We start from the raw sequence: 107,458 nt of genomic DNA on the forward strand, positions 1-107,458 counted from the left end.
GGCGGGCCCGGCGCAGGCCTCGAAGGTCTCGCGAAGCGGCTCCTCCGGGACCTTGCGCACGACCGCCCTGCCCAGGCCGTCGAGCAGCACGAAGTTGGGCGTGCCCTGTTCGGCCTTCTTGTCCACGCTCATCAGCTCGAGCCAGCGCTCGGCCGGCCAGCGCGGCGCCGCCACCGGCAGCCTGGCGGCCCGCACCGCCTCGCGCAGGCGGTCCAGCGCGGCCGAGTCCAGCATGCCGAGCCGGCGCGACAGCTCGCCGGCCATCACCATGCCGGCGCCGACCGCCTCGCCGTGCAGCCAGGTGCCGAAGCCCATGCCGGCCTCGATCGCGTGGCCGAAGGTGTGGCCGAAGTTGAGGACCGCGCGACGATCGGCCTCGCGCTCGTCGGCGGCGACCACCTCGGCCTTGATCTCGCAGGACCGGGCGATCGCGGCCGCCATCGGCGCCGGCTCGCAGCGCAGCAGGCCGGCCATGTCGCGCTCGAGCTCGGCCAGGTAGGCGGGGTCGGCGATCGCGCCGTGCTTGAGCATCTCGGCGAGGCCGGCCGACAGCTCGCGCGGCGGCAGCGTGCGCAGCACGCCCACGTCGGCAAGCACCAGCCGCGGCTGGTGGAAGGCGCCGATCATGTTCTTGCCGAGCGGGTGGTTGATCGCGGTCTTGCCGCCCACCGACGAATCGACCTGGGCGAGCAGCGTGGTGGGCACCTGCACGAAGTCCACGCCGCGCTGGTAGGTCGCGGCTGCAAAGCCGGCCATGTCGCCGATCACCCCCCCGCCGAGCGCCACGATCAGGCAGCGCCGGTCGAACCGGTTGGCCAGCAGCGCGTCGAAGATGCGATTGAGCGTCGGCCAGTCCTTGTGCGACTCGCCGTCGGGCAGCACGACCGTGACCAGCGCCGACGCGACGCCTGCCAGCGCGGCGCGCAGCCGCGGCTCGTAGAGCGGGGCGACGGTGTCGCAGGTCACGATCGCGACCTGGCGGCCGCGCGCCAGCGCGGCGAGTTCGGGGGCCTGCTCGAGCAGCCCTTCGCCGATCAGGATCGGGTAGCTGCGCTCGCCGAGCGAAACCTGGATCTCACGAAATGTCGTCGGCACGGGCGCTGCGCATGGATTCGGGTAGGCGTTCGATTATATCGAGCACCAGCGAATCGATCGGCGCGCGCCCGCTGGTCACGGTCAGGTGCGCGACCTCGGCGTAGAGCGGCTCCCTCAGCGCCACCAGGTCGGCGATCCGCTGCCTCGGGTTCTCGGTGCGCAACAGCGGCCTGACCCGGTCGCGCTTCAGTCGTTGCCAGAGCTCGGCGACCCCGGCGCGCAGGAACACGACGAAGCCCCGCTCGCGCAGGCGCTCGCGGTTCTCGGCGAGCAGCACCGCGCCGCCGCCGGTGGCCAGCACGATCCCGGGATCGCGGGTGAGCGCGTCCAGCACGGCCGCCTCGCGCCGCCGGAAACCGTCCTCGCCCTCGAGTTCGAAGATCGTGGAGATCGGCACGCCGCAGCGCAACTCGATCTCCTTGTCCGCATCGACGAAACGCCGGCCCAGCCTCGCGGCGAGCCGGCGTCCGACGGTCGTCTTGCCGGAGCCCATCATCCCGACCAGCACGATCGGGCGCGGGTCCGGCGCTGCCGCCCCGTCGCCCTCGAAGGCGGCCGGGGCCGGCGCCCTGCCGCCGCTCACCGCGCCATCGCGGTGTCGGTCACGACACGCGGGGTCAGGAAGACCAGCAACTCGTTGCGGTCGTTCTGGCGCTCGGTGTTCTTGAAGGCGTTGCCCAGGATCGGGATGTCGCCGAGCAGCGGCACCTTGTTGACGCGGTCGCGCTCGACCTGCTCGTAGATGCCGCCGATCACGACCGTGCCGCCGTTCTCGACCAGCACCGTGGTCTGGACCTTGCGCGTGTCGATCGCGACGCCGCTGGGCAGCAGCTCGGCCGCATTGTCGCGGCTGACCTGAACCTCCATGATCACGTTGCCCTCGGGGGTGATCTGGGGCGTGACCTCGAGCTTGAGCACCGCCTTCTTGAACTGCACCGCGGTGGCGCCGCTCGAGGTGGCCTGCTGGTACGGGATCTCCTTGCCCTGCTCGATCAGCGCCTTGCCCCGGTCGGCGGTCAGCACCCGCGGGCTCGACAGCACCTTGCCCTTCTGGTCGGCCTCGAGCGCGGAGATCTCCAGGTTAAGGAAGCGGGTGAGGCTGGAGTTGAACAGGCTGACCGCGAAGGACGAAGGCCGGACGGTCCCGATCGCGGAGGCCGGCAGGTTCACGAAGTTCGCGTTCGGCAGCAGCGTGGTGCCGGGGGTGACCGCGGTGGGCAGCGGGGTCAGGTCGGCGACGCCCTGCAGGTTGCCCGACACGGTGGCCCGGCCCGCGAAGCTGCCGGCGCTGGCGTTGATCCGGTTGTAGCCGAAGCGCGCGCCCAGGTTGCGCGAGAAGCGGTCGTCTGCCTCGACGATGCGGGCCTCGATCAGCACCTGGCGCACCGGCACGTCGATCTGCTCGATCACCTTGCGCACCGCCTCGAGCTGCGACACCGTGTCGCGCACGAAGACCTTGTTGGTGCGCTCGTCGATCACGACGCTGCCGCGCTTGGACAGCACCCGCTGCTTCTCGTCGCCGAGCAGCTTCTGGACCTTGTCGGCGGTCTGGTAGTTGAGCTGGAAGGTCTCGGTGCGCACCGGCTCGATCTCGGCGATCTGCTGCCGGGCCTCGAGCTCGAGCTTTTCCTTGGCAGCCAGCTCGTCGCGCGGCGCGACCATGATCACGTTGCCGTTGCGCCGCATGTCCAGGCCCTTGGACTGCAGCACGATGTCCAGCGCCTGGTCCCAGGGAACGTCCTTCAGCCGCAGGGTCAGGCTGCCCGAGACCGAGTCGCTGGTCACGATGTTCAGGTTCGTGAAGTCGGCGATCACCTGCAGCAGCGCCCGGACCTCCACGTTCTGGAAGTTCAGCGACAGCCGCTCGCCGCGGTAGCGCGGCTGCGTGCCCTGGGCCAGTCGCGACGGATCCTCGCGGATCGCCTTGACCTCGACCACGAACTGGGTGTCGCTCTGGTAGGCGTTGTGCTCCCACTGCCCGGTGGGCTCGATCACCAGCCGGGCGTTGTCGCCCTGCTGGAAGGCCCGCACCGAGCTGACCGGCGTGCCGAAGTCGCCGACGTCGAGACGGCGGCGAAGGTTCTCGGGCAGCGAGGTGTTCAGGAAGTCGACGACGATCGTCGAGCCCTGCTGGCGAACGTCGACGCCGATGCCGCTGTCGGACAGGTCGACCACCACCCGGCCCTCGCCGTCGCGGCCCCGCCGGAAGTCGACGTCGCGCAGCGCCTTGTTGGCGGCGGTGTCCGCCTGCGCGAAGCTGTAAGCGCTGGCCTGCGTGCCGCCGGACGGCGCCGAGGCGACCGGCTCGAGCGCCACCACCAGCGTGTTGCCGTCGATCGTCGTGGTGTGGCTGAGCGCGCGCTTGAGGTTCAGCACCAGGCGCGAGCGCTGGCCGGACTGCACGATCGCGACGCTGCGAACGTCGCCCTGCGGAAGTTCGAAGGAGTTCTGGCCGGAGGCGTTCGCGGTGTCGACCAGGTCGAGCGCGATCCGCGGCGGGCTGGAAATCGAGAAGCCGGCGGGAACGGTCGCCGGCGGTGACTTCAGGTTGATCCGCAAGTAGGTCGTGCTGCCCTGCTGGGCGCTGGTGACCGATTCGATCGCGTTGGACTGCGCCAGCGCGCCGGAGGCGCCGGCAAGCCAGACGATCAGCGCCGCGCAGGCGCCGCCTGCGGTTCTTGCGAAGCGACCCACGATGCGCGCCGGCCCGCCGGATATCGAATTCATTTGCCCCCCTCCTGCAGCTGCAGGGTCGTCTCGCGGTGGACCCAGTCACCGGCCGCGTCCTGCACGAGCTCTCGCAGCCTTACCTCGTTCTCGGCGACCCGCGTGATGACGCCGTGATTCTGCCCCGCGTGGTTGCCCACGCGAGCCTGGTGCACGATGCTGTCGACCTGCAGCAGCGCGAAGCTCTGCTTGCCGTTGGACATGTGGCCGACCATCCGGATCGCGTCGAGCGGATAGCCCTCGAGGAGCTCGCGCGGCCGGCTCGTGTCGGGCCGCAAGCCGCCCGGCACGGGCTGGCCCGCTTCGTCGACGGCCAGGCCGGCCAGCCGGGTCCGTGCGAACGGGTCGACCTCGCCGGCGCGATCGTAGCGGAAAGGCTCGAACTTCTTCGGCTCGGCGATCGTTTCCCGGATCGGCTTCGTCGTCGCGCGCACGTTCTCCATCCAGCCGCGCAGTTCGGTCCGATCGTCGCCGCAGCCGGCGAGCAGGGTCGTGGCGATCGCCACGGCGATCAGCGGCGCGCGCGCCGCGACGTTTCGGCGGATCATGATTTCTTGCCTCCAGCGGCCGGCCGCGCCTTCTTGCCTGCAGGCGCCTTCGCCGCGGCCTCCTTGCGTTTCTGCTCGGCGATCTCCTCGGCATCGAGGTAGCGGAAGGTCTTCGCGGTCGCTTCCATCAGCAGCGGGCCGCCCGGCGTGACGGAGCTCCCGCGGGCCTGGTTCTCGGGGACCGAGATGCGGATGTCGTGCAGCGTGACGATCCGCGGCAGGTTCGCGACGTCGCTGGTGAAGGCCGCGAAGTCGTGGTAGTTGCCGCTCAGGCGAATGCTGATCGGCAACTCCGCGTAGTACTCGCGAACCATCACCTGGCCCGGCTTGAACAGGTCGAACTGCAGCCCCCGTCCGACGCCGGCCTGGTTGATGTCCGACAGCAGGGCGTCCATCTCGGCCTTGCTGGGCAACTGCTTCTCGAGCTGGCTCACGTACTGCATGACCTGCTCCTTCTGCTTGCGCAGCACGGGCAGGTTCACCGCCTGCTTCATCTTGTCGACGAACTGGCCGCGCAGCTGCACCTCCTCGCCGCGACGGCGCTCGAGCTCGTCGAGCAGGCCCTGCCAGTAGAACGCCCAGGCCAGCGCCATCACGCCGGCCACGAGCAGCGTCAGCAGGCCCGCCTTGGGCAGGACCGGCCACAGGCCGGGGTGACGCTCGCGAAGCCCCTGGAACTGGGCGCCGATCGCCGAGAAATCGATCTTCGGATTCAGCTTTGCCATGGCATCACTTCCTGGCGATGGCCGTGCCGCCCGCGGCCTGCCGCGCGGGCGCGGGCCGGGCCTTGCCGGGCGCCACCGCCGGCGACGCCTCGGCTGGTGCCTCGGGGCTGCGCAGCAGCGCGTTGACCGAGAACTCGAAGACGCGCCGGTCCTCGGCCGCGCCGGGCTTGCCGCGCGCGGCCCCGCGCGCAGCCTGCGGGCCGCCCAGCGGCACCGCCTTGATCTCGACGAGCTCCGGGCGCTCGAGCCACGGCGAATCGTTCGCCAGGCTGCGCAGCAGGTCGGAGATCCGCTCGTTCGACTGGGCGAGCCCGACCAGCGTGACCTTGCGCGCGTCCTGCTTGACGCTCTTCAGGAAGGCTCCCTCCGGCATCTGCCTGACCAGCTCGTCCACCAGGTGGACCGGCACCGTGCGATTGGACTGGAGCGTCTCGACCGCATGCTGCCGGGCGCGCAGAGAGTCGATCTCGGCGCGCAGCGTCGCGATCTCCTTGATCTGGTCGTCGAGCTTGGCGTTCTCGGCCCGGATGAAGTCGTTGCGCGCCCTTTGCGCGTCGATCTGGCCGTCGATGACCATGCCGACCGCGAAGGCCGCAAGCGCGGCGCAGACCAGGGTGCCGCCGAGCAGGACGACGAAGTCCTTCTTGCGGCGCTCGCGCCGCATCTCGCGATGCGGCAACAGATTGATTCTCACGTTCATGCGTCGAACCTGCGCATTGCGAGGCCAGTGGCGACCAGCAACGCCGGCGCGTCGGCGCGCAGCTGGCGTTCGCGGATCGAACCGGCGAGTTCCATGCCCTGGAAGGGGCTCAGCAGCTCGGTCGGCACCTGCGTGCGCTCGGCGACCGCCTCGACCAGCCCGGGGACGACCGACGAGCCGCCGGCCAGCAGGATCTGGTCGACCCGCGTGTAGGGCGTCGAGGTGAAGAAGAACTGGAGCGCGCGCCCGATGTCGGTCGCGCCCTGCTCGACGAAGGGCTGGAGCAGGTCGCGCTGGTAGTTGTCGGGCAGGTCGCCCGAGCGCTTGCGCGCCTCGGCCTCCTCGGGCGTCAGGCCGTACAGTCTCACCAGCTCCTGCGTCAGCAGCTGGCCGCCGAAGGCCTGCTCGCGCTCGAAGATGGTCTGCTGATTCAGGACGACGGTGACGCTGGTGGTGGTCTGTCCGATCGAGCAGACCGCCACGATCCGGCCCTGCCCGGCATCGGGCAGGAATGCGGTCACGTGATCGACGGCCGCGCGCAGCGCGTAGGGCTCGACGTCCATGACCACCGGCTTGAGCCCGGCCAACTCGGCGACGGCGACCCGGTCGTCGACCTTTTCCTTGCGCGAGGCAGCCAGCAGCACGTCGACGTCGCCGTCGTCGCCGGCCTCGCCGAGGATCTGGAAGTCCAGGTTGACCTCGTCGATCGGGAACGGGATGTACTGGCTCGCCTCGGTCTCGACCTGGACCTCGTAGTCCTCCTCGCGCAGGCCGCCCGGCAGGCTGATCTTCTTCGTGATCACGGCGCCGGTGGGCAGCGCGAGCGCCGCCTCCTTCGCCTTGGTGCCGCAACGCCGAAGTGCCCGGGTCAGCGATTCCGCCACCGACTCCGGCTTCTCGATGTTGCCCTCGACGATCGCGCCTTGCTCGAGCGGCTCGATCGCGTAGCGGTCGAGCCTGAACGCCCCTTTCTGGCCCCGCGACAGCTCGACGACCTTGACGCTCGAAGCGCTAAGGTCGATTCCCACCAGGGGTGGGGTGGCCCGCCGGAAGCCGCCTGTCAGAGTGATTGCCACGGAATGCCTCAAAAATTCTTTTACAACAAGTATTTACGCGGCCATCTGAAAGAGGTTTCTGAATGCTATCAATGGCCTCGATTTAATGTAAAGCTTTTTGTGGAAAAGTTCGCCGCCCCGAGGCTCCATCCGTCGTACTCCAACGACCATCCGGCTGGAATGGGCGTTGCGGCGAGCCGAAAGCTGCCCTGCGGGCGTCTCCGGACTGCCCGGTTTCGGCCCGCGCGCAATCACTCTCCCGCTGGAGCGCGCCCGTATAATCCGGAGTCCCTCCCAGCAGCGGCCGCTTCGCGTCGCCCCGAATGAGCCGAAAGCCCGCCCGCCCCGCCCGATCGAAATCCCGCTTCAGCTGGCGCGCCCTCGCGCTCGCTGCGATCGCGCTCCCGGTCGCCGGCCTGGTCGCTCTCGCGCTGGTGGTCGCGCTCGCGCTGCTGCTGGCCAACGACCGGCTGCCGCAACTCGACGCGCTGATCGACTACCGGCCGCGAATCCCGCTGCGGGTCTACACGGCCGACGGCGTGCTGATCGGGGAGTTCGGCGAGGAGCGGCGCACCTTCGTCCGCATCCAGGACGTGCCCGACGTGATGAAGAACGCGGTCGTCGCCGCCGAAGACGCGCGATTCTTCGAGCACTCCGGCGTCGACCTCGTCGGCGTGGCCCGCGCGGCGCTCGCCAACCTGAGCGCGGGCGGCACCGAGCAGGGGGCGAGCACGCTGACGATGCAGCTCGCGCGCGAATTCTTCCTGTCTCCCGAGCGCACCTACACGCGCAAGATCGTCGAGATCCTGCTGGCCTTCAGGATCGAGGACAGCCTCACGAAGGAGCAGATCCTCGAGCTCTACCTGAACCAGATCTTCCTCGGCAAGCGCGCCTACGGCTTCGCGGCCGCGGCCCAGACCTACTTCGGCAAGCCGCTCGCGCAGGTCACGGCCGCCGAGGCGGCGATGCTCGCGGGCCTGCCGAAGGCGCCGTCGCGGTTCAACCCGCTGGTCAACCCGCGCCGGGCCACCGAGCGGCAGCGCTACATCCTGCGCCGCATGCTGGAATCGGGCTTCCTCACCCAGGCCCAGTACGAGTCTGCGCTCGAGGAGAAACTGCACTTCGCGACGCCGGACTCGGGGTACGCCGTAGAGGCCCCCTACGTGGCCGAGCTCGCGCGCCAACTCGCCTGGGACCTCTATCGCGAGGACTCCTACACCTCGGGGCTCAAGGTCTACACGACCATCCTCGCGGAGGACCAGAAGACGGCCAACGCCGCGCTGCGGGCCGGCCTGTTCGAGTACGACCGGCGCCACGGCTATCGCGGCCCCGAGCGGTTCGTCGAGCTGTCGAGCGACCCGGCCGCCGCCGAGGAGCAGGTCGACGCCGCGATCTCCGAGGCCAACGACTTCGACGAGGAACTCGACCCGGCGGTCGTGCTCGAGGCATCTCCCAAGGCCGTGGTGGTGAGCCGCGGCAAGGGCAGCAAGCCGATCACGATCGACCAGAAGAACCTGCGCTTCGTGGCGCGCGCGCTGTCCAGCCGCGCCCCGGCCGCGCTGCAGCTGCGGCGCGGCGCGGTCGTCAGGATCATGCAGAACGCCAAGGGCGAATGGGAGATCGGCCAGATCCCCGAGGTGCAGGCGGCCTTCGTGGCGGCCAGCACGAGCGACGGCGCAGTCCGCGCGCTGGTCGGCGGCTTCGACTTCTCTCGCAACAAGTTCAACCGGGTCACCCAGGCCTGGCGCCAGCCCGGCTCGTCCTTCAAGCCCTTCATCTACTCGGCGGCGCTCGAGAAGGGCATCATGACCAGCACGATCGTCAACGATGCGCCGGTCCAGATCGATCCCGCCCTCACCGGCGGCCAGCTCTGGGACCCGAAGAACTACGACGGCAAGTACGACGGCCCGATGCCGCTGCGCACCGCGCTGGCGCGCTCGAAGAACATGGTCTCGATCCGCGTGCTCGACGAGATCGGCCCGCGCTACGCGCAGGACTACATCACCCGCTTCGGCTTCGACGCCGCCCGCCATCCGCCCTTCCTGACGATGGCGCTGGGCGCGGGCTCGGTCACGCCCTGGCAAATGGTCGGCGCGATCTCCGTGTTCGCAAACGGCGGTTACCGGATCGAACCCTACATAGTGCAGCGGATCACCGACGGCGCGGGGCGGGTGCTCGCGCAGGCCCGGCCGGCGCGGGCGGGCGACGAATCCCGTCGCGCAATCGATCCTCGCAACGCCTTCCTGACCGACAGCATGCTGCGCAGCGTGGTCGCCTACGGCACCGCGACCCGGGCGAAGTCGCTGAAGCGCTCCGACCTCGCCGGCAAGACCGGGACGACGAACGACTCGCACGACGCCTGGTTCGTAGGCTACCAGCCCAGCCTGGCGGCGGTCGCCTGGGTCGGCTACGACCAGCCCCGCAAGCTCGGCGACCGCGAGACCGGCGGCGGACTGGCGCTGCCGATCTGGATCGACTACATGGCGAAGGCCCTGCGCGGCGTGCCCGAGCAGGGCAGCGACCCGCCGCGCGGCATCGTGCAGATCGACGGCGAGTACTACCTGAGCGAGACGCGCCCCGGCCAGGGCGTGGCCACGATCGGCATCGAGGAAGGCGGCCTGGCCACCGGCGAAGGCGCCGAACAGGTGCGCGACCAGGTGTTCTGATCGGCCGGCTCGCTGGGCGGCGCCCCGACCCGGTCGGAGCGCTCGCTGCGGCCCTACCCGGTCAGATCGCTCGCGCAGGCGCCGATCAGGCGCGCCGGTCGGCGGGTGCCTGCAGTTCGACCGCCTCGCCCGCCTGGCGACCCGCCAGCTCCGACAGCATCGCCCACAGCTCGCCGGCGCCCCGGCTGTCCAGCCAGCGCTCGCCGTCCCGCCTGAAGTGGAAGCCTCCGGCCCGCGCGGCCACCCAGAGCTCGCGCATCGGCGCCTGCGCGTTGACGACGATCTTCGATCCGTCGTCGAACTCGAGCTCGAGCACGTGCCCGCTGCGCGAGGTCTCGATCGACGCCCCGCAGGCGTCGACGGCGTCCTCGATCGCGGCGAGCGTGCGGTCCGCGAGCTCGAGAAATTGGTGTTCGGTCATGCTAGACTGGCCTCGTGGTATTCGCGAATGTTCGGCGTTCGAGTCGGATGCTCCCGTCGCGCTGCGCGATTCTAGCCGCGCTCGCGGGCGCCTTGGTGCTGGCCGGTTGCGGGCAGCGCGGTCCGCTTTACCTGCCCGAGCAGGCCCCGAAGAAGAGCCAGGCCCAGCGAACCGACGGGCCGGGCCCGGCAGTCGCGCAGCCCACCCTCCCCGCTCCCCGATCCTGATTCCATCACCATGGATGCATTCCGCTATCGCCAGCAGCACCTGCTGGCCGAGGACGTCGCGCTCGCCGAGATCGCCGAGCGTTTCGGCACGCCCACCTGGGTCTACTCGAAGGCGGCGATCGCGTCGGCCTTCGACGAGTTCGCCGCCGCGGCCGCCGGCCGCAAGGTCCTCGTCTGCTATGCGCTGAAGGCCAACTCGAACCTGGCGATCGTCGACCTGCTGGCGCGCCGGGGCGCGGGCTTCGACATCGTCTCGGGCGGAGAGCTCGAGCGGGTCCTGGCCGCCGGCGGCGATCCGTCGCGGGTCGTGTTCTCGGGCGTGGGCAAGCAGCGCGCCGAGATGCGGCGCGCGCTGGAGGCCGGCGTGCGCTGCTTCAACGTCGAGTCCGAGAGCGAGTTGCGGCGTCTCGACGAGGTCGCCGGCTCGATCGGTCGCCGGGCGCCGGTGTCGCTGCGCGTCAATCCGGACGTCGACGCCGGCACCCATCCGTACATCTCCACCGGCCTGCGCGAGAACAAGTTCGGCATCGCCCACGACGAGGCGCTGCGCGTCTACCGCCTCGCGGCCTCGCTGCCCAACCTGCGGGTCGTCGGCATCGACTGTCACATCGGCTCGCAGATCACCACGATCGAGCCCTTCCTCGCGGCGCTCGACAAGGTGCTCGAACTGGTCGACGCGCTCGCCGGCGAGGGCATCGTGCTGGAGCACCTGGATCTCGGCGGCGGCCTCGGGATCCGCTACGACGACGAGACGCCGCCGTCGCGCGCCGCGCTGCTGCAGGCCGTGTTCGGCAGGCTCGATCGCCATCCGCGCGGCGCCGGGTTCGAGGTGCTGTTCGAGTTCGGCCGCTCGATCGTCGGCAACGCCGGCGTGCTGCTGACTCGCGTCGAGTACCTGAAGGCGAACGGCGACCGCCGGTTCGCGATCGTCGACGCGGCGATGAACGACCTGATGCGCCCCTCGCTCTACGAGGCCTGGCACGACGTGCTGCCGGTCGAGCAGGGGCTGCCGCGCGAAGCCGACACCTGGGACGTCGTCGGCCCCGTCTGCGAGTCCGGCGACTGGCTGGCGCGCGGCCGGCGGCTCGCCATCGCCGAGGGCGACCTGCTCGCGATCATGTCGGCTGGCGCCTACGGCATGGCAATGAGCTCGAACTACAACACCCGGCCGCGTGGCGCCGAAGTGCTGGTCGACGGCGATCGCGCCCTGCTGGTGCGCGAGCGCGAGCGCGTCGAGGACCTGTTCGCGCTCGAGCGTCGCCTGCCGGACGACGCCGCGGGCTGAGCCGCCGCTGCCCGGCACGCCGGCGGCTGCGGCACCGCGCCAACGCCGACCCCGGGCGCGCGCCGGCGATTGGTCAGCGCCGCCGCTTCACCAGCCTGGCCAGCAGCAGCAGGCCGACGACCGTGCCGTAGATCGCCGGCTCGAGGAAATCGTTCTTTCCGGCCTTGTGCCACCAGAAGTGCAGGATCGCGAGCGGCGCGACCAGGTAGACCAGCCGGTGCAGCGCCTGCCAGCGCGATCCCAGCCGCCTCATCATCGCCTGGGTGGACGTCGCCGCGAGCGGCACCAGCAGCACGAACGCCAGGAAGCCGGCCGTGACGAAGGGCCGCTCGATCACGTCGAGCAGCATCGCGCCCAGGTCGAACCAGTGCTCGAGCCACAGGAACACGGTGAAGTGCAGCAGCGCGTAGAAGAACGCGAACAGCCCCAGCATCCGGCGCAGCCGCACCAGCGCGGTCCAGCCGCTCAGCCTGCGCAGCGGCGTGACCGCGAGCGTCGCGCAGAGCATCACGAGCGCCCAGGTGCCGGTGGACCGGGTCACGAACTCGACCGGGTTGGTGCCGAGCTCGTCGGCGAACCCGAGCGCGAACAGCCTGGCCAGCGGCACCAGGCAGGCCAGGAACACGACCGGCTTCAGCCACGCCGGCAAGCCGCCGCGCGGCACCCCGACCGTGGCCGCCCGCGCCATCAGAAGTGCTTGCGCAGGTCCATCCCGGCGTAGAGCGAGGCGACCTGGTCGCCGTAGCCGTTGAACATCAGCGTGGGGCGCTTGCGCTGCAGGAAGCCGTCCTCGCCGATGCGCCGCTCGGTCGCCTGCGACCAGCGCGGATGGGGAACGTTCGGGTTGACGTTCGAATAGAAACCGTACTCGTGCGGAATGGCCCGGTTCCAGCTGGTCAGCGGCTGCTTCTCGACGAAACGGATCTTCACGATGGACTTGCCGCTCTTGAAGCCGTACTTCCACGGCACGACGATCCGGACCGGCGCGCCGTTCTGGTTCGGCAGGACCTCGCCGTAGAGCCCGACAGTGAGCAGCGTGAGCGGGTGCATCGCCTCGTCGAGCCTGAGCCCTTCCACGTAGGGCCAGCCGAGCACCTGCGAAGACAGGCCGGGCATCTGCTTCGGGTCGGCAAGCGTGAAGAACTCTATGTACTTCGCGTTGCCGGTGGGCTCGACCTGCCGGATCAGCGCCGACAGCGAGTAGCCGATCCACGGGATCACCATCGACCAGCCCTCGACGCAGCGCAGCCGGTAGATGCGCTCCTCGAGCGGCGCGAGCTTGAGCAGCTCGTCGATGCCGAACATCCGGGGCTTCGCGACCTCGCCCTCCACGACGACCGTCCACGGCCGGGTGCGCAGGGACTTCGCGTATCGCGCGGGATCGTCCTTGTCGGTGCCGAACTCGTAGAAGTTGTTGTAGGTGGTGACGTCCTTGTAGGGCGTCGGCGGCTCGCTGGTGGACAGCGGGCTGGGAACGGCCGCGAGCCGCTGCGCGGCACTGGAGGACGGCGGCGCGAGCTGCGCCGCGACCGGACCGGACAGCGCGCCGGCGCCGAGCGCCGCGGCTGCCTTCAGGACATTCCTGCGGCCGTCGTAGGCGGACCTGGGGGTGATCTCCGAGGCGGCAGGCTCGCCCGGAGCGGCGGATCGGATCAGCATGTTGCCTCCTTCACCACGAAGTCGTGGCGAGGAAGGCGAGCTTACCGCAGGCCGGCGATGTAGTCGGAGACCGCCTTGATCTCGGCATCGGACATCCGGGCGGCGATCGCGGTCATCTGCGCGCTGTTCTTGCGCTCGCCCTGGCGGAAGGCGACCAGCTGCGCCTCGGTGTACTCGGCGTACTGTCCCTGCAGCCTCGGGTACTGGGCCGGCAGGCCCGCGCCGTTCGGGCTGTGGCAACCGGCACAGGCCGGCACGTTCTTGTCGGCGATGCCCGCGCGGTAGATCTTCTGGCCGAGTTCCACCAGCTCCTTGTTCTTCGCCGCCGACGGCTTGAGCGTCTGGGCCGCGTAGTAGGCGGACACGTTGCGCATGTCGGCCTCGGAGAGCATGGCGGCGAATCCGGCCATGACCGCGTTCGCGCGCTCGGCCTGCTTGGCGCCTTCCTTGACCTTGAAGTTCGCCAGCTGCTTGTAGAGATAATCCGCGTGCTGGGCGGCGAGCTTGGGGTTCGCCGGACTGCCGCTGTTCCCGTCGGCGCCGTGGCAGGCCGCGCAGACCTGCTGCGCGATCTGTCGCCCCTTCTCGAGGTCGGGCTTGGAGCTCTGGGCCTGTACGGCCGCCGAAGCGGAGAACGCGATTGCGACGACGATGCTGGTACGAAGCATGAGATGACCCGGAAAGGCAGTGACGGCCGGCCTGACGCTGCGGCTAAATGCCGTGGCAGCGCGGTCCCTAAACACGCGATTGTACAATAGGCCCCGCCGCGCCCCCAATCTCCCGGGCGCCCTCGCCGGACTCGCTCACAAGTGGCTTCCCTGCTGCCCACGGCGCGCTTCGCGACGACCGTCGCCAAGCTCGCCCAACTCCCGCGCGACGGTTTGCCGGAGATCGCCTTCGTCGGCCGCTCGAACGCGGGCAAGTCCTCGGCGATCAACGCGCTTTGCCGGCGCAAGCGCCTCGCCTTCGCGAGCAAGACGCCGGGCCGCACCCAGGCGCTGAACTGCTTCGCCCTGGGGCCCGAGAGCGCGCCGGCGCCGGTCGCGCTGATCGTCGACACCCCCGGCTACGGCTTCGCCGCGGCGCCGCTGGAGGTCAAGCGGGGCTGGGACCAGCTGGCCGGCCGCTACCTGCAGATCCGCGAGGCGCTGGCGGCGGTGGTGCTGGTGCTCGACGTGCGCCGCGGCGTGACCGAGCTCGATCGCGCGCTGCTGCGCTGGCTGCGGCCCGGCGTGCCGGTGCTCGTCATCCTGACCAAGTCGGACAAGCTCGGCCGGGCCGAGCAACGCAAGGCGCTCGACGGCGTCGAGGCCGCGTTGCGCGAGGCGCGGCTGCCCAACCCGATTTCCCTGCTCGCGTTTTCGTCGACGACCGGGCTCGGTGTGGAGCAGGCGCGCGCCTGGCTCGACGACGCGATCTCGAATGCGCTCGACCCCAAGGATTCGACCGAGGACCCGACATGACCGACCCGACTCCCTTCCTCCAGCAGTTTCCCGCCACGCGGATGCGCCGCAACCGGCGCGACGACTTCACCCGCCGGATGGTGCGCGAGCACTCGCTTTCGCCCGACGACCTGATCTATCCGGTGTTCGTTCACGAAGGCAGCGGCAAGCGTCAGGCGGTGCCGTCGATGCCCGGCGTCGAGCGGCTCAGCCTCGACCTGCTGCTGCCGGTCGCCGAGCGCTGCCTGGCGCTCGGCGTGCCCTGCATGGCGCTGTTCCCGGTCATCGATCCGGCGCTGAAGACTCCCGACGGAGCCGAGGCGGCCAACCCGGACGGGCTGGTGCCCCGGGTTGTCTCGGAGCTGAAGAAGCGCTTTCCGGAGCTGGGGGTGCTGACCGACGTGGCGCTCGATCCGTACACCAGCCACGGCCAGGACGGCGTGCTCGACGACGAGGGCTACGTGATCAACGACCGCACGGTCGAGATCCTGGTCCGCCAGGCGCAGGTGCAGGCGCAGGCGGGCGTCGACATCGTGGCGCCGTCCGACATGATGGACGGCCGCATCGGCGCGATCCGGCAGGCGCTCGAGTCGGGCGGCGCGATACACACCCGGATCATGGCCTACTCGGCGAAGTATGCGTCGGGCTTCTACGGGCCCTTCCGCGACGCGGTCGGCTCGGCCGCCAACCTTGGCAAGGGCAACAAGAAGAACTACCAGATGGATCCGGCCAACTCCGACGAGGCCCTGCGCGAGGTCGCGCTCGATCTGCAGGAGGGCGCGGACATGGTCATGGTCAAGCCCGGCATGCCCTACCTGGACATCGTGCGCCGGGTGAAGGACACGTTCCGCGTGCCGACCTTCGTGTACCAGGTCAGCGGCGAGTACGCGATGCTGAAGGCGGCCGCCGCCAATGGGTGGCTGGACGAGCGGCAAGTCGTCACCGAGTCGCTGCTGGCGATGCGCCGCGCCGGCGCCGACGGCATCCTGACCTACTTCTCGCTCGACGTCGCGCAGTGGCTGCGCGACGCGCGCTGAACCGGGCGCACGGCCCGGCGCTGCACGGCGGCAGGCGCTTCGGGCCTGCGCCGCCGCCGCGCGGCCGGCAGGGTTCGCGAAGATCGACCGGATGACGCAAGGCGAACGATGATCGACTGGATCGCGATCGGCCCCGAGGGCGCCACCCTGCTCGACCAGCCGCCGGCGCGGCTGCCGGAGCAGGGCTTCGTCTGGTGCGACTGCTCGCACGACGCGGCTCGCGCGTGGACCGAAACCGCGACGGCGCTGACCGGCGCCAGCGTGTTCGAGGCGCACCTTCTCGACGCGGAGAACCTCAACCACCCCTCGTATTTCGAGTCGACGGCCGACTACGAAATGATCGTGTTCCGCAGCCTGGCCGCGCTGCCCGATGAAGGGGATCCGGCCGAGATCCCGCGTCTCAGGACCCGACCGGCGACCTTCTTCCTGTTTCCCGGCCTGCTGGTCACGGTCAGGGCGCCAGATAGCCGCTCGTTCGCCGCCACCCGGGACAGGCTCCTCGGCGTCAGGTCGGGCGCCAGCCGAGCGCCGGCCGCGCCGGAGGAGCTGATGTTGCGGATCCTGAACGCAATGGTCGACCGCTACCTCGAGCTTCGCCAGCCGCTGGCCGAGGCGCTCGAGCGCCTGCAGCGCGAGCTGCTGGCGCCCCGCCGCCAGATCCGCGACTGGTATCCGCTGCTCGAGGCCAGGCGCGAGGCCCGCCGCCTGCAGGACCTCTGCGAGGAGCAGCTCGACGCGGTCCAGGAGTGGCGCGACGAGCGGCTGGAGGGGAGCGGGTACTCGCCCGGCGACCACGGCGCGGGCGCCTCCGGGGGCGGCCGCGGCTCGCCGGGGCTCAGCGAAGCGCTGCAGGTCCGCGCCAGCGACCTGGTCTCTCACATCGACCGCGTGCTGAACCACGCGCGCCGCATGGAGGCCTCGCTCGAGACGGCGGTGCAGCTGCACTTCTCGGCCACCGCCCACCAGACGAACGAGGTGATGCGCACGCTGACCGCGATCACCGCGATCTTCCTGCCGCTGACCCTGATCACAGGCATCTTCGGGATGAACTTCGAGTTCATCCCGGGCCTTCACTCGCCCACCGGCTTCTGGTGGACGATCGCCGCGATGGTCGTGATCGCCGTCGCGCTGCTGGCGCTCTTTCGCGCGCGGGCCTTCCTGCACGAGTCGGCCTTCCTCGGTCGGCGCCGGGCTGCCCGGCGCCCGCCGGCCAGGCCGCCGGGCTGAGCGATCGGCGGCGAGACCGCCGGACCGAGCCTCGCCATCAGCCCTCGACGAAGCGCCGCCGCGTTTCCGCGATCACCCAGCTCGCGTAGGCGGGCAGCACCGCGTCCGGCGCGACCGCGAGGATCTCGGGCAGCTCGTACGGATGCAGCTCGCGCAGGCGCGCCTCGAAATCGCGCCAGCGCTTGCGCGTGGTCTTGACCACCAGCAGCGTCTCGTCGGCCTGTTCGATCGCGCCCTGCCAGCGATAGACCGAGCTGCATCCGGCGAGCAGGTTCACGCAGGCGGCGAGCCGCTCCTCCACCAGCGTTCGTGCGATCGCATCGGCCTGCTCGCGCGAGCCGACCGTCGTCAGCGCGAGAAGAACGCCGTCGGGCTGCGTGACGCCCACCGGCTCGGGCCTGGGCAGCCCGCGATCGCCGCTCGAGGCCGACCTTTCCGAATCCATGAGAACCTCCGCTCGAATCGATGCCCTCGCCCGCGAGCCCCCACGCGGCTCGCCTGCCGGCCTGCCCGGTCGCGCCCGCCACTGTCGGTCCGTCCGCCTGCCGCGTCAGGCGGCGAAGCGCCGGCGCGTCAGCACCAGCGCGAGGTACAGCGCGCTCGCGGCAAAGCCGACCAGCGTCGCCAGCGGCCGCAGCCAATCCTGGGACCATTCGCCGATCACCAGCGGCCGCGCCAGCTCCACCGCGGCCGCAAGCGGCAGCGCCGCGGCCACCGGCGCGAGCCAGTCGGGCAGCGCGCTGACCGGATAGTAGACGCCGGACAGGAAGATCATCGGCGTCATGATCAGCGTGAAATAGTAGGTGAAGAAGTCGTAGCCGCGGGCGAGCGCGTTGAAGCACAGGCCGATCGCGCCGAAGCACAGGCCGGTCAGCACGACGACGCCGAGCGCGAGCGGCAGCGTCGGCGCCCGCGAGATGCCGAGCGTCCAGATCACGGCCATGATCGCGACGCCGGAGAACAGGCTCTTGGTCGCGGCCCAGAGCCACTCGGCGATCACGATGTCGTCGAGCTCGAGCGGCGCGTTCAGCAGCGACTCCCAGGTCTTCTGCACGTGCATCCGGGAGAAGGCCGAGTACAGCGACTCGAAGCTCGCGGCGGTCATCGTGCTCATGCACATCGAGCCGGCGGCCAGGAACAGGATGTAGGGCACGCCGCCGACCTCGGGCAGCAGCCTGCCCAGTCCGTAGCCGAATGCCACCAGCACGATCAGCGGGTCGGCGATGTTGCCGACGATGCTGGCCAGCGCGAGCTTGCGCCAGACCCGCAGGTTTCGCAGGTAGACCGGCAGCCAGCGCAGCGAGGGCCGGGGCAGGGCCATGATCCCGGCGGGGCGCGCCGGGGCGGCGGTGTGCGTCGGTCCGGTGGCGCCCATCAGTCGCGAAGCTCCCTTCCGGTCAGCTTCAGGAAGACGTCCTCGAGATTGGCCGGGCGGCGCAGCACCCGCAGGCCGGCGTCGGCGGCGAGCCGCGCCGCCTCGGCGTCGCCCTGGTCGCAGTACAGGAAGGCGGTCTCGCCGACCAGCTCGGTGCGCGCGGCAAGCGCGCCGGCCTGCGCGGCGGCCCAGGCGGTCGCACCGTCGCCGCTGACCTCGACGACGTGCGCCTCGATCTCGGTGGCGATCAGCCCCTGCGGCGTGCCCGAGGCGATGATCCGGCCCCGGTCGACGACGGCCAGGCGGCTGCAGAGGCGCTCGGCTTCCTCCATGAAGTGGGTGGTCAGCACGATCGTCGTGCCGCGCGCGAGCAGCCTGCGCAGGCGCTCCCAGATCAGGTGCCGCGCCTGCGGGTCGAGCCCGGTGGTCGGTTCGTCGAGGAACAGGATCTCGGGCTCGTTGACCAGCGCCCGTGCGAGCGTGAGCCTGCGCCGCATGCCGCCCGAAAGCTCGCCGGGCTTCGCATCGCGCTTGCCCTGCAGGCCCGCGAAATCGAGCAGCGAGTCGAGTCTCTCCCGCACTCGTGAGGCGGACAGGCCGAAGTAGCTGCCGAAAACGATCAGGTTCTCGGCGACGGTGAAGTCGGGATCGAGGGCATCGGCCTGCGGGACCACGCCGACGCGCATCCGCGCTTCGCGGGCCCGCTGCGGCACCGGCAGCCCCAGCAGACGGATCTCCCCCTCGTCGGCCGTCGCAAGGCCGAGCGCCAGCTTCAGCGTCGTGCTCTTGCCGGCACCGTTCGGGCCGAGCAGGCCGAAGCACTCGCCGGCGCGGACCTCGAAGCCGAGGCCGTCGAGCGCGCGCAGCGTGCCGAAACGCTTGACGAGCCCGCGCACCGCGAGGACCGGCTCGCGCTGCGCTGCGGCGGCCCCGTCATGCTGGTCCATTGCCTGGCTCCCGGAAATGCGAAGGGCGCGCGCAGCTCTCGCTGTCGCGCGCCCGGATCGGCGCGGAGCCGGCCTGGGCCAGAGCCCGGCCGGCCCCTCGCGGCCTCGCCGCGGCTCAGCCCTCCTGGGCGGCCTCGGCCGGCGCCTCTTCGGGCCGGTCCATCAGCTCGACCAGGGCCATCGGGGCGTTGTCGCCCACCCGGAAGCCGAACTTCAGGATGCGCAGGTAGCCGCCGTTGCGGGCGGCGTAGCGCGGGCCGAGCTCGTCGAACAGCTTGACGACCATCTCGCGGTCGCGCAGCCGGTCGAAGGCCAGGCGGCGGTTGGCCAGCGACGGCTTCTTGCCCAGCGTGATGATCGGCTCGACGACCCGCCGCAGCTCCTTGGCCTTGGGCAGGGTGGTCTTGATCAGCTCGTGGCGCAGCAGCGAGTTGCACATGTTGCGCAGCATCGCCTCGCGGTGCGAGCTGGTGCGGTTCAGTTTGCGGAGTCCGTGACGGTGACGCATTTTTCGTTCCTCGGATGCTTCTGGACTGGCCCGATCACGGGCGCTCGAGGCCGGCCGGCGGCCAGTTCTCGAGCTTCATCCCGAGCGTCAGGCCGCGGGATGCCAGCACTTCCTTGATCTCGTTCAGCGACTTGCGGCCCAGGTTCGGAGTCTTGAGAAGCTCGTTCTCGGTCCGCTGGATCAGGTCGCCGATGTAGTAGATGTTCTCGGCCTTCAGGCAGTTGGCCGATCGCACGGTCAGCTCGAGGTCGTCGACCGGGCGCATCAGCAACGGGTCGATCTGCGGCCGCGCGCCGCCGACGCCGGCAGCCGAGGTCTCCGCCGCCGCCTCGGCAGCGCCGCCCTCGAGCGCCGCGAACACCGACAGCTGCTCGACGAGGATGCGGGCCGACTGGCGGACCGCTTCCTCGGGCGTGATGACGCCGTTGGTCTCGACGTCGACGATCAGCCGGTCGAGGTCGGTGCGCTGCTCCACGCGAGCGCTCTCGACCTGGTAGCTCACGCGGCGAACCGGCGAGAACGAGGCGTCGAGCACGATGCGCCCGATGGTCTTGGACTCGTTCAGGTCGCGCATCGTGCCGGGGACGTAGCCGCGGCCGCGCTCGACCTTGATCGACATGTCGAGCTTGCCGCCCTGGGTCAGGGTGGCGATCACCTGCTCGGGATCGATGACCTCGACGTCGTGCGGCAGGTCGATGTCGCCGGCGGTGACCGGGCCCGGGGTGTCCTTGCGCAGGGTCAGGATGACCTCGTCGCGATTGTGCAGCCGGAAGGTGACGCCCTTCAGGTTCAGCAGCAGGTCGACGACGTCCTCGCGGACACCGTCGATCGTCGAGTACTCGTGCACCACCCCCGAGATCTGCACCTCGGTCGGCGCATAGCCGATCATCGAGGAGAGCAGCACGCGGCGAAGCGCATTGCCGAGCGTGTGGCCATAGCCGCGTTCGAACGGCTCCATGACCACGCGGGCATGCGATGCACCGAGTTGCTCGACCTCGACGATGCGCGGCTTCAGCATGGCAGTCTGCATTGATATCCTCTCGTTTAGCGCGAGTACAGCTCGACGATCAGGCTTTCGTTGATGTCGCCGGCGATGTCGCTGCGGTCGGGCACGTTCTTGAAAACGCCTTCCATCTTGGTCTTGTCGACCGAGACCCACGCCGGAAAGCCGCTCTGCTCGGCCAGGCCCAGGGCCTCCTGGATGCGAGCCTGCTTCTTCGCCTTCTCGCGGATGGCGACCACGTCGCTGGGGCGCACCATCATCGACGGGATGTTCACCGCCTGGCCGTTCACCGTGATCGACTTGTGGCTGACCAGCTGGCGGGCCTCGGCCCGGGTCGAGCCGAAGCCCATCCGGTAGACGACGTTGTCGAGCCGCGACTCGAGCAGCTGCAGCAGGTTCTCGCCGGTGTTGCCGCGGCGACGCTCGGCCTCGGCCACGTAGCGGCGGAACTGCTTCTCGAGCACGCCGTAGATGCGCTTGACCTTCTGCTTCTCGCGCAGCTGCAGGCCGTAGTCGGAAGGACGCGAGCCCGAGGTCCGGCCGTGCTGGCCGGGCTTGCTGTCGAGCTTGCACTTGCTGTCGAGGCTGCGGCGAGCGCTCTTCAGGAAAAGGTCGGTGCCCTCGCGGCGGGCGAGTTTGGCTTTGGGTCCGGTGTAACGTGCCACGTGTGGATTCCTCGGAGATACGCGAATCGCTTCGCGGTTAGTCCGTCTTCGGTGACCCGGCCGATATTCCGGCCAACGGGTGACGAACGGTGGTCTTGCTGTTCGGCTCCGTCCCCGGCCCCCGCTAGGCGAGGGCGGACGGTTCGGCGGTCCGGAGACCGCCCGGGCGACCGGGCCGGTGCGGCCATGCCGCCGCCGGCCACGCCCGGAATTCGACGAAGGACGTCAGATGCGACGCTTCTTCGGCGGGCGGCAGCCGTTGTGCGGGATCGGCGTGACGTCCTGGATCTGCATGATCTTGATGCCGAGCGCGTTCAGCGCGCGCACCGACGACTCGCGGCCGGGGCCGGGGCCCTTGATCTCGACCTCGAGGTTCTTGATCCCGCACTCCTGCGCCGCGCGGCCCGCCGCCTCGGCCGCGACCTGCGCCGCGAACGGGGTGGACTTGCGCGAGCCCTTGAAGCCGGCGCCGCCCGACGAGGCCCACGACAGCGTGTTGCCCTGGCGGTCGGTGATCGTGATGATCGTGTTGTTGAACGACGCGTGGACGTGCGCGATGCCGTCCGACACGTTCTTCTTCGCCTTCTTGCGGGCGCGCGACGCGGCTGCCGCCTGCGCCGCCGATTGAGACTTGGTAGCCATTAGCTGCTCTCTGCCAGATACGTTGGTTTGCGACCCGCGATCACTTCTTCAGCGCGACGCCGGCCTTGCGCGGACCCTTGCGGGTGCGGGCGTTGGTGCGGGTGCGCTGGCCGCGGACCGGCAGCCCGCGGCGATGACGCACGCCGCGATAGCAACCGAGGTCCATCAGGCGCTTGATCGCCATCGAGTTCTCGCGACGCAGGTCGCCCTCGATCGTGAGGCGGCCGATCGCGTCGCGGATGCGCTCGAGCTCGGCGTCGTTCAGGTCCTTGACCTTCTTGTCGAACGGAATGTTCGCCGCTTCGCAGATCTGCCGAGCGCGCGTCCGGCCGATGCCGAAGATCGCCGTCAGGCCGATCTCGGTGTGCTGACGGTCGGGGATGTTGATGCCCGCAATACGTGCCATGGATGTAATTCCTCGTTCAGCCCTGACGCTGCTTGTGCCGCGGATCGGTGCAGATCACGCGAACCACGCCGTTGCGCTTGATGATCTTGCAGTTGCGGCAGATCTTCTTGACGGAAGCCAATACCTTCATCATTCACCTCGATAGTCGCCGGCCCCTGCCGCGCCGCGGCGCCAGGCCTCGCCTTGCTTCATTTCGACCGGAAGACGATCCGGGCCCGGGACAGGTCATAGGGCGTGAGCTCCACCGTGACCTTGTCGCCGGGAAGGATGCGGATGTAGTGCATCCGCATCTTTCCGGATATGTGCCCCAGCACCATGTGTCCGTTCTCGAGTTTCACGCGGAACGTCGCGTTGGGCAGGTTCTCGACCACCTCGCCCTGCATCTGGATGACGTCTTCCTTGCTCATCGGACGCCCGCTTCTAGAGTCCCATGCCCTTCGCGCCGGTCTTGCGCAACAGGCTCTCGTACTGGTGCGACATCACGTAGGCCTGGACCTGCGACATGAAGTCCATCGTGACCACCACGATGATCAGCAGCGAGGTTCCGCCGAAGTAGAACGGAACGTTCCACTTCAGGACCAGGAACTCCGGCAGCAGGCAGACCGCCGTGATGTAGATCGCGCCGGCCAGCGTGAGGCGCATCAGGATCTTGTCGATGTACTTCGCCGTCTGCTCGCCCGGCCGGATGCCCGGCACCAGCGCACCGCTCTTCTTCAGGTTGTCCGCCGTCTCGCGGCTGTTGAAGACCAGCGCGGTGTAGAAGAAGCAGAAGAACACGATCGCCAGCGCGTACATCAGGATGTACACCGGCTGTCCCGGCGACAGCGTCGACGCGATGTCGCGGATCCAGCGGATCGCCACATTCGACGGGTCGCCGGAGGTGAACCACTGCGCGATCGTCGCCGGGAACAGGATGATCGACGACGCGAAGATCGGCGGGATCACGCCCGACATGTTCAGCTTCAGCGGCAGGTGCGAGGTCTGGCCGCCGTACACGCGGTTGCCCACCTGGCGCTTCGCGTAGTTGACCGTGATCTTGCGCTGACCCCGCTCGACGAACACCACGAAGGCGGTCACGACGACGACCAGCACGATGATCAACAGCGACACGAAGGCGCTCATCGCGCCGGTGCGCACCAGCTCGCCCATGCCCGCTATCGCGCCGGGCAGCCCCGCCACGATGCCCGCGAAGATGATGATCGAGATGCCGTTGCCCAGCCCGCGCTCGGTGATCTGCTCGCCGAGCCACATCAGGAACATCGTGCCGGTGACCAGCGAGACCACGGTGGTGAACCGGAAGGCCAGGCCCGGGTCGATGACCAGCCCGGGCTGCGACTCGATCGCCACCGCGATGCCGACGGCCTGGAAGGTTGCCAGGCCCACGGTGAACCAGCGCGTGTACTTCGTGATTTCCCGCCGGCCCGCCTCGCCTTCCTTCTTCTTGGCCTCCAGGTACGGAACGACCACCGTGAGCAGCTGCATGATGATCGATGCCGAGATGTACGGCATGATCCCGAGCGCGAACACGGTGAAGCGCGACAGCGCGCCGCCCGAGAACAGGTTGAACATCCCCAGGATGCCCCCCTGCTGGCCCCGGAACAGCTCGGCGAGCTGGTCCGGATCGATGCCCGGCACCGGCACGTGCGCGCCGATCCGGTAGACGATCAGGGCGAGCAGGAGGAAAAGCAGGCGACGCTTCAGGTCGCCGAACTTTCCGCCCTTGACCAGCGCTGCGGGAGAAGTGGCCACTTCGGTTACGTCCTCAGGCGACCGAGCCGCCCGCAGCCTCGATGGCCGCCTTCGCGCCCTTCGTGGCGCCCACGCCCTTCAGCGCGACCTTGCGCGAGAGCTCGCCCGACAGGAAGACCTTGGCGGCGCGCGCAAGCTGCGGCACCACGCCGGCGGCCTTCAGCGTCAGCAGGTCGATCTCGTCGGCCTCCAGGCGCTGCAGGTCGGACAGGCGGACCTCGGCGGTGTCGGCCGCGGTCAGCGACTTGAACCCGCGCTTGGGCAGCCGGCGCTGCAGCGGCATCTGGCCGCCTTCGAAACCGACCTTGTGGAAACCGCCCGAGCGCGACTTCTGGCCCTTGTGGCCGCGTCCCGCGGTCTTGCCGAGCCCGGAGCCGATGCCCCGGCCGACCCGCTTGGCGGCGTGCTTGCTGCCCTCGGCGGGCTTCAGTTCGTTCAGCTTCATGGAACCTCCGGTGTCCCGATCCGTCGCGCTCAGCCGACGCGGACCAGGTACGACACCTTGTTGATCATCCCGCGGACCGCCGGCGTGTCTTCCAGCTCGCGGGTCTGGTTCAGCTTCTTCAGGCCGAGCCCGAGGACCGTCGCCTTGTGCGAGCCGCGGGTGCCGATCGGGCTGCGTACCAGCGTGACCTTGATCGTCTTGTTGCTCATCGTTCTCTCCGTGCGCCGCGCCGGGGCGGACGCCTCGCCGCTCAACCGAGGATTTCCTCGATCGTCTTGCCGCGCTTGGCGGCGATCTCGGCAGGGGTGTTCAGGTTCGTCAGCGCGTCGATCGTGGCCCGGACCATGTTGTACGGGTTCGACGAACCGTGGCTCTTGGCGACGACGTTCGTGACGCCCATCACTTCGAAGATCGCGCGCATCGGGCCGCCGGCGATGATGCCGGTGCCGTCGGGGGCGGGCTTGAGCATCACGGTCGAGGCGCCGTGGCGACCCATGACCTGGTGATGCAGCGTGCCGCCGCGCAGCGGGATCTTGACCATCTTGCGGCGGGCCTCGTCCATCGCCTTCTGCACCGCAACCGGCACCTCGCGCGACTTGCCCTTGCCCATGCCGATGCGGCCATCGCCGTCGCCGACCACCGTGAGTGCCGCGAAACCGAGGATGCGGCCGCCCTTGACGACCTTGGTGACCCGGTTGACCGCGATCATCTTCTCGCGAAGACCGTCGTCGCGCTCCTCGCCGCCAACCTTAGCTTGAACTTTAGCCATGTCTTAGCCCTTAGAACTTAAGGCCGGCTTCACGCGCGGCCTCGGCCAGCGCCTTCACGCGGCCGTGGTACCGGTAGCCGGAGCGATCGAAGGCGACGCTGTCGATGCCGGCAGCGAGCGCCTTCTCGGCGATTCGCTTGCCGATCAGCGCGGCCGCCGACGCGTTTCCGCCCTTGCCCTGCTGGCCGGCCAGCTGCGAGCGGATCTCCTGTTCCACCGTGGAGGCGGAAACGAGCACCCGGTCGCCCGCCGCATCGGTGATGCTGGCGTAGATGTGCGTGTTCGTGCGATGCACCGTCAGCCGGTTGACCCGCAGTTCGCGGATCTTGAGCCGCGTCTGACGGGCGCGGCGCAGGCGAGATTGGTTCTTGTCCATCGTCATTCCCTGGGAAGAAGCAGCGCGGGCGCTTACTTCTTCTTGACTTCCTTCAACACGACGCGCTCGTCGGAATAGCGCACGCCCTTGCCCTTGTACGGCTCGGGCTCGCGGAACGCGCGGATCTCGGCGGCGACCTGGCCGACGGCCTGCTTGTCGGCGCCCTTGATAACGATCTCGGTCTGCGTCGGCGTCTCGGCCTTCACGCCATCCGGAAGCTTGTAGACGACCGGATGCGAGAAGCCTAGCGACAGGTTCAGGCTGGCGCCCTGGGCCTGCGCCCGGTAACCGGTGCCGACCAGCTGGAGCTTGCGCTCGAAGCCCTTCGAAACGCCCTGCACCATGTTCGCGACCAGCGCGCGGTAGGTGCCGCTCATCGCGTTCGCCTCGCGCGACTCGTCGACCGGCTTGACGCGAAGCTCCGCGCCTTCGCGCTCGATCGAGATCAGCGGGTTCAGGCGCTGGCTCAGCGTGCCGTTCGAGCCCTTGACCGTGATGAGGTCGGCGGCGACGTTCACGTCGACGCCCGCCGGCACCGGGATCGGGTTCTTGCCTACTCGGGACATGTCAGTTCCTCCCCGATCAGGCCACGAAGCCGATGACTTCGCCGCCCAGGCCGGTGGCGCGCGCATGACGGTCGGTCATGACGCCCTTCGACGTGGTGACGATCGCGACGCCCAGGCCGTTCATCACCTGGGGCAGCGCGTCGCGGCCGCGGTAGACCCGCAGGCCGGGGCGCGAGACCCGGTCGAGCCGCTCGATGACCGGGCGGCCGGCGTAGTACTTCAACTGGACCTCCAGCGTCCGCAGGGCGCCATCGCCCTTGACGGAGAAGTCCTCGATATAGCCTTCGTCTTTCAGAAGCTTGGCAATCGCCACCTTCAGCTTGGACGTCGGCATGGACACCGATTGCTTTTCGACGCGCTGCGCGTTGCGGATGCGCGTGAACATGTCGGCGATCGGATCGCTCATGCTCATGATGTGGTTCCTCTTTCCAGCTCGCTCGTTGCCGGCCAGCCGATTACCAGCTTGCCTTCGTCAGACCCGGCACTTCGCCGCGCATCGCGATGTCGCGCAGCTTGTTGCGCGCGAGACCGAACTTGCGGTAAGTGCCGCGCGGACGGCCCGTGATCTCGCAGCGATTGCGAAGACGCGACGGGCTGGCGTTGCGGGGCAGCGCCTGCAGCTTCAGACGCGCCTGGTAGCGCTCTTCTTCAGACAGGGACTGGTCGTTGATGATCGCCTCGAGCGCCTGGCGCTTGGCGGCGAACTTCTTCACCATTGCCTGGCGCTTCAGTTCGCGGTTGATCAGAGCGAGTTTGGCCACTTTCGTTGCTTCCTCAAATGCGCCCGGATTTCAGGTGCGGAACGGGAACTTGAACGCCGCGAGCAGCGCGCGCGCTTCCTCGTCGTTCTTCGCCGTCGTCGTGATGCTGATGTTCAGGCCGCGCAGGGCGTCGACCTTGTCGTACTCGATCTCGGGGAAAATGATCTGTTCCTTCACCCCGAGGTTGTAGTTGCCGCGGCCGTCGAAGGCCTTGCCCGAAATCCCGCGGAAGTCGCGCACGCGCGGCAGCGCGATCGTGACCAGACGGTCCAGGAACTCGAACATCCGCTCGCCGCGCAGCGTGACCATGCATCCGATCGGGTAGCCGGCGCGGATCTTGAAGCCGGCGATCGCCTTCTTGGCCTTGGTCACGACGACTTTCTGGCCGGCGATCTTGGTCAGGTCGGCGGCGGCGTTGTCGAGCACCTTCTTGTCGGCGACCGCCTCGGACACACCCATGTTCAGGGTGATCTTGGTGATGCGGGGCACCTCCATGACCGACTTGTAGCCGAACTGCTCGATCAGGCCGGGAACGACCTTCTCGCGGTAAAACTGTTGCAGACGAGCCATCTGTATTCCTTTCGAACCCTCGTCGGCGACGATTCGCCACGGCCGGGCCAGACATTCGATTCGGCGGCTATCGCGCCGCCCTTACCTGCGGCCAAACCGGGCCGCTTCCGGACCGCGCGGGGCGCACCCCGCGAGCCCTCGGGTTTCTCAGGCCGCGCCGACGATCTCGCCGTTCGACTTGAAGACGCGGACCTTGCGGCCGTCCTCGAGCAGCTTGATGCCGACCCGGTCACCCTTGCCCGTCGCCGGGTTGAAGAGCATCACGTTCGACTGGTCGATCGGCATGGTCTTGTCGACGATGCCGCCGACCTCGCCCTTCATCGGGTTCGGCCGAACGTGCTTCTTGACGACGTTGACGCCCTCGACCATGAGGTGCGACGGGCCCGAGCGGCTGAGCACGGTGCCGCGCTTGCCCTTGTCCCGGCCGGTGATGACGACGACCTCGTCGCCCTTGCGGATCTTCTGCATCAGAGCACCTCCGGAGCGAGCGACACGATCTTCATGAAGCGCTCGGTACGCAGTTCGCGGGTGACGGGCCCGAAGATGCGGGTCCCGATCGGCTCGAGCTTGGCATTGAGCAGCACGGCGGCATTGCCGTCGAACTTCACCAGCGAGCCGTCCTGGCGGCGCACGCCCTTCGCGGTGCGGACGACGACCGCGTTGTAGATCTCGCCCTTCTTGACGCGGCCACGCGGCTGCGCCTCCTTGACCGAGACCTTGATGATGTCGCCGATGCCGGCGTAGCGACGCTTGGAGCCGCCGAGCACCTTGATACACATGACTGAACGCGCGCCAGTATTGTCGGCGACGTCCAGCGTCGATTGCATCTGAATCATGATTTCCGTCCCAACTTGATCCGCCACTCCGCCAGCCCGGACCGCACCGACATTCGGTGCCGCCCAGCGCGGGGTCAGACGGTCAGTCTTGGTCCCGTGGTTTGGGTGAACCGGCCAGCTCGGCCGCAGTCGTCGCTTCGGGCTGCGCCGGGAGTGCCCGGGCTACCGTGTTCGGGGTGCTGCGACGGCCGCTCTGACCGGAGCCGAAAATTATTACACGTAATTGCCGGCAACGCAAGCGCCGCCGGCAGATTCTTTCTTGCGGGCGCGCCCGCGATCAGACCGTGGCCGCCGACTGGACCAGGCGGGTCACCACCCAGGTCTTCGTCCGGGAGATCGGCCGGCTCTCGGCGATCTCGACGGTGTCGCCCTCGTTGAGCGGCTGCTCGGTGTGCGCGTGGTAGCGGGTGCTGCGAACCATGTACTTGCCGTACACGGCGTGCTTGACCTTGCGCTCGACGAGGACCGTCACGGTCTTCTGCATCTTGTTGCTGACGACGCGCCCGACCAGGGTGCGCTTCAGGCCGGCGCCCTGCTCGGTAGCCGTGGCTTGGGTGTCGCTCATTTGGCCGCCGCCCTCTCGTTCATGACCGTCCGAACCCGCGCGATGTCGCGCCGCGTCTTGCGCAGCTGGCTCGTGTTGGTCAGTTGCTGGGTCGCGATCTGCATGCGCAGCGAAAAGTGCGCCTTCAGCAGATCGCCGAGTTCCTTCTTCAGCGCGTCGTTGTCCTTCGCGCGCAGTTCACTGGCTTTCATCTTTCTGCCTCTTCGACGGACGGACGCTCAGGCGCCGACCATGCGGGTGACGAAGGTCGTCGAGATCGGCAGCTTGGCGGCCGCCAGCGCGAACGCCTCGCGCGCCAGCTGCTCGTTCACGCCGTCCATCTCGTACAGCACCTTGCCGGGCTGGATTTCCGCGACGTAGTACTCGATGTTGCCCTTGCCGTTGCCCATGCGGACCTCGGCAGGCTTCTTCGAGATCGGCTTGTCCGGGAAGATCCGGATCCACACACGGCCGCCCCGCTTGATGTGGCGGGTCATCGCGCGTCGCGCCGCCTCGATCTGGCGGGCGGTCAGCCGGCCGCGGCCGGTCGCCTTCAGGCCGAACTCGCCGAAGGCGACCGAGGCGCCCCGCGTGGCGAGGCCCTTGTTGCGGCCCTTCTGTTCCTTACGATACTTGCGTCGAGCGGGTTGAAGCATCGCTCACTCCTTGTACAGGGGCAAAGCCCCCCTCAGTCGACTTTCTTCTCGCCCTCGGCCGGCGCACCGCCGGCCGCCACCTTGCGCACGCGCTTGACCGCGGTGCGGGCACCCTCGCCCTGCTCGCCGGCCGGGGCCGCCTCGCCCTCGGCGCGACGACGCGGGCCGCGGGAACCGGGGCCGCCAGGACGCCCACCGGGGCCACGGCGACCGCGACGGTCCTCGCGCTCGCCCGGGACGGCTTCCTTGTCGGCCGACGCCGGCGCCTCGTTCCGGCCGAGGTTGTCGCCCTTGTAGACCCAGACCTTGACGCCGATGATCCCGTAGGTGGTCAGCGCCTCGGAGAAGCCGTAGTCGATGTCGGCGCGCAGCGTGTGGAGCGGAACGCGGCCCTCGCGATACCACTCGACGCGCGCGATCTCGGCGCCGTTCAAGCGGCCGGAGCTCATGATCTTGATGCCCTGGGCACCGAGGCGCATCGCGTTCTGCATCGCACGCTTCATGGCGCGACGGAACATGATCCGCTTCTCGAGCTGCTGGGTGATCGAGTCGGCGATCAGCTGCGCATCGATCTCCGGCTTGCGGATCTCCTCGATGTTCACGTGAACCGGCACGCCCATCAGCCGCTGCAGGTCGCCCTTCAGCACCTCGATGTCCTCGCCCTTCTTGCCGATGACCACGCCCGGACGCGCCGAGTAGATCGTGATGCGGGCATTCTTGGCCGGGCGCTCGATCAGCACGCGGCTCACCGAGGCGCTGCGCAGCTTCTTGCGCAGGTACTCACGGACGCGGATGTCGTCGTTCAGCAGCTGCGAGTACTGGGCGCCGCTGGCGAACCAGCGCGACGACCAGTTCCGGCTGACCGCCAGGCGGAACCCGGTCGGGTGAATCTTCTGTCCCATGTCGTTCCTTCCGAGTCCGTTACTTGTCGGCGACCGTCACGTAGATGTGGCAGGTCTGCTTCTCGATCTTGCAGCCGCGGCCCTTGGCGCGCGCCTGGAATCGCTTCAGCGACATGCCCTTCTCGACGTGGATCGTCTTGACCTTGAGCTCGTCGATGTCGGCGCCGTCGTTGTGCTCGGCGTTGGCGATCGCCGACTCGAGCACCTTCTTGACGATCTTCGACGCCTTCTTCGGGGAGAACGTCAGGATGTTGAGCGCCTGCTCGACCGGCTTGCCGCGGACGAGATCGGCCACGAGCCGGCCCTTCTGGGCCGACAGCCGGACGCCGCGCAGGATTGCTTGCGTTTCCATGTGGCTATTCCCTTATCGCTTCCCGGCCTTCTTGTCGGCCGCGTGGCCTTTGAAGGTGCGGGTGAGGGCGAACTCGCCGAGCTTGTGGCCGACCATGTTCTCGTTGATGAACACCGGCACATGCTGCTTGCCGTTGTGCACCGCGATCGTCAGGCCGATGAACTCGGGAACGATCGTCGAGCGACGCGACCACGTCTTGATCGGCTTGCGATCCTTGGTAGCCAGCGCCGTATCGACCTTCTTCATCAGGTGGGCGTCGACGAACGGCCCCTTTTTGACTGAACGTGCCATAACTTACTCGTCACTCACCTGTTATTTGCGACCGCGGCGCTGCACGATCATCGAATCGGTGCGCTTGGTGCTACGCGTCTTCATGCCCTTGGTCTGCTGACCCCAGGGCGAACGCGGATGACCGCCGCCGTTCGAGCGACCGCCGTGCGGGTGGTCGACCGGGTTCATCGCGATGCCGCGCACCGTCGGGCGGATGCCACGCCAGCGGTTGGCACCGGCCTTGCCGATCGTGCGCAGGCTGTGCTCCTCGTTGCCGACCTCGCCGATCGTGGCGCGGCACTCGATGTGCACCCGGCGGATCTCGCCGGAGCGCAGGCGAACCTGCGCGTAGGTGCCTTCGCGAGCCAGCAGGCGGGCCGAGGTACCAGCCGAGCGGGCGAGCTGCGCGCCCTTGCCGGGCAGCATCTCGATGCAGTGGATCGTCGAACCGACCGGGATGTTGCGGATCGGCAGCGTGTTGCCCGGACGGATCGGGGCCTCGGAGCCGCTCATCAGCGACGCGCCCGGCGTGACGCCGCGCGGCGCCAGGATGTAGCGGCGCTCGCCGTCCGCGTAGACCAGCAGCGCGAGGTGCGCGCTGCGGTTCGGGTCGTACTCGAGCCGCTCGACCTTCGCCGGGATGCCGTCCTTGTTGCGACGGAAATCGACGATCCGGTAGTGTGCCTTGTGGCCGCCACCGCGGTGCCGGGTCGTGATGTGCCCGAGGTTGTTGCGACCCGAGCCACGCTTGGTGGACTCGGTGAGCGCATCGACCGGACGCCCCTTCCAGAGGCCCGGGGTCACGACCTTGACCATCGACCGGCGGCCCGGCGAGGTCGGTTTAGTCTTGACGACCGCCATTTAGATCGCCTCCGCGAAGTTGATTTCCTGGCCAGGCATCAGGCTCACATAGGCCTTGCGGACATTGCGCCGCCGGCCGCTGAAGCGACCGAAGCGCTTCTGCTTGCCCTTCTGGTTCAGGACCTGAACCGATTCGACCTTGACCTTGAACAGCAGCTCGACCGCCGCCTTGATCTCGTCCTTGGTCGCGTCCTGCAGCACGCGGAACGCCACCTGGTTGTTCTTCTCCGCAACCAGCGTCGCCTTCTCGGAGACGACCGGCGCGACGAGAACCGTCATCAAACGCTCCTGATTCATCCCAGCATCTCCTGGACCATGGCCAGCGCCGGACGGGTGATCAGCACCTTGCTGAAGTGCACCAGCGACACCGGGTCGGCATGTTTCGGCTCGACCACCAGGACGTGCGCGAGGTTGCGCGACGCGAGCCAGAGGTTCTCGTCGAGGTTGTCGGTGATGACCAGCACCGAGTCGCCCTTGCCGCCCAGGCCCATGGCCTGCAGCTTGCCGGCCAGCAGCTTGGTCTTGGGCGCCTCGAGCGCGATCGGCTCGATGACCGCGACGCGGTCCTCGCGGGCGAGCTGCGAGAGGATCGAGCAGACGCCTGCGCGGTACATCTTGCGGTTGAGCTTCTGCGAGAAGTTCTCGTCGGGCGAGTTCGGGAAGATCTTGCCGCCACCACGCCACAGCGGGCTGGAGGTCATGCCGGCGCGCGCGCGGCCGGTACCCTTCTGGCGGAAAGGCTTCTTGGTGGAGTGCCGGACGGCGCTCCGGTCCTTCTGCGCGCGGTTGCCGCTGCGGGCGTTCGCCTGGTAGGCGACGACGACCTGGTGGACGAGCGGCTCGTTGAAGTCGCGTCCGAAGATCGTGTCCGGCGCCTCGACCTTGGCCGAGGCCTGGCCCTGGGCGTCGAGCAGTTTCAGTTCCATTCGCTGCGCTCCTTACGCCTTGGCGGCCACGCGCTTGCCGGTGGCGGCCTTGCGCACCGTGGGCGTGACGACGACATCGCCGTTGCGCGAGCCGGGGACCGCGCCCTTTACGAGCAGCAGGCCGCGCTCGGCGTCGACGCGCGCGATTTCGAGATTCTGGACGGTGCACGAGACGGCACCGAGGTGGCCCGACATCCGCTTGCCCGGGAAGACACGGCCGGGATCCTGCGCCATGCCGATCGAACCGGGAACGTTGTGCGAACGCGAGTTGCCGTGCGAGGCGCGACCCGAATTGAAGTTGTGACGCTTGATCGTGCCGGCGAAGCCTTTGCCGATCGACGTGCCATGGACGTCGACCTTCTGGCCCGGCTCGAACATCGACACCGCCACGACGGCGCCCGGGGCCAGCGACTCGAGCTCGGCCGGATCGACCCGGAACTCACGGACGATGCTGCCGGCCTCGACACCCGCCTTCGCGAAGTGTCCCGCCTGGGGCTTGGTCACACGGGTGGCACGGCGCTCGCCGTAGGTCACCTGCACGGCGCTGTAACCGTCGTTGTCGACGGTCTTGATCTGGGTGACGCGGTTGTTCGACACGTCGAGCACCGTCACGGGGATGGAATCGCCATCGTCCGTGAAGATGCGCATCATGCCGACCTTGCGTCCCACAAGGCCAAGGCTCATTGTTTGCTCCGATCCCGGCTGCGATTGGCCGGATGACTGTGCCCATTGCGGGGCAGGAAAGTCCCGCCTGCCGTCGATCGAAGTACGACCCGGAGGCGGAAAAACGAAAATTATAACCCGCCGCAGCGGTCCGGATCAAGCAGTGCCTGAACGAACCGTTGCGGCGGCGAGGAACCTGTCAGCCGCGCCAGCCTTCGGCCTGCTGCACGTAGATCTTCACGTCGACGCCGGCCGGCAGGTCGAGGCGGGTCAGCGCGTCGATCGTCTTGTCGGTCGGGTCCACGATGTCCATCAGCCGCTGGTGGGTGCGGATCTCGAACTGGTCGCGCGAGGTCTTGTTGACGTGCGGCGAGCGCAGCACGTCGAAGCGCTGGATGCGGGTCGGCAGCGGCACCGGACCGCGGACAACCGCGCCGGTGCGCTTGGCCGTGTCGACGATCTCGGCGGCCGACTGGTCGATCAGGCGGTAGTCGAAGGCCTTCAGGCGGATGCGGATCTTCTGGTTCTGCATGATTCGGTTTCCAAAGAACGGTGCGGCGGCGCCGCGGACTAAAGAACGGCGGGGAGGGGGGAGAGAAGGGATCCTTCTCCCTTCCCCCCCTTTTTCTTCTTACTCGATGACCTTGGCGACGACGCCGGCGCCGACGGTGCGGCCGCCCTCGCGGATCGCGAAGCGCAGGCCCTGCTCCATCGCGATCGGCGCAATCAGCGTCACCGTCATCTTCACGTTGTCCCCGGGCATCACCATCTCCACACCCTCGGGCAGCTGCACCGAGCCCGTCACGTCGGTCGTGCGGAAATAGAACTGCGGACGATAGTTGTTGAAGAACGGCGTGTGACGCCCGCCCTCCTCCTTGCTCAGCACGTACACCTCGCACTCGAACTTCGTGTGCGGCGTGATCGAACCCGGCTTGGCCAGCACCTGGCCACGCTCCACGTCCTCGCGCTTCGTGCCGCGCAGCAGCACACCCACGTTGTCCCCAGCCTGGCCCTGGTCCAGCAGCTTGCGGAACATCTCCACGCCCGTGCAGGTCGTCTTCACCGTCGGCTTGATCCCGACGATCTCGATCTCCTCACCGACCTTGATCACCCCGCGCTCCACCCGGCCCGTCACCACCGTGCCACGGCCCGAAATCGAGAACACGTCCTCGATCGGCATCAGGAACGCCCCGTCCACCGCACGCTCGGGCGTCGGAATGTACGTGTCCAGCGCCTCGGCAAGCTGCATGATCGCCTGCTTGCCCAGCTCGCCCTCGTCGCCCTCCAGCGCCTTGAGCGCCGAGCCCTTGATGATCGGAACGTCGTCGCCCGGGAAATCGTACTTGCTCAGCAGCTCGCGGACTTCCATCTCCACCAGCTCCAGCAGCTCCGCATCATCGACCATGTCGCACTTGTTCATGAACACGATGATGTACGGCACGCCCACCTGACGCGCCAACAGAATGTGCTCGCGCGTCTGCGGCATCGGGCCGTCGGCCGCCGACACCACCAGAATCGCGCCGTCCATCTGCGCCGCACCCGTGATCATGTTCTTCACGTAGTCAGCGTGACCCGGGCAGTCGACGTGCGCGTAGTGACGGTTCTGCGTCTCGTACTCCACGTGCGCCGTGTTGATCGTGATCCCGCGCGCCTTCTCCTCCGGCGCCGCGTCGATCTGGTCGTAACCCTTGGCCTCGCCACCAAACTGCTTCGACAGCACCGTCGTGATCGCCGCCGTCAGCGTCGTCTTGCCATGGTCCACGTGACCGATCGTACCCACGTTCACGTGCGGCTTCGTACGCTCGAACTTTCCTTTAGCCATCTGAAACTCCGATTCTCAGCGAATGTCTTGAATCAACCGTTTACCGTGCAGCGCCTTACTTGGCGCGCGCCGAAATGATCGCCTCGGCGACGTTCTTCGGCGCCTCGGCGTAGTGCTTGAACTCCATCGTGTACGTCGCGCGACCCTGGGTCAGCGAGCGCAGCGTGGTGGCGTAGCCGAACATCTCGGACAGCGGGACCTCGGCGCGGATCGCCTTGCCGCCGCCCACCATGTCTTCCATGCCCTGCACCATGCCGCGCCGCGAGGACAGGTCGCCCATGACCGTGCCGGCGTAGTCCTCGGGCGTCTCGACCTCGACCGACATCATCGGCTCGAGCAGCACCGGGCTGGCCTTGCGCATGCCGTCCTTGAACGCGATCGAAGCGGCTTGCTTGAACGCGTTCTCGTTCGAGTCGACGTCGTGGTACGAACCGAAGAACAGCGTGGCCTTGACGTTGACGACCGGGTAGCCGGCCAGCACGCCCGCGGGCAGGGTTTCCTCGATGCCCTTCTGCACCGCCGGGATGAACTCGCGCGGCACCACACCGCCCTTGATCGCGTCGACGAACTCGAAGTTCGGGCCGCCCGGCTCGAGGGGCTCGAGCTTGAGGACGACGTGGCCGTACTGGCCGCGGCCGCCCGACTGCTTGATGAACTTGCCCTCGACTTCGTCGCAGGTCTTGCGGATGGTCTCGCGGTACGCGACCTGCGGCTTGCCGACCGAGGCCTCGACGCCGAACTCGCGCTTCATGCGGTCGACGATGATCTCGAGGTGCAGCTCGCCCATGCCCGAGATGATGGTCTGGCCCGACTCCTCGTCGGTGCGCACGCGGAACGACGGGTCTTCCTGGGCCAGGCGGCCCAGCGCGATGCCCATCTTCTCCTGGTCGGCCTTGGTCTTGGGCTCGACCGCCTGCGAGATCACCGGCTCGGGGAACTCCATCCGCTCGAGCACGATCGGCGAATCCACGTCGGACAGCGTCTCGCCGGTGGTGACCTCCTTGAGGCCGACCGCCGCGGCGATGTCGCCGGCGCGCACTTCCTTGATCTCTTCGCGGTTGTTGGCGTGCATCTGCAGCAGGCGGCCGATGCGCTCCTTCTTGCCCTTGACCGAGTTCAGGACCGTGTCACCCGAGTTCAGGACGCCCGAGTAGACGCGGATGAAGGTCAGCTGGCCGACGAAGGGGTCGGTCATCAGCTTGAACGCCAGCGCCGCGAACTTCTCGCCGTCGTCGGCCTTGCGGACGATCTCGGCGTCGTCGAGGTCGTGGCCCGCGACCGGCGGAATGTCGACCGGCGAGGGCAGGAACTCGATGACCGCGTCGAGCATGCGCTGCACGCCCTTGTTCTTGAACGCGGTGCCGCACAGCATCGGCTGGATCTCGCCGGCGATCGTGCGCTTGCGCAGGCCCTGCTTGATCAGGCCCTCGGAGAGGTCGCCCTCCTCGAGGTACTTGTTCATCAGTTCCTCGTCGGCCTCGGCGGCAGCCTCGACCATGTTCTCGCGCCACTTCTTGCAGGTGTCGACGAGCTCGGCCGGGATGTCGGCGTAGTCGAACTTCATGCCCTGGGAGGCCTCGTCCCAGATGATCGCCTTCATCTTCAGGAGGTCGACGACGCCCTTGAAGTTCTCCTCGGCACCGATCGGCACGACGATGGGCACCGGGTTCGCCTTCAGGCGAAGGCGCATCTGGTCGTAGACCTTGAAGAAGTTCGCGCCCATCCGGTCCATCTTGTTGACGAACGCGAGACGGGGAACGCCGTACTTGTTGGCCTGGCGCCAGACGGTCTCGGACTGGGGCTGCACGCCGCCGACCGCGCAGTAGACCATGCACGCGCCGTCGAGCACGCGCATCGAGCGCTCGACCTCGATCGTGAAGTCGACGTGCCCCGGGGTGTCGATGATGTTGATGCGATGCTCGGGCAGCGACAGGTCCATGCCCTTCCAGAAGCAGGTGACCGCGGCCGACGTGATCGTGATGCCGCGCTCCTGCTCCTGCTCCATCCAGTCGGTCGTCGCGGCGCCGTCGTGCACCTCGCCGAGCTTGTGGTTGACGCCCGTGTAGTACAGGATCCGCTCGGTGGTCGTGGTCTTGCCGGCGTCGATGTGAGCGGAGATACCGATGTTGCGGTACCGCTCGATGGGAGTCTTGCGAGCCATGATTGCTTCTCTAGGGGTGTTGGGGCGTCAGAAGCGGAAGTGCGAGAACGCCTTGTTCGCCTCGGCCATGCGATGGACCTCGTCGCGCTTCTTGACCGCGCCGCCGCGGTTCTCGGACGCTTCCATCAGCTCGTTGGCCAGGCGCATGCCCATGGACTTCTCGCCGCGCTTCTTGGCCGCCTCGCGCAGCCAGCGCATCGCCAGGGCCAGCCGGCGCACGGGGCGCACCTCGACCGGGACCTGGTAGTTGGCGCCGCCGACGCGGCGGCTCTTGACCTCGACCATCGGGCGCGTGTTCTGCAGCGCCTGGCCGAAGACTTCGAGCGGGTCCTTGCCCGACTTGCTGCGGATCTGCTCGAAGGCGCCGTAGAGCATGCGCTCGGCCACGGCCTTCTTGCCGTCGAGCATCAGCACGTTGACGAACTTCGAGACCTCGACGCTGCCGTACAGCGGGTCGGGCAGGATCTCACGCTTGGGAACTTCGCGACGACGTGGCATGGGAATCACCTCTCTGGATTCAGCTCGCCGGCGACGCCCACCACGCGCCCCGCCGGCGTGGCCGCCCGACTCGCCCCGCCGGAAGGCGGGCCCGGGAGCGACCGCTTACTGGACACGAGCGCCACGACCCTGCGGCCGCGGCACCCGTCGCCCGAAAAGCAAGAGCGCGAGCCCCGAAAAACGGCTCGCGCCCTTGCGGAAAAGACTTCGATCAGGACTTCTTGGGACGCTTGGCGCCGTACTTCGAGCGGGCCTGCTTGCGGTCCTTGACCCCCTGGAGGTCGAGCGAGCCGCGAACGATGTGGTAACGGACACCGGGCAGGTCCTTCACCCGGCCGCCGCGAATCAGCACGACCGAGTGCTCCTGCAGGTTGTGGCCTTCGCCGCCGATGTACGAAATGACCTCGAAACCATTGGTCAGCCGCACCTTGGCGACCTTCCGCAGCGCCGAGTTCGGCTTCTTCGGGGTGGTCGTGTAGACGCGGGTGCAGACGCCGCGACGCTGGGGGCAGTCCTGCAGCGCGGGGCTCTTGCTCTTGACGACTTCAGACTCGCGGCCCATGCGCACGAGCTGGTTGATGGTAGGCATCTGCAATGATCCTTGTGTTGCGCCTTACTGGCGGCGGCGATCGATTGCGCCGCTGGCCTGTTTTCGTCGCCCCCGCGAGCGGATCGGGCACCGAAAACGATGAACATCCTCCGGACTTACCGGAAAGCCCGCCAGTATAGACCGGACTTCGGAATCGGGCAAGTATCCGTTGAAGCTGTCGCGGCGCGCCGACCCGGAGGCCGGCGCGCCGCGGGGATCAGGACTCGTCGCCCTGCGACGCGCCCTCGCCGGCGTCGCCGGCGGTCTCGTCCTCGGTCACCGGGGCGAACAGGGCCTCGGCGGCCGCCAGGGCTGCCTGCTCCTGGGCCTCGGACTGCTCCTTCGCGCGGCGGGCGCGGTGGAAGGCAAGGCCGGTGCCCGCCGGGATCAGGCGGCCGACGATCACGTTCTCCTTCAGGCCGCGCAGGTCGTCCCGCTTGCCCATGATCGCCGCCTCGGTCAGCACCCGGGTGGTCTCCTGGAACGAGGCCGCCGAGATGAACGAGTCGGTCGACAGCGAGGCCTTCGTGATGCCGAGCAGCAGGTTGGCGTACGTGGCCGGCCGCTTGTCCTTCGCGATCGCCTTGTCGTTCTCGTCGAGCATCTCCGAGCGCTCGACCTGCTCGCCGGTGATGAACGGGGTGTCGCCCGGATCGGTGATCTGGACGCGACGCAGCATCTGCCGGACGATGACCTCGATGTGCTTGTCGTTGATCTTGACGCCCTGCAGCCGGTAGACGTCCTGGACCTCGTCGACGATGTAGCGCGCGAGCGCCTCGATGCCGAGCAGCCTGAGGATGTCGTGCGGATCGGCCGGGCCGTCGACGATCATCTCGCCCTTGTTGACCACCTGGCCGTCGTGGACCAGCACGTTCTTGTCCTTCGGGATCAGGAACTCGTGGGCGTTGCCGTCCAGGTCGGTGATGACCAGCCGCTGCTTGCCCTTGGTGTCCTTGCCGAACGACACGGTGCCGGTGACCTCGGCCAGCATGCCGGCGTCCTTCGGCGAGCGCGCCTCGAACAGCTCGGCCACCCGCGGCAGGCCGCCGGTGATGTCCCGGGTCTTCTGGGACTCGAGCGGGATCCGCGCGAGGATCTCGCCGCGACTCACTTCCTGGCCGTCGCGCACGGTGATCAGCGCGCCGACCGGGAAGCCGATCGTGACCGCGTGGTCGGTGCCGGCGATCTTCACCTCCTCGCCGTTCTCGTCGATCAGCTTGACCTGCGGGCGCACCGAGCGGGTGGTGCCGCGCCGCTTGGCGTCGATGACGACCAGCGTCGACAGGCCGGTGACCTCGTCGATCTGCTTGGCGACCGTGGCGCCCTCCTCGACGTTCTCGAAGCGGATCGTGCCGGCGTACTCGGTGATGATCGGGCGGGTCAGCGGGTCCCAGGTGGCCAGCTGGGTGCCGGCCTTGATCGCCTTGCCGTCGCTGACCAGCAACGTGGCGCCGTAGGGCACCTTGTGGCGCTCGCGCTCGCGGCCGCTGTCGTCGGCGATGACCACCTCGCCCGACCGGGTGATGACGATCTGCTCGCCCTTGCCGTTCGTGACGTAGCGCATCGTGCCGGTGAAGCGCACCGTGCCGTTGGACTTGGCCTCGACCGAGCTGGCGACCGCCGCCCGCGAGGCCGCGCCGCCGATGTGGAAGGTCCGCATCGTGAGCTGCGTGCCGGGCTCGCCGATCGACTGCGCCGCGATGACGCCGACCGCCTCGCCGGAATTGACCAGCGAGCCGCGGCCGAGGTCGCGACCGTAGCACTTGGCGCACAGGCCGTAGCGGGTCTCGCAGGTGAGCGGGGTGCGCACGCGCACCTCGTCGATGCCGAGGCGCTCGATCTCGTCGACCGTGTCCTCGTCGAGCAGCGTGCCCGCCTCGAAGACGGTCTCCTGCGACTCGGGATCGACGACGTCGGACACCGCGACGCGGCCGAGGATGCGGTCGCGCAGCGCCTCGATGACCTCGCCGCCCTCGATCAGCGCCTTCATCGCGACGCCGTTGCTGGTGCCGCAATCGTCCTCGGTGACCACCAGGTCCTGGGTCACGTCGACCAGGCGGCGGGTCAGGTAGCCCGAGTTGGCCGTCTTCAGCGCGGTGTCGGCCAGGCCCTTGCGGGCGCCGTGCGTCGAGATGAAGTACTGCAGGACGTTCAGGCCCTCGCGGAAGTTCGCGGTGATCGGCGTCTCGATGATCGAGCCGTCCGGCTTGGCCATCAGGCCCCGCATGCCGGCCAACTGGCGGATCTGCGCGGCGGAACCGCGGGCGCCCGAGTCGGCCATCATGTAGATCGAGTTGAACGACTCCTGCTTGACCGTGTTGCCCTTGCGATCGAGGGTGTCCTCGGTCGCAAGCTGCTCCATCATCGCCTTGCCGACCATGTCGCCGGCGCGGCCCCAGATGTCGACGACCTTGTTGTAGCGCTCGCCCTGGGTCACCAGGCCGGAGGTGTACTGCTGCTCGATCTCCTTGACCTCGTGCTCGGCGGCCGACAGGATCTCGACCTTCTGGGCCGGGACGCGCATGTCGTCCATCGCGATCGAGATGCCCGCGCGGGTGGCCAGCCGGAAGCCGTTCTGCATCAGCTGGTCGGCGAGGATGACCGTGTCGCGCAGGCCGCAACGGCGGAACGACGCGTTGATCAGGCGCGAGATCTCCTTCTTCTTCAGCGCCTTGTTCATCAGCGCGAAGGGCAGCCCCTTGGGCAGGATCTCGGAGAGCAGCGCGCGGCCGACCGTGGTCTCGGCGCGGATCGGGTTCGGGGTGACCTCACCCGTCTCGCGGTCCTTCGAGTACTCGACCAGCCGGACCGTGATCCTGGTGCCGAGCTCGACCTGGCCGTTGTCGTAGGCGCGCTGGACCTCGCCGACGTCGGCGAAGTACATGCCCTCGCCCTTGCCGTTCACCTTCTCGCGGGTCGTGTAGTACAGGCCCAGCACGATGTCCTGCGACGGGACGATCGACGGCTCGCCGTTCGACGGGAACAGCACGTTGTTCGACGCGAGCATCAGCGCGCGCGCCTCGAGCTGGGCCTCGAGCGACAGCGGCACGTGGACCGCCATCTGGTCGCCGTCGAAGTCGGCATTGAACGCCGCGCAGACCAGCGGGTGCAGCTGGATCGCCTTGCCCTCGATCAGCACCGGCTCGAAGGCCTGGATGCCGAGCCGGTGCAGGGTGGGCGCGCGGTTCAGCAGGACCGGGTGCTCGCGGATGACGTCCTCGAGGATGTCCCAGACGATCGGCTCCTGGCTCTCGACGTACTTCTTGGCCTGCTTGATCGTGGTGGCCACGCCCATCGTTTCCAGCTTGTGGAAGATGAACGGCTTGAACAGCTCGAGCGCCATCAGCTTCGGCAGGCCGCACTGGTGCAGCTTGAGCTGCGGGCCGACCACGATGACCGAGCGGCCCGAGTAGTCGACGCGCTTGCCGAGCAGGTTCTGGCGGAAGCGGCCGCCCTTGCCCTTGATCATGTCGGCCAGCGACTTCAGCGCGCGCTTGTTCGCGCCGGTCATGGCCTTGCCGCGCCGGCCGTTGTCGAGCAGCGAGTCGACCGCCTCCTGCAGCATCCGCTTTTCGTTGCGGACGATGATCTCGGGCGCCTTCAGCTCGAGCAGCCGCTTCAGGCGGTTGTTCCGGTTGATGACGCGGCGGTACAGGTCGTTCAGGTCGGAGGTCGCGAAGCGGCCGCCGTCGAGCGGCACCAGCGGGCGCAGCTCGGGCGGCAGCACCGGCAGGACCTCCATGACCATCCAGTCGGGCTTGATGCCCGAGCGCTGGAAGCCCTCGAGGACCTTGAGCCGCTTGGCGATCTTCTTGATCTTAGCCTCGGAGCCGGTGGCCTCGAGCTCGCGGCGCAGCGTCTCGATCTCGCGGTCGATGTCGATCGTGCGCAGCAGCTCACGGACGCCCTCGGCGCCCATCATCGCGCGGAACTCGTCGCCGTACTCGTCGAGCTTCGCGTTGTAGTCGTCCTCGGTCATGATCTGCGCGCGCTTGAGCGGAGTCATGCCGGGCTCGATGACGACGAAGGCCTCGAAGTAGAGCACGCGCTCGATGTCGCGCAGCGTCATGTCGAGCACCATGCCCAGGCGCGACGGCAGCGACTTGAGGAACCAGATGTGCGCGACCGGGCTGGCCAGCTCGATGTGGCCCATCCGCTCGCGGCGCACCTTGGCCAGCGTGACCTCGACGCCGCACTTCTCGCAGATGACGCCGCGGTGCTTCAGCCGCTTGTACTTGCCGCAGAGGCACTCGTAGTCCTTGATCGGACCGAAGATCTTGGCGCAGAAGAGACCGTCGCGCTCGGGCTTGAACGTGCGGTAGTTGATCGTCTCGGGTTTCTTCACTTCCCCGTACGACCACGAACGGATCTTCTCGGGAGAGGCCAGACCGATGCGGATAGCATCGAAGTGTTCCTCTTCCTGGACCTGTTTGAAGAGATCAAGCAACGCTTTCATTTGCTGCTCCTGAATCCTGTATCGGGCGTTGGCCTCAGTTGCGCTCGAGATCCATGTCGATGCCGAGCGACCGGATTTCCTTGACCAGCACGTTGAACGACTCGGGCATGCCGGCGTCGATCGTGTGCTCGCCCTTGACGAGGTTCTCGTACACCTTGGTGCGACCGGTCACGTCGTCGGACTTGACCGTGAGCATCTCCTGCAGCATGTACGAGGCGCCGTAGGCTTCCAGCGCCCACACCTCCATCTCGCCGAAGCGCTGGCCGCCGAACTGCGCCTTGCCGCCCAGCGGCTGCTGGGTGACCAGCGAGTACGGGCCGGTCGAGCGCGCGTGCATCTTGTCGTCGACCAGGTGGTGCAGCTTCAGCATGTGCATGTAGCCGACGGTGACCGGGCGGTCGAAGGCGTCGCCGGTGCGGCCGTCGTACAGCCGCACCTGGGTCTTGCTCGGCGTGAAGCCGATCAGCTTCGTGCGCTCGTCGTCGTCCGGGTAGGCGATGTCCAGCATCTGCCGGATCTCCTCCTCGGAGGCGCCGTCGAACACCGGCGTGGCGAAGGGCACGCCCTTGCGCAGGTTGTCGGCGAGCTCGAGGATCTCGTCGTCGGACATGCCCGCCAGGTCTTCCCGCTGGCCGCTGGAGTTGTAGATCTGCTCGAGCAGCTTGCGCATGTCGGCGGCCCGGGTCTGCCGGCGCAGCATCGCGTCGATGCGGTGGCCGATGCCCTTGGCCGCCCAGCCCAGGTGGGTCTCGAGGATCTGGCCGACGTTCATCCGCGACGGCACGCCCAGCGGGTTCAGCACGATGTCGACCGGGGTGCCATCGGCCATGCAGGGCATGTCCTCGACCGGAACGATCCGGGACACGACGCCCTTGTTGCCGTGGCGGCCGGCCATCTTGTCGCCCGGCTGCAGCCGGCGCTTGACCGCCAGGTAGACCTTGACCATCTTCAGCACGCCGGGGGGCAGCTCGTCGCCCTGGGTGAGCTTCTTGCGCTTTTCCTCGTAGGCCAGGTCGAACTGATGGCGCTTCTGCTCGATCGACTCCTTGATCGCCTCGAGCTGCGTGGCCACGACCTCGTCGGCCGGACGGATCTCGAACCAGTGGTAGCGGTCGAGGTCGGCCAGGTACTCGGCGGTGACCGCCGCGCCCTTGGCGAGCTTCTTCGGGCCGCCGTTGACGGTCTTGCCGACCAGCAGCCGCTCGATCCGCGAGAACGCGTCGTTCTCGACGATGCGCAGCTGGTCGTTCAGGTCGAGGCGGTAGCGCTTGAGCTCGTCGTCGATGATCGACTGGGCGCGCTTGTCGCGCTGGATGCCCTCGCGGGTGAAGACCTGCACGTCGATGACGGTGCCGCTCATGCCCGAGGGCACGCGCAGCGAGGTGTCCTTCACGTCGGAGGCCTTCTCGCCGAAGATCGCGCGCAGCAGCTTCTCCTCGGGAGTGAGCTGGGTCTCGCCCTTCGGCGTGACCTTGCCGACCAGCGTGTCGCCGGCCTGCACCTCGGCGCCGATGTAGACGATGCCCGACTCGTCGAGCCGGCCGAGCTGCTGCTCGGACAGGTTCGAGATGTCGCGGGTGATCTCCTCGGCGCCCAGCTTGGTGTCGCGGGCCAGCACCGACAGCTCCTCGATGTGGATCGAGGTGTAGCGGTCGTCGGACACCACCTTCTCCGAGATCAGGATCGAGTCCTCGAAGTTGTAGCCGTTCCAGGGCATGAACGCGACCAGCATGTTCTGGCCGAGCGCGAGCTCGCCGAGGTCGGTCGAGGCGCCGTCGGCCACGACGTCGCCGGCGGAGATCACGTCGCCCTTCTTGACGACCGGCCGCTGGTTGATGTTCGTGTTCTGGTTGCTGCGCGTGTACTTGATGAGGTTGTAGATGTCGACGCCGACTTCGCCGGCGGCGGCCTCTTCGTCGTTGACGCGGACTACGATCCGGTTGGCGTCGACGTAGTCGACCACGCCGCCGCGCAGCGCGGTGACCACGGTGCCCGAGTCGACCGCGCAGGTGCGCTCGATGCCGGTGCCCACCACCGGCTTTTCCGGGCGCAGGCAGGGAACCGCCTGGCGCTGCATGTTCGAGCCCATCAGCGCGCGGTTGGCGTCGTCGTGCTCGAGGAAGGGGATCAGCGAGGCCGCGACCGACACGATCTGCGACGGCGCGACGTCCATGTACTCGACGTTCGCGGGCGAGGTCAGCTCCGACTCGCCCGCCTTGCGCACCGACACCAGGTCGCCGGTCAGGCGGCCTTCGGCGTCGACCGTGGCGTTGGCCTGCGCGATCACGTAGCGGCCTTCCTCGATCGCCGACAGGTAGTCGATGTGATCGGTGACCTTGCCGTCGACGACCTTGCGGTACGGCGTCTCGAGGAAGCCGTACTCGTTCAGGCGCGCGTAAAGGGCCAGCGAGTTGATCAGGCCGATGTTCGGGCCCTCGGGCGTCTCGATCGGGCAGACCCGGCCGTAGTGGGTCGGGTGCACGTCGCGGACCTCGAAGCCCGCGCGCTCGCGCGTCAGGCCGCCGGGGCCCAGCGCCGAGACGCGCCGCTTGTGCGTGATCTCGGACAGCGGGTTCGTCTGATCCATGAACTGCGACAGCTGCGACGAACCGAAGAACTCGCGGATGGCGGCGCTGATCGGCTTGCTGTTGATCAGGTCGTGCGGCATCAGGTTCTCGGTCTCGGCCTGGCCGAGCCGCTCCTTGACCGCCCGCTCGACCCGCACCAGGCCGGCGCGGAACTGGTTCTCGGCGAGCTCGCCGACGCAGCGAACGCGGCGGTTGCCGAGGTGGTCGATGTCGTCGATCTCGCCGCGGCCGTTGCGCAGCTCGACCAGGATCTTGATGACCGCGAGGATGTCCTCGTTGGTCAGCGTCATCGGGCCGGTCAGCTCGTCGCGACCGACGCGCCGGTTGAACTTCATCCGGCCGACCTTCGACAGGTCGTAGGCGTCCTCGCTGTAGAACAGCCGGTTGAACAGGGCCTCGACCGCGTCCTCGGTCGGCGGCTCGCCGGGGCGCATCATCCGGTAGATCGCGATGCGCGCGGCGGTCTGGTCGGCGGTCTCGTCGGTGCGCAGGGTCTGCGAGATGTACGGGCCCTGGTCGAGGTCGTTCGTGTACAGCGTGCGGATCTCGCGGACGTTCGCGTCGCGCAGCTTGCCGAGCAGCTCCTCGGTGAGCTCGTCGTTGGCCTTGGCCACGATCTCGCCGGTCTCGGGATCGACGACGTTGTGCGCCAGCGTGCGGCCCACGAGGTAGTCCTCGGGCACCGACACGTACTTCATGCCGGCCGTCTCCATCTCGCGGATGTGGCGGGCGTTGATCCGCTTGTCCTTCGCGACGATCACCTTGCCGTCCTTGTCGGCGATGTCGAAGCGGGCGATCTCGCCGCGCAGGCGCTCGGGCACCAGCTCGAGCTGGCCGCCCTCGCCCATCAGGCGGAAGCTGTCGAAGACGAAGAAGTGCGCGAGGATCTGCTCGGGCGTCAGGCCGATCGCCTTGAGCAGGATCGTGACCGGCATCTTGCGGCGGCGGTCGACGCGGAAGAACAGCACGTCCTTCGGGTCGAACTCGAAGTCGAGCCAGGAGCCGCGGTAGGGAATGATGCGCGCCGAGAACAGCAGCTTGCCCGAGCTGTGGGTCTTGCCGCGGTCGTGCTCGAAGAACACGCCGGGCGAGCGGTGCAGCTGCGAGACGATGACCCGCTCGGTGCCGTTCACGATGAAGGAGCCGTTGCCGGTCATGAGCGGGATCTCGCCCATGTAGACCTCCTGCTCCTTCACCTCCTTGACGGTCGGCTTGGCCGCCTCGCGGTCCATGATGACCAGGCGCACGCGCGCGCGCAGCGGCGCGCAGTAGGACAGGCCGCGCTGCTGGCACTCCTTGACGTCGAAGGGCGCCGCGCCGAGCTGGTAGCTGACGAACTCGAGCCGCGCGAACTCGTTGTGCGACACGATCGGGAAGATCGACCTGAAGGCCGCCTGCAGGCCTTCGTCGGCCCGCAGGTCAGGGAGCTTGTCGGCCTGCAGGAACCGGTCGTACGACTCGATCTGCGTGGTCAGCAGGAAGGGCACGTCGAGCACGACGGGCCGCTTGGCGAAGCTCTTGCGGATGCGCTTTTTCTCGGTGAACGAGTAACTGGAAGCGGTGGCCATGGACACTCCGTGTCTTGTTCAGACAAGTGGGGCAGGGATTCCTGCGCAGAACGTGGAATGCCGGCTCGGGTGGAACCGGCATGCCGCGTGCCGCGCGCAGACGCGAAAACCCGGAGCCGCCCACCCCGTCGGGCGGGCGGCGTCCGGGCGCCGCGAAAGCAGTGCTTGCAAGCTGAGCGCTGCGCGAGCTCGGATTACTTGAGCTCGACCTTCGCGCCGGCGTCCTCGAGCTGCTTCTTCAGCGCCTCGGCGTCGGCCTTGCTGATGCCTTCCTTGACGGGCTTCGGCGCGCCGTCGACCAGGTCCTTGGCCTCCTTCAGGCCCAGGCCGGTGGCGGCACGGACGACCTTGATCACCTCGACCTTCTTCTCGCCGGCGGCGCCGAGGATCACGGTGAACTCGGTCTGCTCTTCGGCAGCCGGAGCGGCGGCACCGCCGGCGGCCGGGGCCGCGACGGCGACGGCGGCGGCAGCAGCCGACACGCCGAACTTGTCTTCCATCAGCTTGATCAGTTCCGACAGCTCGAGCACCGACATGCCGGCGATCGCGTCGAGGATCTCTTCCTTGTTCAGGGCCATTTTGTTTACTCCGTACGAATCAATGGGTTGCGATGAATCTGGAAATCGGGTTGCCTGGCGCGAAACGCGTCAGGCGCCCGCCTGCTCTTTCTGGTCTCGGACGGCCGCCACGGTGCGGACGAACCTTCCGGGAACCTCGTTGAGCGTGCGGACGAAGGTCGCGATCGGCGCCTGCATCGTGCCGAGCAGCTTCGCCAGCAACTCTTCCCGGCTGGGCATGGTGGCGAGTGCCTTCACGCCGTTCGCATCGAGAACGGTGTTGGGCATCGCTCCGCCTTTCAGCACGAGCTTGTCGTTGTCCTTGGCGAAGGCGTTCAGCACCTTGGCGGCCGACACCGGATCGCTCGACAGGCCGTAGATCAGCGGGCCGACCATCTGGTCGGACAGCTTCTCGAACGGCGTGCCGGCGACGGCCCGGCGCGCCAGCGTGTTCTTGAGAACGCGCAGGTAGACGCCCGACTCCCGCGCCTGCTTGCGCAGGGCGGTGATCGCTCCGACTTCCAGACCACGGTACTCGGCGACGATGATCGCCTGGGCCTTCGCCACTTCGGCGGAGACTTCGGCGACGACTGCCGCTTTCTCTTCTCGATTGAGAGCCACGGTCTTGCTCCAGTATGGACGCCCCGACCCTCTTCCGTTCGCTGCCTGGGCAGCTGCGGGGTCGGGCACGGGCGCCCGTTTCTACACGGCGACCGAGTGTGAGTTCCTTCGCAACCCGGCCCGGGAGCCGGATGGCCTTCAAAACTCTCGCTTCGGGACCGCCATCTGCGCAGGGCCGCCGGGTGCGCGGCCCGACGAATCGGACCGCCTCGCGCGACGCATTAAGGAGCCCGGAACGGGCATCCCCCTGCGGTCTTTGACAACCCGCCCGAGCTGCCGGCCATCCGCGCGGGCGTCCCCACGCGGCGGTCCGGTTCGATCGGGCGGCCCAAAGTTCCTTGAATTCCCCGCGTCAGGCCGCCGTCGCGGCCGCGGAGAAGGCTGCCGGGTCGACCTTGACACCGACACCCATCGTGCTGGAAACGGCCACCTTGCGCAGGTAGACACCCTTCGAGCTGGCGGGCTTGGCGCGGTTCAGCGCCTCGACCAGCGCGCGCACGTTCGTGCCGAGCTGCTCGATGTCGAACGATGCGCGGCCGATGGTCGCGTGGATGATGCCCGCCTTGTCGGTCCGGTACTGGACCTGGCCGGCCTTGGCGTTCTTGACCGCGGTGGCGACGTCGGGCGTGACCGTGCCGACCTTCGGGTTCGGCATCAGGCCGCGCGGACCGAGGATCTGGCCCAGCGTGCCGACGATCCGCATCGCGTCGGGCGACGCGATGACGACGTCGAAGTTCAGGTTGCCGGCCTTCACCTGCTCGGCCAGGTCTTCCATGCCGACGATGTCGGCGCCGGCCGCCTTGGCGGCCTCGACCTTGTCACCCTGGGTGAAGACGGCCACGCGGACCGACTTGCCGGTGCCGGCCGGCAGCACGACCGAGCCGCGAACGACCTGGTCGGACTTCTTCGGGTCGACACCGAGCTGCACCGCGACGTCGATCGACTCGTCGAACTTCGCGACCGCGCACTCCTTGACCAGCGTGAGCGCGTCGGCCAGCGGGTAGGCCTTCTGGCGATCGACCTTGGCGCGGATCGCCTTCGCGCGCTTGGAAAGCTTCGCCATTTACAGACCCTCCACCGTGATGCCGATGCTGCGCGCCGAGCCGGCGATCGTGCGGACCGCGGCGTCCATGTCGGCGGCGGTGAGATCCGGCATCTTGGTCTTCGCGATTTCCTCTGCCTGCGCCCGGGTGATCGAGCCGACCTTGTCGGTGTGGGGCTTCGGCGAGCCCTTCTCGATCTTCGCCGCCTTCTTGATCAGCACCGTGGCCGGCGGCGTCTTCATGATGAAGGTGAAGCTCTTGTCCGCGTACGCGGTGATCACCACCGGGATCGGCAGACCGGGCTCCAGCCCCTGCGTCTTGGCGTTGAACGCCTTGCAGAATTCCATGATGTTCAGGCCGCGCTGGCCGAGGGCCGGGCCGATCGGCGGCGCGGGGTTGGCCTTGCCTGCAGGAACCTGCAGCTTCACAAAGCCGACGATCTTCTTCGCCATGTTGGCTACTCCGATTGACGAGTGATAACGCCCGTTCGGGCCGGGACCCTACTGGAGCTCCTCTTGCGCCGGATCTCTCCGGCTTGCCGGCCGCACGAGGCGGCACGACCAGAAAAGACGGCGCGCCGGGCCGGGGCCCGGAACGCCGGACGGCTCAGACCTTCTCGACCTGGCCGAACTCGAGCTCGACCGGCGTGGCACGACCGAAGATCGTGACCGAGACGCGCAGGCGGCTCTTCTCGTAGTTGACTTCCTCGACGTTGCCGTTGAAGTCGGTAAACGGACCTTCCTTGACGCGGACCATCTCGCCCACCTCGAAGAGGGTCTTGGGCCGGGGCTTCTCGACGCCTTCCTGCATCTGGGCGAGGATCTTCTCGACCTCGCGATCGGAAATCGGCGTGGGACGGTTGCCCGCGCCGCCGACGAAGCCGGTCACCTTGTTGGTGTTCTTCACCAGGTGCCAGGTGTCGTCGTCCATCTCCATCTCGACGAGCACGTAGCCGGGGAAGAAACGGCGCTCGGTGGTCTTGCGCTGCCCGCCCTTGATCTCGACGACCTCTTCGGTCGGCACCAGGATCTGGCCGAACCTGTCGGACATGCCGGCCCGCTCGATGCGTTCCTTCAGGGCGCGCGCGACGCTCTTCTCCATTCCGGAGTAGGCGTGCACGACATACCAACGTTTCGACATTCAGTCCTTCCAGCCGAGGATGAGGTCGTAGAGGACCCACTCCAGGCCCTTGTCGACCAGCCACAGGAAAATGGCCATCACGACAACGAAGGCGAAGACCGTCAGCGTGACCTGGGTGGTTTCCTTGCGGGTGGGCCACACGACGCGGCGGGTCTCGCTCCAGGAGTCCTTCGCGAAGGCGAAGAAGCGCTGGCCGGGACCGGAAAACCACGCGATCGCGCCGCCGACGAGCAGGCCGGCGATCACCGCGCCGAGGCGCACGATCGTCGGCTGCTGGGCGAGCAGATAGAAGCCCACGACGCCCGCCACCACGGCGGCGATCGCAAGGACGACCTTGGCCCGGTCGGCGCCGGAGGTTACGGTTTCAACAGCCTGGTTCGACATGCTCGAAGCGGAGGATGGCAGGGGCAGAGGGAATCGAACCCCCAACCTTCGGTTTTGGAGACCGACGCTCTGCCAGTTGAGCTATACCCCTGTGGTCCTTCGCCTTCTCTTACTCGATGACCTTGGCGACGACGCCGGCGCCGACGGTGCGGCCGCCCTCGCGGATCGCGAAGCGCAGGCCCTGCTCCATCGCGATCGGCGCAATCAGCGTCACCGTCATCTTCACGTTGTCCCCGGGCATCACCATCTCCACACCCTCGGGCAGCTGCACCGAGCCCGTCACGTCGGTCGTGCGGAAATAGAACTGCGGACGATAGTTGTTGAAGAACGGCGTGTGACGCCCGCCCTCCTCCTTGCTCAGCACGTACACCTCGCACTCGAACTTCGTGTGCGGCGTGATCGAACCCGGCTTGGCCAGCACCTGGCCACGCTCCACGTCCTCGCGCTTCGTGCCGCGCAGCAGCACGCCCACGTTGTCCCCAGCCTGGCCCTGGTCCAGCAGCTTGCGGAACATCTCCACGCCCGTGCAGGTCGTCTTCACCGTCGGCTTGATCCCGACGATCTCGATCTCCTCACCGACCTTGATCACCCCGCGCTCCACCCGGCCCGTCACCACCGTGCCACGGCCCGAAATCGAGAACACGTCCTCGATCGGCATCAGGAACGCCCCGTCCACCGCACGCTCGGGCGTCGGAATGTACGTATCCAGCGCCTCGGCAAGCTGCATGATCGCCTGCTTGCCCAGCTCGCCCTCGTCACCCTCCAGCGCCTTGAGCGCCGAGCCCTTGATGATCGGAACGTCGTCGCCCGGGAAATCGTACTTGCTCAGCAGCTCGCGGACTTCCATCTCCACCAGCTCCAGCAGCTCCGCATCATCGACCATGTCGCACTTGTTCATGAACACGATGATGTACGGCACGCCCACCTGACGCGCCAGCAGAATGTGCTCGCGCGTCTGCGGCATCGGGCCGTCGGCCGCCGACACCACCAGAATCGCGCCGTCCATCTGCGCCGCACCCGTGATCATGTTCTTCACGTAGTCAGCGTGACCCGGGCAGTCGACGTGCGCGTAGTGACGGTTCTGCGTCTCGTACTCCACGTGCGCCGTGTTGATCGTGATCCCGCGCGCCTTCTCCTCCGGCGCCGCGTCGATCTGGTCGTAACCCTTGGCCTCGCCACCAAACTGCTTCGACAGCACCGTCGTGATCGCCGCCGTCAGCGTCGTCTTGCCATGGTCCACGTGACCGATCGTACCCACGTTCACGTGCGGCTTCGTACGCTCGAACTTTCCTTTAGCCATGCAAGACTCCCGAACTAGAGATGGTGCCAGCCTGTATGACGATCGGATCGCGCCGGGCCGACAGGCCTTCCCGGCAGATCCGGACTACTTTCCTGGTGCCCATGGCGCGGATCGAACGCGCGACCTCTCCCTTACCAAGGGAGTGCTCTACCACTGAGCCACATGGGCGAAAACCTGCAAACCGGGCATTCCCGGCACGACTCGGACCGGATGGAGCGGGTGAAGGGAATCGAACCCTCGTCGTAAGCTTGGAAGGCTTCTGCTCTACCATTGAGCTACACCCGCCCGGACTGCCGCACCGCGCTCCCCGGGCCCGCGAGGCCAGCGCCTGAACCTTTTCAGCCGAATCGGGCGACTCGACTGCCTGCGGATCGACGAAGGCCGGCGCATGCCGGAGAAAACCTGGTGGAGGGGGTTGGATTCGAACCAACGTAGGCGTAAGCCAACAGATTTACAGTCTGCCCCCTTTAGCCACTCGGGCACCCCTCCAGGGAACCGCTGATTATGTCCTGTTCGGCAGGGCGTGTCAATTGGCCCGATGCTCAGGCGATCCGGAAGCGCTGCAGCGTGTCGGCGCGCAGCTCGATGCCCAGCCCCGGCCCCTGGGGAATCTGCACCCGGCCGTCGCGCAGGTCGATCGGCTCGGCCACCAGATCCCGGCGGAACGGGTGCGAGGAGCGGTCGTACTCGAGCACCGGCTCGCGGGCGAACACCGAGTGGTGCGTGACCGGCAGGGCCGCGATCAGCTGCAGCGACGCCGCCTGCGCCACCGCCGAGCCCCACACGTGCGGGTTCACCTCGATGCCGTGGGCCTGCGCCAGGGCGACGATGTGGCGCGCGCCGGTGATGCCGCCGCAGGAGCCGATGTCGGGCTGGGCCACGTCGACAGCGTGGCGGCCCAGCAGTTCTCGGAAGCCGTACAGCGTGTGCTCGTTCTCGCCGCCGGCGATCGGGGTGCGCAGCTTCGCCCGCAGCTCGCAGTAGCCGTCGACGTCCTCGGGCGCCACCGGCTCCTCGTACCAGCGCATGTCCATCTCGTCGAGCACATGGCCCAGCCGCAGGGCCTCGGCCCTCCCGTAGGCGTGATTGGTGTCGACCATCAGCGTCACGCCGCGGCCCTCGACCGCCCGCGCCACGGCGCGGATCACCGCGATGTCGTCGTCGACGCCGTAGCCGAGCTTGACCTTCATCAGCCGGAAGCCGGCCTCGAAGTGCGCGAGCGCCTCCTCGGCCAGGCGTGCCGCCTCGCCCTGGCCGCGTATCCGGTAGAAGCCGGTGGCGTAGGGCTGGACGCTGCGCCGGAAGGCGCCGCCGAGCAGCCGGTGCACCGGCTGGCCGTAGTGCTTGCCGGCGATGTCCCAGAGCGCGATGTCGATCGCGCTGATCGCGGCGACCACCGCCCCCTTGCGGCCGTAGTCGCGGGTCTGGTGATACATCCGGTGCCAGAGCACCTCGACCTCGAGCGGGTCCGCGCCCACGACCAGCGGGCGCAGCGCGTGCTCGATCGCCGCGGCAGCGACCTGCGGCGGCTCCAGACCCTGCGCGAAGGCCTCTCCCCAGCCGGTGATGCCCGCATCGGTGCTCACCTCGACCAGGGTCGCCGAGCGCCGGTCGACCCATCCCTGCGAGAAGGCGAAGGGCTGGGCCAGCGGGCTCTGCAGCATGTGCACGCGCACGTCGGTGATCTTCAAGCTTCCGTCTCCTTCGAAGTGAGGCGCCGGGACGCCCTGGGCGGGTGGGCGGAACGACCGGACGGACACGCGAGGATTGACTGACCGACCGGTCGGCTTATAAAGTCGCGTTCCGTCCGGGCTCTTCCAGCGCCCCCTCGCGCCGACTCGAGCCCCCGCCCCGGAGGAGCAAATGTATACCCAGGCCATCGACCTGCCCGGCCAACCCGAAAAACCCGCCGGCGACGCCGATGCGTCCGGCGGCGACCCGAGGCAGGCCGCCTTCGACGCCGCGATCGCGGCGGACCGCAAGATCGAGCCCCAGGACTGGATGCCCGACGCCTACCGGCGCACGCTCGTGCGCCAGATCTCGCAGCACGCGCACTCGGAAGTCGTCGGCATGCTGCCGGAGGGCAACTGGATCACCCGCGCGCCCAGCCTGCGCCGCAAGGCGATCCTGCTGGCCAAGGTCCAGGACGAGGGCGGCCACGGTCTGTACCTGTACTCGGCGGCCGAGACGCTGGGCGTGTCGCGAGACGAGACGATAGACGCGCTGCTCGCCGGCAAGGCCAAGTACTCGTCGATCTTCAACTATCCGGCGCTCGGCTGGGCGGACATGGGCTGCATCGGCTGGCTGGTCGACGGCGCGGCGATCATGAACCAGATCCCGCTGTGCCGCTGCTCGTACGGCCCCTACGCCCGGGCGATGATCCGGATCTGCAAGGAGGAGTCCTTCCACCAGCGGCAGGGCTACGAGCTGATGCTGGCCCTTTGCCGCGGCACGCCGGCGCAGAAGGCGATGGCGCAGGAGGCGCTGAACCGCTGGTGGTGGCCGGTCGTGATGATGTTCGGCCCGAGCGATGCCGAGTCGGTGCACTCGGCGCAGACGATGAAGTGGGGGATCAAGCGGATCTCGAACGACGACCTGCGCCAGAAGTTCATCGACGCGACCGTGCCCCAGGCCGAGCTGCTCGGGCTGACGATCCCGGATCCCGACCTGAAGTGGAACGCCGAGCGCGGCCACTACGACCACGGGCCGATCGACTGGAGCGAGTTCTGGCGCGTGGTCAACGGCGACGGCCCGTGCAACCGGGAACGGCTGGAGACCCGGCGGCGCGCCCACGCGAACGGCGCCTGGGTCCGCGAGGCGGCGCTTGCGCACGCGCGCAAGCGGGCGCAGCGCGGCCGGCAGGCCGCCTGAGCGACCGAACGACACCGATCGACCGGAGACGAGGATGAGCGATCCGAAGAACGAATGGCCGCTGTGGGAGGTCTTCATCCGCAGCAAGCAGGGGCTCGAGCACAAGCATTGCGGCAGCCTGCACGCCGCCGACGCGCAGCAGGCGCTGCGCATGGCGCGCGACGTCTACACGCGCCGCCAGGAAGGCGTGTCGATCTGGGTGGTGCCGTCCGCGGCGATCACCGCGTCGGCGCCCGAGGACAAGGACTCCTACTTCGAGCCGATGGCCGACAAGATCTACCGGCACCCGACCTTCTACGTGCTGCCCGACGAAGTGGGCCACATGTGAGGAGCCGAGGCGCAATGATCCCCCGCGAACGACACATCGAGTACCTGCTCAGGCTGGCCGACAGCCCGCTGGTGCTCTCGCACCGCCTGTCCGAATGGTGCGGCCACGGACCGGTGCTCGAGGAGGACCTGGCGCTGGCCAACATCGCGCTGGACCTGCTCGGCCAGGCCCGGCTGCTGTACCAGCACGCGGCGACGCTGGCCGGCGGCGACGCGAGCGAGGACCGCTACGCGTACTTCCGAGACGTGCACGAGTTCCGCAACTTCACGATGCTCGAGCTGCCGAACAGCGGTGTGGCCTCGGCCGGAGCGGGCGAGCCCGACTACGCGTTCACGATCGTGCGCAACGCGATGTACTCGACGTGGGCGGTCGAGCTCTGGGAGAGGCTGTCCGCGTCGACCGACGCGGAGCTGGCCGCGATCGCCGCCAAGTCGCTGAAGGAGGCGCGCTACCACCTCGAGCACGCAGCCGACTGGACGGTCCGCTTCGGCGACGGCACCGAGGAGTCGCACGCCCGCGCCCAGCGCGCGCTCGACTCGCTGGCGCCCTACGCGAACGAGTGGTTCGCTGCCGATTCGCTCGACGAGGAGGCTGCCGCGAGCGGCCTGGGAGCCGATTGCGCGGCGCTGCGCGAGCCCTGGCTGGCCAGGATGCGGGCGCTGGCCGGCGAGGCGACGCTTCGCTGGCCCGGGGACAGCGCGTTCCTGAGCACCGGCAAGCGCGGCCTGCACGGCGAGCACCTGGGCTACCTGCTGGCCGAGATGCAGTCGCTCGCCCGCGCGCATCCGGAAGCGACCTGGTGAGCGGCGTCGCCGACCAGGTCGAGGCCGGACGGCTGGCCGCGGTCCGGGCGATCGTCGGGGCGATTCCCGACCCCGAGATCCCGGTCGTCACGCTGGCCGACCTCGGCATCCTGCGCGACGTCGTGCTCGAGGACGGCTCCCCGCTGGTGCTGCTCACCCCGACCTACAGCGGCTGCCCGGCCACCGAGGCGATCGCCGCGCAGGTGCGCGAGGCGCTCGACGCGGCGGGCTTCCCCGACGCGCGGGTGCGCACCGTGCTTTCCCCTGCCTGGAGCACCGACTGGATCGGCGAGGACGCGCGGCGCAAGCTGCGCGACTACGGCATCGCGCCGCCAGCCTGCTCGGCGGGCTGCGGCGCACGAACGCCGCCCGCCTGCCCGCGCTGCGGCAGCGCCGAGGTCGAGATGGTGAGCCGCTGGGGATCGACGCCGTGCAAGGCGCACTATCGCTGCCTCGCCTGCCGCGAGCCCTTCGACTACTTCAAGCCGTACTGACGCTTCGAGCCCTGCTGACGCTTCGAGCCCCATCGACCCCGAGCCCGACGAGCCGACGATGACGCCGCAGTTCCATTCGCTGAGGGTGCGCGACCGACGCGCCGAGACCGCCGACAGCCTGTCGATCGCCTTCGAGGTGCCCGACTCGCTGCGCGAGGCCTATCGCTTCCAGCCGGGGCAGTTCCTGACCCTGCGCGCGACCGTGGGGGAGGAGGAGCTGCGGAGGTCTTACTCGATCTGCGTGCCGCTGCAGGACTACGAGCGCGCCGGCGAGCTGCGCGTCGCGGTCCGGCGCGTGCCCGGTGGGCGCTTCTCGAACTGGCTGGCCGACACGGTGCGGCCGGGCCAGGCGCTGGACGTGATGACGCCGGACGGCCGCTTCGGCGTGCCGCTGCGCCCGGAGCTTTCCCGCCACCACGTCGGCTTCGCGGGCGGCTCGGGCATCACGCCGATGATGTCGCTGATCGGCACGATCCTCGAGGCGGAGCCCCGCAGCGAGTTCACGCTGGTCTACGGCAACCGCGGCACGCCTACGATCATGTTCGTCGAGCAGCTCGAGGACCTGAAGAACCGCTACATGGGACGGCTGCGCCTGTACCACGTGCTGTCCGAGGAGCCGCACGAGGTCGAGCTGCTGAACGGCCTGCTCGACGAGTCGAAGTGCCGCGAATTCCTCGCCACGCTGATCCCGCCCGAATCGATCGACGAGGCCTTCGTGTGCGGCCCCGATCCGATGATGAACGCGGCCGAGGCCGCGCTGCGCGCCGCAGGCGTCGACCCGGCGCGCATCCACATCGAGCGCTTCGGCGTGCCGCTGCCGGCGGCCGGCTCGCTGAAGGCGGCCCCGGCGGACGACGCGCCGCGGGCCGAGGTCGAGCTGATCGTCGACGGCAAGACCCGGCGGCTCAAGGTGCCGTTCGAAGGCGAGGCCATCCTCGACGCGGGGCTGGCCGCCGGCATGAACCTGCCCTACGCCTGCAAGGGCGGCGTGTGCTGCACCTGCCGGGCACGGGTCCTGGAGGGCGAGGTGCGGATGGAGCGCAACTACACGCTCGAGCCGCACGAGATCGAGGCCGGCTTCGTGCTGACCTGCCAGTCGCACCCGGTCAGCGGGCGGGTGGTCATCAGCTACGACGAGCGCTGATGGCCCGCCCGCGAGCCGCCGACTACGAGGTCCAGCGCGACCGCATCCTGGCCCGGGCGGTGGAAGCCTTCGCCGACACCGGCTACCCGAGCGCGTCGATGTCCGCGCTCGCTGACGCCTGCGGCACCTCGAAGGCCGGGCTGTACCACTACTACCCGAGCAAGGAAGCGATCCTGTTCGACTCGCTGGACCGGTACACGGCGAGGCTGTCGGGCATCGTCGACGACGTGGTGGCCAGGCGGCTGCCGCCGCGCGAGGCGGTGCGCGCGCTGGTGCGCGGATTCGTCGCCGAGTACCGGCATTCGCGCGCGTATCATGTGGCGCTGCTGAACGACGTGAAGTTCCTCGACGAGCCGCTGCGCGAGCGGATCCGCGCCCGCGAGCGCGAGATCGTCGAGGCCTTCGCCGACGCGCTCGAGCGGGGCTGGCCCACGCGGCTGAACGCGGCGAACCGCACGCCGCTGACGATGGCCCTGCTCGGCATGATCAATTTCACCTTCGCCTGGCTGAGGCCCGACGGGCCGATGACGCACGACCAGTACGCCGAGATGGTGATCGGCCTTTGGGAGCGCGGCCTGGAGGGCCTTCCGGCCGGCGCCGGCGGGCCGGGCGCGCGCCACGACGGAACACGAGAGGAGATTCCCGGATGAGCAAGCAATTCGCATCGAAAGGCGACCTGACCGAGAAGAAGACCACCTTCACGAAGCTGTCCGACAACGCCTACGCCTTCACCGCCGAGGGCGACCCGAACTCGGGCGTGATCATCGGCGACAACGCGGTCATGGTGATCGACACGACGGCCACGCCGGTGATGGCGCAGCAGCTGATCCGCCACATCCGCGAGGTCACCGACAAGCCGATCAAGTACGTCGTGCTGTCGCACTATCACGCGGTGCGCGTGCTGGGCGCGTCGGCCTACTTCGCCGAGGGCGCCACCGAGATCATCGCCTCGCGCGGCACCTGGGAGCTGATCGTCGAGCGCGGCGAGGCCGACATGAAGTCCGAGATCGAGCGCTTCCCGCGGCTGTTCCAGGCCGTGGAGTCGATCCCGGGCCTGACCTGGCCGACCATGGTGTTCGAGCGCGAGCTGACGCTGCACCTGGGCAAGCTCGAGGTCAAGCTGATGCACATCGGCCCGGGCCACACGAAGGGCGACACGATCGCGTGGATCCCGTCGCAGCGGATCTGCTTCTCGGGCGACCTGGTCGAGTACAACGCCGGCGTGTACACCGGCGACGCGCAACTCGAGGAGTGGCCGGCAACGCTCGAGGCGCTGCGCGCGATGAAGCCCGACAAGCTCGTGCCCGGCCGCGGTCCGGCGCTCGAGAACAATGCGGACGCGAACAAGGCGATCGACTACACGAAGAAGTGGGTCACCGACCTGTTCTCGACCGCGAAGGCCGGCGTGGCCGCCAGCAAGCCGCTGAAGGAAATCTTCGCGGACACCCGCAAGGTGATGGACCCGGTGTTCGGCAACGTGTTCATCTACGAGCACTGCCTGCCCTTCGACGTGACCCGCGCGGTCGACGAGGCGCAGGGCATCAAGCATCCGCGCATCTGGACCGCGGAGCGCGACATGGAGATGTGGAAGTCGCTGCAGGAGTGAGGTCGCGGCGGGCGCGGCGCAGCCCGCCGCCGCGCCCGCCTCTCAGCCGCGGCCTCCTGCCGGGGCGCGAAGCTCGCGCGCCTCGCTCAGGTGCTCGATGAAGCGACGGGCGGCGATCGTCAGCGGGCGGTCGCTTCGCCACACCATCGACCAGCGCCTGCGCAGCGGGAAGCCGGCCACCTTCAGTATGTCCAGGCCCTCGGACGGCGCGGCTCCGGCCCCGCCGACGGGCGGCCGCACCGCGACCAGCGACAGCAGCGCGATGCCCAGGCCCGCTCCGACCGCGTGCTTGATCGCCTCGTTGCTGCCCAGGCTCATCGCCACCCTGGGCTCGAAGCCGACCTCCGCGAAGTGCTGCTCGGCCGCCATGCGGGTGCCGCTGCCGGGCTCGCGCATCAGCCAGCGCTCGCCGGCCAGCGAGGCCAGCCGCAGGCGCCTGCCCGCCAGCGGGTGGCCGGCCGGCGCGACCACCACCAGCGGGTTGTCGAGAAATGGCCGGCGCTCCAGCGGCAGCTCGCCCGGCGGCATCATCATCACCGCGACGTCGTCGACGCCCCGCTGAAGCCGCTCGACCACGCGGTCCCGGTTCTCGATCGCGAGCTCGATCTCGACGCCGGGGTGCGCGGCGGCGAAAGGCCCCACCAGGTCCGGCACGAAGTACTCGGCCGTGGTGACCGCGGCGATCCTCAGGCTGCCCCGCACCAGGCCGTTCAGCTCGGCCAGCCGTGACTCGAAGCGGCGCCAGCAGTCGCCGAGCTCGCCGGCGGTCTGCTGCAGCGCCTCGCCCGCCTGGGTGAGCCGGATCCCGCGGCCCGCGCTCTCGAACAAGGGCTCGCCGATCGTGGCGGCGAGCTCGCGCAGCTGCACGCTGACCGTGGGTTGCGTCAGGTGCAGCTCGCGCGCCGCGCCGGTGACCGACAGCAGGCGGGCCGTCGCCTCGAAGGCGCGCAACTGCTGGGGCGTCACGCGCGACAGCCTCGCCAGGCGACTCCCATTCATAGCTTTTGATCTATGGATTGAATGAAAACAAAGTATTTTCCATTATTCATTCGCCTGTCTACATTGCAGTCCTCCGAACCCGACACGAAGGACAAGACATGAAGCGCGACGCCCTCCCCCTCCTGGATTCCCTGCAGCCCGGCATGCCCGCGGTGCCGGTCGCCGTCGCCTGGGGCGACGGCATCGGCCCCGAGATCATGGACGCGACGCTGCGCATCCTCGCCGCGGCCGGCGCGCGCATCGCGCCGCAGCGCGTCGACATCGGCGAGCAGGTCTACCTCGCCGGCCACAGCGCCGGCATCGCCCCCGAGGCCTGGGACGTCCTGCGCTCGACCCGCGTGCTGCTGAAGGCGCCGGTCACGACGCCTTCGGGCGGCGGCTTCAAGAGCCTGAACGTGACGCTGCGCAAGACGCTCGGGCTCTACGCGAACGTGAGGCCCTGCACCGCCTACGCGCCCTGGGTGGCGACGAAGCACCCGGGCATGGACGTGGTGATCGTGCGCGAGAACGAGGAGGACCTGTACGCCGGCATCGAGCACCGGCAGACGGCCGAGGTCTACCAGTGCCTGAAGCTGGTGAGCCGGCCGGGCTGCGAGCGGGTGGTGCGGCACGCGTTCGAGTACGCGCGGGCCCATGGCCGGCGCAAGGTCACCTGCATGGTGAAGGACAACATCATGAAGCTGACCGACGGCCTGTTCTACCGGGTCTTCGAGGAGATCGGCGCCGAGTACCCGGAGATCGCCAAGGACAGGATGATCGTCGACATCGGCGCGGCCAGGCTCGCGACCCGGCCCGAGCGCTTCGACGTGATCGTGACGCCCAACCTGTACGGCGACATCCTCAGCGACATCGCGGCCGAGGTCGCGGGCAGCGTCGGCCTGGCCGGCAGCGCCAACATCGGCACCGGCGCGGCGATGTTCGAGGCGATCCACGGCAGCGCGCCCGACATCGCCGGCCAGGACGCGGCGAACCCGAGCGGGCTGCTGCAGGCGGCGGTGATGATGCTGGTACACATCGGCCAGCCGCAGGTCGCGGCCACGATCCGCAACGCGTGGCTGCGCACGCTGGAGGACGGCCTGCACACGGCCGACATGGCGGGCCCGGCGACCCGGCTCACGCTCGGCACGGCCGCCTTCGCGCAGGCGGTGATCGAGAGGCTCGGTCAGGCGCCGACGCAGTTGCCGACCTCGGGCTTCGGCGCCGAGGGTTCCGCCCGGCACGGGTCCGGCCAGGTCGCGAGCACGGTCTCGGGCGCGGGCCCCGCCCGCGCCGCGAAGGCGCCCCCGGCCAAGCAGCTGATGGGCGTCGACGTGTTCGTCGACGCCCCGGGCATCGCGCCCGATGCGCTCGCGGCGGCGCTGGCCCCGGCGGCCGACGGATCGCCGATGTCGCTTTCGATGATCACCAATCGCGGCGTCAAGGTCTGGCCGAACGGACTGCCCGAGACCTTCTGCACCGACCACTGGCGCTGCCGCTTCCTCGCGGGGGAATCGCCGGCGAACGTCGGGCACGCCGATATCATCGGCCTGCTGTCGCGGCTGGTCGCCGCCGGCATCGACCCGATCAAGACGGAGTACCTGTGCAGCTTCGACGGAGAACCCGGCTTCTCGCTCGGCCAGGGGCAGTGACCGGATTGCCGAAGGCGATCGCCGGGACGGCGCTCGCGATCGCGGCGGGCGCCTGGCTGGCGGCGGGCATCGCCCACGCGAATCCCGCCGGCATCGACTGGGTCCCGCTGGCCGGCTTCTCGATCGCGCGCACCGAGACCACGGTGGGCCAGTTCCGGCGCTTCGCGCAGGCCGCCGGGGCCAGCACCCGCGCCGAGCGCGAGGGCGGCGGCTCGGTCTACGAGGCGGGCTGGGTCCGCAAGCCCGGCTGGACCTGGGCCACGCCCTTCGGCCCGCAGGGACCGGCGGCCGACGACGAACCCGCGGTGCACCTGACCTGGCACGAGGCGCAGGCCTTCTGCCGGTGGGCCGGCGGACGCCTGCCCACCGACGCCGAGTGGGTGTCGGCCGCCTACACCGAGCAGCGGGCCGCGCCGCCGGCGGGCTTCGCGCGCGGCCGCACCTACCCGTATCCGACCGGGGAGAGCGTCGCCGGCGCCCAGTGCCTGGGCGACTGCGGCGACGCGGCCCGCGAGCGCGCGATCCGTCACGGCGCGGCGCTGTCGCGGGGCCACGGACACGCGCGCGCCGGCGCCACGCCGCCGGGGGTCAATGGCCTTCACGACATGGGCGGCAACGCCTGGGAGTGGGTCGACGAGCCAGCGGGTGCGACCGGGGACTCGGAGCGCCGGACCCGAGGCGGCTCGTGGTGGTACGGCGCGGCGCAGATGCGCGCCGACCACCTGCAAGGCAAGCCCGCGAACACCGCCGTGGTCTACATCGGCTTTCGCTGCGCGCGGAGCGACTGAGAGCGAACCGCCCGGCTCGCCTTCTGCGAGGCCGGCCGCCGGACCGGCGCCGCGCCGGCGACGCCGGCGCCGAGCGCGGTCAGCGCCTCCAGCAGGACCCTGACCCTGGCCGGCACGAGCCGGTTGGCGGGCACCACCGCGTGGATCGGCATCGGCGGCGGGCGGTGCCCGGGCAGCAATTCGACGAGGCGGCCCGCCGCGAGCTCGTCGACGGCCATGTAGTCGGGCACCTGCAGCACCCCCATGCCCAGCACCGCGGCCTGGACCATCGCGTCGCCGTCGTCGAAGCGCAGCCCCTCCGAAGGATGGAGCGTCACGGTTCGCCCGTCGACCGAGAACTGCCGGGGGCGGATCCGCCCGCGCCCCGGCAGCCGGAACAGGATCTGCCGATGCGCGGCCAGTTCGTCGAGGGTGCCCGGCGTGCCGCGCTCGCGCAGGTAGGCGGGCGACGCGACCAGGATCAGCTGCTGGCTCGCGAACCGGCGGGCGACGAGCGAGGAGTCCGGGAGTTCGCCGATGCGGATCGCGACGTCGAGCCCCTCCTGGACCAGGTCGGCGAAGGCATCGGACAGCCGGACGTCGAGCGTCAGCGCCGGATGCCTGCGGACCAGCTCGGCGAGGACCGGCAGGATCACCTTGCGGCCGTAGACGACCGGCATGTCGATCCGCAGCGTGCCACTGGGCGCGGCTCGCGCGCCCGCCGCCTCGGTCTGGAGTTCGTCGAGCTCGGCGAGCACCCGCTGGCAGCGCTGGAACAGGCGCTCGCCGTCCTCGGTGAGGGTCACCTGCCGCGTGCTGCGGTGAAACAGGCGCAGGCCGAGCGACGCCTCCAGCCGGCCCACCGCCTTGGCCAATGCGGACGGCGACGTGCCGAGTTCCCGTGCGGCGGCGGCAAAGCCGCCGTGCTTGGCGGTTTCGGAGAACGCGAGCAGCGGCTGCAGGGCCAGCATCGGGGCGCCCCTCCCTGGATTGCCGAATTCCTGTCGGCAATCTTAGTCCATAACCGACGATTCTCACCTCACCGGAATCGGCCGACACTGGCGTTGCCCGAGCCGCGAAGAGCCGGGAGCGACCCAGCCGGCGGACGCCGGCGAACCCAGGAGACCGACATGTACGTGATCGAACAGCAACGCCCGACCCCCGCCCCGATTCCCGGCGTCGCCCACGCGACCTGGGCCGGCGCCGACGAGGGACTTTCGCAGCTGTCCGTCTGGCGACAGACGCTGGCCCCGGGGGCCGCGACCCCGCCGCACCGCCACGACTGCGACGAGGTCGTGCTGTGCCAGTCCGGAGAAGGCGAGTTGCACGTCGACGGCGAGGTTCATCGCTTCGCCGCGGGCACGACGCTGGTGCTGCCGCAAGGGCTGCCTCACCAGATCTTCGCGACCGGCACGGCGCCGCTCGAGATCCTCGGCGTGTTCGGCGGTTCGCCGGTCGGCACCTTCCTGCCCGACGGCGAGTCGATCACGCTGCCCTGGCGGACCTGAAGCGGCTCGACGGAGCGCGCGCCCGCGGCCGCTGCCCGCGAGACGGCGGGTGCGCCCCCGGTCGCCGGCGCGCGAGCCGGCGCTGGCCCGTGCAGGCATCCCCATGTAGGCTTCGTTCCCCGACGAGACCGAGGCCTGCACGATGCAGATGCGCGACATCCCCTTCGGAACCACCGACTGGTCGACGATTCCCGCGACCGAGCATCCCGGCGACACCGGCGTCGCCCGCTGGCGCACGCGGCAGTTCGGCCCCGCCGACGACCCGATCCGGGTCAGGATGGTCGAGTACTCGCCGGGCTACAGCGCCGACCACTGGTGCAGCAAGGGCCACATCCTGCTGTGCATCGCGGGCGAGCTCGAGACCCTGCTGGAGGACGGCCGTCGCTTCGTGCTGAGGCCCGGCACGAGCTACCAGGTCGCCGACGGCGCCGAACCGCACCGGTCGTCGACCGCGACGGGCGCCACGCTGTTCATCGTCGACTGAGCCCGCCTCGTCGTCGGCTGGCGCACCGGCCCATCGCAGGACCGCACCGACCGGGACGTCCGTTCAGAGATGATCCAGCGGCAGGGCCGTCGTGTCCTTGATCCGCTGCAGCGCGAAGCTCGATCGCACGTCCATCACGCCGGGATGGCGCAGCAGCGTGTCCATCACGAAGCGGGAGAAGTGCGCCAGGTCGCGCACGTACACGCGCATCTGGTAGTCGGAGTCGCCGGTCGTGGCGCAGCACTCGACCACCTCGGGCCAGCGCTCGACGCTGTCGCGGAAGTCGTCGGCCGCGAAGCGGCCGCGCGCGGTCGCGCGCTTCTCGAGCTTGACGTTCACGTAGGCCATCAGGCCGAGCCCGACCCTGGCCGGATCGAGCAGCGCCGCGTACTGCCGGATCACGCCGCTCTCCTCGAGCCTTCGCACTCGCCTCAGGCAGGGCGACGGCGACAGCGCGACCCGGTCGGCGAGCTCCTGGTTGCTGAGCCGGCCGTCGCGCTGCAACTGGTCGAGGATGCGCAGGTCGGTGCGGTCGAGGTCGAGCGCCGGCGAGCCCGACGGACCCGACGAATCCAGGCGACTGGAAGACATGAAATTGCCCGTTTTCTGGTTTAACAGGGTGATTATTGCCCGACAAGGCAGAGGTGCGGGCATCTTTTGGCATATTCTGCCCCGACCCTCTGCCTAGAATCGTCCGTTTCGACAGGCACTCCGGCGCGGCTTGCCGCGCACGCCGGCGCCATCCCGGCGCATCATTCGCAACGAGCCTGTCCGACTCACGGAGGAAGCCATGACGCAGATCGAGGGCTGGGACAACCCGATGGGCACCGACGGATTCGAGTTCATCGAGTACGCGGCGCCGGATCCCGCCGCACTGGGGGCGGTGTTCGAGAAGATGGGTTTCACCGCGATCGCGCGGCACCGTCACAAGAACGTCACGCTGTACCGCCAGGGCGGCATCAACTTCATCATCAACGCCGAGCCCGACAGCTTCGCGCAGCGCTTCGCGCGGCTGCACGGACCGTCGATCTGCGCGATCGCCTTCCGGGTGCAGGACGCGGCGAAGGCCTACCGGCGCGCGCTGGAGCTCGGCGCCTGGGGCTTCGACAACCGCAGCGGCCCGATGGAGCTGAACATTCCGGCGATCAAGGGCATCGGCGACAGCCTGATCTACCTGGTCGACCGGTGGCGCGGCAAGAACGGCGCCACGCCCGGCAGCGTCGGCGACATCAGCATCTACGACGTGGACTTCGAGCCGATCCCGGGCGCCCCGCTCGAGCCGGCCGGCCACGGCCTGACCTACATCGACCACCTGACGCACAACGTGCACCGGGGCCGGATGAAGGAGTGGGCCGAGTTCTACGAGCGGCTGTTCGATTTCCGCGAGATCCGCTACTTCGACATCGAGGGCCAGGTGACCGGCGTGAAGTCGAAGGCGATGACCAGCCCCTGCGGCAAGATCCGGATCCCGATCAACGAGGAAGGCACCGAGAAGCCGGGCCAGATCCAGGAGTACCTGGACATGTACCGGGGCGAGGGCATCCAGCACATCGCGCTCGGCTCGACCGACCTGTACCGCACGGTCGACGCGCTGCGCGCCTCGGGCATCAAGCTGCTCGACACGATCGACACCTACTACGAACTGGTCGACAAGCGGATCCCGGGCCACGGCGAGGACGTCGCCGAGCTGAAGAAGCGCAAGATCCTGATCGACGGCGCGCCGGGCGACCTGCTGCTGCAGATCTTCTCGGAGAACCAGCTCGGGCCGATCTTCTTCGAGTTCATCCAGCGCAAGGGCAACCAGGGCTTCGGCGAGGGCAACTTCAAGGCGCTGTTCGAGTCGATCGAGCTCGACCAGATGCGGCGCGGCGTGCTGCAGACGAACTGAGGCGCGCCGAGGGTAAGCTAGGCGCTTTTTTCGGGCGCCTGGCCTTGCTCTCCACCGGTTTCCTCGCAGCGCTGGCGGTGATCGCCGCCGGCTACACGGTGCTCGGCATCACCGGCTTCGGGTCGGCGCTGCTGATCGTGCCGATCCTCGCGCACTGGCTGCCGCTCTCCGAGGTGGTGCCGGCGATCCTGCTGCTCGACGTGTTCGCCTGCGTGCTGCTCGGCGCGCTGTCGTTCCGCAGCGTGGCCTGGCGCGAGCTCGCGGCGCTCCTGCCCGGAATGGTCGTCGGCGCCGCGGCCGGCGTGATCCTGCCGGGCCTGGTGCCGGCGCGCCTGCTTCTCGGCGCGCTGGGCGTGCTGATCCTGCTGTTCGCGCTGCGCGGGCTCTTGCTCGCCCGGCTGCCGACGCTCGCCACCCGCAGGCTGGCGCCGCCGGCAGGTTTGGCGGCGGGCCTGATCGAGACGCTGTTCGGGGTCGCCGGACCGGTGATCGTGATGTACCTGGGCGGGCGACTCGGCGATCCCGCGGTGATGCGGCCCACGGTAGCGGTCGGCGTGGTCGCGGTATCGACCACCGCGCTCGTCGCGATCGGCCTCAACTCGCCGATGCCCTCCGGCGAATGGTTGTCGCTGCTCGCCACCGCCGCGGCGATCGTGCCCTTCGCGCTGTGGACCGGCGGCAGGATCGCCCGAGGGCTACGGCCGGCCACGCTGGTCCGGGCGATCCACCTGCTGCTGCTGGTCAGCGGCAGCGGCTTGCTGCTGCGCGCGCTGACCGGCTGAACACGCCCCGACGAGCGCAGGCGCAGTCGATCGCCGGCGGGCGGCGCGCCGTGGCGGCCGGCCCTCTCGGCCCCCTGGCCAGGCTCAGCCCCGCTGCGATTTCTCCAGCGCCTGGCCGATGTCCCACAGGATGTCGTCGATCGACTCCAGGCCCACCGACAGCCGGATCATGTCGGGCGTGACGCCGGCCGCGCGCTGCTGCTCGTCGGACAACTGCCGGTGCGTGGTCGAGGCCGGGTGGATGATCAGCGTGCGCGCGTCGCCCACGTTGGCCAGGTGGCTCATGAAGGTGGCAGCCTCGATGAACCTCTCTCCGGCGCGCTGGGCGGCCGCGGCCTCGTCCCCGCCGGTGCCGCCGGCGGGCGGCTTCACGCCGAAGGACAGGATCCCGCCGGCCCCGCGCGGCATGTAGCGTTGCGCGAGCCCGTGGTAGGGGCTGGACTTCAGGCCCGGATAGTTGACCCAGGACACCAGCGGATGCGCCTCGAGGAACTCGGCGATCCGCTGCGCATTGGCCACGTGGCGGTCCATGCGCACCGGCAGCGTCTCGACGCCCTGCAGCAGCAGCCAGGCCGAAATCGGCGCGAGCGTGGGGCCCAGCGTGCGCGCGATCTCCATGCGCGCCTTCATCGTGAAGCCGAAGTCGCCGAAGGTCTCGTAGAAGCGCACGCCGTGGTAGCCCTTGGAGGGCTCGACCATTTCGGGGAACTTGCCGTTGTCCCACGGAAACCTGCCGCTTTCGACGACCACGCCGCCCATCGTGGTGCCGTGACCGCCGAGGTACTTGGTGGCCGAGTGCACGACGATGTCGGCGCCGTGATCGAGCGGGCGGCACAGGTAGGGCGAGGCAAGCGTGTTGTCGACCACCAGCGGCACGCCGTGCTCGCGCGCGATCGCGCCGACCGCCGCGATGTCGAGCACGTTCAGCCGCGGGTTGGCGATCGTCTCGGCGAAGATCGCCTTGGTGTTGGGCCGGATCGCGCGCCGGAAGTTCTCGGGGTCGTCGGGCTCGACGAAGCTGCACTCGATGCCGAAGCGCGCGAAGGTGACCGCGAACTGCGAGTAGGTGCCGCCGTACAGCGTGTTGGCCGCGACGATGTGGTCGCCCTGCCCGCACAGCGTGAGCATCGCGACCATCTCGGCGGCCATGCCGCTGGCCGCGGCGATCGCCGCGCGCCCGCCCTCGAGCGCGGCGACCCGCTCCTCGAGCACCGCCACGGTGGGGTTGGACAGCCGCGAGTAGACGTTGCCGAAGGTCTGCAGGTTGAACAGGCTCGCCGCGTGCTCGGCCGAGTCGAACACGAAGGAGGTCGTCTGGTAGATCGGCGCTGCGCGCGCGCCGGTGGCCGGGTCGGGGATCTGGCCCGCGTGCAGGCACAGGGTCTCGATGCCGAATTGGCGGTCGCTCATGGTTTCTTGCCCCCGATCAGTAGGCGAGCCAGCGCGGGCGCTTGGCCGAGATCACCCTGGTGTTGACGCCGGCCCAGTTCAGGCCGCCGAACAGCCGCGCATGCTCGATCTTCACGCACCGGTCCATCACCGAATCGAGCCCGGCCTCGCGCGCGAGCCGGTCGGCCTCGAGGTTCACGACCCCGAGCTGCTGCCACAAGGTCTTCGCGCCGATCTCGATCGCCTGGCGGGCGATCGGCAGCACGTCCTCGGTGCGGCGGAACACGTCGACCATGTCGACCTTCTCGGGAATGTCGAGGAGCGAGGCGTAGCAGCGCTCGCCGAGGATTTCGGGGTACTTCGGATTGACCGGGACGATCCGGTACCCGTGCTCCTGCATGTACTTGGCCGCGAAGTAGCTGGGCCTGAACCAGTCGGCCGAGAGTCCGACGACCGCGATCGTGCGGTTGGTGGCGAGGATTCGGCGCAGGGTTTCGATGTCGGACATGGGGTTTCGCTCCGGAGCTGCATGCTATTTTACGGAGGACCCGTCCTGAGGTCGCCCCTCGACCGCAGGGCCTCAGGGCCTCAGGCAGGAGATCGCAGATGAGCAACCCGTTCGGAATCGGTGACATGGCGGGCATGGGCCTGCCGGGCGGCGACCCGATGCAGGGAACGGGAATCCTCGAGACCCTGGAACTCGTTCGCAAGGCCTGGGCGTCCTTCGCTCTGCCTCCGGCAATGGCGCCGACGGTCGACCCGGACGAGATCGCGCGACGCGTCGCCGAACTCAAGGCGATCGAGCAGTGGCTGGTGATGAACCTGACCATGCTGCGCAGCACGGTACAGGCGCTCGAGATCCAGCAGGCCACGCTCGCCACGCTGCGCGCCTTCGGCGCCGCGAGCGCCCGGGCCGGAGCGCCCGAGCCGCCTCCGCAAGCCACGGGCTCGGCGAGCGGCGAGCCGCGCGAGGCCGCCGCGGCCGGATCGGCGGCGCCCGAGCGCGGTGCCGACGAAGGCCAGGCCGGGGAGGCTCCCGACCCGCTCAATCCGGTCGTGTGGTGGGACATGCTGCAGAGGCAGTTCGGCCAGGTTGCACAGGCGGCGCTCGCCGGCATGCAGGCGCCGGCAGTCGACGCGGGTGCCGCGCCTGCCAGGCCGGCCGCCGCCGGCGGGGGAGAGCCCGCGAGCGGCACGACGCGGCCGGGCAAGGGCCGCAAGCCTTCCGGCGCGAAAAGCCTCGGTACCAAGGGGAGCGCTTCGGACGCCGGCAAGGGCGGCGCCGCGTCCCGTGGCCGCGCGACGCGCGGCCACGCCTCGCGCGGCTGAGGCCGGATGCCGCGCTTCCGGCACGCCCACGCCACGCACCCGGACTGGCGGGTCGCGGTCGACCTCGCCTGCGCGCAGTTGCAGGCGCAAGCGGTGCAGCCGGCATTCTCGTCCGGCGGCACGCTCGGCATCGTCTACGTGACCGAAGCGCTGGCGGGCAGGCTGGGGCAGATCCACGAAGCGCTCGCCGCGCGCCTGCCGGGCATGCGCTGGGTGGGCGCCGCGGCGCACGGCGTCTGCGCGACCGGCACCGAGTACGTCGACGTCCCGGCGCTGGCGGTGATGGTCTGCGCGATCCCCGACGAGGATTTCCGCGTCTTCTCGGGCCGGGCGCCGCTGCCCGGGGACGAGGCCGCGCTCGCCTCGATCGAGTCGGCGCTGGTCCACGCCGACCCCGCCACGCCCGACCTCGCCGACCTGCTGGTCGACCTGTCGCTGCGCACCCGCAGCGGCCGCCTGTTCGGCGGCGTGATCGGGGGAGACGCCGGCGAGGAGCCGGTCCCGGCACCGCAGGTCGCCGGCGAGCCGATGGCGGGCGGCGTGTCCGGGGTGGCCTTCGGGCCGCGGGTCGCGCTGCGCTCCCGCGTGACGCAGGGGTGCGCGCCACTGGCCGGCGAGCACGTGGTGTCCGCCTGCGAGTCGCACTACATCCGCTCGCTGGACGGACGACCCGCCCTCGACGTGATGCTCGACGACCTCGACGTGCCCGCCGACGCCCGCGCCTCGCGAGACGGCGACGAGATCCTGCGCGCGCTGCCGGCCGAGCGCCTGGCCCACGGCCTGATGATCGGCCTCGCCCCGGCCGATGCGCCGCGCGGCTTCGGCTTCGGCGACTACCTGGTCCGCAACGTCGTAGGCATCGACCCGGCCAACCGGCTGCTCGCCGTGTCGGCGCGGCCGCAGCCGGGCGACCGCGCGGTGTTCTGCACCCGCGACCGCGATGCCGCGCGGAGCGACCTGATCCGCATCTGCACCGAGCTGCGCGACGAGCTCGAGACCGAGTCGCTGAACGTGCTGGGCGCTCACTACGTGAGCTGCGTCGGCCGCGGCGGCCACCTGTTCGGCGCGCCCGGCGCCGAGCTGCAGATCATCGCGCACAACCTGGGCGAGATCCCGCTGGTGGGTTTCTTCGCCAACGGCGAGATCGCGGGCGAGCGGCTCTACGGCTACACCGGCGTGCTCACGCTGTTCGTGGAAGCGCGCGAAGGCTGACCCGGCGCGGCGAGGCTTCGGAGCGTCCCGATGCCGGCGCAGCGAGGATTCAGAGCGCCTCGATGCCGGCCAGCATCCGGTCGCCGAGCTCGGCGATCCGCGCCCTTTCGCCGTCCCCGAGCCGACCGGCCGCGGCGGCCATCAGCGAAGTGCGCGGGTTGGCGGCGAACTCGGCACGGTGGCGATCGAGGAAGCGCCAGTACAGCACGGTCAGCGGGCAGGCGCGCGGGCCCTCGCGCTCGCGCGGCCGGTAGCGGCAGCCGTCGCAGTAGTTGCTCATCCGGCTCACGTAAGCGCCGCCCGCTGCGTAGGGCTTCGAAGTGAAGCGCCCGCCGTTCGCGTACAGCGCCATGCCGGCCACGTTCGGCAGTTCGACCCACTCGACCGCGTCGACATAGACCGCGAGGAACCAGGCCGCCACCTCGCGCGGGGCGAGGCCGGCGAGCAGCGCGAAGTTGCCGACGACCATCAGGCGCTGGATGTGATGCGCGTAGCCCAGGCGCATCGTCTGCCCGATGCTGGCGCGCAGGCAGGCCATCTGCGTTTCGCCGGTCCAGAACCAGGAAGGCAGCGGCCGCTCGTGGACGAAGTGGTCGGCCTCGGCCAGCCCCGGCATGTCGAGCCAGTAGACCCCGCGCACGAACTCCCGCCAGCCGAGCACCTGGCGCACGAAGCCCTCGACCGAGGCCAGCGGCGCGGCACCCGAGCGAAGGGCCGCGACCGCCGCGTCGACGACTTCTCGCGGATCGAGCAGCTTCAGGTTCAGGCTGGTCGAAAGCAGCGAGTGCCAGCCGAAGGGCGTGCCGGTCCACATCGCGTCCTGCCAGCGGCCGAAGTCGGCCAGCCGCTCGCCGACGAATCGGTCGAGCGCGACGAGCGCCTGCTCGCGGGTGACCGGCCAGCCGAAGCGCTCGAGCGATCCCGGGTGGTCGGGGAAGGCCCGCTCGACCAGCGCGATCACTTCGCGAGTCGTCGCGTCCGGCTCGAAGTGCGCCGGCTCCGGGATCCGGCCCGGGCCGCCCGCCGGGAAGCCGCGCCGGTTCTCGGAGTCGAAGTTCCATCGCCCGCCTTCGGGACGGCCCTGCGCGTCCACCAGCACCCGATGCTCGACCCGCATCCGCCGGTAGAAGAACTCCATGCGCAGGCTTCGCTGCCGGCCCGCCCAGGCCGCGAAGGCATCGCGCGAGCACAGGAAGTGGGGATCGGGCAGCTCGACCCTCGGCAGGCCGAGCCGCGCACACAGGTCGGCGATCTCGCGCGCGAGCCGCCACTCGCCGGGCTCGACCAGCCGGAGTTCGGCCGGCCGCCAGCGCTCGATCGCGGCCTCCAGCCGCGCCACGAGGCCGTCGGGTCCGCCGGCATGGCGAGGATCGTCCAGGAGCACGTAGTCGACCGGCACGCCGCGGCCGGCGAGCCGCGCCGCGTGATGGCGCATCGCGGCCAGGAACAGCGCGATGCGCGCGCGGTGGCTGCGCACGTGGCGGGCCTCGCCCGGCGCCTCGATCATGACGACCCGGTCGCGCGCCGGATCGAAGCCCGCGAGCGCCGGCGGCGATTCGTGCAACTGGTCGCCGAGTATCAGCACGAGCCGGCGGACCGGCCCTGCGCCCGTCATGCCGGTCACGGCGGATGAGCCGGTCGTGCCGGTCGCGCCGCCCGCCCGGGGCTCAGCGCGGCGTTCCGCGGCGGCAGGCATCGGAGCAGTGACGCACTTCGTTCCAGCAGCGGGCCCAGCGCTTGCGCCAGCTCATCGGCCGTCCGCACACGACGCAGGGCTTTGTCGGCAACGCCGACTTGTTGCCGCGAAAGCCCTGTCCAGGACGCTCGCGGTTCACGAGGCCGGCTGCTCCGCGCGCCCGCCGCGCCAGCGCGCGAGCTCGGCAGGGATCTCCGCCAGGTCGACCAGCACCCGCACGCCCGCCGGCGGCCGTCGCTGCAGGATCGGGCAGTGGCCGCCCGCCCAGATCTCCGTGTGCTCCGGGAGCGTTGCCCTCAGCTCGGCAAGACCGTCGACGACCTGGTTCGGATTGAGCACCGCGGAGAACGACAGCGCGACGATGTCCGCCCGCTGCGAGCGCGCCGCCATCACGATGTCGAGAAGCGGCGTCTGCACGCCCAGCGACGAGCACCGGCAGCCGTCGAGCGCGAGCAGCGCCTCGGCCATCAGCAGCCCCAGCCCGTGCGCCTCGCTCGGGAAGGTGGTCAGCAGCACCCGCGGCGTCGCGCGGACGGGCGGGATGTTCGCGATCGCGTTGCGCAGCACCACCTGCATCGACTCGGTGTAGAGGTGCTCCTCGTACACCTCGATCTCGCCACGCGCCCAGGCCTCTCCGATCATCCGGTTCAGCGGCGCGGCGCAGTCCATCACGAATCGCCCCAGCCCCAGGCGCAGCGCCGACTGCGACAGCGCGCCTCGAAGCGCGTCGACGTCGTGCGCGCGGACCAGCTCGACGAACCGGCCGAGCTCGGCCTCGCGCTCGCCGTTCCCGGACGCCTCGCGCGGCGGCGCGCCGGCCTGGGCGGCAAGCGCCTGCAGCGCCTCGATCGGCTGGCGCACGATGCGTCCGGGCCGATGCCCCGCATCGATCAGGCGCCTGAGCAGCCTGAGCTTCTCGACGTCGTCGACCGAGTAGGCGCGCTCGCCGAGCCCGTCGCGCCGCGGCTGCGGAAACCCGTAGCGGCGCTCCCAGACCCGCAGCGTGTCCTTGGACAGGCCGGTGTCGCGCTCGACCGCCGCGATGCTCAGCGAGACGGCGGACTTGTCGGGCGATTCACTAGCGTTTTCTTGCATTTTGTCCTGGACAAACCATTGACTACGTCGCGATGCGAGCCTAGTATAGGCCAATGTCCATGATTTGACCAAGACACAACCGTGGGGCAAACAGGGATGTAATTCTTCAGTCACTTCGTGACCAATGAGTTCATTTCGATGTAGGATCGAGCCCACGATCACCTCTCTCGCCGGCCCCGACGATGCCGGCGCACCTCGCCCCCGAACGGAGCCCTGACCGATGAATGCCCCCGAGAAACTGCTGCTCCCCGACATCCAGTCGACCGTCGACGCGCGCCAGCTGGCGATCCAGAGAGTGGGCGTGCGAGGCATCGTCTTCCCGGTGAAGGTTGGCGGGCCGGCCGGCGACCAGGCCTCGGTTGCGCGCGTCGACATGTACGTCGGACTGCCGCCCGACCAGAAGGGCACGCACATGTCGCGCTTCCTCGAGGTGCTTCATGTCCATGACGAACCGCTTTCGTACGGCTCGCTCGAGCGGTTGATGACCGCGATGCTCGGCCGCCTGGAGGCCGACAGCGGCTGGATCGAGTTGCGTCTTCCCTACTTCGTGAAGAAGGCCGCGCCGGTTTCGGGCGTCGAGAGCCTGATGGACTACGAGCTGACGCTGCGGGTCGAGGCCCGCGACGGCGTGCAGCGCCAGACCCTGAAGGTGCTGATCCCGGTCACCAGCCTGTGCCCCTGCTCGAAGGAGATCTCCGCCTACGGCGCCCATAACCAGCGCTCTCATGTGACGATCGCCGCCCGCCTGACGGGCGAGCTGCCGGTCGAGGCGCTGATCGACATTGCCGAGAGCGCCGCCTCCTGCCAGTTGTGGGGCCTGCTCAAGCGCCCGGACGAGAAGTACGTCACCGAGCGGGCCTACGAGAACCCCAAGTTCGTCGAGGACCTTGTTCGCGACATCGCGCTCGCGCTCGACGCGATCGACGTCGTGGAGGCCTACACGGTCGAGTCGGAGAACTTCGAGTCGATCCACAACCATTCCGCCTACGCGCTGATCGAGCGCGAGCGCCGGCAGGCCCGCGCCTGAGTCGGCGCGTCGGCGCGCCGCCGCTCGATCCACCCACTGACCGAACCAGACGGACAGCTTCGATGCGCATCGCGATCATCGGTTCCGGCATCTCCGGCCTGTCGGCCGCCTGGCGGCTCGCGCCGCACCACCGGGTCACCCTGTTCGAGGCCGACGCCCGGCCCGGCGGGCACACGAATTCGGTGGACGTGACGCTCGACGGCATCACCCACCCGGTGGACACCGGCTTCCTCGTCTACAACGAGCGCACCTATCCGAAGCTGATCGCGCTGTTCGGCGAGCTGGGCATCGAGACCGCGAAGTCCGACATGTCGTTCTCGGTCTCGGTCGGCCCGCGTCGCTTCGAATGGTGCGGCTCGAACCTGGCGACCCTGTTCGCGCAGCCGTCCAATGCGCTGAAGCCCTCGTTCTGGCGCATGCTCGCCGACATCCTCCGCTTCAATCGGCAGGCGACCGCACTGGCCGTGCAGGGCGACGCGGCGGCGGCGGCACTGACCGAGCCGCTGTCGGCCTTCCTGGCGCGCGAGGGCTACGGCGACGCCTTCCGCGACCACTACCTGCTGCCGATGGCGGCGGCGATCTGGTCCTGCCCGATGTCGCGGATGCTCGAGTTCCCGCTCGGCAGCTTCGTGCGCTTCTTCCACAACCACGGCCTGCTGCAGGTGGAGAACCGCCCTCAGTGGTTCACCGTGCCCGGCGGGGCGCGGCGCTACGTTCGCCGAATGCTCGAGCGGATCGACGACTTCCGGCCGGCCACGCCCGTGCGGGCGGTCTCGCGCCACGCGCATGCCGACGACGGGCGGGTCGCCGTCGCGACCGACCACGGCGTGGAGTGGTTCGACGAAGTGGTGCTCGCCTGCCACAGCAGCCAGGCGCTGGAACTGCTCGCCGACGCCGACCGCGACGAGCGGCGGATCCTCGAGGCGGTCCCGTACCAGCCGAACCGCGCCTGGCTGCACACCGACGAGCGGCTGATGCCGCGCCGCCGCAGCGCATGGGCCGCCTGGAACTACCTGAGCAACGGAGACCCGCAGGCGCCGGCGGTCTCGGTCACCTACTGGCTGAACCGGCTGCAGCCGCTGCCGTTCCGAAGCCCGGTCTTCGTGAGCCTGAACCCGCTGGAAGAACCGGCGGCCGGCAAGGTGATCGCGAGCTTCGACTACGAGCACCCGGTCTTCGACGCCGGCTCGGTCGACGCGCAGCGCGCGCTCGGGCAGGTCCAGGGCCGGCGCGGCACCTGGTTCGCGGGTGCCTGGACCGGCTACGGTTTCCACGAGGACGGCCTGAAGTCGGGCCTCGCGGTGGCCGAGGCGATCGAGGACCGCGCGGCAGCCCTCGCCGCCGGCGCGTCGACCGTCGCACCGCTGCCGACCGAAGCCGCCGAGGCGTCCGGCGCGCCGCTGGCCGAGGCTGCGTGAAGCCGGGCGTCTTCAGCGCGGACTTCGCCGGCTGGCGGCTGGCGTTCGGCGAGGTTCGCCATGTTCGGCTGCGCCCGGTCCGGCACGCGTTCCGCTATCCGGCCTTCTTCCTGCGCGCCCCGCTGTCCGAGCTCGAAGCGCCGCGCGGCAACTGGCTGTTCGGCGCGAACCGCCCCGCCCTGCTGTCGCTGCACGCGACCGACCACGGCGACGGGCGTCCGGTGGGCGTGTGGGTTCGCGCGATGCTCCGGCAGGCCGGCGTTCGCGCCGACGGCGAGATCTGGCTGCACGCCTTCCCCCGCGTGCTCGGCTACGCGTTCAAGCCGGTCAGCTTCTGGTTCTGCCATCGTGCAGACGGGAGCCTCGTCGCGATCGTGGCCGAGGTCAACAACACCTTCGGCGAGCGTCACTGCTACCTGCTGGCCGATGCGGGCGGCGCGCCGCTCAAGTCCGGCGCCGAACTGAGGGCCGCGAAGGTCTTCCACGTGTCGCCCTTCTGCGGGATCGAAGGCGGCTACCGCTTCCGCTTCGTCACGACGGACGAACGGGCGATCGCCCGGATCGACCACGACGACGCCGAAGGCCCGCTGCTGCTGACCAGCCTCAGCGGCCGCTTCGCGCCGCTCGCCGGCCGCTCGATCGCGCGCGCGCTGCTCGGCTACCCGCTCTTCACGCTCGGCGTGATCGCACGCATCCACTGGCATGCCTTGCGGCTCTGGCTGCGCCGGGTACCCTTTCACCGCAAGCCCGAGCCGCCGCAACCCATCGTGACACGAGGAACGCCATGAACCGAACCGCGCCGCGAGCCGCGATCCAGCGCACCGACCCGGTCTTCGGCCCTCCCGGGGCCGCGGCGGGGGGCCCGGGGGCGGCCGCGGCGCCGCTGCCGGCGGACACGCCGAGGGCGGCGAGGCTGGTCATCGGCATGCTGCAGCGGCTCGCCCACGGCGAGCTGTCGCTGCGCCTGCCCGACGGCACGACGCGCCGCTTCGGCTCGGGCGCGCCCCGGGCCGCGCTGCGGCTCGACGACTGGAGCGTCTTCGAGGCCACGCTGAAGCGCGGCGACGTCGGCTTCGCCGAGACCTGGATCGCCGGCAGCTGGCGCACCGACGACCTGGCCGCGCTGCTCTCGCTGCTGGTGGCCAATCGCGATGCGATCGAGCGCGCGATCTACGGCAGCTGGCTCGGTCGCATCGTCGGCCACCTTCGCCACATGCTGAACCGCAATTCGCGGGCCGGCTCCCGCCGCAACATCCACGCGCACTACGACCTCGGCAACGCCTTCTACCGGCTCTGGCTCGACCCGAGCATGACGTACTCGAGCGCGCTGTTCGACGACGCCGGCCGGACCGCGCAAGACCGCACCGGAAGCGCGCCGGGGCTCGTGAACCGGGAAGGCGCGGACGAAGCCGCGCTGCTGATGCGCGCCCAGCACGCGAAGTACGACCGGATCCTCGAGAGGCTGGGCCTGGCGCAAGGCGCCTCGGTGCTCGAGATCGGCTGCGGCTGGGGCGGCTTCGCCGAGCGCGCGCTCGAGCGCGGCCTGCGCCCCACAGGCCTGACGATCTCGACCGAGCAGCACGCCTGGGCCTGCGAACGGCTGGCGGGCCCGGACGGCAGGCCGCGCGCCGACATCGTGCTCAGGGACTATCGCGACGAGACCGGGCGCTACGACGGCATCGCGTCGATCGAGATGTTCGAGGCGGTCGGCGAGGCCTACTGGCCCGACTACTTCGCGACCCTCGAGCGATGCCTGAAGCCGGGCGGACGCGCGGTCGTGCAGACGATCACGATCGACGAGGCGCTGTTCGAGCGCTACCGCCGGGGCACGGACTTCATCCAGCAGTACGTCTTTCCGGGCGGCATGCTGCCCTCGCGCGAGCGCTTCGAGGCGCTGGCCCGATCGCACGGTCTGCGGGTGGTCGACGCGTTCGCGTTCGGCGCCGATTACGCCCGGACGCTGCGCGCCTGGCGCGAGCGCTTCATGGCCCGCCTGACGGAAGTCCGGGCCCTCGGCTTCGACGATCGCTTCGTCCGCACCTGGGAGTTCTACCTCGCCTACTGCGAGGCCGGGTTCGACAACCGCAACATCGACGTCGTGCAGTTCACGATGGAGAAGCCGTGACCGGCTCCCGGACACGCGCGATCGCGCTGGCCGCGCTGCTCGCGGCCCTGCCGCAGGCGGGCGCCCTGGCCGACGCACCGGGTCCGGCCGGCGCGGCCGGGCTGCCGGCGGCGGTCGTCGGCCGCGCCCCGGCCGTCGCGGACGCGGCCGCGGCGGCAGGCCTGCCGGAGTCGGCCCGCGCCGCGCTCGGCGCGCCGAGCCTGGCCGGGGCGGGAACGCTGCGCTGGTTCGGCTTCCGGGTCTACGACGCGCAGCTCTGGACGGGCGGCGAAGGGCTCGATCCGCGCGACCCGACGAGCCGCCCGTTCGCGCTCGAGCTTCGCTACGCGCGAACGCTCTCGGGCGACGCGATCGCCGACCGCAGCGCCGAGGAGATCGCGCGGCTCGGCCGCGGCGACGCCGAGGCCCGTCAGGCCTGGCACGCGGCGATGCGCCGCCTGTTCCCCGACGTGTCCGAGGGCGATCGCATCCTCGGCCTGCACCGGCCCGGCGGCGCCGCGCGCTTCTACCTGAACGGCAGGCTGCTCGGCGAGGTCGAAGATCCGCGCTTCGGGCCGGCCTTCTTCGCGATCTGGCTCGACCCGGCGACGGTTGCGCCGGCGCTGCGCGAGGCGCTTCTCGGCCCTGCCGCGCAGGCGATGTCGCGATGAACGGCCAGCCGCCGGTCCGCTCGCTTGTCGCGGGCGCGTCGCCGCGGCTCGCGGGGCTCGCCGCCTACGGTGCCCTGCGGATGCCGCTCGCGCTGCTCGAGCTGCCGCTCTTCGTGCTGCTGCCGGCCTTCTACAGCCAGCAGCACGGCATGGAGCTCGCGCTGATCGGCGCGATCCTGTTCGCGACGCGCCTGCTCGACGCGGTCGCCGATCCGCTGATCGGCGCGGCGATCGACCGGTCCCGCCCGCCCGCCTCGGGCTGGACCTACCGACGGTGGCTGTGGGTCTCGCTGCCCGCGCTGTGCGTTGGCTTCTGGGCGATCTTCTCGCCGCCGGTCGACGGGGCGCTGCTCGTCGCCTGGCTCGCGCTGGCCTCGATGCTCACCTATCTCGCCTACTCGGCCGCGTCGATCGCCTACCAGGCCTGGGGCGCCGAGATCGGCAGCTCCGAGCGCGACCGCGCCCGCGTCACCGGCATACGCGAGGGATTCGGGCTGGTCGGCGTGGTCTTCGCGTCGACGCTGCTCGCGCCGGACCAGGCGCCTCTGCTGGTGATCGGCTTCGCGGCGCTGGCGGCGATCGCGGCGATGGCGCTGCGCTGGGCGCCGCCGCAGGGCATCGCGCCGAACGGCCCGGCCCGCGCAGTCGCGATGTCGCTGCGCGCGACCTGGGCATCGGTCGCCGGCAATCGCGCCTTCCGCTGGCTGCTCGCCGCCTTCATGCTCAACGGCATCGCCACCGCGATCCCGGCCACACTGGTGCTGTTCTTCGTGCGCGACGTCCTGCAGGCCGAGGCGCAGGTGCCCACCTTCCTCGCCAGCTATTTCCTGGCCGGCGCGCTCGGGATGCCGCTGTGGATCGGCCTGGCCGGGCGCATCGGGCTGCGCAACGCCTGGCTGCTCGGCATGGCCTTCGCGGTGCTGGCCTTCGTCTGGGCGCTCGGCCTGGGGCCCGGCGACGTCTGGCCGTTCTGGGTCGTGTGCGTGCTGACCGGCCTCGCGCTCGGCGCGGACCTCGCGATGCCCCCGGCGCTGCTCTCGGCGGTCATCGCCGGGCACGGCGATGGCGGCCGGCGGGAGGGCGCCTACTTCGGCATCTGGAACCTCGCCACCAAGTTCAACCTGGCGATCGCCGCCGGCCTGGGCCTGCCGCTGCTCGGACTGTTCGGCTACGTGCCCGGCGCGGCCGGCGCCGAGCCCCCGCTTTCCCTGACGCTCGCCTACGCGGCGCTGCCGAGCGCGCTGAAGCTGGCCGCGGGCGCGCTGCTGCTGACCGCCCCGCTTCCGGATCGCGAGCGCCCCGCGACACTGCCATGACCAACGACCCCACCGAAACCTCCAACCGGGCCGCTGTGGCGACCGGCTCGCACCCGTCCGGCGCGGCGGCCTCCCGCGCGTCCATGCCGCCTTCGCCGGGGCCGATGCCGGCTCGCCGCCGCCTGCTCGGCGCGGCAGCCGGGGCGGCGACGCTCGCGGCGACCGGGCCGCTCGCCGGCTGCGCCTCGATCGAGCCGGCGCGCTACGCCGGTGAGCGGCCCGCTCTCGACCTGCAGCGCTACTTCGACGGCATCGTCGACGCATGGGGCGTGTTCCAGGACCGCTCCGGCGAGGTCGTGCGCCGTTTCACCGTGGTGATCCGCTGCAGCTGGGACGGCGACGTCGGCACGCTCGACGAGGACTTCACGTACTCGGACGGCAGCACGCAGAAGCGCGTCTGGACGCTGCGCAAGCTGGGAGACGCTCCATTGGGCGACGGCTCGGACGGCGCCGCCCGCTCAGGCGACCCCGCTCGCGCGGGTGCGCGCCCCGCCGGACGGGTCGTGCACTGGGCCGGCACCGCGGCCGACGTGGTCGGCGAGGCGCGCGGCTCGGTCGCCGGCAACGCCTTCAACTGGCGCTACACGATGGCGCTGGAAGTCGACGGCAGGACCTGGCACGTCGACTTCGACGACTGGATGTACCTGGTCGACGAGCGAACGATGCTCAACCGCGCGGTGATGAGCAAGTTCGGCATCCGGCTCGGCGAAGTCCTGTTGTCGTTCCGCAAGCGCTGAGCCGATGCCGACGATGCAGTCCTTCGCGCCCGCCGCGGGCCGCTCCCGGCCCCGCTCCCTCTGGCTTCGGCCGCTCAACCCGCCGATCGCCGACTGGCGGGGGCTTCGCGTCTGGATCGTCGGCGCCTCGAGCGGCATCGGCGAGGCGCTGGCCCGCGAGCTCGGCGGGCGCGGCGCGCGGCTCGCGCTGTCGGCGCGACGCGAGCCGCCGCTGCACGCCTTGCTCGCGCAGGCGCCGGCCGGCGGGCTCGCGCTGCCGCTCGACGTGACCGATGCCGAGGCGGTGCGCGCGGCGACCGCCCGCATCGAGCGCGAATGGGGCGGGGTGGACCTGGTGGTCTGGCTGGCCGGAACCTACTCGCCGATGCGCGCACCGCAATTCGACCTGGCGCGCGCCCTCGCGATGCTCGATGCGAACCTGCACGGCGTGCTGAACGGGCTCGCCGCGCTGATTCCGCTGCTGCGGCGGCAACGCGCCGGCGGCATCGCGCTCGTGTCGAGCGTGGCCGGCTACCGGGGCCTGCCGAAGTCGCTGGCCTACGGCCCCGGCAAGGCCGCGATCATCAACCTGGCCGAGACCCTGTGGCTGGACCTCGCCCCCGAGGGGATCGGCGTCTGGCTGGTCAACCCGGGCTTCGTCGACACGCCGCTGACCGCCGCCAACGACTTCGCGATGCCCGGGCTGATGCAGCCGAGCGAGGCCGCGCGCGCGATGATCGACGGCCTGGAGCGCGGCCGCTTCGAGATCCACTTCCCGCGGCGCTTCACGCTTTGGATGAAGTTGCTGCGACTGCTTCCCGACCGGCTCTACTTCGCGGCAGTGCGCCGCTTCACCGGACTCTGATCCTGGCGATGCACCCCGACCCCGATCCCGGCAGGCACGAGGCCTCGCTCGCGCGCGTGGTCGCCTTCTTCGAGTCGATCGCGCCGGATGACGCGGCGCGGATGGACGCGCTGTACGCCGACGACGCCTGGTTCAAGGACCCGTTCAACGAAGTGCGCGGCCCGCAGGCGATCGGCCGGATCTTCGCGGCGATGTTCGATCAGCTGCACGAGCCTTCGTTCAGCGTGCGCGACGCGATCGTCCGGGACGACCAGGCCTTCCTGACCTGGGACTTCCGGTTCCGCTTCCGCCGCTTCGACACGAAGACCCCGCAGACGATTCGCGGCGCGACCCACATCCGCTTCGCGCCCGACGGCCGGATCGCGATGCACCGCGACTACTGGGACGCGGCCGAGGAGCTCTACGAGAAGCTGCCGGCGATCGGCGCGCTGATGCGCTGGCTCAAGCGCCGGGCCGCGCATTAGCCGGTCGGTCCTGCGATCCGCCCTGCGCGAGCCTGGCGGCGTGGCGCGGCGCGACGACCCGACCCGGCCGATAGAATGGAAGGCCGAGAACAAGCTTCCGATCCCGCAGCCATGACCCCCGAACCGTCCGCCGCGCCCGCCCACGAGCGAAAGATCGTCGCCCCCGAGCGGATCGCCGAGGCCGTTGCCGGCCTGCCGCGGCCGCTGGTGTTCACCAACGGCGTGTTCGACATCCTGCACCGCGGCCACGCGACCTATCTCGCCGAGGCGCGCGCGCTCGGCGCCTCGCTGGTCGTGGGGCTGAACGCCGACGCGTCGGTGCGCCGGCTCGGCAAGGGCGACGACCGCCCGGTCAACCCGCTGCCCGACAGGCTGGCGCTGGTGGCCGCGCTCGAGTCGGTCTCGCTGGTCAGCTGGTTCGAGGAGGACACGCCGCTGTCGCTGATCCTCGCGGTCCGGCCCGACGTGCTGGTCAAGGGCGGTGACTGGCCGGTCGACCGGATCGTAGGCGCGCCCGAGGTGCGCGGCTGGGGCGGCAGCGTGCACTCGATCCCGTTCCGCTTCGAGCGCTCGACGACCTCGCTGCTGGAGAGGATCCGCCGCGCGGGCTGATCCGCGCCGCGCGGCCGCCAGGCGTCGTCGGCCGGATCGATCGACCCTATCCCTCGCCCGGATCCGCTGCCCGACCCGTTGGCCGAGACGGCCGGCCTTGCTACTCTTGCGCTGGCATCGAGGCGGCATCGGGCCGCCGAACCCAAGCGGAGATCGTCATGGCAGGCAAGTTCGTCCTCAGCAAGACCAGCAACGGCAAGTTCCACTTCGTGCTGAAGGCCGGCAACGGCGAAACCATCCTGCAGAGCCAGATGTACGCGGGAATCGACGACGCGAAAGCCGGCATCGAGTCGGTGCGCAGGAACTGCGCCGACGACGCCCGCATCCAGAAGCTGGTGTCGAAGAAGAACGAGCCCTATTTCACCGTGACCGCCACCAACGGGCAGGTCGTGGGCATGAGCGAGATGTACTCGTCGGAGCGCGCGCGCGACAACGGCATCGACTCGGTCAAGCGCAACGCGCCCGACGCCAAGGTGGACGACCAGACCGCCGCGGCCTGAGCTTCATCCGGGGCAGTCGCGCGCCTCGGCGCCGAAAGGCGCGGCGGCCGCGGCGCCGCGCGCCGCGGCGCCCGCATCGCTCCAGCGCGCGGTCAGTTTCCACCCGCCGGTCCCCGGCGGCCTGGGCGCGACCCGCACCTCGTAGCCCAGGGCCGACACCCGCGCCGCGACGGCGCGGGCTCCTTCTTCGCGGCTGAACACGCCGACCGACACGCCGAGCCTGAGCGGCCCCTCCTGGATCAGGAAGACGTCCTCGAGGCCGGCGCGACGCAGTTCGGCGACCCGGCGCTGCGCCTCGGCGGTCGACAGCGCCGGCGGCAGGTGGACGAGGTAGCTGGCGGGCGGCTCGCCGCGCTGCAACTCGACTCGCGCCCCCGAATCGGCCAGCGCGCCGCGCAGCGCCCGCGCGCGCTCCTCGCTGGCCAGGACGTACTCGCGGCAGGTCGCGGCGACCGCCGGCGGGACCGCGTCACCCAGGGCCGGACTCTGCCGGGCCGCCGGGACTGCCGGCGCCACGGCGCTCCCGGTCGAGGGCGGCACGCTGCGCGAGGGCGCGCCGCCCAGCCTGTCCAGCGGCACGACCCTGAGACGCTCGGCGTTCGCCTCGGCGGGCGGCGGTTCGACGCCGCCGCCGAGCCAGCCCTGCCACCAGGCGAACATCGCGAGATTCGCGACGAGCAGCAGCCCGATCAGCCAGCGCAAGTCCCCGCCCCCTTGCGACCGCGCTCAGGCGTCGGCCAGCGGCGAGCTCGCCGCGACCGTCCGCACCGAAACCTCGCCCGATCGCACCGCGCGGGTTCCCGACCCGGTCGCGAGCAGCAGGGCGCCCTCGCCGTCGATGCCGACCGCCACGCCGACCGCCTCCGGGCGGCCATCTGCGAGCGCCGCCACCTGCCGGCCGCGCAGCACGTCGAAGCGATGCCAGACATCCGCGAACGGCTCCAGCCCTTCGCTGAAGAAGCGCCGTGCCGCCTCGACGACCGCGCCGGCCACCCGGCCGATCACGACCTCTGCCTGCACTGGCAGGGTCTCGCCGTCGAACAGCCCGGTGAAGGCCTGGCCGATCGCGCCCGCCGCATCGCGCGGCGCCAGCAGGTTCAGGCCGATGCCGACGACGTAGCGCTCGACCGGGGCGCCGCCGGCCGGCCCGCGCCGGCTCTCGACGAGAATGCCGCCGAACTTGCGCTGCCCGCGCTGCAGGTCGTTCGGCCACTTCAGGCCGACGTCCCCGGCGAAACCGGCGAGCGCCTCGGCGGCCGCCACGCCGGCGGCGATCGACAGGCCTGCGGCAGGCCCCGTGCCCCGCGCCTGCCGCTCGAGCGCGATCGAAAACGCAGCCGAGCGGCCGGGCTCCATCACCCAGCCGCGGCCGCGGCGGCCGCGCCCGGCGGTCTGCCTCGCGACGGCCAGCAGGCGCGGCCGCGCGGCCTTGTCGCCGAACGGGGCTTCCATCAGCAGGCGATTGGTCGACCCGGCTTCGTCGAGCGCCTCGACGTCGAGCGCCTCGCACCGGGCGGCCCTGCGGATGCTGTCGATATCGATTGCGGCCATGTCCGTTGAATCATATCCTGCCCGATCGATGACCCGATCCGCCGCCCCCTCCGGCCCGGCCGGAACCCGCTCGCCGCTCGCCGCCTGGCTCCTGGCCTGGGTCGCGGCGACCGTCTACGGCACGCTGCATCCGTGGTCCGGCTGGCGCGCGCCCACGGTCCAGCCACTGGCCTTTCTCCTGGAGGGCTGGCCTCGCTACTGGACCTGGCAGGACCTCGGCCTGAATTTCGCCGCCTACCTGCCGCTGGGGCTGTTGGCCACGCTGCTGCTCGGGCGAGCCCTGCCGCGCGGCGCCGCGGCCCTGGCGGCGATCGGCGGAGCGGCCGCGCTCTCCTGCGGCCTGGAGTCGCTGCAGGCGCTGCTGCCTGGCCGGGTGTCGTCGCTGGCCGACCTGCTGGCCAACGCCTCGGGCGCCGCGGCGGGCGCGGCGCTTGCGCTCGCGCTCGATGCCGGCCGCAGCCTGGCCGGCACCCGGCGGCCGATGCCGCTGGCGGCCGGCTCGGCCTCGGGCGGCCTCTTGCTGCTCTGGTGGCTCGCCGTGCAGTGGCACCCGCAAGCGATGGCCTTCGCGAGCGGCGAGCTGGCTCCGCTGCTGGCGGTCGTCTCGCCCGCCGCCAGCGAGTGGCTCGCGGGGCTGGCGGCCCCGGTCGAGCAGGGGCCGCTGATGGAGGCGATCGCGGTCGCGGCGACCGTCGTCGGCGTCGGGCTGCTCGCGCGCGACGCGCTGCGCCCCGACTCCAGCTGGGCGGTCGCGGCGCCGATGGCGCTGGCGGCAGCCATCAAGTCGGCCGCTTCGGCGACGCTGCTCGGCGGCCGACACGCGGCCGCCTGGCTCAACGCCGGCACGCAGGGCGGGCTTCTAGCCGGGGCCCTGGTGCTGGCGCTCGCGTCGTGGTGGCCGCGCCGTGCCCGGCTGCTCGCGGCCGCGCTGGCGCTGGCAGCCGCTACAGCCCTGTACAACCTCGCGCCGCCGAACGTCTACTTCGCGTCGACGATGGCCGCCTGGAACCAGGGCGAGTGGGCGAACCTCAACGGGCTGCTGCGCGCGCTGGCAACGGTGTGGCCGTTCGCGGCGATAGCCTGGTGTGTCCTTCGACTGCGGCCGCGCGGGCCGCGCCCTATAATCGGCAGACCATGAGCAGCTACTACGCGCACCACGTTTTCTTCTGCCTGAACCGCCGCGAAGAGGGGCGCGCCTGCTGCGCCTGCCACGCCGCCGAGCGCCTGCAGGCCTACGCGAAGGACCGCATCAAGTCGCTGGGCCTGGCCGGCGAGGGCAAGGTGCGGATCAATCGCGCCGGCTGTCTCGACCGCTGCGAGGAAGGCCCGGTCGTCGTCGTCTATCCCGAAGGGGTCTGGTACACCTACGTCGACCAGGCCGACATCGACGAGATCATCGATTCGCACCTGGTGGGCGGCAAGCCGGTGGAACGCCTTCGGCTGCCCTGACCTCCCCGGCCACCATGCTCAGGATGACCGCCGGCACCCGCCAGCTGTCGATCGACGGCCCGGCGGGCCGGATCGACGTGGCGCTCGACCTGCCTGCCGGACGACCGACCGGGGTGGCGGTGATCGCGCATCCACATCCTCTGTTCGGCGGCACGCGCGACAACAAGGTCGTGCAGACGCTCGCCCGCGCGCTGCTGGCCACCGGCCACGCTTGCTGGCGCCCGAACTTCCGGGGCGTCGGCGAGACCGACGGCGCCTACGACGAGGGCCGCGGCGAGACCGAGGACCTGCTCGCGGTCGTGGCCGCGGCGCGCGCGCACGAATCGGTCGATGCCGACGCGGCGGCCTCGCTGGTGCTGGCCGGCTTCTCATTCGGCAGCTTCGTGCAGACGCGGGTGGCCAGGCGCCTGCAAGAGCGGGGCGCCCCCGCCCGTCGCCTGGTGCTGGTCGGCACCGCGGCCTCGCGCTTCCCGGTCGAGCCGGTGCCGCCCGACACGCTGGTGATCCACGGCGAGCTCGACGACACCGTGCCCCTGAAGTCGGTGCTCGACTGGGCCCGCCCGCTCGAGCTGCCGGTGGTCGTGATCCCGGGCGCCGACCACTTCTTCCACCGGCGGCTGCCGCTGATCAAGCGCCTGGTCGTCGAAGCGATGGCTGATGGACACCCGGCCGACGCCGCCGACTGAGGCGCAGCGGCTGGTCTACGCCCGCACCGCCGCGGGCGAGGCCGAGATCTCCGCGCGCGCCCTGCCGATCTCGTCGAGCGCGCGGCGCCTCCTCTCGCTGATCGATGGGCGGCGCGCGGTCGCGCTGCTGTCGAACTTCATCCGGGTCGGCGAGTTGGAGGCCCTTGCCGGCGAGTTGCTGACGCACGGGTTGATCGAGGCGACCGGCCTCGCCGACCTGCCCGACGAGGCGGGACGTCTCGCCCGGCTGCGCGCCGAGCAGGCCGCGCTGCAGGACGCGAAGCGGCGCCTGCAGCGCCTGTTCGAGGGAGAGCTGGGCACGGCGGGCCACGTCTGGGACGCGCGGGTGGCCGACAGCGTGAACCTCGACGTGCTCAGGCGCGTGCTTCGCGAAGGCGTCGACGTGGTGTTCTACCGCAGCGGCGAGGCTGCGGCGCGCAGGATCGTCGCCGCCGTGCGGCCGGTGTTCGACAAGCTCAGGTCGCAGGGACAGCCCTAGCGTGAACGAAGGATGGGCAGCCATGCGGACGGTGCCCGGCGTCCTATAATCGGGGACCTCTTCCCGGCCCGCCCACGATCCGGCGGCCCTTCGCCCGCGAGCCCTCGCGCTTGTGCGATCGCCCTCGCCAGACCCGAACCCCTGAGGTCCCGCTCGATGCACGCAGTACCCAGCCAGTTCCCCCTTCCCCAGCTTCCCTCTCCCAGGTCCTCCCGCAATGCACGGCTCCGCATCCGGCTCGCCGCGCTGCTCCTGCTGCTGTCCATGCTCGCGCTGCTCTTGCCCGCGGCCGGCGCCCAGCAGGTGCCGGTGCCGACGATCGCTGCGCGCTCGTGGCTGCTGCTCGACGTGACCAGCGGCCAAATGATCGCGGCGCAGGAGCCCGACATGCGGATCGAGCCCGCCTCGCTGACCAAGCTGATGACCGCGCACCTGGTGTTCAACGCGATCCAGGAGAAGCGCCTCGCGCTCGACGCGCGGCCGCCGGTCTCGACCGCGGCCTGGAAGGCGATCGGCTCGCGGATGTTCGTCGACCCGGGCAAGCCGGCCACCGTCGAGGAGCTGCTCAACGGCCTGATCGTCCAGTCGGGCAACGACGCGTCGATCATCCTGGCCGAGGCGGTCGCCGGCACCGAGCAGGCCTTCGCCGAGCTGATGAACCGGGAGGCGCAGCGGCTCGGCATGCGCAACTCGCAGTTCCGCAACGCCACCGGCCTGCCCGATCCCGAGCACTACACCACCGCGCGCGACCTCGCCCTGCTCGCCACGCAGGTCGTGACCGCTCACCCGGACTTCTATCCGCTGTACTCGAAGAAGGAGTACACGTACAACAACATCCGGCAGTCGAACCGCAACCGCCTGCTGTTCGTCGATCCGACCGTCGACGGCCTGAAGACCGGCCACACCGAGGCTGCCGGCTACTGCCTGATCGCTACCGCCCGGCGCGACCAGCCGGGCACGAACTTCCAGCGACGGCTGCTTTCGGTGGTCCTGGGCACCAGCTCGGAGTCGGTGCGGGCGATCGAATCGCAGAAGCTGCTGAACTGGGGCTTCCAGAACTTCGACGCGGTCCGTGTCCAGGCCAAGGGGCAGCCGAGCGGCGATTACCAGGTCTGGAAGGGCGCGGCGGACACGGTGCCCGGCGGCGTGGAGAGCGACCTGGTGGTCACGGTCCCGCGCGGCCAGGCCGACAAGGTCGTCGGGGAAGTCGAGCGGGTGCAGCCGCTGGTGGCGCCGATCGGCGTCGGCGAGCGGATCGGCACGCTGCGCGTCAAGCTCGACGGCAAGGTGATCGCCGAGCGGCCGCTGGTCGCGCTGAAGGCGGTCGATCAGGCCGGCTGGTTCGGCCGCGCCTGGGACAGCGTAAGGATGATGTTCGCGAAATGAACGCACGCCAGATCGTCTACCTGAACGGCGAGTTCCTCCCGATCGAGGAAGCGCGGGTCCCGGTCCTCGACCGGGGGTTCATCTTCGGCGACGGGATCTACGAGGTGGTGCCCGTCTACGGCGGCCGGCCCTTCCGCTGGGCTCAGCATCTCGCGCGGCTCGAGCGCAGCCTCGGCAAGGTCGGCATCGCGAACCCTCTGGACACTGCCGGCTGGACCACGCTGGTCGACATGCTGGTCGCCCGCCACCCCTGGCCGGACCAGTTCGTCTACATGCAGGTCACCCGCGGGGTGGCCAGGCGCGACCACGCCTTCCCGAAGGGCGTCGCGCCGACCGTCTTCGCGATGGCCAGCGAATTCGCGCCGGTGCCGCCGGCGCTGCTCGCGTCGGGCGTGTCGGCGATCAGCCTGCCCGACGAGCGCTGGCTGCACTGCGACATCAAGTCGACCTCGCTGCTCGGCAACGTGCTCGCGCGCCAGAAGGCGGTCGAGGCCGGCTGCGCCGAGTGCGTGATGTTCCGCGACGGCTTCCTGACCGAAGGCTCGGCCAGCAACATCTGGGTGGTCCGCAACGGCACCGTGTTCGGGCCGCCGAACGACAACCTGGTGCTCGAGGGCATCCGCTACGGCCTGATGGGCGAATTGTGCGAGCGGGCCGGCCTGCCGATCGAGCTGCGCCGGATCGTGCACTCCGAAGTCGTGGGCGCCGACGAACTGCTGCTCACCTCCGCCACGAAGGAAGTGCTCGCTATCACGGAACTCGATGGAAAGCCTGTGGGCAGCGGCAAGCCTGGCCCGATCTGGCAGCGACTGCACGAGGCCTACCAGCAGGCGAAGGCGGGCTGACGCGCATGCCGACCGACGCCGAGATGAAGGCGGCCTTCGACCGGATCGAGCAGCTGCTCGAGTTCCCGGTCGACTTCCCGATCAAGATCGTCGGCCGGCGCGTCGACGACTTCGCCCAGCGCATTTCCGAACTGGTGCGCGAGCACGCCCCCGACTTCGACCCCGCCGCGATGGGCCTGCGCACGTCGGCCAAGGGCAACTGGCTGAGCCTGACCGTGGTCGTGCGGATGCATTCGCGCGCCCAGCTCGAGGGCCTGTACCGCGCGCTCGGCGAGCACCCGCTGGTCCGGATGGTGATCTGAGCCCGCGCGTGGGCGCCCGACCGCTGATCAGGCCGCTGGAGCGGCTCGCCTATGGCGAGGCGCTCGCCCGGATGCGGGCTTTCACCGCATCGCGCGAGGCCGGCACGCGCGACGAGATCTGGCTCGTCGAGCACGAACCGGTGTTCACGCTGGGCCTGGCGGCCCGCCGCGAGCACCTGATCGCGACCGGGAACATCCCGGTCGTGCAGACCGAGCGCGGCGGCCAGGTCACGTATCACGGCCCGGGGCAGGTGCTGGCCTACGCGCTGATCGACCTGCGCCGCCACGGCCTGATGGTGCGCGACTTCGTGCGCGTGATCGAGCAGGCGGTCATCGAGGTGCTGGCCGGCCTCGGCTTGACCGCGGTCAGGCGGGAAGGCGCACCGGGCGTGTACCTTTCCGGGCCCGGCGGGGAGGCCGGGGCTAAAATCGCGTCCATCGGGATCAAGGTCTCGCGCGGCTGCACCTACCACGGCGTCGCGCTGAACGTGGCGATGGACCTCGAGCCGTTCGGGCGGATCGACCCCTGCGGCTATCCGGGGCTGGCGGTCACCGACCTGCGCAGCCTGCTCGGCCCCGCCGCTCCCGCCATGGAAACCGTGGCCACCCTGCTCGGCGAGAAGCTCGCCGACCTGATCGAAGGCAAAGCATGACCTCGCCCCTGCCCCCCTCGTCCGACAAGGCCGCGCCGGCCTACGACCCCACCGCCAAGCAGAAGTCGGCGGCCAAGACCTCGCGCATCCCGATCAAGGTGGTGCCGGCCGGCGAGATCCTGAAGAAGCCGGAGTGGATCCGCGTGAAGGCGGGCTCCAGCTCCACCCGCTTCAACGAGATCAAGCAGATCCTGCGCGAGCACAAGCTGCACACGGTCTGCGAGGAGGCCTCCTGCCCGAACATCGGCGAGTGCTTCGGCAAGGGCACGGCCACCTTCATGATCATGGGCGACAAGTGCACGCGGCGCTGCCCGTTCTGCGACGTCGGCCACGGTCGCCCCGATCCGCTCGATGCGAACGAGCCCGAGAACCTCGCGAAGACGATCGCCGCGCTGCGCCTGTCCTACGTGGTGATCACCAGCGTGGACCGCGACGACCTGCGCGACGGCGGCGCCCAGCACTTCGTCGACTGCATCCGCAAGGTTCGCGAACTCTCGCCGGCCACGAAGATCGAAGTGCTGGTGCCGGACTTCCGCGGCCGCATGGACCGCGCGCTGGCCATCCTGGAGGCCGCCCCGCCCGACGTGATGAACCACAACCTGGAAACCGTGCCGCGCCTGTACAAGGAGGCGCGCCCGGGCTCGGACTACGCGCATTCGCTGAAGCTGCTGCAGGAGTTCAAGCGGCGCGTGCCCGGCGTACCGACCAAGTCCGGCCTGATGGTCGGTCTCGGCGAGACCGACGACGAGATCCTCGCGGTGATGCGCGACATGCGCGAGCACGACATCGACATGCTGACCATCGGCCAGTACCTTGCGCCTTCGACCGCCCACCTGCCGGTGCGCCGCTACGTGCATCCCGACGTGTTCCGGATGTTCGAGGAGCGCGCGTACGAGATGGGGTTCACGCATGCGGCGGTGGGGGCGCTGGTGCGGTCGAGCTATCACGCGGACCAGCAGGCGCACGCGGCGGGCGTGGCCTGAGCGGCGTGCGGCCGGGCCTGCGGCGCCCGGCGTGCGCTGCGTTCGATCGGTCGCGCGCATTCGCCCGGGCCGGCGGGCGGCGAGCCCGAACCCGGGCAAGTGCTGCGGCCCCGCTGCGCGGGGCTGCCCTCGCCCACCTCGAAATCTCGCACCCGCCTCGCAGGGGGCTTCGCCCCGCGGCGAGCGGGTCCCGCGAGATTTCTTTCGGTGGCGCTCGGCTTGCACAATGCCCGGGTTCGGGCTCGCCGCCCGCCGGCCCTGGATGTCGTGCACTGCGGATCGCTGACGCTCCCCGTCCTCTCCCGCTCTCTGCCCGCTCTGCCTCGCCTCTCTCTCGCCGGAGGCCGCGCCGTCCGCACACTTCACCGCCAAGCTCTGCCGGAGGATTCGACGTGAACGCTCCGCTCGCCATCAACGCGCCGCTGGCCGCGCTGCAGACGCACCCCTGGGCCTTTCCGGCGCTGGAGGCGCTCCACATCGCGGGCATCGCGCTGATGCTGGGCAACCTGGTGATCTTCGAGTTGCGGCTGTTCGGGCTCGGCGCGGGCATCGCGCTGCGGCCGCTGGCGCGGCTGGCGCTGCCGCTGGCGGTCGCCGGCTTTGCGGCGATCGTCGTCAGCGGCTTGCTGATGTTCGCAAGCCAGGCGGGGGAATTGCTGACGAACCCGGCGTTCCGGCTGAAGATGCTGCTGCTGGTCGCCGCCGGCTGCAACGCGGTCTGGTTCCACGCGCGCGGGTCGCTGGCCCGCGCCGAGGCCAGCCCGGCCGGCGCCGACCCGCTCGGCCGCCTGCTGGGCGCCCTGTCGCTCGCGCTGTGGCTGGGCGTGCTCGCCTGCGGCCGGGCGATCGCCTACGTCTAGACGTCTGGATGCGATGGTCGGCCGACCATCGCGCCTGAAGGAGAACCGAATGCATCGACGAAGGATCCTCGGCCTCATCGGCTCGACGCTCGGCGCCGCGCTGGCCGGCGCGGCGCCCGGCAGCGTGCTCGCGCATCACGGCTGGTCCAGCTTCGACCCGAACCGGCCGCTCTACCTGCGCGGCCGCATCAAGGCGGTGCGCTGGCGCAATCCGCATGCCGAGATCGACCTCGAGCCGGCCCCGGGACTGGCCCTGCCCGGCGGCCTCGAGTCCCGCGCCCTGCCGGCCCAGGTTTCGCAGTTCGACGGCAAGGCGATCCTCGCCGCCACGAAACTGGTGCCGCGCACCGACGTCGTCTGGACCGTCGAGCTCGCGCCGCTCACGCGGATGCAGGCCTGGGGCGTGGAGCCGCTGAAGGAAGGCGAAACGGTCGAGATCGTCGGCTACACGCTGACCGACCAGAGCGAGCCGGTGCTCCGCGCCGAGTGGCTGTTCAGGGCTGGCAAGACCTACGGTCTGCGCTCGTCGCCGGCCTGAGCGGCCGGGGGCGAGGCGCGGCCCGAACGGCCGGGGATCGGCGCAGCCGCCCCGCACGGCACGACATCCAGGGCCGGCGACGGGGAAGGCCGCTTCCGGGCACTGTGCAAGCCGAGCGCCACCGAAAGGAATTTCGCGGGACCCGCTCGCCGCGGGGCGAAGCCCCCTGCGAGGCGGGTGCGAAATTCCGAGGTGGGCGAGGGAAGCCCCGCCGAAGGCGGGGCCGCAGCACCGTGCCCGGAAGCGGCCTTCCCCGCCGCCGGCCCGGGCGAATGCCACCAACGAGCGGTGGCGCCGAGTCCCGCCCGTTCAGGCCACGCCGAGATAGGCCTGCCGGATGTAGTCGTCCTTCGACAGCTCGGCGCTGGTGCCCTCGCGCCCCACGTGGCCGTGCTCGAGCACGTACACACGGTCGGCGATCCTCATCGCCGACTGCGCGTCCTGCTCGGCCATCAGGATCGCGGTGCCCGACTCGCGGATCTTGCGGATCGCGTCGAAGATTTCCATCTTCAGCTTGTGCGCGATGCCGACCGAGGGCTCGTCGAGCAGCAGCAGCGCCGGCTTGCCCATCAGCGCCCGGCCGATCGCGACCATCTGCTGCTGGCCGCCCGACAGCGTGCTGACCACCTGCGCCGCCCGCTCGCGCAGGATCGGGAACAGCGAGTAGACGAAGTCCAGGTCGCGCTGCACCGCGTCGCGGTCGCGCCGCAGGTAGGCGCCGAGCATCAGGTTCTTCAGCACGGTGAGCTCGGGGAACAGCCGGCGGCCCTCCGGGCAGTGGCAGATGCCCTTGCCGACCACCTCGTGCGCGGCAAAGCCTTGCAGCGATTCGCCCCGCAGGTTCAGCACGCCCTGCGAGGGCTGCATCCGCGACACCGCCTTCAGCAGCGTCGACTTGCCGGCGCCGTTCGGCCCGAGCACCGACACGATCTCGCCCTCGCCCACCGACAGGCTGACGTTCTCGAGCGCGATCGCCTTCCCGTACCAGACCGACAGGCCGGAGACTTCGAGAAGGGGCTTCATGCTGCCTCCGTGTCCGGCGCGTTGCCGCCGATGTAGGCCTCGATCACGCGGGGATGGGTGACGATCCGCTCGGGCACGTCGTCGGCGATCATCTCGCCGAAGTCCAGCGCGATGACACGGTCCACCAGCTTCATGAACTCGTGAAGCTTGTGCTCGATCAGCAGCACGGTGAGCCCGGTCTCGGCGTGGATCTTCCTGATCAGCGCCGACAGGTCGGCGATCTCGCCGGCGCCCAGGCCCGCGAAGGGCTCGTCGAGCAGCAGGAGCTTCGGGCCGGTGGCCAGCGCCCGCGCGATCTCGAGCCTGCGCTGGTCGCCGTAGGACATGACCTCCACCGGCATGCCTTCCTTGCCGCCCAGGCCCACCTGCTCGATCAGCTCGCGCGCCCGGGCATCGCGGCCCTGCGGCGGCGCCGGCTGCGCGAGGCTGCCCACCTTGACGTTCTCGAGCACCGTCATGCCGACGAAGGGCCGGCACAGCTGGAAGGTGCGCGAGATGCCGAGCCGGACGATCCGGTGCGGCGCCACGCCGCGGATCTCCCGCCCCATGAACGCGACCCTGCCCTCGTCGGGCGGGATGAAACCGGTGAGCAGGTTGTAGAGGGTCGTCTTGCCCGCTCCGTTGGGGCCCAGGATGCCGACCACGTCGCCTGCGTTCACCGCGAAGCTCACGTTGCTGACCGCGGTCAGGCCGCCGAAGCGCTTGGTGAGGCCTTCGACCTCGAGGATCCGGGTCATGTCGACGACCTCCCGAAACGCGCGCGGAAGCGCTCCCACAGCGGCGCGATGAAGCCCTGGGGCAGGAAGAACAGGATCAGGATCAGCACCACGCTGTAGATCATCAGCCGCCACTCGCCGAAGTCGCGAAGCAGCTCGGTGAGCAGCACCAGCAGGATCGCGCCGCCCACCGGCCCGTAGATCGAGGCCATGCCGCCCACGTAGACCATCGTGATGACGGTGATCGAAGTGACCACCTCGAACAGCGCGGGGCTCACCTGCAGCTGGTAGTGCGCGTACATCGCGCCGCCGCCGCCCGCGATCGCGCCGCTGATCACCAGCGAGGCGATCTTGTAGTAGGTGACGTTCAGGCCGGCGGCCTGGCAGGTCGCCTCGTCGCCGCGGATCGCGCGCAGGATCAGGCCCCAGTTCGATCGCGCCAGCGCGATCAGCACGGCGGTGACGCCCACCAGCACTGCCAGCGCGAAGTAGTAGAAGCCCAGCTGCGAGTCGATCAGCGGCTCGACGCCGTTGATGCCCTCCTCGCCGCCGGTGTACTCCCAGAAGATCAGCATCAGCCGCTGCATGATCACCGCGCTCGACAGCATCGCCAGCGCGAAGTACGGGCCCTTGAGCCGCAGCGTGGGAAAGCCCATGACCAGCGCGAACAGCGAGGCGACCACCATCGCGGCCGGGATGCTCCACCATCCGTCGAAGCCCCACACCGTGTTGAGGAAGCCGGCGGTATAGGCGCCGGCGCCGATGAACAGCGAGTGCCCGAAATTCTCCCGCCCGGTCAGGCCGGACATGAAGTCCCAGCTCACCGCCCAGATCGCGTAGATGACCGCGACGGTCAGCACGCCGGTCAGGTAGGCATTGCCGACGATCACCGGCAGCACGGCCATCACCGCGATGAAAAGCGCGGCGCCGGCCAGGTCGATCTTCTTCGTGAACATTCTTGCCGGTCTCCTAGAATGCCGCGCGCTTGCCGAAGATGCCGGCCGGCCGGAAGACCAGCATCAGCAGCGTGGCGAGCACCGAGATGATCTCGGTCCAGCTGGTGGAGATCACGTATGCGACGATGGTTTCGGCGTAGCCGAGCATCAGCGCCGCCAGGATGCTGCCCGGGATCGAGCCGAGCCCGCCGACGACGACGATCGCGAAGGCCTTGACGATCGGCAGCAGCCACATCGTCGGCTGCACGGTCAGGAAGGGCCCGGCGAGGATGCCTGCCGCAGCCGCCAGCCCGGCCGATAGCGCCATGACCAGCGCGAAGATCCGGTCGCTCGGGATGCCCATGTACTGGGCAGCCTCGGGGTCCTGCGAGATCGCGAGAATCGCCGAGCCGAGGCGGGTCCGCTGGATGAACAGCCACAGCGCGCCGATCAGCACGATGCCCGCGACCAGCGTCAGCAGCCGCTGGCCGGCGATGTCCACGCCGGCGATCGTGTACTTCGCGGAGACCAGCGCCGGCACGTTCCGGTACTCGGAGCCGAAGCCCAGGAAGAGGGCCTGCTCGACCGCCAGCGCGACCGCCAGCGTGATCATCAGCACCGCGAGCAGCGACTGCTTGCGCATCGGCCGCACGAACACCCGCTCCATGACGACGCCGAAGACCGCGACGAAGGCGATCGACAGCAATGCCGCCGGCACCAGCGGCAGGCCGAGCGAGGTGAGCAGGTAGGCGCCGTACGCGCCCAGCGCGTAGAACGAGCCGTGCGCCAGGTTCAGGATGCGCGCGACGCCGAAGATCAGCGTGAAGCCGACCGCGAGCATCGCGTAGATGGCGCTGGACACCGCGCCCTGTATCAGGATTTCGGCCAAGAGATACCCCCGGCAGGAGAAGCTCGGCTGCGAGCGGGATCGGGAAGCCTGCGCCGCCCGGCGCTGGGGCCGGCGGCGTGCGACACGCCAGGCGCCACCGGCATCGCCGCGAAGGGCGATGCCGGCGGGCAGGCGAGGTCAGGCTCGGGAGACGGGCTCCGTCACTTCTTGACCCAGGCCGGCAGGATCGGCTCGGCGGTGCGAAGCTCCTTCGGATAGACCACCTCGCGCGTGCAGCCCGGGCGCCACTGGGCGAACAGCAGGTTCGGGTGCTTGCCGCCGGCCTTCACATCGTGCGAGTCGTCGAACTCGATCAGGCCGGTGACGCCGACGTAGCTGGTCTTCTCCAGCTCCTTGATGACCTTCTCGGGGTCGGTCGTGCCCGCCGCCTTGACCGCGTTGGCGTAGATGTAGACCGAGTCGTTGGCGAAGAAGCCGGTGTAGACCGACGTGCGGTTGGTCCGCTTCTTGAACTCGTCGAAGAAGGCCTCGGTCTTGGGCGTGATCGGCGCGCGCACCGCGAAGTTGGCGGCGATCTCGGACACCGACTTGCCGCCGATGCGCTCGCAGAAGTCGCCGTCCATGCTCTTCACGTCGATGCCGCCGTAGGGCATCGGCATCTGCGAGTCGTGCCACTGCTTGGCGAAGATGTCGCTCGATGCGTGCGACAGGATCACGACCATGAACTCGGCGCCCGAGTCGCGCACCTTGGAGAACAGCGGCGAGAAGTCCGAGGTCTGCGTGTCGAACAGCTCGGTGAATCGCACGTCGGCGCCGCCCTCGGTGGCGCTCTTCTTCAGGATCGGCACCAGGTCCTGCACCCACTTCGCGTTCTCGCCGACGATCGCGACCTTCTTGCGCCCGAGCTCGCCGACGACAAAGCCGGAGATGAAGCCGCTGACCTGCTTGGCCTGGTGGCCGGAGTGGATCGGGCCGACGCGGAAGATGTACTTGTACTCGTCGTAGTCCTTCTTGACGCGCTGGGTGATGGCCGGCGACGCGGCCCCCACGCCCAGGTAGATCGTCTTCGAGCGGGCGATGTGCGGCAGCTGCGCGAGCGTGACGCCGCTGGTGTAGCCGCCGATCATCACGTCGACCTTCTCCTCGGCCGTCAGCTTCTTGATCGCGTTGATGCCGGCTTCGGGCTTCTCGGTCTCGTCGGCGGGGACCATCTCGAGCTTGCGCCCGAGCACGCCCCCCTTCGCGTTGATGTCGTCGATCGCCATCTGGACCGCTTCCTGGGTGTCGCGGCCGACCTGGAGCTGGACCGCGGTCGGCACGCCGATCCGGATCGGCTTGTCCTGCGCGAGAACCGGCGACTGCGCGAGCGCTGCGGAAAGGGCGGCACCGACGGCGGCCGCCATCATCGAACGACGCTTCATGGGGATGTCTCCTGTGTCGTGGAGCCCGGTGCGGGCTTCCCGTTCTTCGTGCGGCCGGCCGATCGCCGGCCCCCGACGAATCGAGGCTAGCCCCGCGGCTCTCGCAACGTCAAGGCGGAGCGTTCCGTACGCCGCGCCCGCGAACGGTGCAGGACCGCATTTCGGAACAGCGGTCGCGAACGCGGCCCGCGCGTTCGACAGTGTCGATCAGGCAGGCGAGGTCGGCAGCGCGAGCCGCGGAACCGGGCAATCGATCGCGGCGGCCACCGCGCGAACGAAGGCGTCGAAGTCCGGGTTGCCCGGGGTTCGCGCCATCTTCGCGAGCATCTTCAGCAGCAGCGGCTTGTCCAGCGGCGGCAGGGTCACCAGCGTGTCCAGCGCGTGCGCCAGCTCGACCGTGTCGAGCTCGTCGGGGGTGGCGGCCGGCGGGGGCACGCCGAGCAGCGCCGCGGTTTCGGCCAGCGTGTCGCGGGTCGTGCGGGCGGAGGCCTCGCCGATCGCGGCGGCCATCGCGAACAGCGCGGCCAGCGCGCGGCCGTGCGCGGCCCGCCCGCCGGCCGCCCGCAGCACCGAGTTCCTGGCCCCGCCAGGCGCCTGCGGCAGGAGGCGATGGCGTGCCAGCGTGTAGTGCACCCACTCGGCCGAATCCACACGCCCGTCGCGCTCGATCGTGCGGCGGCATCGGTCGAGCATCTCGCGCCGGTGCGTGCTGCTCCAGCGCCGGATGCGCGCGAGCATCAGCTCGAGCACCGGCACCCGCAGCGCAGCGCCCGCCGGCGACAGCAGCCAGCGCAGGGCCGCGGCGACCCTCGGGTCGCCTTCCTCGCCTGCGCCGCCCTCCGCGTGCCCCGCCACCAGCGCGCAGAGCCACCGGCTCGCATCCTCGCGGTTCAGCGCGGGGGCGCGCATGCGCTCGATCAGCGCGGCGGCCGGCGTCGCCGAGAGCGGGACGGCCGCCGGCCGGTCGTCGGCGGCGATCGCCATCGTCTCCGCCCACCGCAACACGTCGGTGCGCGACTCGTCCCCGCCCGGGGCCGGCAGGCCCGCGAAGGCGCCGGCGCGCGGGGCGAGCCGCGCCGGCAGGTGCAGGCGCGACACCAGCCTGGCGCCGAGCGACTCGCCCGGAATCGCCGGCGCGCGCGAGACCTCGAGCGCCGGCTGCACGCCGATCGCGCGATCGCGCAGCGGCGGCATCGGGCGACCGTACAGCCGGCGGATGCGCTCCGCCAGCGGCGGGTGCGAGTCGAACCAGTCGCCCGCCCCCGCCGGCTGCACCAGCAGGAAGTGGCTGACGAGCGCCTCGTAACCGCCGTGCCCCGGGCCGGCGGCAGCGCCGGTCATCGAGTGTTCCGCGGCGATCCGCCGCAGGGCGCTGCCGAGCCCGTCCCGATCGCGGGTCAGCTGCACCGCCACCGCGTCGGCGAGAAACTCGCGCTGGCGGCTGATGCCGGCGCGCAGCAGCTGCCCAGCGAACACGCCGAGCAAGCCGAGCGCGGAGACCACCAGGCCGGCCGCCCCGGCCAGCGGAGAGAGCAACGACAGCGGCCCCGCGCGGCCGGCGCCGCGCTGCAGTGCCGACTCGAGCAGGTGTCCGCCCGCGATCCGCAGCGAGTACAGCCCGTAGAGCGCCGCGGTGAGCCGCACGTTGCGCGCGGCGTCGCCGCCGAGGATGTGGGCGAACTCGTGCGCCACCACGCCCTGCAACTGCGCGCGGTCCAGCCGCTCGAGCGCGCCCCGGGTCAGCATGATCGCGGCGATCGCCGGCCGCTCGCCGGCCGCCAGCGCATTGATCGCCGGATCGTCGATCACGTAGAGCGCCGGCACCGGCACGCCGGCGCCCACGGCGACCTCCTCGGCCACGTCGCGCAGGCGCCTGTGCTGCGGGTTCGCATCGTCGAGCAGACGCGCGCCGAGCCGCTCGGCCAGCACGTCGCCGCTGTCGCCGAGCCGGTGGCGCTCCAGCCAGGCGCTGCCGCCGACGATCAGCAGGACGACGAAGGCGTTCGTGGCGACGAAGTAAGGCGGCGCGCCCGCGCCTGCGAAGAGCAGGCGCCAGGTCGCCAGCGCCGCCAGGTTGACGGCCACGACGACGGCGACGATCGCCAGCCCGAACAGGAGCACCAGCCGCGCGGACAGGGTCCGTGCCCGGTCCTGGTGGGCGAAGAAGTCCATCTCTCGACCGGGTCCTTCAGAGTGCGACGGCTACAGCCTCGCGCTGCGCCGGGGCGGCGGCCGGCCTCAGCATCCGGGTGCGGACGAAGCCGAACAGCGTCGCGACCAGCGATGCCGGAAAACTCTCTATCCCCGTGTTGTAGGTGGCGGCCTGGTCGTTGTAGGCCTGGCGGGCGAAGGCGATCCGGTTCTCGGTCGTCTGCAGCTCCTCGGTGAGGCGCCGCACGGTCTCGTCGCCCTGCAGCGCCGGATAGGCCTCGACCAGCGCCATCAGCCGGGCGAGCGGGCCGGCCAGCACGGCTTCGGCGTGCTCGAGCGCCTCCAGGGCATGCGGATCGCGCGGATGGGCGCGCGCCTCGGCGCTCGCCTCGCCGACCTGCTTGCGGGCCGCGATCACCGCCTCGAGCGTGCGCCGCTCGTGCTCCAGGTAGCCGCGGGTGGCGGCTACCAGGTTTGGGATCAGGTCATGGCGCCGGCGAAGCTGGACGTCGATCTGCGCGAACGCGTTTTCGCAGCGGTTGCGCAGCGTGACGAAACGGTTGTACGCCGCCACCGCCCAGAGCAGCGGCAGCAGCAGCAAGACGACGAGCAGGATCGGACCGCTGGACATGTTCGCGCATTCCCCAAGCCCCTCGATCGGGGCACCAGGGAATTGTCCGTCGGTGCGTGCGCGAGCGGTTGGCCGCTCGTCGGCCCCCCGGCAGCATCCATCCGGAGGCCGGCGATGCACGGCGGGAAACCCCTGACGGGGCCCGCTGAGCGCCCTGCCGTTGCCCTGGGAATGCCCCGCCGGCGGCAGGCGCCGGCGGAACGCGCGCCGACCTCGGCGCGCTTGCCGGAATGCTCGCCGGCTTCCGGCGCGCTTACTTCTGCTGCGCGGCGCCGTGCAGGCGGGCAGCCTCTTCCTCGGTGATCAGCTCGAACACGGTGACCACGCGCTGCACGCCAGAGACCCGGCTCGCGACCTGGGCCGCACGGTCGGCCTCGCGCCGGCTGACCAGGCCCATCAGGTAGACGGTGCCCGACTCGGTGATCACCTTCACCGTGTTGCCCTTGATGTCCTGCGCGTTGATCAGTGCGGTCTTGACCCGCGCGGTGATCGAGGTGTCGGCGGCCCTGGAGGTGAGCGACGGGCTGCCGAGCACCTGCAGCTCGTTGTGCACCGAGCGCACGTTGTCGATCGCGGCGACGATCCGCTCGGCGTTGCGCTTGTCCTGCTCGGTGGCCGCCTGGCCGGTGAGCAGCACCTTGCGGTTGAAGCTGGTCACCGAGATCGACGACTGCCCGAGGGTCGCGCGGATCTGGTCGGCGGCCTTCAGCTCGATCGCCTGGTCCTCCGTCTGCGCGCCGACGGTGCGGCGGTCGATCGCGGCCATCGTGCCCACGGCCACGCCGGTGGCGGCCAGCGGCACGCATCCGGTGATCGCGAGCGTGGAAGCGATGAGGGCGCCGGCTACGGCGACACGAAGGGTGGCGTTCATGCGGGAACTCCTATCGGTGGCACGGACCGGCGTCACTCGCCCATCAGGGAGACGTCGATGCCGTCGCAGAGGCAGTGGATGATCAGCAGGTGCACTTCCTGGATGCGGGCGGTGCGGTCGTGCGGCACGCAGAGGTGCACGTCGCCGTCGCCGAGCATCTCGCCGAGGCGCCCGCCGCCCCGGCCGGTGAGGGCCACGATCGCGAGCCCGCGCTCGCGCGCGGCCTGCGCGGCGGCGAGCACGCTCGGCGAATTGCCGCTCGTGGAGATCGCGACCAGCACGTCGCCCTCTCGGCCGAGGCCCCGCACCTGCTTGGCGAAGACCTGCTCGAAAGCGTAGTCGTTGGCGATCGCGGTGAGGATCGAGCTGTCGGTCGTGAGCGCGACGGCGGCGAGTTCGGGACGCTCTCGCTCGAAGCGGCCGATCAGTTCGGCGGCCAGGTGCTGGCTGTCGCCGGCCGAACCGCCATTGCCGCAGACGAGCAGCTTGCGGTCGGCGGCCAGCGCCGAGGTGATCAGCTCGACGGCCCGGGCGATCGGCCCGGCCAGCGGCTCGGCCGCCTCCTGCTTGAGGCGCGCGCTGTCCTCGAAATGACCGCGGATTCGACGCTGTAGATCCATCGAATCGATTATACCGACCGGAATTGCATGCCTCAGAATGCGCCGCGTATCCAGTCGATCCCGCCCGGGCGCACCGCGCAGACGTCGAAGCGGCAGGCCGGCCAGCGGTCGCCGAAATTCGCGCAGAGCCAGCGCTGCGCCTCGCGCCTGACCCGCTGCTGCTTCGCCCAGCCGACCGACGCCGCGGCACCGCCGAAGTCGCTGCGGGAGCGCGCCCTGACCTCGACGAAGACGAGCTCGTCGCGGTCCTGCATGATCAGGTCGATCTCGCCGAGCTTGCTCGACACGTTGCGCGCCAGCGGCCTGAGCCCGCGGGCGACCAGGAAGTCGAGCGCGCCTGCCTCGGCCGCATCGCCCGCGCGCTGGGTGGGCGAGCGGCGTGCCGGCAACCCGGGCCGGCCGGCCGGGGCTGGCGGGCGCCCGGCGCGCGCCACGGCTCAGCGGGGGGCGGCGATGCCGAGCACGCCGTCGCGGTACTCGGCCAGCAGGGGCAGCCGGTCGACGCGCGCATCGCGGGCCAGGTCGAGCCGCAACAGCCCGGTGACGCCGTCGATGTCGGCGTGGGTCTCGCCGGCCATCAGCACCTGCCCGAGCCGCAGCGCGTCGATGCCCAGCGCATAGACCTTCTGGAGCTCCACGTTGAGCTCGCGCTGGCGCGGATAGGCCATGACCGCCGGGTGATCGGGCTGCACCTGCCAGGGCATCACGACCAGGCGCACACCGTCGAGCTCGGGCGAGCGGATCACCGGCGCCTTAGGGTCGCGATCGCCCATTTCGGGGGTGGCGCCGGAGTTCAGCACCGACGTGCCGTAGACGAACGCGCGCTCGCCGATCGCGCCGCGCAGCGTCGGCACCCGAGAAGGGGGCATCGCCGCGAACCAGACGTCGGCATCGACGCCCCGCAGCGCGCTGCGCAGCGTGGAGATCGACGCGCTCGCCATGTCGGTCTCGACCGCCTCGTAGTACTCGCCGCCGGACTGGTACCAGCGCTCGATGAAGGCCCCGACGCTGCGCTGCGAAAGCGGCGAGCCGTCGTGGACGATCGCGGCGCGCGGGCGGCGGGCGGTCTGGAAGGACGCGGCGTCGCGATACGCGTACGAGGCCACCTGCTCGGCCTCGTTCTCGATGGACAGGCCGAACAAGGCCATGTTGGGCGGCGGGGCGACGCCGTCGGTCTGGTTCAGCGCGAGCACAGGCAGCGGCAGCGGGCCGGTGGCGGCGAGCGCAGTGACCGCGTTGCGGGTGAGCGGCCCGATCGCCAGCTGGAAGCCGCGCGCGGCCAGGCGGTCGCACAGCCCGCGAAGCTCCGGACCGGACTCGGTGGTCTCGATGACCTCGACCGCGAAGCCCGCGCCGTCGCGCGAGTGGGCGGCGCGCACGCCGTCGGTCAGCGCGAGCGCCGCGCGGCGGTAGACTCCGTTGGCCGGGGGAACCAGCAGCGCGATGCGCGACGGGCCGGCGCCGATGCGCTCGCGCTGTTCCGAAGGCGTGCCGAAGGTCGCCGCGACACCGCCGTTGGCGGCCTCCTGGGCGAAAGCCGGGAGGGCAGACGCCGCCACCGCGGCCGCGGCCGCGCGGGCGATCGAGCGCAGGCTGCGGCGGCGCGAAACGAGGCGATGGGTCATTGCGGAACGGACATGAGCGATATCAATGACGCGGGTCGCGAGCGGCCCGCCGGGGCGGATGGCATCGGGACATTATATGTAGTGGCCACCCCGATCGGTAACCTGTCCGACCTGTCCGAACGGATGATCCTGACCCTGCGGGAGGTCGACTGGGTGGCCGCCGAGGACACACGAACCACGCGGGTGTTGCTCGATCGGGCCGGCTCCTCGGCGCGCACGCTGGCGGCGCATCGCCACAACGAGCGGGCATCGGCCGAGCGGGTCGCCGAGCTGCTCGCGCAAGGCCGGCGGATCGCGCTGGTCAGCGATGCGGGCACGCCGGCGGTCAGCGATCCGGGCTGCCGGATCGTGTCGGCCGCGCTCGACGCCGGCGCCCGCGTCGTGCCGATTCCCGGGCCGTCGGCCGCGATCGCGATGGTCTCGGCCAGCGGGCTGGTCGAGGGCCCCTTCCATTTCGAGGGCTTCCTGCCTTCGAGGCCCCGCGCGCGCGACGAACGGCTCGCCGCGCTCGCCCGGCTGGCCTGGCCCTTCGTGCTGTTCGAGGCCCCGCACCGGATCGCCGCGACGCTGCCGGCGATCGCCGAGCGCTGCGGCGCCGATCGTCTGGTGGCGATCGGCCGCGAGCTGACGAAGCGCTTCGAGGAGGTGCATCGCTGCGCGGTGGGCGAGGCCGCCGACTGGGTCGCCGCCGACCCGAACCGCCTGCGCGGCGAGTACGTGCTGGTTGTGGCCGGCGCCGGCGAAACCGAAGGCGATGAAGCGGCAGGCCTGGATCCGCGCCGGCTCCTCGAGGCGCTGCTGCAGGAACTGCCGCCGAGCCGCGCGGTCAAGGTGGCGACCCGCGCGACCGGTCTGCCGCATCGCGAGCTGTATCAGCTGGCGCTTTCGATTTCCAAGGGATCTGGCGACAGCGAGCGCTGACTTACCAGCTCATCGCAACGACCCTCACCGCTGTGTCGGGAAGGGCTGCAGCTCGGTCTCGGCGCGGACCCGCTCGGCCGCCGCCTGCGCGGCCTCGCGGGTCGGCCACGGGCCCGCCTGCAGCTTGTACAGCCCGCCGTCGGCCACCACGTCGATCGGCGCGCCCAGCCCGGTAAGCCGGGCCGCCAGCCGCTCGCGGGCGGCGCCCGCGTTGTCGGCCGAGCCGAAGGCGCCGAGCTGCAGCCAGAAGCCGCGCTCGAGCGGCGGAACCGGGGTGCCGACCATCTCGGTCTGCAAGCTCAGCCGCTCGGGCTCCGACGCCGCCGGCTGCGCGGCGGGGCGTTCAGCAGGCGCAGGCCCCACGGCTGGCGCGGTCGACGCGGCGGCCACGGCTGGCGCGGTCCGTGCTGCAGGCGCCGCCGGCACGGCCGGCGCAGCGGCCACCGTCGTCGCCGGCCGGTCCCCGAACTCGGTGATCAGCTCGACCTCGACCTCGGCGCTGCCGGCGTCGACGTAGCCGAGCTTGGCCGCCGCGGTGTAGGACAGGTCGATCAGCCGGTCGTGAAGGAAGGGGCCCCGATCGTTGACGCGCACGACGACGCTGCGGCCGTTGCGCAGGTTCGTGACCCGCACGTAGCTCGGGATCGGCAGCGTCGGGTGGGCGGCGGTCATCGCGTACATGTCGTAGGGCTCGCCGCTCGAGGTCGGGTTGCCGTGATAGCGGCGGCCGTACCAGGTCGCCACGCCGCGCGCGCGGTAGGGTTCGAGCCGCGCCATCGGCCGGTACTCGCGCCCGAACACCACGTACGGCCGCGCGGTTCGCGGCAGCAGCGGCTCGGCGCGCGGCACCGCGTCGGGAATCGACGCGAGGTCGGGCGGCGGCACGCTGCCCGGCCCGTCGTCGAGGTAGTAACGGCCGCCCCGCCCGGGCGCGCCGGCGGCCGGCGCCGCGCCGGGCGAGGCCGTGGCCGCCTGGCCCGGCGGCGCCCCCGCCGCGCCGGAAGGCCCGCGCGGTCCGGCGCAAGCGCCGAGCAGCGACAGGGTGACGAGCACCGCGGCCAGCGCCGGGCCGCGATGCAGGCTTCGTTCGGTCTTCATCGGTTCGCTCCCTGCGGCGCGCCTTCGGGCGGTCGGCCCGCCCCGGCAAGCGCCGCGTCGACACGCCTGCGGAAATCCTGCAGGTACTCAAGTCCGTCGATCGCGCGGCTGCCGTACCACGAGGTCATCTCTCCGTCGATCGTCAGGCAGACGGGGCCGTGCCCTTCACTATCGAGCGCCTCGCGCAAGGCGCCGGCATCGCGCTCGCGGAAGCGATACGGCTCGGACGACAGCAGCACCGCGGCGGCACCGCTGTCGCGAATCCAGTCGAGGTCGACGACCGGGTAACGTGCCTCGCCGGGCGGGGCCAGCGCGACCATCCCCGCCTCGGCCAGCATCCGCGCGATGAAGGTGTCGGGGCCCACCGTCATCCACGGGTCCTTCCAGATCAGGTAGACGACCGGCAGCGCCGGGAAGCGGCTGGCCCGCAGGCCCGCCAGCGCCGACGCGAAACGGTCGGCCAGCACCGCCGCCTGCGGCCGCCGGTCGAACAGTTCCCCGAAGCGCCCGATCAGCGCCAGGTTGTCCTCGACGCCGATCGGGTGCGTGACGACGATCTCCGGCACGAAGCGCGCGAGCGCGTCGACCGTGGGTTTCTCGTTCTCGTCGACGTTCACGACGAGGTGGGTCGGCGCGAGCTCCCGGATGCGCTCGATGTCGACGTCCTTCGTGCCGCCCACCTTGGGCACCTCGCGCAGGGCCTCGCGGGGATGGATGCAGAAGCCGGTCCGGCCAACCAGCGCGTCGCGCAGGCCGAGCTCGCACAGCAGCTCGGTCAGGCTCGGCACCAGCGAC

Annotated in this window: 124 protein-coding genes and 4 tRNA genes (2 of these 128 only partly in view); 44 read left to right on the forward strand and 84 right to left on the reverse strand. The window is 70.1% G+C overall.

Annotated features, from left to right (window positions below):
- The 7 genes in view from aroB to M6I34_RS10185 are tightly spaced (at most 4 nt apart) and all read right to left on the reverse strand, a layout consistent with a single transcriptional unit that may run on beyond the window.
- On the reverse strand, window positions 1-1,095 hold the 5' portion of the coding sequence (gene aroB, locus M6I34_RS10155; protein ID WP_272485570.1) for a 3-dehydroquinate synthase. It extends 6 nt beyond the left edge of the window; 1,095 of the gene's 1,101 nt are visible here — the first part of the coding sequence; it begins with the start codon at window positions 1,093-1,095; its stop codon lies beyond the left edge, outside the window.
- Window positions 1,076-1,678, reverse strand: a complete 603-nt coding sequence (locus M6I34_RS10160) for a shikimate kinase (protein ID WP_272485571.1) — start codon at window positions 1,676-1,678, stop codon at window positions 1,076-1,078. The genes aroB and M6I34_RS10160 overlap by 20 nt, the downstream gene beginning before the upstream one ends.
- Window positions 1,675-3,822, reverse strand: a complete 2,148-nt coding sequence (gene pilQ / locus M6I34_RS10165; RefSeq protein WP_272485572.1) for a type IV pilus secretin PilQ — start codon at window positions 3,820-3,822, stop codon at window positions 1,675-1,677. Before pilQ ends, M6I34_RS10160 begins: the two co-directional genes overlap by 4 nt.
- Entirely contained in the window at window positions 3,819-4,370 is a 552-nt protein-coding gene (locus M6I34_RS10170) for a pilus assembly protein PilP (RefSeq protein WP_272485573.1), read from the reverse strand. Before M6I34_RS10170 ends, pilQ begins: the two co-directional genes overlap by 4 nt.
- A complete protein-coding gene (locus M6I34_RS10175) occupies window positions 4,367-5,095 on the reverse strand; it encodes a type IV pilus inner membrane component PilO (RefSeq protein ID WP_272485574.1) in 729 nt (242 codons plus the stop codon). The genes M6I34_RS10170 and M6I34_RS10175 overlap by 4 nt, the downstream gene beginning before the upstream one ends.
- A gap of 4 nt (window positions 5,096-5,099) precedes the next feature.
- On the reverse strand, window positions 5,100-5,795 hold the full coding sequence (locus M6I34_RS10180) for a PilN domain-containing protein (protein WP_272485575.1): 696 nt from the start codon (window positions 5,793-5,795) through the stop codon (window positions 5,100-5,102).
- A complete protein-coding gene (locus M6I34_RS10185; RefSeq protein WP_418953509.1) occupies window positions 5,792-6,823 on the reverse strand; it encodes a pilus assembly protein PilM in 1,032 nt (343 codons plus the stop codon). Before M6I34_RS10185 ends, M6I34_RS10180 begins: the two co-directional genes overlap by 4 nt.
- Window positions 6,824-7,173: 350 nt before the next feature.
- Between M6I34_RS10185 and M6I34_RS10190 the strand changes: the two genes are divergently transcribed.
- Window positions 7,174-9,516, forward strand: a complete 2,343-nt coding sequence (locus M6I34_RS10190) for a penicillin-binding protein 1A (protein WP_272485576.1) — start codon at window positions 7,174-7,176, stop codon at window positions 9,514-9,516.
- Between the two features lie 85 nt (window positions 9,517-9,601).
- Here the strand turns inward: M6I34_RS10190 and cyaY are convergent, their stop codons facing one another.
- The gene (gene cyaY, locus M6I34_RS10195) at window positions 9,602-9,937 is read right to left on the reverse strand and encodes an iron donor protein CyaY (protein WP_272485577.1); all 336 of its coding nucleotides are present in this window, start codon (window positions 9,935-9,937) and stop codon (window positions 9,602-9,604) included.
- A 47-nt stretch (window positions 9,938-9,984) separates the two neighbouring features.
- Between cyaY and lptM the strand changes: the two genes are divergently transcribed.
- Window positions 9,985-10,164, forward strand: a complete 180-nt coding sequence (gene lptM, locus M6I34_RS10200; protein ID WP_272485578.1) for an LPS translocon maturation chaperone LptM — start codon at window positions 9,985-9,987, stop codon at window positions 10,162-10,164.
- 10 nt (window positions 10,165-10,174) lie between these two features.
- Window positions 10,175-11,449: a diaminopimelate decarboxylase gene (gene lysA, locus M6I34_RS10205; RefSeq protein ID WP_272485579.1), complete on the forward strand. Its 1,275-nt coding sequence runs from the start codon at window positions 10,175-10,177 to the stop codon at window positions 11,447-11,449.
- Between the two features lie 73 nt (window positions 11,450-11,522).
- Here lysA and M6I34_RS10210 read toward each other — a convergent pair whose 3' ends face one another.
- From M6I34_RS10210 to M6I34_RS10220, 3 genes are read right to left on the reverse strand one after another with little or no spacing between them, the layout of a single operon-like run.
- Window positions 11,523-12,137 carry a protein-methionine-sulfoxide reductase heme-binding subunit MsrQ gene (locus M6I34_RS10210; RefSeq protein WP_272485580.1) on the reverse strand — a complete coding sequence of 205 codons (615 nt, stop codon included), beginning with the start codon at window positions 12,135-12,137 and terminating at the stop codon, window positions 11,523-11,525.
- Window positions 12,137-13,108 carry a protein-methionine-sulfoxide reductase catalytic subunit MsrP gene (gene msrP, locus M6I34_RS10215; RefSeq protein ID WP_272485581.1) on the reverse strand — a complete coding sequence of 324 codons (972 nt, stop codon included), beginning with the start codon at window positions 13,106-13,108 and terminating at the stop codon, window positions 12,137-12,139. Before msrP ends, M6I34_RS10210 begins: the two co-directional genes overlap by 1 nt.
- A gap of 41 nt (window positions 13,109-13,149) precedes the next feature.
- Window positions 13,150-13,776 carry a c-type cytochrome gene (locus M6I34_RS10220; protein ID WP_272485582.1) on the reverse strand — a complete coding sequence of 209 codons (627 nt, stop codon included), beginning with the start codon at window positions 13,774-13,776 and terminating at the stop codon, window positions 13,150-13,152.
- A 141-nt stretch (window positions 13,777-13,917) separates the two neighbouring features.
- Here M6I34_RS10220 and yihA point away from each other — a divergent pair, with 141 nt between their 5' ends.
- From yihA to M6I34_RS10235, 3 genes are all read left to right on the forward strand, one after another.
- Window positions 13,918-14,571 (forward strand): ribosome biogenesis GTP-binding protein YihA/YsxC, encoded by a 654-nt coding sequence (yihA, locus tag M6I34_RS10225; protein WP_272485583.1) that lies wholly within the window; start codon window positions 13,918-13,920, stop codon window positions 14,569-14,571.
- Window positions 14,568-15,587: a porphobilinogen synthase gene (gene hemB, locus M6I34_RS10230; protein ID WP_272485584.1), complete on the forward strand. Its 1,020-nt coding sequence runs from the start codon at window positions 14,568-14,570 to the stop codon at window positions 15,585-15,587. The genes yihA and hemB overlap by 4 nt, the downstream gene beginning before the upstream one ends.
- A gap of 108 nt (window positions 15,588-15,695) precedes the next feature.
- Complete coding sequence (locus tag M6I34_RS10235; RefSeq protein ID WP_272485585.1) at window positions 15,696-16,814, forward strand: magnesium transporter CorA family protein; 1,119 nt, start codon at window positions 15,696-15,698, stop codon at window positions 16,812-16,814.
- A gap of 37 nt (window positions 16,815-16,851) precedes the next feature.
- Here M6I34_RS10235 and cutA read toward each other — a convergent pair whose 3' ends face one another.
- From cutA to M6I34_RS10485, 50 genes are all read right to left on the reverse strand, one after another.
- Window positions 16,852-17,259 carry a divalent-cation tolerance protein CutA gene (gene cutA, locus M6I34_RS10240; RefSeq protein ID WP_272485586.1) on the reverse strand — a complete coding sequence of 136 codons (408 nt, stop codon included), beginning with the start codon at window positions 17,257-17,259 and terminating at the stop codon, window positions 16,852-16,854.
- 105 nt (window positions 17,260-17,364) lie between these two features.
- Window positions 17,365-18,189, reverse strand: coding sequence for an ABC transporter permease (locus M6I34_RS10245; protein ID WP_418953510.1), 825 nt, complete (start codon window positions 18,187-18,189; stop codon window positions 17,365-17,367).
- Complete coding sequence (locus M6I34_RS10250; RefSeq protein ID WP_272485587.1) at window positions 18,189-19,136, reverse strand: ATP-binding cassette domain-containing protein; 948 nt, start codon at window positions 19,134-19,136, stop codon at window positions 18,189-18,191. The genes M6I34_RS10245 and M6I34_RS10250 overlap by 1 nt, the downstream gene beginning before the upstream one ends.
- Before the next feature lie 115 nt (window positions 19,137-19,251).
- Window positions 19,252-19,644, reverse strand: coding sequence for a 50S ribosomal protein L17 (rplQ, locus tag M6I34_RS10255; RefSeq protein ID WP_272485588.1), 393 nt, complete (start codon window positions 19,642-19,644; stop codon window positions 19,252-19,254).
- A gap of 34 nt (window positions 19,645-19,678) precedes the next feature.
- Window positions 19,679-20,674: a DNA-directed RNA polymerase subunit alpha gene (locus tag M6I34_RS10260; protein ID WP_272485589.1), complete on the reverse strand. Its 996-nt coding sequence runs from the start codon at window positions 20,672-20,674 to the stop codon at window positions 19,679-19,681.
- Window positions 20,675-20,688: 14 nt separating this feature from the next.
- Window positions 20,689-21,312 carry a 30S ribosomal protein S4 gene (gene rpsD, locus M6I34_RS10265; protein ID WP_272485590.1) on the reverse strand — a complete coding sequence of 208 codons (624 nt, stop codon included), beginning with the start codon at window positions 21,310-21,312 and terminating at the stop codon, window positions 20,689-20,691.
- Window positions 21,313-21,537: 225 nt separating this feature from the next.
- A complete protein-coding gene (gene rpsK / locus M6I34_RS10270) occupies window positions 21,538-21,954 on the reverse strand; it encodes a 30S ribosomal protein S11 (RefSeq protein WP_272485591.1) in 417 nt (138 codons plus the stop codon).
- A gap of 40 nt (window positions 21,955-21,994) precedes the next feature.
- Complete coding sequence (gene rpsM, locus M6I34_RS10275) at window positions 21,995-22,360, reverse strand: 30S ribosomal protein S13 (RefSeq protein ID WP_272485592.1); 366 nt, start codon at window positions 22,358-22,360, stop codon at window positions 21,995-21,997.
- A gap of 16 nt (window positions 22,361-22,376) precedes the next feature.
- Window positions 22,377-22,490 (reverse strand): 50S ribosomal protein L36, encoded by a 114-nt coding sequence (rpmJ, locus tag M6I34_RS10280; RefSeq protein WP_272486654.1) that lies wholly within the window; start codon window positions 22,488-22,490, stop codon window positions 22,377-22,379.
- 58 nt (window positions 22,491-22,548) lie between these two features.
- Window positions 22,549-22,767: a translation initiation factor IF-1 gene (infA, locus tag M6I34_RS10285; protein ID WP_147705334.1), complete on the reverse strand. Its 219-nt coding sequence runs from the start codon at window positions 22,765-22,767 to the stop codon at window positions 22,549-22,551.
- A 13-nt stretch (window positions 22,768-22,780) separates the two neighbouring features.
- Window positions 22,781-24,109 carry a preprotein translocase subunit SecY gene (gene secY / locus M6I34_RS10290; RefSeq protein WP_272485593.1) on the reverse strand — a complete coding sequence of 443 codons (1,329 nt, stop codon included), beginning with the start codon at window positions 24,107-24,109 and terminating at the stop codon, window positions 22,781-22,783.
- A gap of 13 nt (window positions 24,110-24,122) precedes the next feature.
- On the reverse strand, window positions 24,123-24,554 hold the full coding sequence (gene rplO, locus M6I34_RS10295; RefSeq protein WP_272485594.1) for a 50S ribosomal protein L15: 432 nt from the start codon (window positions 24,552-24,554) through the stop codon (window positions 24,123-24,125).
- Between the two features lie 29 nt (window positions 24,555-24,583).
- Complete coding sequence (gene rpmD, locus M6I34_RS10300) at window positions 24,584-24,763, reverse strand: 50S ribosomal protein L30 (protein WP_272485595.1); 180 nt, start codon at window positions 24,761-24,763, stop codon at window positions 24,584-24,586.
- A gap of 41 nt (window positions 24,764-24,804) precedes the next feature.
- On the reverse strand, window positions 24,805-25,323 hold the full coding sequence (gene rpsE, locus M6I34_RS10305) for a 30S ribosomal protein S5 (RefSeq protein ID WP_272485596.1): 519 nt from the start codon (window positions 25,321-25,323) through the stop codon (window positions 24,805-24,807).
- A gap of 10 nt (window positions 25,324-25,333) precedes the next feature.
- Window positions 25,334-25,699, reverse strand: coding sequence for a 50S ribosomal protein L18 (rplR, locus tag M6I34_RS10310; RefSeq protein ID WP_272485597.1), 366 nt, complete (start codon window positions 25,697-25,699; stop codon window positions 25,334-25,336).
- Between the two features lie 32 nt (window positions 25,700-25,731).
- On the reverse strand, window positions 25,732-26,265 hold the full coding sequence (gene rplF / locus M6I34_RS10315) for a 50S ribosomal protein L6 (RefSeq protein WP_272485598.1): 534 nt from the start codon (window positions 26,263-26,265) through the stop codon (window positions 25,732-25,734).
- 16 nt (window positions 26,266-26,281) lie between these two features.
- Window positions 26,282-26,677 (reverse strand): 30S ribosomal protein S8, encoded by a 396-nt coding sequence (gene rpsH, locus M6I34_RS10320; RefSeq protein ID WP_272485599.1) that lies wholly within the window; start codon window positions 26,675-26,677, stop codon window positions 26,282-26,284.
- A gap of 43 nt (window positions 26,678-26,720) precedes the next feature.
- Entirely contained in the window at window positions 26,721-27,026 is a 306-nt protein-coding gene (gene rpsN, locus M6I34_RS10325) for a 30S ribosomal protein S14 (RefSeq protein WP_272485600.1), read from the reverse strand.
- A 30-nt stretch (window positions 27,027-27,056) separates the two neighbouring features.
- Window positions 27,057-27,596 carry a 50S ribosomal protein L5 gene (gene rplE, locus M6I34_RS10330; protein WP_272485601.1) on the reverse strand — a complete coding sequence of 180 codons (540 nt, stop codon included), beginning with the start codon at window positions 27,594-27,596 and terminating at the stop codon, window positions 27,057-27,059.
- 147 nt (window positions 27,597-27,743) lie between these two features.
- A complete protein-coding gene (rplX, locus tag M6I34_RS10335) occupies window positions 27,744-28,064 on the reverse strand; it encodes a 50S ribosomal protein L24 (RefSeq protein ID WP_272485602.1) in 321 nt (106 codons plus the stop codon).
- Window positions 28,064-28,432, reverse strand: coding sequence for a 50S ribosomal protein L14 (gene rplN, locus M6I34_RS10340; RefSeq protein WP_272485603.1), 369 nt, complete (start codon window positions 28,430-28,432; stop codon window positions 28,064-28,066). The genes rplX and rplN overlap by 1 nt, the downstream gene beginning before the upstream one ends.
- A 277-nt stretch (window positions 28,433-28,709) precedes the next feature.
- A complete protein-coding gene (gene rpsQ, locus M6I34_RS10345) occupies window positions 28,710-28,997 on the reverse strand; it encodes a 30S ribosomal protein S17 (protein WP_272485604.1) in 288 nt (95 codons plus the stop codon).
- Window positions 28,994-29,188, reverse strand: coding sequence for a 50S ribosomal protein L29 (rpmC, locus tag M6I34_RS10350; protein ID WP_272485605.1), 195 nt, complete (start codon window positions 29,186-29,188; stop codon window positions 28,994-28,996). The genes rpsQ and rpmC overlap by 4 nt, the downstream gene beginning before the upstream one ends.
- Before the next feature lie 27 nt (window positions 29,189-29,215).
- Entirely contained in the window at window positions 29,216-29,632 is a 417-nt protein-coding gene (gene rplP / locus M6I34_RS10355) for a 50S ribosomal protein L16 (protein WP_272485606.1), read from the reverse strand.
- A 32-nt stretch (window positions 29,633-29,664) separates the two neighbouring features.
- Complete coding sequence (gene rpsC / locus M6I34_RS10360) at window positions 29,665-30,534, reverse strand: 30S ribosomal protein S3 (protein ID WP_272485607.1); 870 nt, start codon at window positions 30,532-30,534, stop codon at window positions 29,665-29,667.
- A gap of 19 nt (window positions 30,535-30,553) precedes the next feature.
- Window positions 30,554-30,886 carry a 50S ribosomal protein L22 gene (rplV, locus tag M6I34_RS10365; RefSeq protein WP_272485608.1) on the reverse strand — a complete coding sequence of 111 codons (333 nt, stop codon included), beginning with the start codon at window positions 30,884-30,886 and terminating at the stop codon, window positions 30,554-30,556.
- A gap of 12 nt (window positions 30,887-30,898) precedes the next feature.
- Window positions 30,899-31,177, reverse strand: coding sequence for a 30S ribosomal protein S19 (rpsS, locus tag M6I34_RS10370; protein WP_272485609.1), 279 nt, complete (start codon window positions 31,175-31,177; stop codon window positions 30,899-30,901).
- A 21-nt stretch (window positions 31,178-31,198) separates the two neighbouring features.
- Entirely contained in the window at window positions 31,199-32,017 is an 819-nt protein-coding gene (gene rplB / locus M6I34_RS10375; protein WP_272485610.1) for a 50S ribosomal protein L2, read from the reverse strand.
- Window positions 32,018-32,314, reverse strand: coding sequence for a 50S ribosomal protein L23 (gene rplW, locus M6I34_RS10380; RefSeq protein ID WP_272485611.1), 297 nt, complete (start codon window positions 32,312-32,314; stop codon window positions 32,018-32,020). It abuts the gene before it with no gap.
- Window positions 32,311-32,943: a 50S ribosomal protein L4 gene (gene rplD / locus M6I34_RS10385; protein WP_272485612.1), complete on the reverse strand. Its 633-nt coding sequence runs from the start codon at window positions 32,941-32,943 to the stop codon at window positions 32,311-32,313. The genes rplW and rplD overlap by 4 nt, the downstream gene beginning before the upstream one ends.
- Before the next feature lie 12 nt (window positions 32,944-32,955).
- A complete protein-coding gene (gene rplC / locus M6I34_RS10390; protein WP_272485613.1) occupies window positions 32,956-33,627 on the reverse strand; it encodes a 50S ribosomal protein L3 in 672 nt (223 codons plus the stop codon).
- Between the two features lie 178 nt (window positions 33,628-33,805).
- Window positions 33,806-34,138, reverse strand: coding sequence for a 30S ribosomal protein S10 (rpsJ, locus tag M6I34_RS10395; protein WP_272485614.1), 333 nt, complete (start codon window positions 34,136-34,138; stop codon window positions 33,806-33,808).
- Window positions 34,139-34,237: 99 nt separating this feature from the next.
- Window positions 34,238-35,428 (reverse strand): elongation factor Tu, encoded by a 1,191-nt coding sequence (gene tuf / locus M6I34_RS10400; protein ID WP_272485615.1) that lies wholly within the window; start codon window positions 35,426-35,428, stop codon window positions 34,238-34,240.
- Window positions 35,429-35,483: 55 nt separating this feature from the next.
- Window positions 35,484-37,589 (reverse strand): elongation factor G, encoded by a 2,106-nt coding sequence (gene fusA / locus M6I34_RS10405; protein WP_272485616.1) that lies wholly within the window; start codon window positions 37,587-37,589, stop codon window positions 35,484-35,486.
- A gap of 27 nt (window positions 37,590-37,616) precedes the next feature.
- Window positions 37,617-38,087: a 30S ribosomal protein S7 gene (gene rpsG / locus M6I34_RS10410; RefSeq protein ID WP_272485617.1), complete on the reverse strand. Its 471-nt coding sequence runs from the start codon at window positions 38,085-38,087 to the stop codon at window positions 37,617-37,619.
- Window positions 38,088-38,298: 211 nt separating this feature from the next.
- Window positions 38,299-38,676 carry a 30S ribosomal protein S12 gene (gene rpsL, locus M6I34_RS10415; protein WP_272485618.1) on the reverse strand — a complete coding sequence of 126 codons (378 nt, stop codon included), beginning with the start codon at window positions 38,674-38,676 and terminating at the stop codon, window positions 38,299-38,301.
- Window positions 38,677-38,893: 217 nt separating this feature from the next.
- A complete protein-coding gene (gene rpoC, locus M6I34_RS10420; protein WP_272485619.1) occupies window positions 38,894-43,132 on the reverse strand; it encodes a DNA-directed RNA polymerase subunit beta' in 4,239 nt (1,412 codons plus the stop codon).
- Window positions 43,133-43,166: 34 nt separating this feature from the next.
- A complete protein-coding gene (rpoB, locus tag M6I34_RS10425; protein WP_272485620.1) occupies window positions 43,167-47,288 on the reverse strand; it encodes a DNA-directed RNA polymerase subunit beta in 4,122 nt (1,373 codons plus the stop codon).
- A 194-nt stretch (window positions 47,289-47,482) separates the two neighbouring features.
- Window positions 47,483-47,866, reverse strand: a complete 384-nt coding sequence (gene rplL / locus M6I34_RS10430; protein WP_272485621.1) for a 50S ribosomal protein L7/L12 — start codon at window positions 47,864-47,866, stop codon at window positions 47,483-47,485.
- Between the two features lie 69 nt (window positions 47,867-47,935).
- Window positions 47,936-48,466 carry a 50S ribosomal protein L10 gene (rplJ, locus tag M6I34_RS10435; protein ID WP_272486655.1) on the reverse strand — a complete coding sequence of 177 codons (531 nt, stop codon included), beginning with the start codon at window positions 48,464-48,466 and terminating at the stop codon, window positions 47,936-47,938.
- Between the two features lie 352 nt (window positions 48,467-48,818).
- Window positions 48,819-49,529, reverse strand: coding sequence for a 50S ribosomal protein L1 (gene rplA, locus M6I34_RS10440; RefSeq protein WP_272485622.1), 711 nt, complete (start codon window positions 49,527-49,529; stop codon window positions 48,819-48,821).
- Window positions 49,530-49,961 (reverse strand): 50S ribosomal protein L11, encoded by a 432-nt coding sequence (gene rplK / locus M6I34_RS10445; protein ID WP_272485623.1) that lies wholly within the window; start codon window positions 49,959-49,961, stop codon window positions 49,530-49,532. It abuts the gene before it with no gap.
- A gap of 154 nt (window positions 49,962-50,115) precedes the next feature.
- Complete coding sequence (nusG, locus tag M6I34_RS10450) at window positions 50,116-50,649, reverse strand: transcription termination/antitermination protein NusG (protein ID WP_272485624.1); 534 nt, start codon at window positions 50,647-50,649, stop codon at window positions 50,116-50,118.
- Window positions 50,650-51,033, reverse strand: coding sequence for a preprotein translocase subunit SecE (gene secE / locus M6I34_RS10455; protein WP_272485625.1), 384 nt, complete (start codon window positions 51,031-51,033; stop codon window positions 50,650-50,652).
- Between the two features lie 15 nt (window positions 51,034-51,048).
- Window positions 51,049-51,124: transfer RNA gene (locus tag M6I34_RS10460), tRNA-Trp, on the reverse strand.
- Window positions 51,125-51,142: 18 nt separating this feature from the next.
- Window positions 51,143-52,333, reverse strand: coding sequence for an elongation factor Tu (gene tuf / locus M6I34_RS10465; RefSeq protein ID WP_272485615.1), 1,191 nt, complete (start codon window positions 52,331-52,333; stop codon window positions 51,143-51,145).
- Window positions 52,334-52,426: 93 nt separating this feature from the next.
- Window positions 52,427-52,501: transfer RNA gene (locus M6I34_RS10470), tRNA-Thr, on the reverse strand.
- 43 nt (window positions 52,502-52,544) lie between these two features.
- Window positions 52,545-52,618: transfer RNA gene (locus M6I34_RS10475), tRNA-Gly, on the reverse strand.
- 118 nt (window positions 52,619-52,736) lie between these two features.
- Window positions 52,737-52,822: transfer RNA gene (locus M6I34_RS10480), tRNA-Tyr, on the reverse strand.
- Between the two features lie 53 nt (window positions 52,823-52,875).
- The gene (locus M6I34_RS10485) at window positions 52,876-54,024 is read right to left on the reverse strand and encodes a mandelate racemase/muconate lactonizing enzyme family protein (protein ID WP_272485626.1); all 1,149 of its coding nucleotides are present in this window, start codon (window positions 54,022-54,024) and stop codon (window positions 52,876-52,878) included.
- Window positions 54,025-54,196: 172 nt separating this feature from the next.
- Here M6I34_RS10485 and paaA point away from each other — a divergent pair, with 172 nt between their 5' ends.
- From paaA to M6I34_RS10520, 7 genes are read left to right on the forward strand one after another with little or no spacing between them, the layout of a single operon-like run.
- Complete coding sequence (gene paaA / locus M6I34_RS10490; protein ID WP_272485627.1) at window positions 54,197-55,204, forward strand: 1,2-phenylacetyl-CoA epoxidase subunit PaaA; 1,008 nt, start codon at window positions 54,197-54,199, stop codon at window positions 55,202-55,204.
- 34 nt (window positions 55,205-55,238) lie between these two features.
- Window positions 55,239-55,532 (forward strand): 1,2-phenylacetyl-CoA epoxidase subunit PaaB, encoded by a 294-nt coding sequence (paaB, locus tag M6I34_RS10495; protein ID WP_272485628.1) that lies wholly within the window; start codon window positions 55,239-55,241, stop codon window positions 55,530-55,532.
- Window positions 55,533-55,546: 14 nt separating this feature from the next.
- Window positions 55,547-56,335 (forward strand): 1,2-phenylacetyl-CoA epoxidase subunit PaaC, encoded by a 789-nt coding sequence (gene paaC, locus M6I34_RS10500; protein ID WP_272485629.1) that lies wholly within the window; start codon window positions 55,547-55,549, stop codon window positions 56,333-56,335.
- Entirely contained in the window at window positions 56,332-56,829 is a 498-nt protein-coding gene (gene paaD, locus M6I34_RS10505) for a 1,2-phenylacetyl-CoA epoxidase subunit PaaD (protein WP_272485630.1), read from the forward strand. Before paaC ends, paaD begins: the two co-directional genes overlap by 4 nt.
- Before the next feature lie 58 nt (window positions 56,830-56,887).
- Window positions 56,888-57,973 (forward strand): 1,2-phenylacetyl-CoA epoxidase subunit PaaE, encoded by a 1,086-nt coding sequence (gene paaE, locus M6I34_RS10510; protein ID WP_272485631.1) that lies wholly within the window; start codon window positions 56,888-56,890, stop codon window positions 57,971-57,973.
- A complete protein-coding gene (locus M6I34_RS10515; protein ID WP_272485632.1) occupies window positions 57,973-58,623 on the forward strand; it encodes a TetR/AcrR family transcriptional regulator in 651 nt (216 codons plus the stop codon). Before paaE ends, M6I34_RS10515 begins: the two co-directional genes overlap by 1 nt.
- On the forward strand, window positions 58,620-59,579 hold the full coding sequence (locus tag M6I34_RS10520; protein WP_272485633.1) for an MBL fold metallo-hydrolase: 960 nt from the start codon (window positions 58,620-58,622) through the stop codon (window positions 59,577-59,579). Before M6I34_RS10515 ends, M6I34_RS10520 begins: the two co-directional genes overlap by 4 nt.
- A gap of 42 nt (window positions 59,580-59,621) precedes the next feature.
- On the opposite strand, the gene M6I34_RS10525 is transcribed toward M6I34_RS10520, so the two are convergent.
- A complete protein-coding gene (locus tag M6I34_RS10525; protein WP_272485634.1) occupies window positions 59,622-60,578 on the reverse strand; it encodes a LysR family transcriptional regulator in 957 nt (318 codons plus the stop codon).
- A 98-nt stretch (window positions 60,579-60,676) separates the two neighbouring features.
- Between M6I34_RS10525 and M6I34_RS10530 the strand changes: the two genes are divergently transcribed.
- Both M6I34_RS10530 and M6I34_RS10535 read left to right on the forward strand, forming a co-directional pair.
- The gene (locus M6I34_RS10530) at window positions 60,677-62,206 is read left to right on the forward strand and encodes an NADP-dependent isocitrate dehydrogenase (RefSeq protein WP_272485635.1); all 1,530 of its coding nucleotides are present in this window, start codon (window positions 60,677-60,679) and stop codon (window positions 62,204-62,206) included.
- Window positions 62,203-62,994, forward strand: coding sequence for a formylglycine-generating enzyme family protein (locus M6I34_RS10535; protein WP_272485636.1), 792 nt, complete (start codon window positions 62,203-62,205; stop codon window positions 62,992-62,994). The genes M6I34_RS10530 and M6I34_RS10535 overlap by 4 nt, the downstream gene beginning before the upstream one ends.
- On the opposite strand, the gene M6I34_RS10540 is transcribed toward M6I34_RS10535, so the two are convergent.
- Window positions 62,961-63,944 carry a LysR family transcriptional regulator gene (locus tag M6I34_RS10540; protein WP_272485637.1) on the reverse strand — a complete coding sequence of 328 codons (984 nt, stop codon included), beginning with the start codon at window positions 63,942-63,944 and terminating at the stop codon, window positions 62,961-62,963. The two genes, M6I34_RS10535 and M6I34_RS10540, sit on opposite strands and share 34 nt — an antisense overlap.
- 159 nt (window positions 63,945-64,103) lie before the next feature.
- On the opposite strand from M6I34_RS10540, the gene M6I34_RS10545 reads away from it, so the two are divergent.
- Window positions 64,104-64,481: a cupin domain-containing protein gene (locus M6I34_RS10545; RefSeq protein WP_272485638.1), complete on the forward strand. Its 378-nt coding sequence runs from the start codon at window positions 64,104-64,106 to the stop codon at window positions 64,479-64,481.
- Between the two features lie 142 nt (window positions 64,482-64,623).
- On the forward strand, window positions 64,624-64,965 hold the full coding sequence (locus M6I34_RS10550) for a DHCW motif cupin fold protein (protein WP_272485639.1): 342 nt from the start codon (window positions 64,624-64,626) through the stop codon (window positions 64,963-64,965).
- 63 nt (window positions 64,966-65,028) lie between these two features.
- Here the strand turns inward: M6I34_RS10550 and M6I34_RS10555 are convergent, their stop codons facing one another.
- The gene (locus M6I34_RS10555) at window positions 65,029-65,556 is read right to left on the reverse strand and encodes an Lrp/AsnC family transcriptional regulator (RefSeq protein WP_272485640.1); all 528 of its coding nucleotides are present in this window, start codon (window positions 65,554-65,556) and stop codon (window positions 65,029-65,031) included.
- A 199-nt stretch (window positions 65,557-65,755) separates the two neighbouring features.
- Between M6I34_RS10555 and hppD the strand changes: the two genes are divergently transcribed.
- Together hppD and M6I34_RS10565 are read left to right on the forward strand one after the other, a co-directional pair.
- On the forward strand, window positions 65,756-66,853 hold the full coding sequence (hppD, locus tag M6I34_RS10560; protein ID WP_272485641.1) for a 4-hydroxyphenylpyruvate dioxygenase: 1,098 nt from the start codon (window positions 65,756-65,758) through the stop codon (window positions 66,851-66,853).
- Between the two features lie 44 nt (window positions 66,854-66,897).
- Window positions 66,898-67,635 (forward strand): sulfite exporter TauE/SafE family protein, encoded by a 738-nt coding sequence (locus M6I34_RS10565; RefSeq protein WP_272485642.1) that lies wholly within the window; start codon window positions 66,898-66,900, stop codon window positions 67,633-67,635.
- 84 nt (window positions 67,636-67,719) lie between these two features.
- Here the strand turns inward: M6I34_RS10565 and M6I34_RS10570 are convergent, their stop codons facing one another.
- Window positions 67,720-69,045: an O-acetylhomoserine aminocarboxypropyltransferase/cysteine synthase family protein gene (locus M6I34_RS10570; RefSeq protein WP_272485643.1), complete on the reverse strand. Its 1,326-nt coding sequence runs from the start codon at window positions 69,043-69,045 to the stop codon at window positions 67,720-67,722.
- A 16-nt stretch (window positions 69,046-69,061) separates the two neighbouring features.
- Window positions 69,062-69,532, reverse strand: coding sequence for a CoA-binding protein (locus tag M6I34_RS10575; RefSeq protein ID WP_272485644.1), 471 nt, complete (start codon window positions 69,530-69,532; stop codon window positions 69,062-69,064).
- A gap of 98 nt (window positions 69,533-69,630) precedes the next feature.
- Here M6I34_RS10575 and M6I34_RS10580 point away from each other — a divergent pair, with 98 nt between their 5' ends.
- Together M6I34_RS10580 and M6I34_RS10585 are read left to right on the forward strand one after the other, a co-directional pair.
- Window positions 69,631-70,353, forward strand: coding sequence for a PhaM family polyhydroxyalkanoate granule multifunctional regulatory protein (locus M6I34_RS10580; RefSeq protein ID WP_272485645.1), 723 nt, complete (start codon window positions 69,631-69,633; stop codon window positions 70,351-70,353).
- A gap of 6 nt (window positions 70,354-70,359) precedes the next feature.
- Window positions 70,360-71,565 (forward strand): FIST signal transduction protein, encoded by a 1,206-nt coding sequence (locus M6I34_RS10585; protein WP_272485646.1) that lies wholly within the window; start codon window positions 70,360-70,362, stop codon window positions 71,563-71,565.
- Between the two features lie 49 nt (window positions 71,566-71,614).
- Here M6I34_RS10585 and M6I34_RS10590 read toward each other — a convergent pair whose 3' ends face one another.
- The 3 genes from M6I34_RS10590 to M6I34_RS10600 are packed head-to-tail and all read right to left on the reverse strand — an operon-like array spanning window position 71,615 to window position 74,356.
- The gene (locus tag M6I34_RS10590; RefSeq protein WP_272485647.1) at window positions 71,615-73,180 is read right to left on the reverse strand and encodes a cryptochrome/photolyase family protein; all 1,566 of its coding nucleotides are present in this window, start codon (window positions 73,178-73,180) and stop codon (window positions 71,615-71,617) included.
- A gap of 52 nt (window positions 73,181-73,232) precedes the next feature.
- A complete protein-coding gene (locus M6I34_RS10595) occupies window positions 73,233-73,400 on the reverse strand; it encodes a DUF2256 domain-containing protein (RefSeq protein ID WP_272485648.1) in 168 nt (55 codons plus the stop codon).
- Complete coding sequence (locus tag M6I34_RS10600; protein WP_272485649.1) at window positions 73,397-74,356, reverse strand: MerR family transcriptional regulator; 960 nt, start codon at window positions 74,354-74,356, stop codon at window positions 73,397-73,399. The genes M6I34_RS10595 and M6I34_RS10600 overlap by 4 nt, the downstream gene beginning before the upstream one ends.
- 220 nt (window positions 74,357-74,576) lie before the next feature.
- Here M6I34_RS10600 and folE2 point away from each other — a divergent pair, with 220 nt between their 5' ends.
- The 11 genes from folE2 to M6I34_RS10655 all read left to right on the forward strand — a co-directional run bounded on the left by folE2 (window position 74,577) and on the right by M6I34_RS10655 (window position 84,049).
- Window positions 74,577-75,383: a GTP cyclohydrolase FolE2 gene (gene folE2, locus M6I34_RS10605; protein WP_272485650.1), complete on the forward strand. Its 807-nt coding sequence runs from the start codon at window positions 74,577-74,579 to the stop codon at window positions 75,381-75,383.
- A 62-nt stretch (window positions 75,384-75,445) separates the two neighbouring features.
- Complete coding sequence (locus M6I34_RS10610) at window positions 75,446-76,801, forward strand: NAD(P)/FAD-dependent oxidoreductase (RefSeq protein ID WP_272485651.1); 1,356 nt, start codon at window positions 75,446-75,448, stop codon at window positions 76,799-76,801.
- Window positions 76,798-77,589, forward strand: a complete 792-nt coding sequence (locus M6I34_RS10615; protein ID WP_272485652.1) for a DUF1365 domain-containing protein — start codon at window positions 76,798-76,800, stop codon at window positions 77,587-77,589. Before M6I34_RS10610 ends, M6I34_RS10615 begins: the two co-directional genes overlap by 4 nt.
- On the forward strand, window positions 77,586-78,926 hold the full coding sequence (locus tag M6I34_RS10620; protein ID WP_272485653.1) for an SAM-dependent methyltransferase: 1,341 nt from the start codon (window positions 77,586-77,588) through the stop codon (window positions 78,924-78,926). The genes M6I34_RS10615 and M6I34_RS10620 overlap by 4 nt, the downstream gene beginning before the upstream one ends.
- The gene (locus M6I34_RS10625; protein ID WP_272485654.1) at window positions 78,923-79,576 is read left to right on the forward strand and encodes a chalcone isomerase family protein; all 654 of its coding nucleotides are present in this window, start codon (window positions 78,923-78,925) and stop codon (window positions 79,574-79,576) included. The genes M6I34_RS10620 and M6I34_RS10625 overlap by 4 nt, the downstream gene beginning before the upstream one ends.
- Window positions 79,573-80,892, forward strand: coding sequence for an MFS transporter (locus M6I34_RS10630; RefSeq protein ID WP_272485655.1), 1,320 nt, complete (start codon window positions 79,573-79,575; stop codon window positions 80,890-80,892). Before M6I34_RS10625 ends, M6I34_RS10630 begins: the two co-directional genes overlap by 4 nt.
- Before the next feature lie 104 nt (window positions 80,893-80,996).
- The gene (locus tag M6I34_RS10635; RefSeq protein WP_272486656.1) at window positions 80,997-81,629 is read left to right on the forward strand and encodes a DUF3833 domain-containing protein; all 633 of its coding nucleotides are present in this window, start codon (window positions 80,997-80,999) and stop codon (window positions 81,627-81,629) included.
- A 13-nt stretch (window positions 81,630-81,642) separates the two neighbouring features.
- Window positions 81,643-82,473, forward strand: coding sequence for an SDR family NAD(P)-dependent oxidoreductase (locus tag M6I34_RS10640; protein WP_272485656.1), 831 nt, complete (start codon window positions 81,643-81,645; stop codon window positions 82,471-82,473).
- Window positions 82,474-82,481: 8 nt separating this feature from the next.
- The gene (locus tag M6I34_RS10645) at window positions 82,482-82,937 is read left to right on the forward strand and encodes a nuclear transport factor 2 family protein (protein WP_272485657.1); all 456 of its coding nucleotides are present in this window, start codon (window positions 82,482-82,484) and stop codon (window positions 82,935-82,937) included.
- Between the two features lie 111 nt (window positions 82,938-83,048).
- Complete coding sequence (locus tag M6I34_RS10650) at window positions 83,049-83,549, forward strand: adenylyltransferase/cytidyltransferase family protein (RefSeq protein WP_272485658.1); 501 nt, start codon at window positions 83,049-83,051, stop codon at window positions 83,547-83,549.
- Between the two features lie 158 nt (window positions 83,550-83,707).
- Window positions 83,708-84,049, forward strand: coding sequence for a YegP family protein (locus M6I34_RS10655; RefSeq protein ID WP_272485659.1), 342 nt, complete (start codon window positions 83,708-83,710; stop codon window positions 84,047-84,049).
- Between the two features lie 3 nt (window positions 84,050-84,052).
- Here the strand turns inward: M6I34_RS10655 and M6I34_RS10660 are convergent, their stop codons facing one another.
- Together M6I34_RS10660 and M6I34_RS10665 are read right to left on the reverse strand one after the other, a co-directional pair.
- A complete protein-coding gene (locus tag M6I34_RS10660; RefSeq protein WP_272485660.1) occupies window positions 84,053-84,751 on the reverse strand; it encodes a hypothetical protein in 699 nt (232 codons plus the stop codon).
- Between the two features lie 24 nt (window positions 84,752-84,775).
- Window positions 84,776-85,600, reverse strand: a complete 825-nt coding sequence (locus M6I34_RS10665; protein WP_272485661.1) for a biotin--[acetyl-CoA-carboxylase] ligase — start codon at window positions 85,598-85,600, stop codon at window positions 84,776-84,778.
- Between the two features lie 28 nt (window positions 85,601-85,628).
- On the opposite strand from M6I34_RS10665, the gene M6I34_RS10670 reads away from it, so the two are divergent.
- From M6I34_RS10670 to M6I34_RS10720, 11 genes are all read left to right on the forward strand, one after another.
- The gene (locus tag M6I34_RS10670; RefSeq protein ID WP_272485662.1) at window positions 85,629-86,738 is read left to right on the forward strand and encodes a VanZ family protein; all 1,110 of its coding nucleotides are present in this window, start codon (window positions 85,629-85,631) and stop codon (window positions 86,736-86,738) included.
- Entirely contained in the window at window positions 86,735-87,049 is a 315-nt protein-coding gene (locus tag M6I34_RS10675) for a (2Fe-2S) ferredoxin domain-containing protein (RefSeq protein WP_272485663.1), read from the forward strand. The genes M6I34_RS10670 and M6I34_RS10675 overlap by 4 nt, the downstream gene beginning before the upstream one ends.
- 23 nt (window positions 87,050-87,072) lie before the next feature.
- The gene (locus tag M6I34_RS10680) at window positions 87,073-87,735 is read left to right on the forward strand and encodes an alpha/beta hydrolase (protein ID WP_272485664.1); all 663 of its coding nucleotides are present in this window, start codon (window positions 87,073-87,075) and stop codon (window positions 87,733-87,735) included.
- Window positions 87,707-88,234, forward strand: a complete 528-nt coding sequence (locus M6I34_RS10685) for a hypothetical protein (RefSeq protein ID WP_272485665.1) — start codon at window positions 87,707-87,709, stop codon at window positions 88,232-88,234. Before M6I34_RS10680 ends, M6I34_RS10685 begins: the two co-directional genes overlap by 29 nt.
- 264 nt (window positions 88,235-88,498) lie before the next feature.
- Window positions 88,499-89,620 carry a D-alanyl-D-alanine carboxypeptidase family protein gene (locus tag M6I34_RS10690; protein WP_272486657.1) on the forward strand — a complete coding sequence of 374 codons (1,122 nt, stop codon included), beginning with the start codon at window positions 88,499-88,501 and terminating at the stop codon, window positions 89,618-89,620.
- On the forward strand, window positions 89,617-90,465 hold the full coding sequence (locus M6I34_RS10695) for a D-amino acid aminotransferase (protein WP_272485666.1): 849 nt from the start codon (window positions 89,617-89,619) through the stop codon (window positions 90,463-90,465). Before M6I34_RS10690 ends, M6I34_RS10695 begins: the two co-directional genes overlap by 4 nt.
- Before the next feature lie 5 nt (window positions 90,466-90,470).
- Window positions 90,471-90,767 (forward strand): YbeD family protein, encoded by a 297-nt coding sequence (locus tag M6I34_RS10700; protein ID WP_272485667.1) that lies wholly within the window; start codon window positions 90,471-90,473, stop codon window positions 90,765-90,767.
- A 71-nt stretch (window positions 90,768-90,838) separates the two neighbouring features.
- Complete coding sequence (gene lipB, locus M6I34_RS10705) at window positions 90,839-91,420, forward strand: lipoyl(octanoyl) transferase LipB (protein WP_418953551.1); 582 nt, start codon at window positions 90,839-90,841, stop codon at window positions 91,418-91,420.
- Entirely contained in the window at window positions 91,417-92,403 is a 987-nt protein-coding gene (gene lipA / locus M6I34_RS10710; protein ID WP_272485668.1) for a lipoyl synthase, read from the forward strand. Before lipB ends, lipA begins: the two co-directional genes overlap by 4 nt.
- Before the next feature lie 392 nt (window positions 92,404-92,795).
- Window positions 92,796-93,263 (forward strand): hypothetical protein, encoded by a 468-nt coding sequence (locus M6I34_RS10715; protein WP_272485669.1) that lies wholly within the window; start codon window positions 92,796-92,798, stop codon window positions 93,261-93,263.
- A gap of 49 nt (window positions 93,264-93,312) precedes the next feature.
- Complete coding sequence (locus M6I34_RS10720; RefSeq protein WP_272485670.1) at window positions 93,313-93,801, forward strand: DUF6152 family protein; 489 nt, start codon at window positions 93,313-93,315, stop codon at window positions 93,799-93,801.
- Between the two features lie 309 nt (window positions 93,802-94,110).
- Here M6I34_RS10720 and M6I34_RS10725 read toward each other — a convergent pair whose 3' ends face one another.
- The 11 genes from M6I34_RS10725 to M6I34_RS10775 all read right to left on the reverse strand — a co-directional run bounded on the left by M6I34_RS10725 (window position 94,111) and on the right by M6I34_RS10775 (window position 104,644).
- Window positions 94,111-94,824 (reverse strand): ABC transporter ATP-binding protein, encoded by a 714-nt coding sequence (locus M6I34_RS10725; protein ID WP_272485671.1) that lies wholly within the window; start codon window positions 94,822-94,824, stop codon window positions 94,111-94,113.
- Window positions 94,821-95,561 (reverse strand): ABC transporter ATP-binding protein, encoded by a 741-nt coding sequence (locus M6I34_RS10730; protein ID WP_272485672.1) that lies wholly within the window; start codon window positions 95,559-95,561, stop codon window positions 94,821-94,823. Before M6I34_RS10730 ends, M6I34_RS10725 begins: the two co-directional genes overlap by 4 nt.
- A complete protein-coding gene (locus M6I34_RS10735; protein ID WP_272485673.1) occupies window positions 95,558-96,496 on the reverse strand; it encodes a branched-chain amino acid ABC transporter permease in 939 nt (312 codons plus the stop codon). Before M6I34_RS10735 ends, M6I34_RS10730 begins: the two co-directional genes overlap by 4 nt.
- Window positions 96,497-96,509: 13 nt before the next feature.
- The gene (locus tag M6I34_RS10740) at window positions 96,510-97,364 is read right to left on the reverse strand and encodes a branched-chain amino acid ABC transporter permease (protein ID WP_272485674.1); all 855 of its coding nucleotides are present in this window, start codon (window positions 97,362-97,364) and stop codon (window positions 96,510-96,512) included.
- Window positions 97,365-97,525: 161 nt separating this feature from the next.
- Window positions 97,526-98,746: an ABC transporter substrate-binding protein gene (locus M6I34_RS10745; RefSeq protein WP_272485675.1), complete on the reverse strand. Its 1,221-nt coding sequence runs from the start codon at window positions 98,744-98,746 to the stop codon at window positions 97,526-97,528.
- Window positions 98,747-98,953: 207 nt separating this feature from the next.
- Window positions 98,954-100,918 carry a M48 family metalloprotease gene (locus M6I34_RS10750; protein ID WP_272485676.1) on the reverse strand — a complete coding sequence of 655 codons (1,965 nt, stop codon included), beginning with the start codon at window positions 100,916-100,918 and terminating at the stop codon, window positions 98,954-98,956.
- A gap of 16 nt (window positions 100,919-100,934) precedes the next feature.
- The gene (locus tag M6I34_RS10755; RefSeq protein WP_272485677.1) at window positions 100,935-101,528 is read right to left on the reverse strand and encodes a LemA family protein; all 594 of its coding nucleotides are present in this window, start codon (window positions 101,526-101,528) and stop codon (window positions 100,935-100,937) included.
- A 253-nt stretch (window positions 101,529-101,781) separates the two neighbouring features.
- Complete coding sequence (locus M6I34_RS10760) at window positions 101,782-102,399, reverse strand: BON domain-containing protein (protein WP_272485678.1); 618 nt, start codon at window positions 102,397-102,399, stop codon at window positions 101,782-101,784.
- A gap of 32 nt (window positions 102,400-102,431) precedes the next feature.
- Window positions 102,432-103,019 carry a phosphoheptose isomerase gene (locus tag M6I34_RS10765; RefSeq protein WP_272485679.1) on the reverse strand — a complete coding sequence of 196 codons (588 nt, stop codon included), beginning with the start codon at window positions 103,017-103,019 and terminating at the stop codon, window positions 102,432-102,434.
- 32 nt (window positions 103,020-103,051) lie between these two features.
- Window positions 103,052-103,408 carry a YraN family protein gene (locus M6I34_RS10770; RefSeq protein ID WP_272485680.1) on the reverse strand — a complete coding sequence of 119 codons (357 nt, stop codon included), beginning with the start codon at window positions 103,406-103,408 and terminating at the stop codon, window positions 103,052-103,054.
- Between the two features lie 48 nt (window positions 103,409-103,456).
- On the reverse strand, window positions 103,457-104,644 hold the full coding sequence (locus M6I34_RS10775) for a penicillin-binding protein activator (RefSeq protein ID WP_272485681.1): 1,188 nt from the start codon (window positions 104,642-104,644) through the stop codon (window positions 103,457-103,459).
- 12 nt (window positions 104,645-104,656) lie between these two features.
- Here M6I34_RS10775 and rsmI point away from each other — a divergent pair, with 12 nt between their 5' ends.
- Entirely contained in the window at window positions 104,657-105,565 is a 909-nt protein-coding gene (gene rsmI, locus M6I34_RS10780) for a 16S rRNA (cytidine(1402)-2'-O)-methyltransferase (protein WP_272485682.1), read from the forward strand.
- A gap of 24 nt (window positions 105,566-105,589) precedes the next feature.
- Here rsmI and M6I34_RS10785 read toward each other — a convergent pair whose 3' ends face one another.
- Together M6I34_RS10785 and M6I34_RS10790 are read right to left on the reverse strand one after the other, a co-directional pair.
- Window positions 105,590-106,663, reverse strand: a complete 1,074-nt coding sequence (locus M6I34_RS10785) for a septal ring lytic transglycosylase RlpA family protein (RefSeq protein ID WP_272485683.1) — start codon at window positions 106,661-106,663, stop codon at window positions 105,590-105,592.
- Window positions 106,660-107,458 carry the 3' portion of a helical backbone metal receptor gene (locus M6I34_RS10790; RefSeq protein ID WP_272485684.1) on the reverse strand. Its footprint extends 17 nt past the window's final position, so 799 of the gene's 816 nt are visible here — the last part of the coding sequence; the start codon falls outside the window, past its right edge; it ends in the stop codon at window positions 106,660-106,662. The genes M6I34_RS10785 and M6I34_RS10790 overlap by 4 nt, the downstream gene beginning before the upstream one ends.

The organism is Zeimonas sediminis (genome assembly GCF_023721795.1).
Taxonomy (GTDB): Bacteria; Pseudomonadota; Gammaproteobacteria; order Burkholderiales; family Burkholderiaceae_E; genus Zeimonas; species Zeimonas sediminis.

Coding starts and splice junctions, on each gene's coding strand:
- M6I34_RS10785 (WP_272485683.1), bottom strand. CDS start 106,663: ATGAAGACCGAACGAAGCCTGCATCGCGGCCCGGCGCTGGCCGCGGTG.
- hppD (WP_272485641.1), top strand. CDS start 65,756: ATGACGCAGATCGAGGGCTGGGACAACCCGATGGGCACCGACGGATTC.
- rplF (WP_272485598.1), bottom strand. CDS start 26,265: ATGTCCCGAGTAGGCAAGAACCCGATCCCGGTGCCGGCGGGCGTCGAC.
- nusG (WP_272485624.1), bottom strand. CDS start 50,649: ATGTCGAAACGTTGGTATGTCGTGCACGCCTACTCCGGAATGGAGAAG.
- M6I34_RS10235 (WP_272485585.1), top strand. CDS start 15,696: ATGATCGACTGGATCGCGATCGGCCCCGAGGGCGCCACCCTGCTCGAC.
- rpsK (WP_272485591.1), bottom strand. CDS start 21,954: ATGGCTACCAAGTCTCAATCGGCGGCGCAGGCGGCAGCCGCGTCGCGC.
- rplL (WP_272485621.1), bottom strand. CDS start 47,866: ATGGCCCTGAACAAGGAAGAGATCCTCGACGCGATCGCCGGCATGTCG.
- rpsQ (WP_272485604.1), bottom strand. CDS start 28,997: ATGAGCGACACCCAAGCCACGGCTACCGAGCAGGGCGCCGGCCTGAAG.
- lptM (WP_272485578.1), top strand. CDS start 9,985: ATGCTCCCGTCGCGCTGCGCGATTCTAGCCGCGCTCGCGGGCGCCTTG.
- M6I34_RS10725 (WP_272485671.1), bottom strand. CDS start 94,824: ATGAAGCCCCTTCTCGAAGTCTCCGGCCTGTCGGTCTGGTACGGGAAG.
- lysA (WP_272485579.1), top strand. CDS start 10,175: ATGGATGCATTCCGCTATCGCCAGCAGCACCTGCTGGCCGAGGACGTC.
- M6I34_RS10650 (WP_272485658.1), top strand. CDS start 83,049: ATGACCCCCGAACCGTCCGCCGCGCCCGCCCACGAGCGAAAGATCGTC.
- M6I34_RS10745 (WP_272485675.1), bottom strand. CDS start 98,746: ATGAAGCGTCGTTCGATGATGGCGGCCGCCGTCGGTGCCGCCCTTTCC.
- M6I34_RS10545 (WP_272485638.1), top strand. CDS start 64,104: ATGTACGTGATCGAACAGCAACGCCCGACCCCCGCCCCGATTCCCGGC.
- M6I34_RS10640 (WP_272485656.1), top strand. CDS start 81,643: ATGCAGTCCTTCGCGCCCGCCGCGGGCCGCTCCCGGCCCCGCTCCCTC.
- rpmC (WP_272485605.1), bottom strand. CDS start 29,188: ATGAAAGCCAGTGAACTGCGCGCGAAGGACAACGACGCGCTGAAGAAG.
- folE2 (WP_272485650.1), top strand. CDS start 74,577: ATGAATGCCCCCGAGAAACTGCTGCTCCCCGACATCCAGTCGACCGTC.
- rplW (WP_272485611.1), bottom strand. CDS start 32,314: ATGAATCAGGAGCGTTTGATGACGGTTCTCGTCGCGCCGGTCGTCTCC.
- M6I34_RS10695 (WP_272485666.1), top strand. CDS start 89,617: ATGAACGCACGCCAGATCGTCTACCTGAACGGCGAGTTCCTCCCGATC.
- rpsJ (WP_272485614.1), bottom strand. CDS start 34,138: ATGCAGAACCAGAAGATCCGCATCCGCCTGAAGGCCTTCGACTACCGC.
- paaA (WP_272485627.1), top strand. CDS start 54,197: ATGTATACCCAGGCCATCGACCTGCCCGGCCAACCCGAAAAACCCGCC.
- fusA (WP_272485616.1), bottom strand. CDS start 37,589: ATGGCTCGCAAGACTCCCATCGAGCGGTACCGCAACATCGGTATCTCC.
- rplR (WP_272485597.1), bottom strand. CDS start 25,699: ATGGACAAGAACCAATCTCGCCTGCGCCGCGCCCGTCAGACGCGGCTC.
- M6I34_RS10600 (WP_272485649.1), bottom strand. CDS start 74,356: ATGCAAGAAAACGCTAGTGAATCGCCCGACAAGTCCGCCGTCTCGCTG.
- M6I34_RS10540 (WP_272485637.1), bottom strand. CDS start 63,944: ATGCTGGCCCTGCAGCCGCTGCTCGCGTTCTCCGAAACCGCCAAGCAC.
- M6I34_RS10530 (WP_272485635.1), top strand. CDS start 60,677: ATGAAGCGCGACGCCCTCCCCCTCCTGGATTCCCTGCAGCCCGGCATG.
- M6I34_RS10550 (WP_272485639.1), top strand. CDS start 64,624: ATGCAGATGCGCGACATCCCCTTCGGAACCACCGACTGGTCGACGATT.
- M6I34_RS10665 (WP_272485661.1), bottom strand. CDS start 85,600: ATGGCCGCAATCGATATCGACAGCATCCGCAGGGCCGCCCGGTGCGAG.
- paaB (WP_272485628.1), top strand. CDS start 55,239: ATGAGCGATCCGAAGAACGAATGGCCGCTGTGGGAGGTCTTCATCCGC.
- M6I34_RS10570 (WP_272485643.1), bottom strand. CDS start 69,045: ATGAGCGACCGCCAATTCGGCATCGAGACCCTGTGCCTGCACGCGGGC.
- lipB (WP_418953551.1), top strand. CDS start 90,839: ATGCGGGCTTTCACCGCATCGCGCGAGGCCGGCACGCGCGACGAGATC.
- rpsE (WP_272485596.1), bottom strand. CDS start 25,323: ATGGCTAAAGTTCAAGCTAAGGTTGGCGGCGAGGAGCGCGACGACGGT.
- tuf (WP_272485615.1), bottom strand. CDS start 52,333: ATGGCTAAAGGAAAGTTCGAGCGTACGAAGCCGCACGTGAACGTGGGT.
- rpoC (WP_272485619.1), bottom strand. CDS start 43,132: ATGAAAGCGTTGCTTGATCTCTTCAAACAGGTCCAGGAAGAGGAACAC.
- M6I34_RS10670 (WP_272485662.1), top strand. CDS start 85,629: ATGACCCGATCCGCCGCCCCCTCCGGCCCGGCCGGAACCCGCTCGCCG.
- rpmJ (WP_272486654.1), bottom strand. CDS start 22,490: ATGAAGGTATTGGCTTCCGTCAAGAAGATCTGCCGCAACTGCAAGATC.
- M6I34_RS10525 (WP_272485634.1), bottom strand. CDS start 60,578: ATGAATGGGAGTCGCCTGGCGAGGCTGTCGCGCGTGACGCCCCAGCAG.
- M6I34_RS10755 (WP_272485677.1), bottom strand. CDS start 101,528: ATGTCCAGCGGTCCGATCCTGCTCGTCGTCTTGCTGCTGCTGCCGCTG.
- M6I34_RS10765 (WP_272485679.1), bottom strand. CDS start 103,019: ATGGATCTACAGCGTCGAATCCGCGGTCATTTCGAGGACAGCGCGCGC.
- rplN (WP_272485603.1), bottom strand. CDS start 28,432: ATGATTCAGATGCAATCGACGCTGGACGTCGCCGACAATACTGGCGCG.
- infA (WP_147705334.1), bottom strand. CDS start 22,767: ATGAGCAAGGAAGACGTCATCCAGATGCAGGGCGAGGTGGTCGAGAAC.
- M6I34_RS10630 (WP_272485655.1), top strand. CDS start 79,573: ATGAACGGCCAGCCGCCGGTCCGCTCGCTTGTCGCGGGCGCGTCGCCG.
- M6I34_RS10655 (WP_272485659.1), top strand. CDS start 83,708: ATGGCAGGCAAGTTCGTCCTCAGCAAGACCAGCAACGGCAAGTTCCAC.
- M6I34_RS10735 (WP_272485673.1), bottom strand. CDS start 96,496: ATGTTCACGAAGAAGATCGACCTGGCCGGCGCCGCGCTTTTCATCGCG.
- M6I34_RS10575 (WP_272485644.1), bottom strand. CDS start 69,532: ATGTCCGACATCGAAACCCTGCGCCGAATCCTCGCCACCAACCGCACG.
- rplQ (WP_272485588.1), bottom strand. CDS start 19,644: ATGCGTCACCGTCACGGACTCCGCAAACTGAACCGCACCAGCTCGCAC.
- M6I34_RS10520 (WP_272485633.1), top strand. CDS start 58,620: ATGAGCAAGCAATTCGCATCGAAAGGCGACCTGACCGAGAAGAAGACC.
- M6I34_RS10190 (WP_272485576.1), top strand. CDS start 7,174: ATGAGCCGAAAGCCCGCCCGCCCCGCCCGATCGAAATCCCGCTTCAGC.
- rplX (WP_272485602.1), bottom strand. CDS start 28,064: ATGCAGAAGATCCGCAAGGGCGACGAGGTCGTCGTCATCACCGGCCGG.
- M6I34_RS10220 (WP_272485582.1), bottom strand. CDS start 13,776: ATGCTTCGTACCAGCATCGTCGTCGCAATCGCGTTCTCCGCTTCGGCG.
- M6I34_RS10675 (WP_272485663.1), top strand. CDS start 86,735: ATGAGCAGCTACTACGCGCACCACGTTTTCTTCTGCCTGAACCGCCGC.
- rplP (WP_272485606.1), bottom strand. CDS start 29,632: ATGCTTCAACCCGCTCGACGCAAGTATCGTAAGGAACAGAAGGGCCGC.
- rplD (WP_272485612.1), bottom strand. CDS start 32,943: ATGGAACTGAAACTGCTCGACGCCCAGGGCCAGGCCTCGGCCAAGGTC.
- rpsM (WP_272485592.1), bottom strand. CDS start 22,360: ATGGCACGTATTGCGGGCATCAACATCCCCGACCGTCAGCACACCGAG.
- cyaY (WP_272485577.1), bottom strand. CDS start 9,937: ATGACCGAACACCAATTTCTCGAGCTCGCGGACCGCACGCTCGCCGCG.
- M6I34_RS10620 (WP_272485653.1), top strand. CDS start 77,586: ATGAACCGAACCGCGCCGCGAGCCGCGATCCAGCGCACCGACCCGGTC.
- rplA (WP_272485622.1), bottom strand. CDS start 49,529: ATGGCGAAGCTTTCCAAGCGCGCGAAGGCGATCCGCGCCAAGGTCGAT.
- rplV (WP_272485608.1), bottom strand. CDS start 30,886: ATGGAAACGCAAGCAATCCTGCGCGGCGTCCGGCTGTCGGCCCAGAAG.
- rpsS (WP_272485609.1), bottom strand. CDS start 31,177: ATGGCACGTTCAGTCAAAAAGGGGCCGTTCGTCGACGCCCACCTGATG.
- M6I34_RS10645 (WP_272485657.1), top strand. CDS start 82,482: ATGCACCCCGACCCCGATCCCGGCAGGCACGAGGCCTCGCTCGCGCGC.
- rplC (WP_272485613.1), bottom strand. CDS start 33,627: ATGAGCCTTGGCCTTGTGGGACGCAAGGTCGGCATGATGCGCATCTTC.
- pilQ (WP_272485572.1), bottom strand. CDS start 3,822: ATGAATTCGATATCCGGCGGGCCGGCGCGCATCGTGGGTCGCTTCGCA.
- lipA (WP_272485668.1), top strand. CDS start 91,417: ATGACCTCGCCCCTGCCCCCCTCGTCCGACAAGGCCGCGCCGGCCTAC.
- M6I34_RS10590 (WP_272485647.1), bottom strand. CDS start 73,180: ATGACGGGCGCAGGGCCGGTCCGCCGGCTCGTGCTGATACTCGGCGAC.
- M6I34_RS10175 (WP_272485574.1), bottom strand. CDS start 5,095: ATGGCAAAGCTGAATCCGAAGATCGATTTCTCGGCGATCGGCGCCCAG.
- rpsL (WP_272485618.1), bottom strand. CDS start 38,676: ATGCCTACCATCAACCAGCTCGTGCGCATGGGCCGCGAGTCTGAAGTC.
- rpoB (WP_272485620.1), bottom strand. CDS start 47,288: ATGGCCACCGCTTCCAGTTACTCGTTCACCGAGAAAAAGCGCATCCGC.
- rpsH (WP_272485599.1), bottom strand. CDS start 26,677: ATGAGCATGAGCGATCCGATCGCCGACATGTTCACGCGCATCCGCAAC.
- paaE (WP_272485631.1), top strand. CDS start 56,888: ATGACGCCGCAGTTCCATTCGCTGAGGGTGCGCGACCGACGCGCCGAG.
- M6I34_RS10610 (WP_272485651.1), top strand. CDS start 75,446: ATGCGCATCGCGATCATCGGTTCCGGCATCTCCGGCCTGTCGGCCGCC.
- rpsC (WP_272485607.1), bottom strand. CDS start 30,534: ATGGGACAGAAGATTCACCCGACCGGGTTCCGCCTGGCGGTCAGCCGG.
- M6I34_RS10720 (WP_272485670.1), top strand. CDS start 93,313: ATGCATCGACGAAGGATCCTCGGCCTCATCGGCTCGACGCTCGGCGCC.
- M6I34_RS10515 (WP_272485632.1), top strand. CDS start 57,973: ATGGCCCGCCCGCGAGCCGCCGACTACGAGGTCCAGCGCGACCGCATC.
- M6I34_RS10180 (WP_272485575.1), bottom strand. CDS start 5,795: ATGAACGTGAGAATCAATCTGTTGCCGCATCGCGAGATGCGGCGCGAG.
- M6I34_RS10775 (WP_272485681.1), bottom strand. CDS start 104,644: ATGACCCATCGCCTCGTTTCGCGCCGCCGCAGCCTGCGCTCGATCGCC.
- secE (WP_272485625.1), bottom strand. CDS start 51,033: ATGTCGAACCAGGCTGTTGAAACCGTAACCTCCGGCGCCGACCGGGCC.
- tuf (WP_272485615.1), bottom strand. CDS start 35,428: ATGGCTAAAGGAAAGTTCGAGCGTACGAAGCCGCACGTGAACGTGGGT.
- rpsG (WP_272485617.1), bottom strand. CDS start 38,087: ATGCCACGTCGTCGCGAAGTTCCCAAGCGTGAGATCCTGCCCGACCCG.
- msrP (WP_272485581.1), bottom strand. CDS start 13,108: ATGCTGATCCGATCCGCCGCTCCGGGCGAGCCTGCCGCCTCGGAGATC.
- M6I34_RS10585 (WP_272485646.1), top strand. CDS start 70,360: ATGCCGCGCTTCCGGCACGCCCACGCCACGCACCCGGACTGGCGGGTC.
- rsmI (WP_272485682.1), top strand. CDS start 104,657: ATGAGCGATATCAATGACGCGGGTCGCGAGCGGCCCGCCGGGGCGGAT.
- rplB (WP_272485610.1), bottom strand. CDS start 32,017: ATGGCGGTCGTCAAGACTAAACCGACCTCGCCGGGCCGCCGGTCGATG.
- M6I34_RS10210 (WP_272485580.1), bottom strand. CDS start 12,137: ATGGCGCGGGCGGCCACGGTCGGGGTGCCGCGCGGCGGCTTGCCGGCG.
- cutA (WP_272485586.1), bottom strand. CDS start 17,259: ATGGATTCGGAAAGGTCGGCCTCGAGCGGCGATCGCGGGCTGCCCAGG.
- M6I34_RS10680 (WP_272485664.1), top strand. CDS start 87,073: ATGACCGCCGGCACCCGCCAGCTGTCGATCGACGGCCCGGCGGGCCGG.
- M6I34_RS10250 (WP_272485587.1), bottom strand. CDS start 19,136: ATGGACCAGCATGACGGGGCCGCCGCAGCGCAGCGCGAGCCGGTCCTC.
- M6I34_RS10580 (WP_272485645.1), top strand. CDS start 69,631: ATGAGCAACCCGTTCGGAATCGGTGACATGGCGGGCATGGGCCTGCCG.
- rplE (WP_272485601.1), bottom strand. CDS start 27,596: ATGGCTCGTCTGCAACAGTTTTACCGCGAGAAGGTCGTTCCCGGCCTG.
- M6I34_RS10690 (WP_272486657.1), top strand. CDS start 88,499: ATGCTCGCGCTGCTCTTGCCCGCGGCCGGCGCCCAGCAGGTGCCGGTG.
- M6I34_RS10730 (WP_272485672.1), bottom strand. CDS start 95,561: ATGACCCGGATCCTCGAGGTCGAAGGCCTCACCAAGCGCTTCGGCGGC.
- M6I34_RS10170 (WP_272485573.1), bottom strand. CDS start 4,370: ATGATCCGCCGAAACGTCGCGGCGCGCGCGCCGCTGATCGCCGTGGCG.
- paaC (WP_272485629.1), top strand. CDS start 55,547: ATGATCCCCCGCGAACGACACATCGAGTACCTGCTCAGGCTGGCCGAC.
- rplK (WP_272485623.1), bottom strand. CDS start 49,961: ATGGCGAAGAAGATCGTCGGCTTTGTGAAGCTGCAGGTTCCTGCAGGC.
- M6I34_RS10555 (WP_272485640.1), bottom strand. CDS start 65,556: ATGTCTTCCAGTCGCCTGGATTCGTCGGGTCCGTCGGGCTCGCCGGCG.
- M6I34_RS10685 (WP_272485665.1), top strand. CDS start 87,707: ATGGACACCCGGCCGACGCCGCCGACTGAGGCGCAGCGGCTGGTCTAC.
- M6I34_RS10700 (WP_272485667.1), top strand. CDS start 90,471: ATGCCGACCGACGCCGAGATGAAGGCGGCCTTCGACCGGATCGAGCAG.
- M6I34_RS10245 (WP_418953510.1), bottom strand. CDS start 18,189: ATGGGCGCCACCGGACCGACGCACACCGCCGCCCCGGCGCGCCCCGCC.
- hemB (WP_272485584.1), top strand. CDS start 14,568: ATGACCGACCCGACTCCCTTCCTCCAGCAGTTTCCCGCCACGCGGATG.
- M6I34_RS10635 (WP_272486656.1), top strand. CDS start 80,997: ATGCCGGCTCGCCGCCGCCTGCTCGGCGCGGCAGCCGGGGCGGCGACG.
- M6I34_RS10750 (WP_272485676.1), bottom strand. CDS start 100,918: ATGGACTTCTTCGCCCACCAGGACCGGGCACGGACCCTGTCCGCGCGG.
- rplO (WP_272485594.1), bottom strand. CDS start 24,554: ATGAAGCTGAACGAACTGAAGCCCGCCGAGGGCAGCAAGCACGCCGCC.
- M6I34_RS10260 (WP_272485589.1), bottom strand. CDS start 20,674: ATGCAGACTGCCATGCTGAAGCCGCGCATCGTCGAGGTCGAGCAACTC.
- rpmD (WP_272485595.1), bottom strand. CDS start 24,763: ATGAGCAACAAGACGATCAAGGTCACGCTGGTACGCAGCCCGATCGGC.
- M6I34_RS10760 (WP_272485678.1), bottom strand. CDS start 102,399: ATGAACGCCACCCTTCGTGTCGCCGTAGCCGGCGCCCTCATCGCTTCC.